Here is a 104,524-nt window from a genome sequence, read left to right as displayed (position 1 = left end):
AGCGGCGAACCCGGCGGTGCGATATTGCCCAGCGCCGTTCAGCACGCCGCTGGGCGTGCATGGCGTGCAGGCGCCGGCCAATATCGCACCGCCGGGTTCGCCGCTGGCCAGTCCGGCCGGACTGGGCCCGAACGTGCCGGGCACGCCGATTCCGCAAGGCCAGGTGCCGGGCACCAATCTGATTCCGGCCTCGCCGACGCAAGTGCTCTCGCTGGGTAACCGCGCGCCGGCACTGGCGCCGGTCGCGCCGGCCGGCAACGGCGTGCCGGACAAGATCTACAGCACCTTGCCGGCCTACGAACCGCGCAGCGGCAGTGGCGTGCTGGGCGTGCCGGAAGCGGTGGGCAGCGCCGCGCCATCGGCCGGGGCGTCGCCGTTCTACTTCCTGAATGAGCGTTACGGCCAGCCGGCCGCGCCGGCGCCTTCCGAGCGGTCGCCGTACTACTTTGTCGATGCGGCGACGCTGCCGGGCGTTCCTGCCGCCTCGTCCAAACCGCCGCCGCCGTTCGACATCCACGCCATCCGCCGCGATTTCCCGATCCTGCAAGAACGGGTGAACGGGCGCCAGCTGGTCTGGTTCGACAACGCCGCCACCACCCACAAGCCGCAGTCGGTGATCGACCGCATCAGCTACTTCTACCAGCACGAAAACTCCAACATCCACCGCGCCGCGCACGAACTGGCGGCGCGCGCCACCGATGCGTATGAAGGCGCGCGCGAACGCGTCAAACGCTTCATCAATGCGCCGGAAGTGAACGAAGTCATCTTCGTGCGCGGCACTACCGAAGCGATCAACCTGGTGGCCAAAAGCTGGGGCGCGCAGCACATCGGCGAAGGCGACGAAATCATCGTCTCCAACCTGGAGCACCACGCCAACATCGTGCCGTGGCAGCAACTGGCCGCCGCCAAAGGCGCCAAGCTGCGCGTGATCCCGGTGGACGACAGCGGCCAGATCCTGCTGGACGAATATCGCAAACTGCTGAACCACCGCACCAAACTGGTGGCCGTCACCCAGGTATCGAACGCACTGGGCACGGTCACGCCGGTCAAGGAAATCGTCGAACTGGCGCACCGTGCCGGCGCTCGGGCACTGGTGGACGGCGCGCAGTCGATTTCGCACATGCGGGTGGACGTGCAAGACCTTGGGGCCGACTTCTTCGTCTTCTCCGGTCACAAAGTCTTCGGCCCGACCGGCATCGGCGTGGTGTGGGGCAAGCGCGAAGTGCTGGAAGACATGCCGCCATGGCAGGGCGGCGGCAACATGATCGCCGACGTCACGTTTGAAAAAACCGTATTCCAGCCGATACCCAACAAATTCGAAGCCGGCACCGGCAACATCGCCGATGCGGTGGGACTGGGCGCGGCGATCGACTACGTCAACCGTGTGGGCATCGAAAACATCGCCCGCTATGAGCATGATTTGCTGGTGTACGGCACCGAACAGCTGAATAGCATCAAAGGCGTGCGCCTGATCGGCACGGCATCGGACAAAGCCAGCGTGATGTCCTTCGTTCTGGCCGGCTACAGCACCGAAGAAGTGGGGCGCGCGCTGAACGACGAAGGCATCGCCGTTCGCACCGGCCACCACTGCGCGCAGCCGATCCTGCGCCGCTTCGGCGTCGAAACCACCGTGCGGCCGTCACTGGCGTTCTACAACACCTACGACGAAATCGACCGCCTGGCTACCGTGATCCGCCGCCTGGCCGGCCAGCGCTAACTGCAACTCCGGGGTCAGGTCCGGCATTCGGACACAAGCACAACCGTAGCGGCTGCTACGGTTGTGCTTGTGTCCGAATGCCGGACCTGACCCCGGGTTTTTCGCGGGTGCGGATGGCGTTGAGTTGTTTGAGTTCTTTGTCGCTGGCGTTGGCCAGCAGGGCTTCGTGGGCTTTGCCGAGTTCGACGTAGTGGGCTTGTTCGGGCGTCAGCGCCTGGCCGCGCAGTGCCCAGCTGGTCAGGGCGCCGGCGGCCAGGCAGCACAGCAGGACCAGCACCGTGTAGACGGCGATCCAGCCGCCGGTCTTGAATTGCAGCAGGTTCAGCGACAGGCTGGTCTTGCGCGCCGCTTCGGTGGCTTCCGCCAGGCGCGCGATCATGTCGCTGACCGCCGCCTGGGTGGCGGTGGTGGCGGCTGCGCTGGCTTGCACAGCGGCGGTGTCGGCGATGTGCTGCGCTTCGGCGCTGACCCGCACCGCCTCAGCAATTTTGCTGTCGATCTGGCTCAGGCCGGCATTCGCCAGCCGCACCAGCTTGTCGCAGTTGGCGATCTGCCGCGTGACGTTCGCTACTTCGCCATGAAAGCGCTCCACTTCCTTCGCGTGGGCGTCGAGCTTGTCGTTGAAGAGATCGAGTTCGGCTTGGTTCATGGCGAGGTCGGCGGGTGATCGATGCGCCTATCATACCGCTTGCGACGAATAAGCAAAATGCTGCCGCTTGCGAGCATGGCCTGTTCCGCCCGCCGGGTGCATACTGTACCCATCAATCAGGAGGACATCATGACGCAAGTAACCATTTATACCAGCCCGATTTGCGGCTATTGCAGCATGGCCAAGCGGCTGTTGGCCGGCAAGGGCGTGGCTGTGACCGAAATCGACGCCGGCAGCGATCCGCAAGCCATGCAGGAGATGATGACGCGCAGCGGCCGCCGCACCGTGCCGCAAATCTTCTTCGGCGCGCGCCACATCGGCGGCTATGACGACCTGGTCAAGCTCGACCGTGCCGGCGGTTTCGACGAAGCGCTGGCATCCGCCTAAGCGCCACCCAGCGCCTGTGCCAGCGCCAACGCCGCGCGGCTGGGTGGACGCTGCCGATGCAGCAGCAGCGAGAAGGGACGTGGCGGCAGGTCGAGGTTGACCTTGCACAGCAGCCCCGCTTGCAGATGCGGCGCCATCACCAGTTCCGACACCACCGTGGCGTAGGCGCCGGCCATGGCGGCGCTGCGCACTGCTTCGTTGGACGGCAGCGCCAGCGCCACCCGCAGTTGCGCCGGTGCTATACCCAGCGCCGCCAGCTGCGTCTCAAACGCCGAACGCGTGCCGGAGCCCGGTTCGCGCAGAATCCAGTCGGCCGCCAGCAGCGCCGCCGCATCCACCACCCGGCCATCGGCCCAAGGGTGCGATGGCGCCACCACCGCCACCAACTGATCATGCGCCACCACGGTGGCCGTCAGTTCAGGCGCATCGACGCCGTCTTCCACCAACCCGAGATCGGCCGTGCCATCACGCACCGCCTGCGCCACGCTGCTGGTGTTGCCGATAGTGAGGCTGAGTTCGATCTGCGGATACTGGCGGTGGAAGGCCAGCAGCAACGGCGGCAGCCAGTAGCTGGCGATGGTCTGGCTGGCGTGCAGCGCAACCGTGCCGCGTTGCAGGCCGGCCAGTTCGGCCAGCGCCAGTTCGGCGTTGCGGGCGGCCGCCAGCGTGGCGCGTGCCTCGGCCAGGAACAGCCGGCCGGCATCGTTCAGTTCGATGCGGCGGCCGACGCGGTCGAACAGCGGCGTGTCGTAGCGTTCTTCCAATGCGCGCAACGCGGCGCTGACAGCCGACGGTGTCAACGCCAACACCGCCGCCGCCTGGGTCAGGTGTTCGCGCTCGGCGACGGCGACGAAGATGCGCAGTTGTTCCAGCGTCATGCGGCTTCCTTAGGCGATGTGCAGAAAATGGATCAGGCCGAGGCTGATGGCGCACAGCACCAGCAGCGACAGCACGACCACCATGGTAACCCGGCCGCCGGCGCGCAGCACGCTGCGGGCATCGACACCCAGGCCCAGCGCCGCCATCGACATCACGGTGAGGAAACTGCTGGCCGCCTGGGCCGGCTTCAGCAGCGCCGGCGGCAACAGGCCGGCCGAGCGCAGCGCCATCAGCGCCAGAAATCCAGCGATGAACCACGGCACCAGCGCCGACAGCCGCAGCCTTTGACGTGGCGCGTCACCAGCCTGCGGGCCGAACAGCGACAGCAGCAGCACGACCGGTCCCAGCATCAGCACCCGCACCAGCTTGACCAGTGTGCCGACGTGGGCGCTGGTCAGCGACACCGCGCCGGTGGCGGCCAGCACCTGCGGCACGGCGTACACGGTGAGGCCGGCAAACACGCCGTACTGGCTGGCCGACAGCGACAGCAGCGGCATCGCCAACGGCAGCAGCAGGACCACGATGACGCCCAGCACGGCGGTGAAGGAAATCGACGCCGCCACGTCCTCGCCATCGGCATCGATCACCGGCGCCACGGCGGCGATGGCGGAATTGCCGCAGATCGAGTTGCCGCAGGCGATCAGCAGGGCCAGCTTGGCGGACAGGCCGCTCAGGCGGCCGATGGCGTAGCTACAGCTGATAGCCAGCATCACCACGCCGGCGATACCGGCCAGCAGCATCCAGCCGTTGGCCAGCAACGCGCTGGCGCTGACGGTCGCCCCGAGCAGCAGCACCGCCAGTTCCAGCAGGGTCTTGGCGCTGAAGTGGATGCCGGCGTCCCAGCGCGCCGACAGCGGCGTCAGCGTGCGCAGCGAGGTGCCCAGCAGGATGGCCAGCACCAGGCTTTCCAGCCAGGCGCGGCCGAACAGGGCCGCTTCGACGTGTTCGAGGCCGGCGGCGGCGGCGGTGACTGCCGCGCACAACAGCAGGCCGGGGAGGATTTTGCGGACCATTTCATACTCCTTATTACATTTCCGAATAAGTAAAGTATGAAACCGTCCATCATGTGCAGTCTATTGATATGTTTTGCACAGTTCGTTCGATTGAGACGAACGATTTAGCGCAATGCCAACTGGCGCCGACCTGCCACGCGCACCTGGTCGCTGGTGCGGAATACGCTGATGGCCTGGTTCAGGCGCGTGGCCTCATCCTGCATGCTCATCGCGGCGGCCGAGGCTTCCTCCACCATGGCAGCGTTCATGCGGGTGGCGTTGTCCATTTCGGCGATGGCCTGGTTGATGTTGTTCAGGCCGGCGCTTTGCTCGCGGGTGGCGGCGGTGATTTCGGTCATGATCTGCGCCACTTCCTTGATGGCGCCGACGATGTCGGTCATGGTGACGCCGGCGTCGTCGACCAGCTTACTGCCGGCGTTGACCTGGTCCACCGACGCGCCGATCAGCACGCTGATTTCCTTGGCCGCTGCTGCCGAGCGCTGCGCCAGATTGCGCACTTCCGAGGCCACCACGGCGAAGCCGCGTCCCTGTTCGCCCGCGCGCGCCGCTTCCACCGCCGCGTTCAGCGCCAGGATGTTGGTCTGGAAGGCGATGCCGTCGATGATGGCGGTGATTTCCGAAATGCGCTGCGAACCCTGCTTGATCTCGGCCATGGTGGCCACCGCCTGGCCGACCACCGTGCCGCCCTTGCTGGCCAGTTCGCTGGCGCCGAGGGCCAGCTTGTTGGCCTGGCCGGCGTTGTCGGCGTTGTGCTCCACGGTCGAGGTCAGTTCTTCCATGGCGCTGGCGGTTTCCTCGATGCTGGCGGCCTGCGATTCAGTGCGGCCCGACAGGTCGGCATTGCCCTGGGCGATTTCGCCGGCGGCGCTGGTGATGGTGCCGGCACTCTGCATGACGTCGCTGATCAGGCTGCGCAGCGCGATGTTCATTTCGCCCAGCGCTTCCAGCAACTGGCCGGCCTCGTCGTGCGAATCGCTGTGGACGTCGGCGGTCAGGTCGCCCTGGGCCACGCGGCGCGCCACGCCGATGGCGTAGTGCAGCGGGCCGACGATGCTGCTCTTGAGCGCCATGCCGCACACCACCACCACCAGGGCCAGCAGCACGGTCAGCGCCAATTGCAGGCGCAGGCTCATGGTGGCCGCCTGTTCGATCTCGATGGCGCTCTGGTCGATCTGTTCACGTTCAAACGCCACCAGTTCGCGCAGGCGCTGCTGGTAGACGTCGGCGGCGCCGATGAATTTGTCGTTGAGCACGGCGCTGGCGGTGTCGTTGTCGCCGGCCGCCTTGGCCTTGGTGATGGCGGCCTTGTGCACGTTGTAGGTGTCGCGCGCGTCGCTGATGCCCTTGAGCAGCGCGGTTTCCTTGTCCGAGGTCAGCAGCACGCCGACCTTTTTCAGGATCTCGCCGGCCTCGGTGGTGCCCTTGTTGGAGTCGGCGGCGAAGAACTCGACCAGGCCGTTGTCGCTGCTGCGGGCGATGGCCAGCGTGCGGCGGGCGCCGGCGAAGATGATGCGGTACCAGTCGCTGACCAGGCGTTCCTTGGTCAGGGACAGGTCCAGCAATTCCTTGGTGGAGGTGCGCATTTTGCCGAGCTGCCACAGGCTGACGCCGGTAGCCAGGCTGGACACAACCAGCACGATGCCGAAGACGAGGGTGATTTTTTTGCCGATGTTGGCATTTTTCATGAAGTTCATGGGTGTCCTGAAGTGCGCGCGAATGTCCACAATCTCAAAAAGGTTATCACCATTTTTCCGTATGGAAACACTACTAGTGGTAAAAGTTTTGTATCAGGATTGATACAATTTGTAATCTTCCTGCTGATTGCTTTGTGGAAATAATGTCGTAGCATCGACGGTTTTCCCCTGTGATCATCCGGAGCCCTGTCATGAGCGATACCCGCGATCAGCACCCCCGGCGCGACTTTCTGTTGCGTTCCCTGGCAGCCGGCGCCAGCGCCGCCAGCCTTCCTCTTGCCACTGCTACTGCCGCACCAGTGCCCGCGTCCGCCGCCGCGCCGGCCGGCTACCTGTGGCTGCGTCCCGACGAGCAGGTGTTTGTCGAGGCGCTGGTCAACCACATGTGCCCGGCGGACGGGCTGACGCCGGACGGCGTCACGCTGGGGTTGGCCGTGTTCTACGACCGCGCGCTGGGCGGCAACTGGGGCCAGGGCGACCGGCTCTATCTGCAAGGTCCGTTCAAGCAGGGCAGCGCCAACCAGGGCTACCAGCTGGGTATGACGCCGGCGCAGCTGTTCCGCACCGGCACCGAGGGCCTGGCCGACTACTGCCGCGCCACCCACGGCAAGCCGTTCGACCGCCTGCCGGCCGAAGCGCGTGAAGCGCTGCTCAAGGATCTGCAGTGGGGCAAGGCGGCGCTGCCCAACGGCGTGCCGTCGGCCGTGTATTTCGCCCAGCTATTGCAGATGTTTTACGAAGCCATGTTTGCCGATCCGATCTACGGCGGCAACCAGGACAAGCAGGGATGGAAGCTGGTCGGCTATCCGGGCGTGAACACGGCCAACAAGGTCAACATCGTCAAGTACGCCAACAAGCCTTACCGTCCCGAACCGGCCGGCATTGCCGACCTCAGCTGACAGGAGCACGCATGAAGACTTACAAGGAAGTGGATGTGGTGCTGGTCGGCGGCGGCTGGACCGGCGGTATTCTGGGCAAGGAGTTTTCCGAAGCCGGCATGACTGTAGTGTGCCTGGAGCGCGGCGGTCCGCATACGGCAGACGATTTCAGCGTGCCGCGCATGCGCGACGAGCTGGCCGTGGGCCAGCGCATGTCGATGATGGTCAACACCACCGACAACACGGAAACCGTGCGCAACAAGAGCGCCGAGACAGCGCTGCCGTATCGCCGTCTCGGCTCTTACCTGATGGGCACCGGCGTCGGCGGCGCCAGCACGCACTGGAACGGCCACACCTGGCGCTGGAACGACAACGATTTCCAGATCCGCAGCAAGTACGAGGCCAAGTACGGCAAGCAGTACATCCCGGCCGACATGACCATCCAGGACTGGGGCGTCACCTACGCCGAGCTGGAGCCGTACTACGACAAGTTCGAGAAGGTGGCCGGCATTTCGGCCAAGGCCGGCAATGTGCAGGGCCGCAAGATCGCCGGCGGCAATGTGTTCGAGGCGCCGCGCCGCAACGAATACCCGATGCCGCCGCTGGTGTACGGCTATGCCGGCGATTTGTTCGCCGAGGCGGCCCGCAAGATGGGCTACCACCCGTTCCCGCGTCCCACCGCCAACGCCTCGGTGCCGTACACCAATCCGGACGGCGTCAAGTTCGGCGAGTGCCAGTACTGCGGCCACTGCGAGCGCTTCGGCTGCGAGGCCAATGCCAAGGGCGGCGCACAGATGACGGTGATTCCGGCGGCGCTGCGCCAGAGCACCTTCGAGCTGCGCACCTATGCGTGGGTGACCAAGGTCGAGCGCGACGCCTCCGGCAAGAAGGCCACCGGCGTCACCTATACCAATACCGTCACCGGCGAGGAATGCTTCCAGCCGGCCAAGCTGGTGGTGCTGTGCGCTTTCGGTTTGAACAATGTGCACTTGATGATGTTGTCGGGCATCGGCGAAATCTACGATCCGGTGTCGGGCAAGGGCCTGCTGGGCAAGAACTACTGTTACCAGACCGGCAGCGCGGCCATGCTGTTCTTTGAGGACAAGCACTTCCACCCGTACATGGCCACTGCCGGCATCGGCGCCATCATGGACGACTTCCACGGCAACTGGGACTTCGACCGCGCGCCTTTCGGCTTCGTCGGCGGCTCGACAGTGGGCACCGCCATGTACGGCGGCCGGCCGATCCAGTGGCATCCGACGCCAGCCGGCACGCCGGCCTGGGGCAGCGCCTGGAAGCAGGAGACCGCCAAGTGGTATGACCGCAGTATGAACATCACTGCCACCGGCACCGTGATGCCGTTCCGCGGTAATTACCTCGATCTCGATCCGACTTACCGCAACCGCTTCGGCGCGCCGCTGATGCGTATGACCTTCGACTACCAGGACAACGAGCGCAAGATTTCGGCGCACTCCGCCGACGTCATCAACCGCATCGCCACTGCGCTCGACCCGACCCACCTGAGCAAGGCCACCGCGCGCCAGTCATGGAGCAGCGTGCCGTACCAGAGCACCCACAACACCGGCGGCACCATCATGGGCACCAACCCGGGCAATTCGGTGACCAACAAGTACGGCCAGGTGTGGCAGGTCGACAACCTGTTCATCATGGGGGCGTCGCTGTTCCCGCACAACTCGGCCTACAACCCCACCGGTCCGGTGGCGGCGATCGCCTACATGGCGGCCGACATCATCAAGAAGGTCTACGTCAAACAACCGGGGAAACTGATCCATGCGTAATTTACTGACCGCCGGGCTGCTGTGCCTGGCTGCTGCCGGCGCCGGCGCCCAGGACCTGGGCAAGAAGACTTTTGAACAGTGTGTGGCCTGCCATTCGTTGCAGGCCGGGGAGAACGGCGTCGGACCGACGCTGCATGGCCTGCTGGGTAGTACCGCCGGCACGGTCGAGGGTTTTCGCTTTTCCGGGCCGATGAAGCGCAGCGGCATTGTCTGGGATGAAAAGAACCTGGCCGAGTTCCTGCGCAATCCGCAGGCGCTGGTGCCGAATACCCGCATGCCGTTTTCCGGCCTCACGGACGAGGCCGCATTGAAGGCGCTGGTGGGCTACCTGGCCACGGCGACCAAATAGCCCGCCAGCGGGCGCTTAGCCCAGCGTCAGGGTCAGCGTGGCGCCGCCGTAGTTTGGCGTCACGTTGGTAAAGCCATCCACCGTGATGGTGGTGAACTTGCCTTTCAGGCTGCCGGCGGTGATGACGGTCAGCACGTCGCCCGCTTTCGGCTTGTAGCCGTTGGCGAACTTGATGCGCAGCGTGCCGCCGGCGATGGTGGCGGTGCCGGACACGGTCAGGCTGCCCTGGCTGCCGGCGGCTGCGCCGCCCAAGTCCAGTTCCAGCGTGGTGCTGCCGCTCAGCTGGGTGTACTTGCCGGCCAGCTTCAGTGCCGACGGCGCATTCGCCACCAGCGTGCCGCCGCTGTTGTAGACGTCGCCCGCGCCGAAGGCGGCGGCCGAGTCGCCTTGCAGCGTGCCGGCCGTCAGTTCGGTGCCGCCGGTCCAGGTGTTGGCGCCGGCCAGTTTCAGCGTGCCCGTGCCTTGCTTGACCAGCTTGCCCGCGCCGCTGATGTCGTTGCGCCAGCGATCCACGGCGTTGAAGCCGCCCTTGGTGGCGTCCATGACGATGGTGACGTTGCCGCTGAACGAAGCGTAGCCGTCAGCAGCCGCGAACAGGTTCAGGCGACCCCAGCCTTCAGCATCGTCCATCACCGGGTAGCCGGACGCCAGTGCCGTGGTTTTCAGCACCACGCGGCGCTGGTCGGGACTCAGGTAAGGCTGGCGGGTTTCCAGCAGCACTTCGGCGCCTTTTGGCACGGCGACGGCGGCGTTGGTGGCGGCGATCTGGGCGAAGCCGAAGGTGCTGCGGCGCAGGTAGTTGGCCTTGTTGGTGGCGTAGTCGGCGAAGCGGTCGTTGGCCACGGTGCCCGATTGCGCGTAGGCGGCAAAGGTGTCGGCGGTGGTGTTGGTGGCGGCCATCAGCGCGGTGTGCGCCTGGGTGACGGCGGCGGCTTTCTTGGCGGCGTTGGCCGGATCGGCCAGGTTGGCGGCGGCGCTGGCGATACCCAGCATGCGGCCGCTGATCACGTCCAGCGGCGAATGCATGCCGGCCAGAATGCGCATCTCGCCCAGTTCCAGACCACGGCTCAGCATTTCCTGATAGCGTTCCGGCACCGCGTAGGCCATGGCGACGGCGTCGCGCACGGCTTCGGCGGTGTGGCCGCTGGTGAAGCCGCCGTCGGTATTCGGGGTGGTGCTCTTGGCCGGGACCAGTGCCGGCAGCAGTTGCACGCTGGTGCTCCAGCGGAATGGACGGGCGTATTTGTAGAAGCGCTTGGCCGGTTCGGTGGAGGCGTTGTTGCCGACCAGGCCGACCAGATCGACCACGTTGCCGAAGCTGGCATTGGCGCTGCCGCCGACGCCGGTATTGTTGCCGCCGTCGTTGTACAGCGTGGTTGTTGCATTGTCCGCCACGCTGGTGATGGTGGTGGTCTGCTGGGCGGCGGTGCGGTAGGCATTGGTCAGCGGGCCCATGCCGTCGGTGACGCTGTAGCCCTTGCCGCGGCGGTCGTCCAGATAAGCTTGCACGGCCTGGTCGGCGGTGCGGTTGGTGGTAGCTTTGACCACGTAGTCGATATTGGCCTGGTGCACGGTGGCGTTGAGCACGGTGCCGTCCGGCGTGCCGTCGCCCGGTACGCCGGTCCAGGTCGATGCGACGACGGCCGGGAAGGCGCCGTTGGCTGGCGCGGTCACGCCGGCGTCGACGATTTGCGTCAGTGGTTTCCAGATGCTCAGGAAGCCGCCCAGGATGCGCACGCCGGCATTGGTGTCGAGCGTGGCGTAGCGGGCATCGCCGCGCTGGTTGGTGGCGACGGTGTCGACAAAGGCGGTGGCGGTCGGCACGGCGACGCTTTCCGCTGCGCCCTGGTCCGCCGGCGCGGCTGGAATCACCAGTGGCTCGTCGTTGGAGGAGCCGCCGCAGGCGCTCAGCGCGGCGGCAATGCTCAGGGCCAGGATCAGGGGGCGGGCAGGAAGCAGGTGCATATCGGTATCCGTTGTTTGGGGAGTTGGAAAAAGGCCACAGGGTAAAGAGCAGATATGACAAGGTTGTTACGCACCGTTGCTGGCAGCGCTTCCAGCTGAAAATATTATGGCTGGCGCGTAAAAGCTGATAGCTCGGCGGGCTGCTACAATGGCCGGGTGAAAAAACTCCTGCTCATTCTGCTGCTGACTATCCTGCCGATCCAGTACGCCTGGTCGATGGCGGCAGTCTATTGCCAGCATGAAGAGAATAAGGTGTCGCACTTCGGCCACCATGGCCATCAGCACCAGGCGCAGTCCGACGATGACACGGATCACAGCAAGCCATCCAAGCATGGCGATTGCGAAGTTTGTCATCATGCGGTGCAGGCGTCGGTGCCAGCCGCCGAGCCGCTCATGACGGTGGCGCCGGCCGCCGTGTTTGCGCCCGCGGGCGCGCCGCGCTATCACTCCTATATCGCCGACGGGCCGCCACGGCCCAACTGGACGCTCGTCGCTTAACGCGGCGAGGCCTGATCTTTTCCCTTTCACGTCTCGTCGAATTTCTGTTCTGTTAACTCGGAGAATTCGATGTACAAGATATTTTTGCCGCTATGGTTAGCGGCGTGGCCTGCGTGCGCGCAGGCCGTGGTGGAGCCGTGCGCGCCATTGACGCTGTCCGCAGCGCTGGCGCTGGCGGATACGTCTCATGCCGATCTGGCGGCGGCGCGGCATGCGCTGCTGGCGGAAGACGGCGTCGTGCAGCAGGCTGGCTTGCTGCCTAATCCTTCCCTGAGCGTGGAGCGCGTCGATACGCGCCGCGACACCCGCGAGACTACTTTACAACTGAGCCAGCCGCTGGAGCTGGGCGGCAAGCGCGCGGCGCGCATGCAGGCGGCGCAGCGTGGGCGCGAGGGCGTGGCGGCGCTGCTGGTGCAGCGTCGGGCCGAGGTGCGCGCTGATACGGCGGCTGCGTGGTTTGCGGTGCTGGCGGCGCAGGAGCAATTGCGTCTGGCGCAGCAGGCGTCCGAGCTGGCGCAGCGCGCGGCCAGTGCGACCGGACGGCGGGTGGTGGCTGGCAAGGTGTCGCCGGTGGAGGAGACGCGTGCGCAGGTGGCGGCGGCCACCGTCAAGCTGGAGTTGATACGGGCGCATAGCGCGCTGGCGACAGCGCGTGCGCGGCTGGCGGCGTTGTGGAGCAATCCGGCGCCGTGCTTTGCGCAGGCTGCCGGTGAGATGGCGGCGTTGCCGGAGTTGCCGTCGCTGGCGGCGCAGCGCGCGCTACTGGCGCAGGCGCCGGCCATGCAGGTGGCGCAGGCGGAGCTGGCGCAGCGGCAGGCGTTGGCGCAGGTGGAGTTGTCACGTCGCGCGCCGGATGTGGCGCTGACGGTGGGCAGCAAACGTTCGGAGGAACTAGGGCGCACGCAGGCGGTGTTTGGCGTGTCGCTGCCATTGCCGCTGTTTGACCGCAATCAGGGGGCGGTGCTGGCTTCGGCGCGGCGCGTCGATCAGGCGCGTGATGGGGTGACGGCGACGGGGTCACGGCTGGAGGCGGAGTTGGTGCAGGCGCGGGAAGAGTATGCGTCGGCACGCGCCCAGGCGTTGGCTTTGCAGGGTGAAATTCTGCCGGGGGCGCAGAGTGCTTATGACGCGGCCAGCACTGGCTTCGAGTACGGCAAGTTCGGCTTCCTTGATGTGCTGGATGCGCAGCGCACGCTGTTGCAGGCACAGTCCCACTACCTCACCACGCTGGCCGATGCGCATCGCGCGCAGGCGGCTATCTTGCGTTTGACCGGAGCAGAATATGAGTAAGAAGCAGACTATTATCATCGCCGTCATGGCGGTCATCGCGCTGCTGTTAGCGGCGTTCATTCTTAAACCGCGTGGCGATGCGCATGGCGACAGCGCGCCGCCAGCGGCAGCCCACGCTGCGGGACCGGAGACCATCGCGCTGAGCGAGGCGCAGGTCAAGGCGGCTGGCATCGTGCTGGCGACTGCTGCGCCGGCGCAGATCAGCACCATCCTCACGCTGCCGGGCGAGATCCGCTTTAACGAAGACCGCACCGCGCACGTGGTGCCCAAGCTGGCCGGCGTGGTGGTGGCCGTGCACGCGGAACTGGGGCAGACCGTCAAGCGTGGGCAACTGCTGGCGGTAGTCGCCAGCAGCGCGCTGTCCGAACAGCGCAGCGAACTGCTGTCCGCACAACGCCGGCTGGCGCTGGCCAGCACCACGCTGGAACGCGAACGCAAACTGTGGCAAGACAAAATCTCCGCCGAACAGGACTACCTGCAAGCCCGCCAGGCGATGAACGAAGCCGACATCGCCGTCCAAAATGCCAAGCAAAAACTCAGCGTGCTGGGCGCCGGTGCGGCAGCGGGTACGCAGCTCAACCAACTGCAACTGCGCGCACCGTTTGATGGCGTGGTGATGGAAAAGCACCTCGCGCTGGGCGAGGCGATCAAGGAAGACGCCAACGTCTTCACTATCTCCGACCTGTCCACCGTGTGGGCCGATTTCGCCGTGCCGCCGCAAGACCTGAACCGCGTGCGGGGCGGCGAAAGCGTCATCGTGCGCGCCTCGGCGTTTGACGCGCAGGCCAGCGGCAAGATCAGCTACGTCGGGTCGCTGCTGGGCGAAGAAACCCGCACCGCCAACGCTCGCGTGGCGCTGGCCAACCCGCAGCGCGCCTGGCGTCCCGGTTTGTTCGTCAACGTCGACGTGCAATCGGGCCTGAGCGAGGCCGCCGTCACTGTGATCGCGGGCGCATTGCAAACGGTCGACGGCCAGCCCGCCGTCTTCGTGCGCACCGCGCAAGGCTTCGTGGTGCAGACGGTGAAGCCGGGCCGCAGCGACGGCAAGCTGACCGAAATCCTGCAAGGCCTGTCCGCAGGCGCCGTCTACGCCGCCGCCAACAGCTACGTGCTGAAGGCGGAACTGGGCAAGGACAGCGCGGAACATGAACATTGATGCGGGAGCCGACCATGTTTGAACGACTTATCCGCTACGCCATCGACCAGCGCTGGCTGGTCCTGCTGATGGTGGCCGCGATGGCGGCACTGGGCATCGTCAGCTACGGCAAGCTGCCGATCGACGCCGTGCCGGACATCACCAACGTGCAGGTGCAGATCAACACGGCGGCAGCCGGCTACTCGCCGCTGGAGACCGAGCAGCGCGTTACCGTCCCGCTGGAGACAGTGCTGGCCGGCCTGCCGCGCATCGAGCAAACGCGTTCGCTGTCGCGCTATGGCCTGTCGCAGATCACCGTGGTGTTCAAGGACGGCACCGACATCTACTTCGCGCGCCAGATGGTCAGCGAACGGTTGCAGGAAGCGCGCGTGCAGCTGCCGGCCGGGATCACGCCGGCCATGGGCCCCATCTCCAGCGGCCTCGGTGAAATTTATCTGTGGACCGTGGAAGCCAGGCCAGATGCGAAGAAGGCCGATGGTATGCCCTACACGCCGACCGACCTGCGTGAAATCCAGGACTGGATCGTCAAGCCGCAGCTGCGCAACGTGCCCGGCGTTACGGAGATCAATTCCATCGGCGGCTACGCCAAGGAATACCAGGTAGCGCCGCAGCCACAGCATCTCGCTTCCTATGGCCTGACCTTGCAGGACGTGGTGCTGGCGCTGGAACGCAACAACGGCAACGTCGGCGCCGGCTACATCGAAAAGCGCGGCGAACAGCTGCTGGTGCGCGCGCCGGGACAAGTGAAGTCGCTGGAAGACATCCGCAACATCGTGCTGCGCAGCGTGGACGGCGTGCCGGTGCGGATACGCGATGTGGCCGATGTCGATATCGGCCGCGAACTGCGCACCGGCGCCGCCACCGAGAACGGACGCGAGGTGGTGCTGGGCACCGTCTTCATGCTGATTGGGCAGAACAGCCGCGCCGTGTCGCAGGCAGTGGACAAGCAGATGGCCGTCATCAACCGCAGCCTGCCGCCCGGCGTGCAGGCGATCACGGTGTATGACCGCACGGTATTGGTGGATAAAGCCATCGGCACGGTGAAGAAAAACCTGCTGGAAGGCGCGGTGCTGGTGATCGCGGTGCTGTTCCTCTTCCTCGGCAACCTGCGCGCGGCGTTGATCACCGCTATGGTGATTCCACTGGCGATGCTGTTCACCTTCAGCGGCATGGTGGCGTACAAGGTCAGCGCCAATCTGCTGAGCCTTGGCGCGCTGGACTTCGGCATCATCGTTGACGGCGCGGTGGTCATCGTCGAGAGCTGCGTGCGGCGGCTGGCGCATGCCCAGGCCACGCTGGGCCGGCCGCTGACGCGCGCGGAAAAATTCGATGAGGTCTTTGCGGGGGCCAGGGAATCACGCAGGCCGCTGCTGTTTGGGCAGCTGATCATCATGGTGGTGTATCTGCCGATCTTCGCGCTGACCGGCGTGGAAGGCCGCATGTTCCATCCGATGGCGTTGACGGTGGTGATGGCGCTGGCCGGCGCGATGATCCTGTCGGTGACGTTTATTCCGGCGGCGGTGGCGCTGTTCATCGGCGACAGCGTAGTGGAGAAGCACACGCCGCGCATCGACCGCTGGTATGGCGTGCTGCTGGAACGCGCACTGGGCAACGCGCCGGTGGTGCTGTCGTTCGCCGGCATTGCGGTGGCGCTGTCGCTGCTGCTGGCGACGCGCATGGGCAGCGAGTTCGTGCCGTCCTTGAACGAGGGCGATATCGCCATGCAGGCCTTGCGCATTCCCGGCACTAGCCTGACGCAGTCGGTGGAGATGCAGAAGCAGGTGGAGTTGACCTTGATGCGCCAGTTCCCCGAGATTGAACGGGTATTCGCGCGCACCGGCACGGCGGAAATCGCATCTGACCCGATGCCGCCGAATATCTCGGATGGCTACATCATGCTCAAGCCGGAGGCGCAGTGGCCCAAGCCGAAGAAATCGCATGCGCAGTTGCTGGCGGCGATACAGGCGGCGGTGGCGCAGTTGCCGGGCAATGCATACGAGTTTTCGCAGCCGATCCAGTTGCGCTTCAACGAGTTGATTTCGGGCGTGCGCAGCGATGTCGCGGTCAAGCTGTTTGGTGATGACGATGCGGTGCTGAACGCCACCGCCGCGCGCATCGCGGCCATGCTGGGCAAGGTCGATGGCGCGCAGGAGGTCAAGGTGGAGCAGACCAGCGGCTTGCCGGTGCTGACGGTGGATATCGACCGCGCGAAGACGGCGCGTTACGGCCTCAATGTCAGCGATGTGCAGGAGGTGGTGGCAACGGCCATCGGCGGCAAGGACGCGGGCACGATGTTCGAGGGCGACCGGCGCTTCGATATCGTGGTGCGGTTGCCGGATGCGCTGCGCAGCGATCTGGAGGCCGTAAAGCGTTTGCCGTTGCCGCTGCCGGGCGATCGCAATTTCATTCCGCTGGGCGAGGTGGCAACCTTCACGATCGCGCCGGGGCCGAACCAGATCAGCCGCGAGAATGGCAAGCGGCGGGTGGTCATTAGCGCCAATGTACGCGGGCGTGATATGGGATCGTTCGTGGTGGAGGCGGAGCAGCGCTTGCAGGAGGTACGGATTCCGGCAGGTTACTGGACTACGTGGGGCGGGCAGTTCGAGCAGTTGCAGTCGGCGTCGCAGCGCTTGCGGATTGTGGTGCCGGCGGCGCTGGGATTGGTGATGCTGCTGCTGTTTGCGATGTTCGGCAATTTGAAGGATGGGGTGCTGGTGTTCAGCGGGATTCCATTTGCGCTGACCGGTGGGCTGGCGGCGTTGGCGATGCGCGGCATACCGTTGTCGATATCGGCGGCGGTGGGGTTTATCGCGTTGTCCGGCGTGGCGGTGCTGAATGGGCTGGTGCTGGTGTCGGCAATTCGCAAGCTGCGCGAGGAGGGACGCGGTATTGAAGAGGCGGTGCGCGAAGGGGCGTTGGCGCGATTGCGGCCGGTGTTGATGACGGCACTGGTGGCGTCGCTGGGGTTTGTGCCGATGGCGATTGCCACCGGCACCGGAGCGGAGGTACAGCGTCCCTTGGCCACGGTGGTGATCGGGGGGATACTGTCCTCGACTGCGCTGACGTTGCTGGTGTTGCCGCTGCTGTACCGCTTCGTCTACGCCCGGCTTGTCAGAGCGGTGTAAAGCGAATCGCCTGGCCGCCGCCGGGAGCCAGTTTGAGTTGCAGCACCGTTTTCGCCGTCACGGTCTGCTTCTCGATGACGATGTCGAAGCGGTGGCTGCTGCGATAGTCTGCCTGGTCGCCATCGCGGTAGATCTCGGCCACGTAACGCTTGCCGGCGTCGAGGAAGTTCAGCGACAGCGGCAGCGTGCGTGCCTGGCCATCCGTGATCGAGCCGACATACCAGTCTTCCGACCGGCGATCCTTGCGCGCAATCGTCACATACTCGCCCAGCGCCCCATGCAGCACCCGCGTGTCGGCCCAATCGGTCGGCACGTCCTTGATAAACTTGAACGGTCCCGGATACTTCTCATAGTTCTCGATCAGGTCCGCCGCCATCACCACCGGCGAATAGATCACCACAAAGCTGGCCAGCTGCTTGGCCTGCGTAGAGTTGATCGGCCGGCCCTTCACGCCTTCCAGGCTCAGGATGCCCGGCGTGTAGTCCATCGGTCCACTCAGCATGCGCGTGAAGACCAGGTTCACTTCATGATCCACGCTGTTGATCGGATTGCCCCAGGCGTTGTATTCCATCCCGCGCGCACCTTCGCGTGAAATCCAGTTTGGATAGGTGCGGCGCAAGCCGGTGTCCTTCACCGGTTCATGCGTATCAATCGCCAGCTTGTAGCGCGCCGCCTCGGTCACCGCCTTCAGGTAATGGCGCACGCCTTCCTGCGAATCGGTATAGCCGAAATGCGTGCCGCCGCCCGCGCTCGGGAAAATCGCCGCGCCGCCATCGGTCACATAGCCGGACTTGATGCTGTCCACGCCCAGCTTCGCGTACAACTGATAACCTGCATCCATCTGCTGCTCGTAGCGGGCGATATTGCCGCCGGTCTCGTGGTGGCCGATCAGCCGCACGCCTTTCTGCTGCGCGTAGGCCGACAGCGCCGGCAAATCAAAGTCCGGATACGATTGCGTAAAGCTGAATGCTGAACCGCTGCCCGACCAGTTGCCATCCCATCCCAGGTTCCAGCCTTCCACCAGCACGCCACGGAAGCCGTTGTGGGCGGCGAAGTCGATATAGCGCCTGGTGTTGGCCGTGGTGGCGCCATGCTTCGCACCCGAACCCCAGGTACTGTGTTCCAAATGCATCTCCCACCACACGCCGACAAACTTGGACGGCTTGACCCACGATACATCGCCCAGCTTATTCGGTTCGTTCAGGTTCAACACCAGATCGGACATATACAGGCCAGCCGCATCGTCGGCGATCTGCATGGTGCGCCATGGCGTGGTAAAGGCGCCGCGCCGTTCCACCGGCGGACCGAAGGCGGATGGCGTCAGGTGCGCGCGCAGCGTCTGGCCATCCACTTTGCGCAGCCACATCGAGGCGTAATCGACCAGCGCCGCTTCGTGGAAGGCGATGTGCGTGCCGTCCTGGGTGCGGATGGTCAGCGGCGTGTTGGCGGTGCCTACTTCGGCCAGCGGGGTTTTGCGGGTGGCATATTCCAGCGCGGCCTTCTCGCCAGCTTCCTGCCACCACGCAGTGGATGGCGGCGCCACGACGAATTCAGTCAGCTCATCGCTGATCTGCGTGACAGGCAACTGCTGCTGGTCGGGGAACTCGTAGCGGAAGCCGACGCCGTCGTCGAACACGCGGAATACCAGCGCCAGGCGGCGGTTGTCGAGCGCTTTCTGCACCAGTTCCAGCCGCAGCTCCTGATAGTGGTTGCGCACGTAGCGGCGCTCGCCCCATGGCTGTTCCCAGGTGTCGTCGTGCGAGGAGACGGCTTGCCGGGCCAGCGTAAAGCCATTGTCCAGCTGCGGCGCATTGGTCAGCAGGAAGCCGAGGTGGGACGGCGCGATGAGCTGCTTGCCGCGCCGCTGCACGCTGTAGGCCAGGCGGCCGCCATCTTCCAGCTGTACCTCCACGCTGATTGAACGGTCGGGCGACGAGACGCTGCCCAGCACCTCGCCGGCACTGGCGCTGGCGACGACGCCGAGCATCATGCAGGCGGCGGAGATCCAACGGACTTGCAGGGAATTGATATGCACCACTACTCCTTAAAACTTTACAGTTGACGCGCCGCGCAGTTGGCCGCGATGAAGGCGGCGTGCGACGGCATTTGATCGACACAATTGCTGATGACCGAGGCGATGTCGCTCAGGTAGTCGCTGACTTCTTTTTCGGCCATCAGGTCCGCCAGCGGATGATGGCCGGCCACCGGCACGCGCTGCCCGTGCAGCACCTGCAGCCAGCCTACTTCCGCAAACAGTTCGTTGTCGACGCGGACAATGCGGCCGCGCGTGCGCCACAGGTCCATTTTTTCGCGCAGCGTGTCCGGTATCTCCATGGTCCGCACATAGTCCCAGAACGGTGTGTCGTTACGTTCGGTGGCGTGGTAGTGCAGGATGATGAAGTCGCGTATCCGCTCGATCTCGAAATTACATTGGCGATTGAACTCGGCGATGTCCGGCTGGCTGAATCCCTTGTCCGGGAAAAAGCTGATGAGGCGCGCGATGGTCGACTGGATCATGTGGATGCTGGTCGATTCCAGCGGCTCCAGGAAGCCGGACGACAGGCCCACCGCCACCACGTTCTTGTTCCACACCTGTTTGCGCTTACCGGCGGTGAAGCGCAGCAGTTTCGGTTCCGCCAGTGGTCGGCCGTCCAGGTTGGCCAGCAGCAGCGCGTGCGCTTCATCGTCGCTCATGAATTTGGACGCATACACATGGCCATTGCCGGTGCGGTGCTGCAGGCCGATGCGCCACTGCCAGCCGGCCGGCCGCGCGGTGGCGCGGGTGTAGGGCAGCAGGCCGCCGCCAAGTTCGCACGGCACCGCCCAGGCACGGTCGCAGGGTAGCCAGTGCGACCAATCTTCAAAACCGGTGTGCAGCGCCTGTTCGATCAGCAGGCCACGGAAGCCGGAGCAGTCGATGAACAATTCACCGCCAATCAGATCGCCGTTTTCCATGCGCACCGCGTCGACATGGCCGTCGCTGGCGCGCGTCAGCGCGTCAACCACCTTGCCTTCGATGCGGCGCACGCCGCGCTGTTCGGCATAGCGACGCAGATAGCGCGCATACAGGCCGGCGTCGAAATGGAAGGCGCTGACGATGTCGCCCAGCGGCGAGTTGCCGTGCGAGCGGTCGGCGCGCATGAATTTTCCGGCATTGGCCGCCATGCGGTTGATGGAATAGTTCTCCAGGTCGGGCGCCTTGCCTTGCTGGTGCATGCGCAGCCAGTACTGGTAAAACGGCAGCGTCGCCAGGTCCTGGCCGAAGATGCCGAAACCATGCATGTAGTTGTCGCCGATCCGGCCCCAGTCGCGGAATTCGATGGCCAGCTTGAAGGTGGCCTGCGTCTCGCGCACGAATTCATTCTCGTCGATGCCGAGCACGGCATTGAACAGTTTGATCATCGGGATGGTCGATTCGCCGACGCCGACGGTGCCGATGTCCTCCGATTCGATCAGCGTGATCTGCACCTTGTCGCCCAGTACCCGCGACAGCGCGGCTGCGCTCATCCAGCCGGCGGTACCGCCGCCGACGATGACTACTTTTTTGATGGTCTCCATCTACTCTGCCTTGGTCATGATTTTATAGCTCCACGGCGCCATGTCGAACTGCGTCGACTCATCGACCTTGACCGGCTCGCCGCTGGTGAAATCGCGGTAGCGGCCAAGGTGCAGGTCATCGCGGAAGCTGGTTTTTACCGGTTGCGCGCTCAGGTTAAACACGGCGAACACTTTATCGCTGGCGTTTTGCCGCACAAAGCTGAACACCTGTTTGGGCGCGTTGTTCGGCACCTGTTCCATCCTGGCGCCCCACTCGCCGTTCCACAGCGCGGTGTGCTGCTTCTTCAGCGCGTTCAATTGCGTGTACAGCGCGGTGTAGGGCGACGCCTGCCACTGTATCGCATCGCGTTCGAAGAAGGCCAGCCGTTTGCGGTTGCCGGCTTCCTGGCCGTTGTAAATCAGCGGCATGCCTTCGCTGACGAAGGAAAACACGATGGCCGCATCCACCGCCGGGCCGAAGATCTCGAACTCGGTGCCGTCCCACGCGTTCTTGTCATGGTTGGTGGTGTACAGCATGCGGTAGGCCTGGCGCGGGTAGAACTTCTGGTTCCACGCATAGTAGGTGTACAGCGAGGTGGCGTCGGCCTTGCCGTCGGTGACGGCGCGCAGGCCATCCCACCAGCTCCACGCGTAGCTGGCGTCGAAGGCGCGCGCGTGCATGTCGCGGCTTTCCCATTCGGCCAGCATGAACACCGGCTTGATGGCGCGCAGTTCGGCCGCCGCGTGGTCCCAGAAGTCTTGCGGCACCAGGCCGGCGGCGTCAACGCGGTAGCCGTCCACGCCCACTTCGCGCACCCAGTAGCGCAGCGCGTCGGTCATGTAGTGGCGCAGGCCCGGCTGGCTGTAATCGAGGTCGATGATGTCGTCCCAGTCATACCAGGGCGTTGGATGCGGACGGCCGTGGCGATCGCGTTCGTACCATTCGGGATGGCTGGCGTATAGCACGTTGTCCCACGAGGTGTGGTTGCCGACCCAGTCGAGGATCACGTGCAGGCCAAGGCCATGGGCGGCGTCGACGAAGTGCTTCAAGTCGGCCTGGGTGCCGAATTCCGGATTGACGGCGAGGTAGTCGCGCACCGCATACGGGCTGCCCAGCGCGCCTTTGCGTTTGGCTTCGCCGATGGGATGGATGGGCATCAGCCACAGGATGTCGACGCCCAGCGCCTTGAGGCGCGGCAGCTGCCGTTCGGCGGCGCGGAACGTGCCTTCGGGCGTGAACTGGCGGGTGTTGATCTGGTAGATGCTGGCGTTTTTGGTCCATTCGGCGTGCTGGAACTGCACGTAGGGTTCCGCCGTGGCGGCGCCGCAGAAGGTGATGAGCAGCGCGGTCAGAAATAGTTTGATCATGTAAGCAGCTAAAAAAAACGGATGCCCTGCCAGGGGACGGTAGACAGGGCATCCGGTAAAAACACCTAGAACTTGTAGTTCAGGCCAAAGGTGTAGGTGCGGCCGTACACCACCTTGTTGGTGATCTGGTTAGGATCCGTGGTGTACTCCTGGAACGGCGTATTGGTCCAGTTATGCCCTTGCAGGAAGACCGACGCGCCTTTCAGCCAGCCTTGCTGGAACTCGTACGAGGCTTGCAGGTCGACGATGGTCTCGCCCTTGATGAAGGTGAACTGCGAGTCGCTGCGGTAGTCCAGGATCTGGCCGACGAAGCTGGAGCGGCGGTGCGCGGCCCACGCCAGTTGCAGGCCGTGGTTTTCGTAGTAGACGCGCAGGCTGCTGACGTTTTTCGACAAGCCGGGCAGGCCGATCTCGCTGACCGAGCCATTGAACACCGGCGCATTGTTCGGCGAGACGAAGCCGCTGGTCGGCAGCCGCACCGAACTGTCGGTGAACGAGTAGTTGGCGGCGACGCCGAAGCCGTCCAGCCATTGCGTGGCCAGCGAGAACGGCAGGTTGACCGCCAGTTCGTAGCCATGCATGTTGCCGCCTTGGCCGTTCTGCGGCATGGTCAGGAAACCGATGGTGGAACCGGCGAACGGCCCGCTGGTCGGCAGCGGCGTGGTGGCGCTGGTGTAGGGCTTGAAGTCGAACTGCATCGGCGCGTTGATGATGTAGTTGTCCAGCTTCTTGAAGAAGGCGGCGGCGCTGATGTAGCCTTTCTTGCCGAAGTATTTTTCATACGACAGGTCCAGCGAACGCGCCTGGTAGGGCTTCAGCTGCGGGTTGCCGGCAAAGCCGCTCAGCGCCGGCGACACCGAGGTGGCGTTCTGTACCGAGAAGTCGAGGCCGGCCTTCATATTGTCCAGATTGGCGCGCGAGATCTGCTTGCCGGCGCCCAGCCGCAGTTTTTGCTCGTAGCCGAGGTCGAACGCCACGTTCAGGCTTGGCAGCACGTTGGTGTAGCTGGTGCCGTCGGTACGGATCTTGTACGGGCAGGTTTCCACCGTGATGCCGGTGCAGTTGGCCAGGTCGACCTGGTTGCCGGTGGCCTGCTGTTTGGTGTGGACCACCTGGAAGCCGAGGTTGCCGGTGTACGGTACGGCCCACAGGCGGCCGTCGAGGTCGGTCATGGCGTAGGCGGTGGCGACTTTCTCGCCGACGGTCCAGTCGCGCGCCAGCACGGTGGAGTCGACCCAGCGGTTCAGCTCGTAGATCGAGCCCAGCGTGCCGGTCGGATCGAACGAGGCCACCATGATGCCGGAGGCGCCGGCCGGCGCCACTTCGGTGCCCGGCACGGCGGCGCTGGCGTAACCGTCGCTGCCCTTGACCGACAGGCGGCCTTCCTGGCCGGTGCGCGACTTGTCGCGCTTGGTGAAGTTGGCGCCGAAGTGCAGGTCGGACAGCGGCCCCCAGTCCAGCACGCGGTGGGCGGTCAGGCGCGCCGAGTTGACGGTGTCCTGGATGGTCGGCAGCGCCACGTAGCCGGCCTGCGGCGAATTCGGTCCGCCGCCCCAGCCGTCGACGTCGGTCAGCCGCGTCACGGCGCGGTCGGCGTAGCTGATGCTCGGCGTGTACTTGACGTCGGAGAAGTTGGTGCCGTTGAAGCCGGTGTAGCTGATGCTGGCCAGCTGCGCGGCCGGCGTGTTGCCCGGCTGGCCGGCCGTGGTTTCGTAGTTGGAAATATTCTTGACGCCCTTCGAGTGCGAGACGTCGGCCTCCACCCGCCATTGCTCGTCCAGCTTCAGCTCGTTGTTCCAGCCGATCGAGGTCAGCTTGTCCTTGCTGCCGTACAGGTGATTGCGGACGTCGCCCTTGTAGTTGCTGATGGTGCCGCTGGTGGCGATGCCGTTGACCACCACCGCGTTGCTGAGCACGCCCACCGGATCGTACAGGCCGGTACTGCCGGCCACGGCGCCTTCGATGCCGGTTTTCTTGGTGGTTTCGTCGCCGCGCGAGTAGAACAGGTCCAGCGTCGAGCGGAAGTTCTGGTTGGGCTTGTATTGCAGCGTGATGGCGGCGCCGTCGCGGTCATTCTTGCGGCGCGAGGTTTCGGACAGGAAGCCGCTCGGCGCCTTGGCGGTGCCGCCGTTGTAGGCCATGTCGGTGGTGCCGCCGCCCCAGCTGTCGAATTTCAGCTCGCCGCCGTTGTCTTCCTTGAAGCGGGTCAGGCCCAGCGACAGGCCGATGGTGCGGTTGGCAAACTGGTCGACATAGCTGAAGGTGGTGCGGTGGCCGGAGCCGAGGTCGGAACCGGAGTCGAAGCCGATGCGCTCCTTGCGTACCGACGCGGCCAGCACGCGCTGGCCGAAGTCCAGCGGCCGCAATGTGCGCAGGTCGATGGTCGAGGCCAGGCCCTGGCCCATCAGGCTGGCGTCCGGCGTCTTGTACACCAGCACCGAGCCGGTCAGCTCGGACGGGAACAGGTCGAACTCGGGGCTGCGGGCGTCGCTGGTGGAGGCCTGTTCGCGGCCGTTCAGCAGCGAGCCGTTGAAGCTCGGCGACAGGCCGCGCACGCTGACGTCGGTGGCCTTGCCGTTGGTCTTGTTGCGCTGGGTGGTCACGCCGCTCAGGCGCGAGATCGACTCGGCCACGGTATTGTCGGGCAGCTTGCCGATGTCTTCTGCGGAAATCGCCTCGACGATGGAGCTGGAGTTTTTCTTGATCGAGATCGCCGCTTCGACGCCACGGCGGATGCCGGATACGGTGACGCTGGTGACGCCATCGTCATCGGCCTTGGCCGGCGCCTGCGTGGCGGGATCATTGGTCTGTTGGGCGTGGCTGGCGCCGGCGGCGCTTAGCAGCAGCGCGCAGGCGGCCGCCATCGGACTCAGCCGAAATAGGGTGCTGGTGGTCATACATCTCCTTTGTTTTATTGTGAACTGCAGGATGGATGGTGTAGCAGCGCTAAAACAGGGTCAACAATCTCGTCAGACTAACCTGAAGAAAGCCTGAAGGTTGGACGCCAAGTGTCTGATTTACCGATACTTCAGCGATTGTGGCGTTTTGCCTACGTTGGCGTACTTAAACTACAAAGCCAGCTAAACTGGGGGCCATGAACATTCTGATGATTGAAGATGACCTGGCCATCGGCCGCGCGCTGCTGGCGGTGTTGCAGGACGAAGGCCACCTGGTGGTATGGCTGCGGCTGGCCGACGGCGTGCTGGCGCGCCTGCAACAAGAAAACTTCGACGCCGTGCTGCTCGACCTCGGCCTGCCGGACGGCGACGGCGCCACGCTGCTGCAGCAGGTGCGGACCGCCGGCCTCAACGTGCCGGTGCTGATCATGACGGCGCGCGACAGCTTGCAGGATCGCCTCAACGGCTTCGACGCCGGCGCCGATGACTACCTGATCAAACCGTTCGAGATTCCCGAACTGCTGGTGCGGCTGCGCGCCATCGTGCGGCGCGCCAGCGGCAATGCCGACGACGGCGGCTGGCGCTTCGGCGAACTGGTGCTCGACGAGCGGCGCCTGCAGGTCACGCGCGGCGGCGTGCCGCTGGCGCTGTCGCGCACCGAGTTCGCCTTGCTGCTGGCATTGGTCAAGGATTCCGGCCGGGTGCTGACGCGCGCCGAACTGGAGCAGGGCGTGCTGCCGTACAGCGAAGGGCAGACGCTGGACGTGCACATCTCCAACCTGCGCAAGAAAATCGGCGAGCGGCTGATTCGCACCGTGCGCGGCGTCGGCTATTTTGCGCAGCGGCCGCATGAATAAGCCGTCGTCGCTGTTCCGCCGCCTGATGCTGGGCTTTAGCGGCGTGATCGCGCTGGTGGCGCTGGCCGGTTTCACCTATGTGGCGGTGGAGGCCAAGTTCACCCAGCGCGCGCGCACCGCCAGCGAAAACGCCGCCCACGCGCGCGAGGTGCTGCTGCATCTGCGCGAGATCGCCGGCGAGCCGCTGCGCATGCAGCAGGCGGCGGCCGCGCTGGAGGCGGTGCGGCTGGCCATGTTCCATGATCTGGACTATCACTCGCGGGTGCGTTTGCGGGTCTGGCAGCATGGCGCTCTGCTGTACAACTCGTTACCACTGCTGCCGGACCAGTTGCCGACGCCGGGCAGTGCCGCCGCGCGCGACAGCAATGCCTGGGTCAGCGCGGTGCAGCGCGATGACGCCAGCGGGCTGATCGTCGAGCGCAGCCACGAAATCGACGATAAATGGATGCAGAGTTTTTCCGGCGTCAGTTTCCTGTTGTCGTCGACGATTTTCAGTTTGCCCCTGCTGTTGCTGCCGGCGTGGCTGATCGTGGGGATCGGCTTGCGGCCGCTGCGTTCGATCGCCGAGCAGATCGAGGCGCGCGCGGTGTCCGACCTGACGGCGTTGCCGGAATCCAAGTACCGCGAACTGTCGCCGCTGGTGGATGCGATCAACCGGCTGATGCTGCGGCTGAGCGCGCGCATCGAGCGCGAGCATGAATTCCTGACCGATGCGGCGCATGAGCTGAAGACGCCGCTGGCAGCGATCCAGATCAACGCCCACTTGCTGCTGAGCCGCAGTGCTGCCGGCGCCGGCGCCAGCAGTGCGGAGGCGGCGCAGGGTTTGCGTGACGGGGTGGCGCGGGCCACGCATATGGTCCATCAATTGCTGGCGTTCGAGCGGGCGCGGGCCGAGCCGGGCAGTGAGCCGTTTCCGGTGACCGAACTGGGCGGATTCGTGCGCAGCCGGCTGGCGGCGGCAGCGCCGCTGGGCTTGCAGCGTGGCGTCGAGCTGGAGTTTCAGTCGGCGGCGGAGTGCCGGCTGGCGGTGCACATGGAAAGCATGGCGGCGCTGCTGGATAACCTGATCAGCAATGCGGTCAAGTATTCGCCGGAGAACGGGCGGGTGGTGGTGCGGCTGGAAGACGGGCGGCTGACCATCAGCGACCAGGGGCCGGGCATTGCGCCGGCGTTGCAGCAGAAAGTGTTTGAGCGGTTTTACCGGGTGCCGGGACAGGAGCAGTCCGGCAGTGGGCTGGGATTGGCGATCGCCGAGCGGGCCGCCGAGCGCAATGGCGGCCGCATTACGCTCGACAGTGATGGCCAGGGACTGACCGTCACTGTCGAGTTTGCAGCAATTACTCCTGAGGCGTCAGCGCCAGTGCCGCGCTGAAGTCGCCCATCGGCTTGGCGCCGTTGGCGGCCAGCGCCTTGTCGCGCACCGTCAGGCCATCCAGTACCGGCAGGTTGAAGCGGTGGGTAATCGCGCGCAGGATCGAAGCCGAGTCATACTGGGTATGGTCAACCGAACCTTTTTTCACGTATGGCGACACAATGATCGCCGGTACGCGGGTGCCTGGACCCCAACGGTCGCCTTTTGGTGGCGAAGCGTGGTCGAAGAAGCCGCCGTTTTCATCGTACGTGACGATGACCAGCATGTTCTTCCACTGCGGGCTCTTCTTCAGTTGCGCGATCACGTTGGCAATGTGCGCATCGCCATCGGCCACCGACGCGTAGCCGGCGTGCTGGTTCAGGTTACCCTGCGGTTTGTAGAACGCCACTGGCGGCAAGGTGCCCGCTGCTGCGTCAGCCACGAACTGGGTGTCGTAGTCCTTCAAGTGCGCCGCGCGGTAGGTCGGGTTCTTCACCGGGTCCATATTGGCGAAGTAGTTGAACGGCTGGTGGTGGAACTGGAAGTTAGGCGGGTTGGCAAACGCGCCGCGGCTAGCCGAGGTGGCGTTGGCGGTGCTGCTGGCCCAGGCGCCCGAGTACCAGGCCCAGTCGACGTTCTTGCTGGTCAGCATGTCGCCGATGTTCTTCTGCGTCTGCGGTGGCAAGGTGGTGGACTTGGTGGTGTCGGCAAACAGACGGGTGCTGTCGCTGCCGGCCGGCGCATTGCTGCTTGGCTGGTACGGCGGCTGCATGGTGTTGACCGCGTAGAACATGCCGGTCGAATCAGCTGGCGTGATGGCGCCGTCGTTGGCGTAGGCCGGTGCGCCGTTCAGCACGCTAGCCGGGGAGGTCGACGATGGCGTCAGGCGCACGAAGTTGCCTTTGCTGTCGACGTCGATCTTGGAGATCGAGCTGGCCGCGACCGAGGTGTCGGCGTTCGGGTACTGTGGCGCGCAGGCGCAGATCAGGTACTGGTGGGTCAGGAACGAACCGCCGAAGGCGCCGATGAACAGGTTGTCGGCCAGCGCGTATTGCTTGGCGATGTCCCACATCTTCATCTTGCTGCCGTCGTAGTAGCCCATGGTCAGGCCGCCAGCGTCCGAGTAGGCTGCGAACTTGTCGTTGGCGCCGCCGTTGATTTGCATCTGGTTGTTATAGAAGCGGTGCACCAGGTCGCGCGAGATGACCGATTGCGGCATCGAAATCGGGCTGTTGGCGTCGTCGATCTGGAATGGCTTGTTCGCCAGGCCGGCGGTTTGCGCCTGCGTGATCACCAGGCTCTGGCCGGCCGCAGTCATGCCGCCCCAGGTTGGCGGCAGCACTGGCAGCGTGCTGTTGTCGATGTCTTTCTGCGGCACATAGGCGCTGGTCGAGGTCGGGTTCACGCCCGGCACGCCGTTGGCACCTGGGAACAGGCCGTACAGATTGTCGAAGCCACGGTTTTCCGCGTAGATGACGACGATGTTCTTGATGTTGCCCAGCGCGGCGCCGGCGCTGATGGCGTTGGCCACGTCGGCGTTGGCGCTTTGCGTGCCGGCGGCGGCGATGACAGCGGTGAAGGTGTCGTTTTCGGTTTTCAGCTTGGCCTGGTCGTCGCCCGATACTTTGTTGACGTCGGCCAGCAGGTTGGATTCGCTCACGCCGATGCGTGCAGCCAGTTGAGCGCTGGCTTTGGCGAAGTCGCCGCCGTTGGCGTCCATGATGGCGGTCAGCTCGGTGCTGATGGCGTCGATGATGCCGGTATGGCCGTTCGGTGCGCGGAATACCAGTTTCTGCGTGACCTTGGTGCCGGCGTCGCCCAGCGCGTCGTGGCGGATGGCATCGGTTCCAACGGTGACCAGCAAAGCGCCGCTATTGGTGCCGGTGACTTTGAAGGAGCCGTCGGCGCCGGTGCGCACGGTGCCCGAGTTGCTGTCGCAAGTCAGCTTGGTGCTGCTTTCCAGGCAGACCACGGCGTTTTCATAATAGCTGCCGACCACCTGGCCGGACACGGACGGCACATCGCCGTCGGAAGAACTGCCGCAAGCGATCAGTCCGGCGCCGATGCCGGTAGCCAACAGCAACAGCGGCACAGGGCGCAGTGCCGTTTTCAAGTTTGTTTTCATCATTCTGCCTTGAGGGTGGTGGGTGAAAGCGGCTCATGCTATTTAGTAAATATGTCAGGACGATGAAATGAGGCAATTGCAAAAGTATCGTTTTGTATCGTTCTCTCACTGTCATGTAGCTGTCACGTCATTTTGCTAGGCTGCGCGCATGAAAATTATTTATACAGTTGCCGTGGCTGCACTGCTGAGCGCGTGCCAGCCATCCCCGCCTGAGCATGCCGCCGTACCTTCCGCCACTACCGCCGCCGCCGCCGATGCGCCGCGCGCCGCCTACGCGCCGCCGGTGGGCCGCCGCCCGACCGTGCCGGAACTGACTGCGCTCGGCCGTGCCATGTTCAATGAGCCCAGCCTGTCGGCGTCGGGCAAGCTGGCCTGCGCCAGTTGCCACAGCCCGGCCAATGCCTACAGCCCCAGCAACAATCTGGCCGTGCAGCTGGGCGGTACGGACGGCCATACCGAAGGCACGCGCGCGACGCCGTCGCTGCGCTATATCCAGAACGTGCCGGCGTTTACCGAGCACTATCACGACGATGACGGCGACGACAGCGTCGATGCCGGCCCGACTGGCGGCCACAACTGGGATGGCCGCACCCAGACGGCGCACGAGCAGGCACTAGGGCCGCTGCTGTCGGCGCGCGAGATGGGCAACAAGGATGAAGCGGCCGTGGTGGCCAAGCTGAAAGATGGCGCGCTGGCGCCGCAGTTCCGCAAGGTGTTCGGCGACGATATCTTCAGCCGTCCCAACGCCGCGCTGCAAGGGGCGCTGATGGCGCTGGAAGTATTCCAGGAAAGCCCGACCGATTTCTATCCCTACACCAGCAAGTACGACGCCTACCTGCGCAAGCAAGTCACGCTGAGCCCGCAAGAGCAGCGCGGCCTGCGCGTGTTCAACGATGAGACCAAGGGCAATTGCGCATCCTGCCACATCAGTCAGATTTCGCAAGGCGGCGTGTTCCCGCAGTTCACCGACTACGGCCTGATTAATATCGGCGTGCCGCGCAACCGCAAGCTGGCGGTGAACGGCGATCCGGCGTATTACGACCTCGGTTTGTGCGGGCCGGACCGCACTGACCTCAAGGACCACAAGGAATACTGCGGCGCCTTCAAGACGCCGTCACTGCGCAATGTGGCCACGCGCAAGGCGTATTTCCACAACGGCAGCTTCAGCAGTCTGGAAGAAGTGGTGCGCTTCTACGCCACCCGCGATACCGCGCCGAAGAAGTGGTACAAGGGCCGCAAGTTCGACGACCAGCCGGAAGGCATGGACGCCAACGTCAATATGGAAGCGCCATTCGGCGGCAAAGTTGGCGACAAACCGATGCTGAACGAACGCGACATCGCCGACATCGTCGCCTTCCTCAAAACACTGGATGATGGTTATCAAGTGAAAAATTAGCAAATTTGTCATAGAATGCGGATTCCATTGCTCTAAAGAATTGCCATGAAATCCAAGTTAATCATTGTCGCCGCCGTGGTGGCGGCGCTGGCCGCCGTCGGCGTGGTGTTGCGCAGTAAGCCGGGCGCTGCGCCGGCTGCGTCTCCGGTATCGGCTCAGGCCGCCGCCGTGCCGGCCTTGCAGCCGGAACTGCAAGCGCTGCTGGCCAATTACCGCAAGATCATCGTGCTGCTGGCCGATGAGAAAACGCTGAACGACGCCGACCGCAAGGCTGCCAACCAGGTTGGTCAGTCACTGTTCCATGAAAACCTGGAACGCCTAACCCGTATCCAGCCGCTGCTCGCGCAAACGCAGGCGCTGCCGCCGGCCCAGCGCGACGCCGCCTACGATGCGCTGCTGTCGTATATCGAATCGGCGTCCGACCTGTTCGATGCGGACCGGCTGGCGTTCCGCGAAGTGCTGCTGTCGCTGCAAAAGCTGGCGGCTTCCGACCAGACGCTGCCGGCCATCAAGCTGCACAAGCGCGTCAGCGAAGACCTGGCGGCGCTGGAAGATATCGAGAAGCAGTACGACAAGGAAATCAGCGATATCTTCTCGCGTTTTGAAGCACGCGCGATCACGCCCAAGCGCGAGAAGTGGGATGACTACGTCGCCCATCTGCGCAAGCTGTACACCCGCGAGCAGATCATGAAGGACTACGGCGTCATCGTGCCATATCCGGAGCCGCCGGCCGCCGCTGCCGGGGCCGCTGGTTCTGCTGCCGCGCCGGCCAAGGAAATCTTCGGCAACACGCTGCCGCCGAAAACCGTGGTGCTGACCTTTGACGACGGTCCGCATGGCACGTACACGGAAGAAATCGCCGCCATCCTCAAGCAATACAATGTGCCGGGCGTGTTCTTCGAGGTCGGCCAGAACGTCGGCCGCTACAAGAACGAGAGCAAGCGCCTGATCGACGCCGGCCACACCGTGGGCAACCACAGCTTCAGCCATGCGCTGCTGTCGAAGCAGAGCGGCGACAAGCTGTACGGCGAAATCGCCAACACCGACAGCGCGCTGAAGGCGGCCGATGAGCGCCGCTCGCCGCTGTTCCGCTTCCCGTACGGCGCGCACAACGCCGAGGGGCTGGCCATCCTGTCCAAGCTGGGCCTGCGCTCGGTGATGTGGAATGTGGATTCGATGGACTGGGCCGATCCGGTGCCGAGCTCGATCGCCAACCGCGTGCTGGGTACGCTGGCCAAGGAGCAGCGCGGCATCATCCTGTTCCACGATATCCACGACCGCAGCGTCAAGGCGCTGCCGATGGTGTTGGACAAGCTGATCGCCGACGGCTACAGCTTTGCCGCCTGGGACGGCCAGGAGTTCAAGGTCGCCAAGGGCGCCAAGCCGGCGCCGGAGCAGGTCGCCATCAGCACCGGCTACGCCAACAGTTACGCGGTGGTGATCGGCATCAACGATTACCAGAAGTGGCCCAAGCTGCAATACGCGGTGCAGGACGCCAAGGCGATCCGCGACACGCTGGTCAACCGCTTCGGCTTTGCCGGCGAGCGCGTGTTCACGCTGACCAACGGTGAAGCGACCCGCAACAGCATTCTGGCGCTGTTCCACGACAAGCTGGCCGAAGCCAAGCTGAAGAAGGATGACCGCATCTTCGTGTTCTTCGCCGGCCACGGCGCCACGCGCCAGCTGTCGTCCGGCCGCAACCTCGGCTACATCATCCCGGCCGACTCCGATCCGCAGCAGGTCAGCGTCGACGCCATTCCGATGACGGATTTGCAGAATATTGCCGAAAGCCTCAACGCCAAGCACGTGTTTTTCGTCATGGACGCCTGCTATAGCGGCCTGGGCCTGACGCGCGGCGGCGGCAGCGAAGCCTTCCTGCGCGACAACGCGCGCCGCGTCGGCCGCCAGATGCTGACCGCCGGCGGCGCCGACCAGCTGGTGGCCGATGGCGGCCCCGGCGGTCACTCGGTGTTCACCTGGACCTTGTTGCAGGCGCTGAACGGCAAGGCTGACCTCAACGGTGACGGCATGATCACCGCCACCGAGCTGGCCGCCTATGTGGCGCCGGCGGTGGCCAGCGTGTCGCAGCAGACGCCGGCGTTTGGCAGCCTGCCGGGTTCGGAGGGCGGCGAGTTCGTGTTCCAGCTGCCGGTCGAGGCCGAGTTCCTCAGTGCGCAGTCGACGCAATTGCCGGCCGACGCCATCGCGCTCAACAGCAAGCTCGATAGCGCCCGCAGCCAGCAGGCCGAAGGCAACGCGGTAGTGGTCAAGAACCTGAACGGCGGCGAACAGAAACTGGCGGCGCCGAAGCCGGTCGATGTGTCGGCGCGCCAGCTGGCGCAGCGCGCCAACGACCGCGGCATGCAATTGTATAAAGAGAAGCAGTATGCGCAGGCCGAGGCGGCGTTCACCGAGGCGCTGAAATTCCGGCCGGACTTCGGCCTGGCCGCCAACAACCTCGGCTTCGTCTATTACAAGCAGGAGAAATATGCCGAGGCGGCGCGCTGGTTTGAAAACACCTTGCAGATCGACACCTCGCGCGCCATCGCCTACCTCAATCTCGGCGACGCCCGCGCGCACCTGAACGACAACGAGAAAGCCAAGCAGGCGTACACCAGCTTCCTGGCGCTGGCGCCCAACCACCCGAGCGCCACCTATGCGCGCGAACAGTTGAAAAAGCTGTGACGACTTAGTCGCGGCGCCAGTCGTAGTCCATCAGGTGCGCGGTGCGTTCGGCCAGTTCCTGGCCCGCCAGCCGCGCCACCAGGTGCAGCGACATATCGATGCCGGCCGAGATGCCGGCCGAGGTGACCACGCGGCCGGTGTCGATCCAGCGCCGGCCGTCCGCGACCTTGACCTTGGGCCAACCCGCGCGCAACGCGTCCAGGTCGTCCCAATGGGTGGTGGCTTCCAGTCCGTCCAGCATGCCAGTCTCGGCTAGCAGCAGGGCGCCGGTGCAGACCGACGCGGTCAGTTCGGCGCGACTGGCGCTGGCGGCAATCCAGGCGATGACTTCCGGCCGCGCCAGTTCGGCATCCACCACGCCGCCCGGCACCACCAATACGTCAATGTGGCCAGCATCGGCAAAAGCGGTTTCCGGATGCAGGACCAGTCCGGCGCGGGCGCGCACCGGTGCACGGCTGGCGCCGATGGTGCGCACGGCGAACGGCAGAGGCGCATCCGGCGCCATCTTGGCCGCCATCCGGCTGGCGCAGGTGAACACCTCATATGGGCCGGCGAAGTCCAATACTTCCACGTTGTCGAAAATGTAAATGCCTACGGTGCGTGTCATGGCGATCTCCTTTAGCCCATGTTTGCATGGCGGCGATTGACACAAATGACATCCATGGTGGAATATCTGCCAACATGAAACCAATCCCGATCTGGCTGCTGGTGTACCCCGGCTTTTTGCTGCTGGACGCCACCGGCCCCGCCCAGGTGTTTTCCACCGCCAATGACGAGGCGCGTGACGCCGGCCTGCCATCGCCTTATCAAATCAATATGATTGCCGCCGAACCCGGCCTGGTGATATCGACCGCCGGTGTCGCCGTGCAGGCCGCGCCGTTGCCGCAACCGGCCGAGCTGGCCGGCAGCACGCTGATCGTGGCCGGCGGCCGTGGGCTGGAACTGGGTCCGGCCGGCAGTCCGGGGCTGGACGCGGCGCTGACCGACTGGGTAGGGCAGGCCGCAAACCAGGTGGCGCGTTGCTGCTCGGTGTGCACCGGCGCCTTCGTGCTGGCGCGCGCCGGATTGCTGGACGGCCGCCGCGCCGTCACCCACTGGCAGGACGCCGCCGCGCTGCAAGCGCAATATCCAGCCGTCACCGTGCAGGAAGACGCCATCTATATTAGAGACGGCGCGCTGTACACCTCGGCCGGCATCGCCGCCGGCATCGACCTGGCGCTGGCGCTGGTCGAAGAGGACCAGGGCCGTGCCGCCGGGCTGGCGGTGGCCAAGCGGCTGGTGGTGTTCTATAAGCGGCCCGGCGGCCAGCGCCAGTTCAGCACGGAATTGCTGGCCCAGGCCGAGCCGCAGGGCTTGCACGGCCGCCTGACCGCCTGGCTGCGGCCGCGCTTGCAGCAGCAGCTGGATGTCGAGCAGATGGCGGCCGCGCTGGCGGTATCGGTGCGCACCCTGCACCGCCATCTGCAACAGGAAGCCGGGCTGTCGCCGGCGCAACTGCTGCTGCGGCTGCGCATGGAGGCGGCCTGCGGCTTGCTGGAACAAGCCGGCATGACGGTCAAGCGCGCCGCCCGCCAGAGCGGCTTCGGCAGCGAGTACAATCTGCGGCGCGCGTTTGCCGCGCAGCTGGGCGTGGCGCCCAGCGACTATCAATCGCGCTTTGGATGAGGACAGGATGCAGGCACTGGAAAAATGGCTGGCCCGGGTATTGTTGCTGAACAGCGGGCTGGCGCTGGCCGTCAGCCTGGGCCTGCTGGGCGCGGCGGCGCCGACCGGCGACATGCTGCTGCACGGGGTGGCGCTGCTGGGTTTCCTGGCTGGCGTGCTGTCGCTGCGGCGCTCGCGGTTCGGCCTGTGGGGCGGGGTGCTCTATTATAGTGTGCAGCTGATCAGCTATTTTCCGCATGGCGACGGCCCGACCTTGAGCGTCAAGGCCGGCGTCAGCCTCGGCGTGGTGTTGCGATTCGCCACCGCCACCGTTGTCATGAATGCATTTGCGCTGGTGCTGCTGGCCGCCACCCTGGCGGTGTTGTGGTGGCGTCGCCATCCGTCCGCTGCAGCGCAATAGAAAATTTCCGTAGGTCATCATCGCGTCACATCACTGAGGCAAAGTCTGGCCTTATCCACCCCCGTTCGCCATCGTAGACAAATCAACATGGTTGATAGCCTCTGAACATTGTTATTTTGAGCGTGGCGGCGTGGCGACAGGCTTGCAAATAAATTCCTTGTGGAAATTTATTACGCTATACTAGCCCTCCGTAGCAAGTTTTTTACGCCGTTTTACACACGTATCAAAGAAAAATTTGAATGATTTCAACGACTTGGCGAATTTCGGTCAACAGATGAAAGATTTTGTGAGTTTTTTTTCCGTATGGGAATAAGTTTACTTAGTGGAAGACTGCTGGCGGTCGCCTTGTAAGCAAGCAGGCCGACTTTCCGGGTGTTTTTCGGGGTTGGAAATAAGCAATAAATCTTCTTGGGTTTACTCAAGTTGAGCAAGATGTTGACGTTAAGAATGTGTGCGCACGCGGTTTTGCGTTCGCGGCAGTAAGTACCCAATACGTAGTTAAACGGCAAATATGCCACTGGCGGAAGACGCGGATGCAACGGTAGGGCCGTGCACCAGATGTTTTCGGACAGCAAATCGAATCAGCGCCCTTCTAGGAGAAATGCAATGAGCGTCATTACCAGTATGTCCACCAATCAGCTTGCAAGTCTGAGCACCCAACAAGTGGTGACCATCTCGACTGCAGATATTGCGGCGCTCAGCACCGAACAGATGGCGGCGTTGACCACCGAACAGTTCCAAGTCCTGAGTTCGACCCAAGTTGGCGCCATTTCGAGCGCCAATGTGCCATTGCTGAGTGCGACTAATTTTGCCGCTTTGAGTACCAACGGCGTCCTCGGCCTGACGACTGCCCAAGTCAAAATCCTGACCACCGAACAAATCGTCGCGCTGACCACCAACCAGGCTGGCGCACTGAGCAGCCGCCAGTTGAGCGCGCTGACCACCAACGCCATCCATGCGCTGGAAACGGAAGACCTCGCCGCGCTGAAGACCGCTACTTTCTCCGCCCTGAGCAGCACCCAGGTCGCCGCCCTGACCACCGAGCAAGTGGTCGCGCTGACCACCAACCAGGCCGCTGTGCTGAGCAGCGCGCAAGTGCGCGCGCTGACCACCGACGCGATCGCCGCGCTGGAAACCGAAGACCTGGCCGCGCTGAAGACCGCCGCGTTCGCCTCGCTGAGCACCAATCAGGTCGCTGCGCTGACCACCGAACAGATCCAGGGCCTGACCAGCGGCCAACTGGCTGCGATGAGCACCCTCGACGTCGCGTCGGGCCTGACCACCAACCAGATCGTGGCACTGACCTCGAACCAGTTCGCTTACCTGACCACCGCGCAAGTCGCGGCATTGTCGAGCAACAACCTGGCCGCGATCGAAGCCGGCGACATCAGCAGCATCACCACCGCTGGCATCGCTGCGCTGAAATCGAACCAGATCACCGGCTTGACCACCGAGCAGATCGGCTCGCTGACGTCGAACCAGGCTGCCGCCATCACCACCGCCGCCATCAAAGCGCTGACCACCGACCAAGTGGTGGCTCTCACCACCAACCAGGCCGCCGCCCTGAGCAGCGCGCAAGTCAACGCCCTGACCACCAACGCCATCCATGCGCTGGAAACGGAAGACTTCGCTGCACTGAAGACCGCCACCATCGCCGGCCTGAGCAGCAGCCAGGTCGCCGCCCTGACCACCGAGCAAGTGGTGGCCCTGACCACCAACCAGGCTGCCGCGCTGAGCAGCGCCCAAGTGCGCGCACTGACCACCGACGCGATCGCCGCCCTGGAAACCGAAGATCTGGCCGCGCTGAAAACCGCGTCGTTCGCCTCGCTGAGCACCAACCAGGTCGCTGCGCTGACCACCGAACAGATCCAGGGCCTGACCAGCGGCCAGCTGGCTGCGATGAGCACCCTCGACGTCGCTTCGGGCCTGACCACCAACCAGATCGTGGCGCTGACCTCGAATCAGTTCGCCTACCTGACCACCGCGCAAGTCGCAGCACTGTCGAGCAACAACCTGGCCGCGATCGAAGCAGGCGACATCAGCAGCATCACCACCGCTGGCATCGCTGCCCTGAAATCGACCCAGATCACCGGTCTGACCACCGAGCAGATCGCCGCCCTGACGTCGAACCAGGCTGCCGCCATCACCACCGCTGCCATCAAAGCGCTGACCACCGACCAGGTCGTGGCGCTGACCACCAACCAGGCGGCCGCCCTGAGCAGTGCGCAAGTCAACGCCCTGACCACCAACGCCATCCATGCGCTGGAAACGGAAGATTTCGCCGCACTGAAGACCGCCACCATTGCCGGTCTGAGCAGCAGCCAGGTCGCCGCCCTGACCACCGAGCAAGTGGTGGCGCTGACCACCAACCAGGCTGCCGCGCTGAGCAGCGCCCAGGTGCGCGCGCTGACCACCGACTCGATCGCCGCTCTGCAAACCGAAGATCTGGCCGCACTGAAAACCGCGTCGTTCGCTGCCCTGAGCACCAACCAGGTCGCCGCCCTGACCACCGAACAGATCCAGGGCCTGACCAGCGGCCAGCTGGCTGCGATGAGCACCCTGGACGTTGCTTCGGGCCTGACCACCGAACAGATCGTGGCGCTGACCTCGAACCAGTTCGCTTACCTGACCACCGCGCAAGTCGCAGCATTGTCGAGCAACAACCTGGCCGCGATCGAAGCCGGCGACATCAGCAGCATCACCACCGCTGGTATCGCTGCCCTGAAATCGACCCAGATCACCGGTCTGACCACCGAGCAGATCGCCGCCCTGACGTCGAACCAGGCTGCGGCCATCACCACCGCCGCCATCAAAGCGCTGACCACCGACCAGGTCGTGGCGCTGACCACCAACCAGGCCGCCGCCCTGAGCAGCGCGCAAGTCAACGCCCTGACCACCAACGCCATCCATGCGCTGGAAACGGAAGACTTCGCTGCACTGAAGACCGCCACCATCGCTGGTCTGAGCAGCAGCCAGGTCGCCGCCCTGACCACCGAGCAAGTGGTGGCGCTGACCACCAACCAGGCTGCCGCGCTGAGCAGCGCCCAGGTGCGCGCGTTGACCACCGACTCGATCGCCGCCCTGCAAACCGAAGATCTGGCCGCACTGAAAACCGCGTCGTTCGCTGCCCTGAGCACCAACCAGGTCGCCGCCCTGACCACGGAACAGGTCCAGGGCCTGACCAGCGGCCAGCTGGCTGCAATGAGCACCCTGGACGTTGCTTCGGGCCTGACCACCGAGCAGATCGTGGCGCTGACCTCGAACCAGTTCGCTTACCTGACCACCGCGCAAGTCGCAGCATTGTCAAGCAACAACCTGGCCGCGATCGAAGCCGGCGACATCAGCAGCATCACCACCGCTGGCATCGCTGCGCTGAAATCGACCCAGATCACCGGTCTGACCACCGAGCAGATCGCTGCACTGACGTCGAACCAGGCTGCCGCCATCAGCACCGCCGCCGTCAAATCGCTGACCACCGACCAAGTCGTGGCGCTGACCACCAACCAGGCTGCCGCCCTGAGCAGCGCGCAAGTCAACGCGCTGACCACCAACGCCATCCATGCGCTGGAAACGGAAGACTTCGCTGCACTGAAGACTTCCACCATCGCTGGTCTGAGCAGCAGCCAGGTCGCCGCCCTGACCACCGAGCAAGTGGTGGCCCTGACCACCAACCAGGCTGCCGCGCTGAGCAGCGCCCAGGTGCGCGCGCTGACCACCGATTCGATCGCTGCCCTGCAAACCGAAGATCTGGCTGCACTGAAAACCGCGTCGTTCGCTGCCCTGAGCACCAACCAGGTCGCCGCCCTGACCACGGAACAGGTCCAGGGTCTGACCAGTGGCCAGCTGACGGCGATGAGCACCCTCGACGTCGCGTCGGGCCTGACCACCAACCAGATCGTGGCGCTCACCTCGAACCAGTTCGCTTACCTGACCACCGCGCAAATCAGCGCGCTGTCGAGTAACAACCTGGCCGCGATCGAAGCAGGCGACATCAGCAGCATCACCACCGCTGGTATCGCTGCCCTGAAATCGACCCAGATCACCGCGCTGACCACCGAGCAGATCGCCGCACTGACGTCGAACCAGGCTGCCGCCATCAGCACCGCCGCCGTCAAATCGCTGACCACCGACCAGGTCGTGGCGCTGACCACCAACCAGGCCGCCGCCCTGAGCAGCGCGCAAGTCAACGCCCTGACCACCAACGCCATCCATGCGCTGGAAACGGAAGACTTCGCTGCACTGAAGACCGCCACCATCGCTGGTCTGAGCAGCGGCCAGGTCGCCGCCCTGACCACCGAGCAAGTGGTGGCCCTGACCACCAACCAGGCTGGTGTGCTGAGCAGCGCCCAGGTGCGCGCGCTGACCACCGATTCGATCGCCGCGCTGCAAACCGAAGATCTGGCTGCACTGAAAACCGCGTCGTTCGCTGCCCTGAGCACCAACCAGGTCGCCGCCCTGACCACGGAACAGGTCCAGGGTCTGACCAGTGGCCAGCTGTCGGCGATGAGCACCCTCGACGTCGCCTCGGGCCTGACCACCAACCAGATCGTGGCGCTGACCTCGAACCAGTTCGCTTACCTGACCACCGCGCAAGTCAGCGCACTGTCGAGTAACAACCTGGCCGCGATCGAAGCCGGCGACATCAGCAGCATCACCACCGCTGGCATCGCTTCGCTGAAATCGACCCAGATCACCGGTCTGACCACCGAGCAGATCGCCGCACTGACGTCGAACCAGGCTGCCGCCATCAGCACCGCCGCGATCAAGGTGCTGAGCACCGAGCAAGTGGTGGCCCTGACGACCAACCAGGCTGCTGCCCTGAGCAGCCGTCAAGTGGTGGCGTTGAGCACCAACGCGATCGCTGCGCTGGAAACCGAAGACCTGAACGCGCTGACCACCGCGGCGTTCGCGTCCCTGAGCACCGCTCAGGTCCGTGCCCTGACCACCGAGCAGATCAATGTGCTGAACACCAACAGCGTCCAGGTCCTGACCACCGCCCAGATGATCAGCCTGACGACTGACCAGGTGGTGGCGCTGAGCACCAACCAGGCCGCTGTGCTGAGTTCGGCGCAGGTCGCCGCCCTGAGCACCAACTCGGTCCACGCGCTGGAAACCGAAGACCTGGCCGCACTGAAAACCTCGTCGGTTGCCGCCCTGCGCACCAACCAGGTGGCCGCGCTGAGCACCGAGCAGATCATCGGCTTCACCAACGGTCAGCTGGCAGCCCTGAGCACCGCTGTGATGGCTTCCGGCATCACCACGGCGCAGATCGTTGCCCTGTCGAGTGAACAGCTGAACTCGCTGACCACCGCCCAGATCCGCGCCCTGTCCACCAATGGTGTCCAGGCGATCGAAACGGTGGATCTGGCTGCGCTGAGCACCAACACCATCGCGGCACTGAGCACCGCCCAGTTCTCGCGCCTGACGACCGAACAGATCGCCAGCTTGGGTACTAACCAGGTGCACTCGTTCACCACGTCGCAGATCCACTCGCTGACCTCGTCGCAAGTACAAGCAATGAGCACCGACCAGATCGCCGCGCTGCCAACCTTCACGCCGCTGGTACTGGACCTGAACAATAACGGTATCCAGACCATCAGCTCGGCAGCAGGTGTGCAGTTCGACATGCTGGCCAATGGCAACAAGGTCAGCACCGGCTGGGTTGGCGGTGGCGACGGCCTGCTGGTCCTGGACCGCAACGGTGACGGCACCATCAACGATGGTGGCGAACTGTTCGGCTCGGGCACCACGCTGGCCAACGGCAGCAAAGCCTCGAACGGCTATGCCGCCCTGGCGGAACTGGATACCAACGGCGACGGCGTGATCGATGCCAAAGATGCCCAGTTCTCGAAACTGCAAGTGTGGGTCGATGCCAACGGCGACGGTGTCAGCCAGGCTGATGAACTCAAATCGCTGAGCGATCTGAACATCACCAAGCTGAACCTGGATGCCAAGCACAACCCGTCGCTGAACAACGGCAACATCGTCGGTCTGACCTCGACCTTCGAGACGGCCGATGGCGCCAGCCACGAAGCAGCGGACGTCTGGTTCAGCGCCGGTGCCACCAGCACCAACCTGACCAGCTCGGTAAGCAACCTGTCGTCGGCGCTGTCGAGCTACAACAGCCAGCCAGCCACCAGCGGCACCACCAAGCTGGAAGTGCCGACCAGCAGCAACGGTTCGGTGGCCGCCCTGGCCAGCGCCATTGGCAGCTACGAGAACAAGCTGACCGCGGCCAGCCACTCGGCTGCGACGGAAGAGACGCTGCGTCTGAAAGCACTGCAAAACGGCGCGCAACACGGCCTGCTGGCAGCCAAGTAATCTGACAGCGCGGTAACAGAAACGGCAAGGCCTGCGGGCCTTGCCGTTTTTTTTGCGCGGTCATTTTGCGGTGCGCCATCGCTGGAACAGCGGGGTAAACCGGGTTGTGCTTCCAAACAACAAATTCACACGAGGAAGGCGTGCACTGGGTTAAAATCCCACAGCTGGAACGAGCGCGTGCGCGTGTCGGCTTGGTTCCCGCTTTTTACCCACATCGATGCCTATGCAAGCTAAATTTCCCCATACCGCGATCCAATGCCTGACTGCGATCGCCCAGCATCATGGTCTGCAGATAAGTCCGGAACGCCTGATCGATGAAAACGCGCTGCGTGCCGAGGAACCCGGCGTCGGCGCGCTGCTGCGCATCGCCTCGGATATCGGTTTGAAAGCCAAGGCCGATCAGCTGACCTGGTCGCGCCTGATGGCCCAGGGCGGCGTGTTCCCGCTGATGGCGCGCCTGGTGGACGGCAACTCGGTGATCGTGGTCGGCGTCAAGCCGGGCGAGAACGGCGGCCAGGACCATGTGGCGGTACTCAATCCCGCCAGTGCCAACGCCGTGGTGGTGCTGGTCAGCCGCAGCGACTTCGAGCAGCGCTGGCAGGGCGATGTGCTGTTCATCAAACGCCAGCACAAGCTCAGCGACCCCAACCAGCCGTTCGGCCTGCGCTGGTTCATTCCCGAAATCCTCAAACAAAAAGCCGCCTTCCGCGACATCTTCATCGCCGCCATTGCCATGCAGCTGCTGGCGCTGGCGTCGCCGATCTTCTTCCAGCTGGTGATCGACAAGGTGCTGACCCACCGCAGTGTGACCACGCTGCAGGTGCTGGCGGTCGGCATCATCATGGCGCTGGCGTTCGACGCCACCTTCGGTTTCCTGCGCCAGACGCTGACCCTGGCGGCCAGTAACAAGATCGACATGCGGCTGACGCGCCGCGTGTTCGGCCACCTGCTGTCGCTGCCGATCGATTTCTTCGAAACCACCAGCGCCGGCGTGGTCACGCGCCACATGCAGCAGCTGGAAAAAATCCGCAACTTCCTGACCGGCCGGCTGTTCTTCACCGCGCTGGACGTGATCGCGCTGCTGGTGTTCATTCCAGTGCTGTTCAGCTACTCGGTCAAGCTGGCCATGCTGGTGCTGTTCTTCGCCGCGCTGATCGCCGGCGTGGTGCTGGCCATGGTGCCGACCTTCAACCGCCGCCTGCAGGCGCTGTACTCGGCCGAGGGCCAGCGCCAGGGCATGCTGGTGGAAACCATCCACGGCATGCGCACCGTCAAGGCGCTGGCGATCGAGCCGTCGCAGCGCCGCGTGTGGGACCAGCGCTCGGCCGAAGCGATCACCATGCACTTCCGTGTCGGCCAGATTTCGATCGCCGGCAACGCCGTTACCGACTTCCTCGGCAAGCTGCTGCCGGTGCTGATCATCGTGGTCGGCGCCGCCGACGTGTTCGACAACACGATGTCGGTCGGCGCGCTGATCGCGTTCCAGATGCTGTCGGGCCGCGTCACCCAGCCGCTGATTTCGCTGGTCGGCCTGGTCAACGAATACCAGGAAACCGCGCTGTCGGTGCGCATGCTCGGCGAGGTGATGAACCGCGCGCCGGAAGGCCGTGCCGGCGCCAACGGCCTGCGGCCGGTGCTGGAAGGCGAGATCAAGTTCGACGCCGTGACGTTCCGCTATCCGGGCGCGCAGGCGCTGGCGCTGGACAAGGCCACCTTCACCATCGAGCAGGGCACGGTGGTCGGCATCGTCGGCCGCAGCGGCTCCGGCAAGACCACCTTGACCAAGCTGATCCAGGGCTTGTACCCGGTCCAGGAAGGCATTGTCCGCTTTGACGGCATCGATGCGCGCGAGATCGAACTGGCGCATTTACGGCGCCAGATCGGCGTCGTGTTGCAGGAGAACTTCCTGTTCCGCGGCACGGTGCGCGACAACCTGTCGGTCACCAAGCCCGACGCCACCTTCGAAGAACTGGTGGCCGCCGCGCAAGCGGCCGGCGCCGACGAATTCATCGAACGCCTGCCGCAGGGCTACGACACCGTGCTGGAAGAAAACGCCGCCAACCTGTCGGGCGGCCAGAAGCAGCGCCTGTCGATCGCTCGCACGCTGGTGGCCCGCCCGCGCATCCTGATCCTGGACGAAGCCGCCTCGGCGCTGGACCCGGAATCGGAAGCGATTTTCATCAGCAACCTGGCAAAAATTGCCGTCGGCCGCACCGTGGTGATGATTTCTCACCGCCTGTCGACCCTGGTCAACGCCGACAAGATCATGGTCATGCAGCAGGGCCGTCTGGTCGATGCCGGCCGTCATGAAGAATTGCTTACTCGCAGCGAAACCTACCAGCACTTATGGAACCAGCAAACAAGTCACCTGTAAGCCGGGCGCGCCGCGCCAAGGACGAGACCGAAGTCGAATTCCTGCCGGATGCCGACGCCATCGAGCGTGGGCCGCTGCCGCGCTTCGTGCGCATCACGCTGCATGTGCTGCTGCTGGCGTTCGCCGTCTTCATCGTCTGGGCCAGCGTGTCGCCGATCGACCAGATCGTCATCGCCCACGGCAAGCTGGTCAATCCATTGCCGAACATCGTGGTGCAGCCGCTGGACACCTCGATCATCCAGAGCATCGACGTGCGCGTGGGCCAGGTGGTGCGCAAGGGCCAGGTGCTGGCGACGCTGGACCCGACCTTTAACGCCGCCGACGAGAGCCAGCTGCGCAGCCGCCTGGAAAGCCTGGACAACCAGACCGCCGGCCTGCGCGCCGAGCTGTCCGGCCAGCGCAGCGCGGCCGTCGAGGGCGGCAAGAGCAGCGCCGACGCCCAGCTGCAAGTGCAGCTGTCGAGCGAGCGCCAGGCCAACTTCGCGGCCCAGCAGAACAAGATGGACCAGAACATCGCTCGCCTCAAGGCCAGCATGCTGACCAACAAGCACGACCAGGTGATCCTGGCCGAGCGCGTCAAGTCGCTGCGCGAAGTCGAGGCCATGCAGGAGCAACTGATGGCCGAGCAGTTCGGCGCCAAGATGCACTTGCTGGAAGCGCGCGACCGCCGCCTCGAAGTCGAGCGCGACATGGACATGCAGCGCAACAAGGCGGTCGAACTGGCCAGCGAACTGGCCTCGGCCGAAGCCGAGCGCGCCGCCTTCGGCAAGAGCTGGCGCCAGAAGGCGATGGAAGACTTGCTGAGCGCCTCGCGCGACCGCGACGGCGTCACCGAGCAGCTGGCCAAGGCCGACCGCCACCTCAAGCTGATCCGCATGGTGGCGCCGGCCGACGGCGTGGTGCTGGAGATCGGCAAGCTGTCGGTCGGTTCGGTGGTGCGCGAGGCCGAGCCGCTGTTCACGCTGGTGCCGCTGGGCGCCGACCTGGAAGCCGAAGTGCAGATCGATTCGGTCGACATCGGCTACATCAAGCAGGGCGCCGACGTGCACCTGAAGGTGGACGCCTTCTCGTTCATGAAGCATGGCATGCTGGAAGGCAAAGTCCGTACCATCAGCCAGGATTCGTTCAAGCGCGAGACCAAGGACAGCAGCGGTGGCGGACTGGATGCCTACTACCTGAGCCGGATTCCGTATTCCGGCAAACTGAACCGGCTGCCGCCCGGCGTGCGGCTGCTGCCCGGCATGACCGTGTCGGCCGAGATCGTCGTGGGGCATCGCACTGTGATGTCCTACCTGCTGTATCCGCTCACGCGCGCGCTGGACGAATCGATCCGCGAACCCTGATTACTACCCATTAACTTGTCGGAGCCCGGCTACGTGTTTACCATCATCATCCCCACCCATGACCGGCCGGTGCTGTTGCAGCGCACGCTGGAATCGCTGATCGCGCAGACCTGCCAGGACTTCAAGATCGTGATCGTGTCCGACAGCGCCACGTATATCCCGCCGTATCATCATCTGGCGCACTTCAATGGCCGCTTCGACTATGTGCTGCGCTGCAGTGGCCGTCCCGGTCCGGCGCCGAGCCGCGACATGGGCCAGGCCATCGCCACCGGCGACTACATCATCTTCCTCGATGACGACGACACCTTCATGCCGGATCACCTGGCGCAGCTGAAGGCGCGTCTGGACCAGGGCGACCGTCCGGAACTGCTGTTCTGCGACCTGCAGGTGCAGTTCGAGAACCGCGCGGTGACGCCGCCCGAGCCGCAAGGCCCGACCCACAAGGTATCGATCGCCGACGCCACCGACGACAGCGTCTACATCCGCAACCGCATCCCCAACAGCTGCATCGCTTACCGCCGCGATGTGCTGGACGGCATCACCAACAATCCGGAGATGGTGATCTACGAAGACTGGGATTTCCTGCTCAGCGTACTGCAGAAAGGCTGCACCCTGACGCACGTGGCCACCGACGGCGTGGTGATCCACAAGACCCCGGCCGATGCACCGGAAAATATGCGGCGCGGTAACACCAATGAAGAGCTGGTGGTCAAGGTGATGATGGAGCTGTACCTCCGCCATCCGGCGCGCAATATGGAAACGCGGCTGGCGCGCCAGGCGCTGTTGGCCAGCGCCAATCTGCATTTCGACCTGTCGCACTTCTGACCGGGCGGCGACGCCATGCACACCGCAGACTACCTGTTCCCGCGCGACCTGGAAGTCAGTCCGACCGGGCTGAAGAAGATGATTGTGATCGGCTCCTGCCTGTCGGAAGCCTACACCAGCGAATTCAAGAAGCTGAATCCGCAGCTGGAAGTCGACAACATCATCTTCGGCAACGCCATGCAGCTGCCGGAGAAATCGCGCGAAGAACTGGCCACGGTTGACCTGCAATACATCCAGCTGCCGCTGCGCAATGTGCTGACGGACGGCGTGATCCGCCCGCCGGCCGGCGGCGCCAGCGACTGGCTGGAACTGGGCAAGGCCAACATCGACTTCCTGCTCAAGTACGCGCTGGCGTACAGCGGATCGCTGCTGACCATCGTCTCCAATTTCGTGGTCCCGCAAGGCAAGCTGGCGCCCAGCTTGAGCGACCAGGACAGTGCGCTGGACCTCACGCGCATCGTCACCGAACTGAACTTCTACCTGGCCGACGCGCTGCGCAAGCTGCCGAATACCTATCTGGCCGACGTCAACATGATCGCCGCCTCGATGGGCAAGAAATACTTCCTCGACGACGTGGTGTACTTCTTCACCCATGGCGTGCCGCTGGGCCTGGATGAGTTCATCGCGGCCGAGCAGGAGTTTTCCGGCGACGCGCCGAACCGGCTGGACGGCAATCTCGACAAGGTGGCGCGCTACGACGGCAAGGTCGGCGAATTTTACGGCGCCGTGTACCGCCAGGTGGAAACCATCCACCGCGTGATCCACCAGACCGATTCGGTCAAGCTGGTGATCTTCGACCTGGACAACACCATGTGGCGCGGCCTGGTCGGCGAGCATTACGAGCCGCAGGGCGCGTGGCCGCAGATGTTCGGCTGGCCGCTGGGCGTGTGGGATGCGATCAACCAGTTGCGCCGGCGCGGCATCATCGTCTCGCTGTGCTCGAAAAACGACCAGGCGGTGGTGACCAGCAAATGGCGCCAGGTGGTGCCGCTGCCGTTCATTGAATTTTCCGACTTCCTGGTGCCGCAGATTAACTGGCAGCCCAAGGCCGAAAACGTCGCCACCATCATGCATGCGCTGTCGCTGACGGCGAAGAATGTGGTGTTCGTCGACGATAACCCGGTCGAGCGCGACGCCGTCAAGTCGGCCCATCCGGAAATGCGCGTGATCGGTGCCGATCCGTTTGCCATCAAGCGCATCCTGACCTGGGCGCCGGAAACGCAGATCGCCCGCCTGAGCGCCGAATCGGCCCAGCGCGAAGCCTCGCTGATCGGCAAGGTCAAGCGCGATGAAGAGCGTGCCGCCATGCCGCGCGAAGCATTCCTGCGCCAGCTGAATACCCGGCTGGAAATGGTGGAGATCCACAACCGCGAGGCGCCGCAATTCTTCCGCGTGCTGGAGCTGGTCAACAAGACCAACCAGTTCAACACCGTCGGCGCGCGCCGTGCGGCCGAGGACTATGACCAGCACTGGGCCCAGGGCGGACGCGTGTTTGCCTTCTCGGTCGGCGACCGCTACACCGAATACGGTCTGGTGGGGGCCTTGTTCACGCTGGGTAACTGCATCACGCAATTTGTCATGAGCTGCCGCGTGCTCGGCATGGAGATCGAACTGGCGGTGCTGCGCGAAGTCATCGCCGTACTGCTGGCAGCACAGCCGGCGATGGTGGTCTCAGGCCTGGTGCTGAAGACCGACAAGAACACGCCGTCGCAGGGGGTATTTGCGGCCGCCGGCTTCGTCGGCACGGATAACCCGCAAATCTTCCTCCGCACCGCCGCGCCGACTTCGCCGCTGGCGCCGCATGTGCCGGCGACGTGGGTCTGACCACCTTCACCACGAGAAAACCATGATTGTTCAACGAATTCAGCAGGACGTGATGTTTCATGACGAGACATTGACGCCGGAGCTGGCCGCGCGGCTGCCGCTCAATGACGTGCTGGGGCTGGTCAGCAATTTCGTCTACAACACCTTCATGCATGAGATGTTCCACATGAAGGCGCTGTTCTACCCGCAGCTGGACGCCATCCTGCATGAACTGGGCAGCAAGCTGTATGACGGCGTCGCGCCGTTCCCGGCTGAAAACGACTTGCACCTGATCATAGGTTCGCAGTTTTCGAATGTCGGCGGGCATAGCCGCATCGCGCGCGATTTCCTGCAACTCAAGCGGCACAATCTGGTCGTGGTGACCGACGCCTTCAACGACCAGAATGATGAGCAGCGCCAGGAGATGATGGACTTCTTCCATCCGGCGCCGGTGCTGTTCCTGCCGCGCGGGAATATGGCGTTCAAGGTGCAGCACCTGGTAGCATTGATTACCAACCTGCGGCCGAGTCACGTGTCCTGCTTCAACCACCACGTCGATCCGATCCCGGTGGTGGCGACCCTGGCCGCGCCGGTCAGCAAGAAGATTTTCCATCATCATTGCGACTACCGGCCGTGCCTCGGCGCCAGCCTGGGCGAGTATTCGCACGTTGACACCACCACCGAATTGCAGCGCCTGTGCTGCGAGCGTGCGCCGCGCCACGAGAGCGTGGTGCTGAATATTCATGACACGCTGATCAACACCGACGTGGTGTCGCCGGCCTACCAGCCTGGCTTGCCGCTGAATACCATCAGCGCCGGTGGCGCCTCCAAGTACCTGTTCGCGGCCGAGCCGGCCGAGGCGTCCTATCCTCACGTGGTTGCGCAACTGTTGAAGCAGGGCGCCGGCCAGCACCACCATTTCGGCAGCCTCGGCGATGCGGAACGGGCGGTCATCCGCGCGGCCATGGCGGCGCAGGGACTGGCGTGGGAACGCTTTGTCTACCACGGCAATGTGGCGTCGGTATCGGCTAGCACGGCCACCATCCAGAATGCCGTGTACGTGCCGAGCTTCCCGGTGGGCGGCGTGCTGGTGCTGGTGGAGGTGTTGTGTGCCGGCGCGCCGGTGTTGTTCAATGATGCGGTGGCGACCGACGGCGAATATGATTTCACCGTGGAAGCGCACAAGACGCTGCTGCCGGAACAGTACCTGCGCTGGACCGCGTCCGACCAGCTCGGTGCGCTGCTGGCGCAACTGGCGGCCGACTATCCGCGCTATGCCGCTTCCAGCCGCGACAGGTTCCTGAGCTCACATGCAACGCCAGCCTTCCTGGCGGACCTGGCGACGCTGGCTTAGTTTGCTTCGCCGGCTTCCAGGTAGCGCAGGATGCGCGCTGGATTGCCGGCCACCACCGCCAGCGGCGGCACCGAACGGGTCACCACCGCACCCGCGCCGACCATGGCGCCGGCGCCTATCGTCAGGCCCGGCAGGATGGTGGCGCCGCCGCCGATCGAGGCGCCCGGCTCCAGCACCGTCTGCGGGAAGCCGTCCGGATATTGCTTGGACCGTGGGAATTTATCGTTGGTGAAGGTCACATTCGGGCCGATGAACACACCGGCGCCGACGCGCAGGCCATCCCACAAATAATTGCCGCATTTGACGGTGACATTGTCGCCGACCACCACATCATTTTCGATGAAGCAATGGGCGTTGATGTTGCAGCCCTCGCCAATCTGCGCGCCTTGCAGGATCACGGTGAACTGCCACACCCGCGTGCTGGCGCCGATATTGGCCGACTGCACGTCGGACAGCGCATGGATATTGCTCATGACCACTCCTTAGCGCAAGATCGCATGCACGGCTTCGACCACCTGGGCGGCATCGTCGGCCGTCATGGTCGGTCCCATCGGCAAACTCAGCACTTCGCGGTGGATCGCTTCCGAGATCGGGAACTGGCCTTCCTTCAAGCCCAGCTCGGCGTAGGCCGGTTGCAAATGCGGCGCCACCGGATAGTGGACGATGGTGCCGATGCCGCGCTCAGCCAGCTGTTCGGCGAGGCGGTCGCGCTGCGGGTGACGCACGGCGTACACGTGCCACACCGGATCGGCCCAGTCCGGCACTTGCGGCAGTGCCAGTTCCGGCACCCCGGCCAGTTCTTTCTGGTAAATCGCGGCAATCGCGCCGCGTTGCTGGTTGAACTGGTCGAGCGTGGTCAGCTTGACGCTGAGCAAGGCCGCTTGCAGTTCATCCAGGCGCGAATTGTAGCCCTGGCGTTCGTTGCGGTATTTCTGTTGCGAACCGTAGTTGCGCAGCACGCGCAGCGCATGCGCGGTGTCGGCGTCGTCGGTGGTGATGGCGCCGCCGTCGCCCAGCGCGCCGAGGTTCTTGCCGGGATAGAAGCTGAAGGCGGCGCCGTCGCCCAGGTGGCCGGTGCGCACGCCGTGGGCGCGGGCGCCGTGGGCCTGGGCCGCATCCTCGATCACTTTCAGGCCGTGGCGCTGCGCCACCGCATTGATGCCGACCATGTCGGCCGGCTGGCCGTACAGGTGGACCGCGATGATGGCGCGGGTGCGCGGCGTGATGGCGGCCTCGATCAGCGCAGGGTCCAGGTTGTAGGTGGACTCGATCGGCTCGACCGGCACCGGCGTGGCGCCGCAGTGGCTGACCGCCAGCCAGGTGGCGATATAGGTATTGCTCGGCACGATGACCTCGTCGCCGGGACCGATGCCGTAGGCTTTCAGCAGCAGGAAGATGGCATCCAGGCCGTTGGCCACGCCGATCGCGCTGCTGCTGCCGCAGTAGGCGGCAAAGGCGGCTTCAAACTGCGCCACTTCGCTGCCCAGGATGTACCAGCCGGAATTGAGCACGCGCGAAAACGCTTGCTGCAAGGCGGCTTCCTGTTGCAGGTTGATGGCTTTGAGATCGAGAAAGGGAACTTTTTGAGGGACGCTCATGATAGGCCTGTGGGAAATGCGGAACGAGGTTAGTTATGCCAAGCATGATGGCCGATTTACGCGCAGGACACAATAGTGCAAGCCTCGCCTGGGCCGGCAAGTGGCGGACAGCGGCCTGCTGTGATACTGTGAAACTTGCACGGCAGGATAGCTTGCCGATGTTCCAGCACACCAGACGGAGAGAAGTTATGCAGTTAGCAGAGACAGCCATTGTGCAAGCCGGTGCGCGCGTCAGCGCCACCGCGCGCTTGGGCGACTATGTGAAGGTCTACCTGGGCGCCAGCGTCGGCGACGACAGCGTGGTGCATGGCATGACCCAGCTGTGGCCGGGCGCGCAGGTCGGCGCCGGTGTGATTGTCGGTCCCGGGGTAACGCTGGCGCCGGCAGTGGGCGGCGGCGACTGCGGCATCGTGCTGGAAGACCGCTGCGAGGTCGGCGCTGGCGCCACCTTGCTGGCCGGCGTGAATATCGGCACCGGCGCGCGCGTCGAACCGGGCGCCACCGTGGCGCAGAACGTGCCGGCCTATGCGATCGTGTCCGGCACGCCGGCGCGCATCACCGGCTACGTGGAAAAACTGACGCCGGACGACAACGCCGGCTGGTACCGCCAGGCGCGCTTCCCGGCCACGCCGTCGACGGTGGTGCTGGGCGTGGGCGGCGTCACGCTGCACCGCTTCAAATACCTCAACGACCCGCGCGGCGACCTGTCGGTCGGCGAGTTCCTCAACGATATCCCGTTCCAGCCGAAGCGTTATTTCCTGGTTATGAATGTGCCGAGCGACAAGACGCGCGGCGAGCATGCGCATCACCGCTGCCACCAGTTCCTGGTGTGCGTGAAGGGCAGTTGCGCGGTGATGGTGGATGACGGCGAGACCCGTTGCGAAGTGCTGCTGGAATCGGCCGATATGGGGATTTACCTGCCGCCGCTGACCTGGGGCGTGCAATACAAATACTCGGCCGATGCGGTGCTGCTGGTGTTTGCCTCGGAATTCTACGAGGCCAGCGATTACATCCGCGACTACCGCGAATTCAACGCCGTGCTGGCGCAGTCGAAACTGCAGCAACCAGGCTAGCGTGGCTTGTGGCCCGTGGGCGCATGCGCGTGGGCCGCAATGACGAACTCGTCGTAGTCGTGATAGTAGTCTTTTGGATCGTACAGCGTCGAGGCCATCACCAGGCACACGGCGCCGGACGAGAAGTTCTCGACCTCACGCCACATCATGCCGGGCACGTACAGGCCGTAGTAGGAGCGGTTCAGCTGGAACTTCTTGCGCTCGTAGCCGTCATCGACAATCACGTCGAAGCTGCCGGACATGGCGATGAACAGCTGCTGCAGCTCGATGTGGCCGTGGCCGGCGCGCGCCGAGCCGCCCGGCACGTCGTACAGGTAGTACACGCGGCGGATATCGAACGGAATATGGATGCCGCCCTCGACCACGGACAGGTTGCCGCGCTGGTCATGGCGCGGCGGCAGATCGATGATGCGGCATTGGTCCATCATGGCGCTACCTCGGCGGCCGGGGTGAGCTCGGCCAGCACGCCGTGGTAGCGCTGCTGCGAACGGGCGAACATCGGGAACACCGCGTTGAAGCGCAGCGCGGCGGCGTCGACCTGAAGCTGCATGGAAGCCAGTTCCTGTTGCGTGACGATGCCGAGGTCGGCGCACTCGATCAGCAGGTCGACATAGTCGGAGAAGCAGTAGCCAAAGTTGGGATTACTGCTCGGATTGCTGTTCGAGTCGAGCTGGATATCATGCCGGAAATACGACAGTTCCTCGTCCACATAGAACACCTTGCCACCCTCGGCCAGGTTGAAGTAGGCGGCGATGTCGGCCAGTCCCAGCGAGCAGTCGTGGCGGTGGAAGGTGAACAGCCGGGTGCCGACTTCCCACAGGCGCGAGCGGCGGAACATGATGGTGCTGAATTCGCCGATGAAGTTGCCCATGCTCAGCACCATGCTGCGCATCATGCCGTGCGCCGGCAGGCTGCCCGAGGCCTGATAGGGGCGGCGGGTCTCGGTGCCCTGGTTCTGCACATTGATCACCTGCGAGGCGGAAAACACCAGCTGCACTTCCGGGTCCATCTGCATCGCCGCCACCATGCGCTCGATGCAGAACGGGTGCAGCACGTCGTCGTCGAACAGCGGCTTGATGAATTCGCCCTTGGCGCCGAACAGCGACGACAGCACGTTCTGTTCGCGGATCGCGACGTTGCGCTGGTAGATCACGTGCGGCGCGTACTTTGCGCAGATGTCGCGGATGGCTTCGGTCGGGCAGTTGTCGCTGACCAGGATCTCGATATTCGGATAGCTCTGGCCCAGCGCCGAGCGCAGGCAGGTTTCAAAATGCGCCGGCTTGTAGGACGGGATGACGATGCTGACTAAGGGAAGACTCATGCTGTCAAGCTCCTGACGGGGTTAGGCGGCGACCGCGATGACGAGGTACTGCCACGGCAGTGCATCCTCGACCGCGACCACGGGATCGATGCCGCTGGCGCCGGCCATCAGGCGGATCGCCGGCAGGTATTTTTCGCGCGCCGGTTCCTGCAGAATGCGGGCGCTGCCGCCACTGATCTGGAAGCCGGCCGCCTGCAGCATCTCCAGCGCGGCGCCGCGGGTGAACAGGCGCTTGCGCTTCATTTCCAGGCCGTCGGCACCGTAGCGGAGGTCACCGGCGTTCAGGCGCGCCTGCAGGCTCCAGTGCTGGAAGTTGCGGATGGTGAGCACCAGCTTGCCGCCGGGGGCGATATTGGTGCGGATCTTGCGCAGCATGCGCCACGGATCGTCCATCTGCTCCAGCGTTTCGTCGAACACCCAGGTATCGGCGTGGCGTACGTGGTCCCAGAAGTCCGGGCCGGCGTGTTCCAGGTCGTTGTTGAAGACGAAATCGCAGTGCGGGCGGGCGGCCTGCGCCAGCGCCGGGTCGGCTTCGATGCCGGTGTAGTTGCAGATCGCATTGCGCTGCTTGTAGGCCTTGGCGAAGGCGCCATCGCGGCAGCCGACTTCAACGATCTTGCGCGCCTGCGGCGGCATGAAGTGCAGCAAATCGGTGTTGATGGCGGTGGTGGCGCTCGGCAGGTCGTAATGGTAGCCGCCGGTGCGGATCACCGTGCCTTGCCAGTCGTGCTTGAGGTAATGGCGTTTCGGCTGTTTGGCGAAGTCTTCGTTGACCCACGGGATGTTGGCCACCAGGTGGCTGGCATCGGCCGCGTGCAGCGCCAGCATGGTCGGGATCATCGGCGCGCCGTGCTTGATCGGCAGCGGCCACTGGCGCACCACGTCGATATTGGTCAGCATGCAGGCCGGGTACAGATACGGCACGCTGCCGTCATCCGGGCGGTCGTTGCCCAGCAGGTCGACCGTCAGCACGCAGCCGACGCCGTACATGCCGGGACGCAACTCGGCGTGCATCGATTCGAGGAAGCCGGCTTTCAAGATCTCGACGTCGGAATCGAGGAACAGCACCTCGCCCGACAGGCCGAGGTGGTTGATCGCCCACGCCATGCCGGGGCCGTGGTGGATGTTGTAGCCGAACGGGACGAATTCGACATTGTCATAGCCGGCCGTGACGGCGCGGATGGTTTCCGCCACGTCCGGATTGGAGCCGTCGATCACGTACACGCGGTTGGTGTAGAACTGGCGCAGCGTACGAAGCAGGCCGTCGATCAGGTCCGGCGTGTTGTACGACACGGTCACGATCGGGATCTGGTCGATGCGCACCGGCGCCGCCTGCTCCGACGGTTCCTGCGGCCGCACCGCATGGTCCGGCGCGGCCAGGCGCGGCGCGGCCGGCTTGGCGACTTTTTGCAGCGCCGCTTCCATATTGCGGACGAAGCGCGGGCTGTCGAACAGCGCCGAGTTCAGGCGGTTGGCGTGCAGCTGGCGCTTCATCGAGGCGATGCGCTGCGGATGGCTGGCCAGCTCGACAGCTTTCTCTTCGTAGTCGGCAAAGTTGTAGGTGATCAGCTGCGGCAGGTCGACCGCGCGCAACAGGCTGCCGGCCATGCGCGAGGCGAAGGTCTGGCCGGCGCAGGTCAGCAGCGGCAGGCCGGCCCACAGGGCGTCGCTGGCGGTGGTGCCGGCGTTGAACGGGAAGGTATCGAGGAACAGATCGGCCAGCTGGTAGCGCGCCAGGTACTCGGCCGGCACCGCGCGGCCGTTGAAGATGATGCGGTTGCGGTCGATGCCGGCTTCTTCGGTGTGGCGGTACAGGTTTTCGCGCACTTCCGGATGGTCGGCCACCAGCCACAGCACCGAATTCGGCACGCGGCGCAGGATGTTCATCCAGACGCTGAACAGGTCCGGCGTGAACTTGAAATTGTTGTTGAACGAGCAGAACACAAACGCGTCTTCCGGCAGGTTGACCGAGGCGCGGGTCGGCGTCGGCGCGATGGCGCGCTGGCGGTCGTTGATCTGGAAGCAGTCCGGCAGGTGCAGCGGCTTCTCGGTGAAGAACGGCTCCATCTCCTTGGTGATCAGGAACTCGTCGGAGATCACGTAGTCGATGCCGGGCAGGCCGGTGCTGCCGGGGAAGCCGAGGTAGGTCAGCTGCACCGGGGCCGGGCGGTAGGCGATGATCTGCGGCCGCGCGCCCAGCGTCAGGCCGTGCAGGTCGACCAGGATATCGATCTCGTGGGCGCGGATGGTGCGGGCGGCCTGCTCATCGGTCATCTTGTCGATGCGGATGTAGTGGTCCATGGCCTTGACCACGCGCGCGCGGATCGGCGAACCGTCTTCGCGGCTCCAGCTGAAGGCGTAGACCTCGAACTTGCTGCGGTCGTGCAGCTCGTACAGCTCGGCGGTCAGGATCGACACCGCGTGCGAGCAGAAGTCCGACGACAGATAGCCGATGCGCAGGCGCTGGTGGTTATAGCCGTGCTGGCCGGTGAGCGGCGCCACGGCGGCGTTGATCTTCTCGTTGACGAAGCGCTTGGCGGCGGCCAACTGGTGGGCCGGATCGGCCGAGGCGCTGAGCATGGCCAGCGCCGAAGTGCCTTCCATCATGGTGGCGACCGAGACGTTTTCCAGGCCGCTGTAGACCGGCCACTCGCACTGCTTCTGGCGCAGGTGGACCCAGTGGGTCATCACATTGGCCTGTTGCGGATCGACGCGCAGGCTGGTGGCCAGCATGGCTTCGGCTTCCGGGTAGCGCTTCTGGATTTCCAGCAGACGGCCGAGGTTGTTCAGGGTTTGCACATACAGCGTGCGGTTGGACTTGATGTCCGGCTCGATCGGATCGGTCAGGACCGACTGCCACATGGCCAGCGCCTCGACCGGCCGGCCGATGCGTTCCAGCAGCGTGCCGAGATTGAGGCGGGCTTCGACGAAATGCGGGTTCTGGGCGATGGCCTTGCGCAGCACCGTTTCTGCGCCGGCATCGTCGCCGCTGTTCGACAACACCACGGCCAGATTGAAGCAGGCGGCGTAGATCAGCGGCGAAGGCGTGTGCTCGATCCAGGCGCGGTACAGGCCGATGGCGGCGGGCACCTGGCCGCTGTCTTGCAGCACGGCGGCGGCGCCGAACAGGTCGGTAATGGACAGCTGGCCCTTGACGGCCATGGCCATGACGGAGGCCAGCGGGCTGTTATCGGTAGAAGTGGGTGCGGCAGATGCTTGAGAGGTCATAGCAGAGCATAAAGTGGAATCAGTCCGAGCCCTATCATACCTTTTTGTCGCTGGGCGAGGGGCAACTTTTGGCTCTGGAGCAAGACTGTAAATCCGGGGTCAGGTCCGGCATTCAGACAGGAGCTCAACCGTAAGCTTAGCTACGCTTGTGCTCGTGTCCAAGTGCCGGACCTGACCCCGGAGTGGGTTAGCGTTTAGGGATGGCGAACCATTGGCTGGCCTGCTCTTCAAACGCGGGCTTGGTCGGGCCGGTGGCGGCGCCTTGCAGGCTGTGCTTGGCGCGGTAGTGGTCCAGTGCCGCGGCCAATGGCGTCGCTGTCGCTGCTGCCGTCGTGGCCGACGGTGGCAACGTCAGTTGTTGCGCTGGCGCCGCAGGGGCGGACGCGTAGCTGGCCATGGCATTGGTCAAGCCGCTCACTTGCTGTTGCAGCGAGGCAGTGGACGTTGCTTTGTCGGCCAAGAACCAGGCGTCGGCGCTTTGGTGCACGCTGCCGTCGGTGCTGGTGTAGCTCGACGTCAGGCCGATCACGTTGCCGTTCTGCTGCGTCAGCGCGCTGTTCGCTTTGGTGCTGATGCTGGCAATGCCCAACTGCGCCAGGGTCTTCAGCTCGTCGGCCTGACTGATGCCGTCGCCATTGCCGTCGACCCACACCCGCAGCGCGCCGTAAGCACTGTCGGCGGCCGTGATCTGGCCGTCGCCGTTGCTGTCGAGCGCGGCCAGGGCGGCGTAGCCATCCTTGGCTTTGCTGCCGTCGGCCAGTGTGGTGCCGCTGCCGAACAGTTCGCTGCCATCGTTGATCACGCCGTCGCCGTTGCGGTCCAGGGCCAGCAGGCCGTCGTGGGCGTCGACCCAGCCGGTGCTGACTTTCTGGCCGTCGCCGCGGATATCAAATTGCACGCCGGCCGTGATGCTGCGGGTCTGCACGCCGTTGCCGTCCAGGTCGAGGATCAGCGGCGTGGCGTAGTTGACCGACGACGAGTTCAGCGCCATGGTCTGGGCGATCGACATCGAGGCGATCTGGGTCGCGGTCAGGGCATTCGCCTGCGCCACGCTCAGCACGCCCAACTGCGTGGTGCTCAGCGCCGGCATTTGTGCTGCCGCCAGCGCGCGGATCTGGTTGGTGCTGAAAGCCACTAGCTGGCTGGTCTTGAGGCCCGTGATCTGCGTGTTGCTCAGGCCGGCGATCTGCTCGCTGGACAGGTAGCCGATCTGGGTCGCGGTCAAGGAACCCAGCTGGCTGGTGCTCCAGGCCGCCAACTGGTCGGTGCTGAAGCCGTACAGCTGGGTCGCATCCAGCGCGGCGATCTGCGAATTCTTCAGCGCCGCCATCTGGGTGGTGCTTAGCGCCGCCGCCTGCTCACTGGCCAGCGCGAACAGCTGGTTGGTGGTCAGGGCCTGGATCTGCGCCGTGGTCAGCGCGCGCAACTGGTCGGAACCCAGCACGGCGACCTGGTCGATCGTCAGCGCGGTGACCTGGCTGAGCTTGATCGAGGCGATCTGGTCGGTGCTGAGCGCCTGCACTTGCGGCGTCGACAGCGCGGCCACCTGGGTGGTGCTGAGGTAGCCGACCTGGGTGGTGCGCAGCGCGGTGATCTGGCCGGTGCTGAAGGCGACGAACTGGTCGACGGTGAGGGCGCCCAGTTGCACGCTGGTCAGCGCCTGCACCTGGTCGGTATTGAGCCCGCCCAGCTGGCTGACCGCCAGGCTGGCGATCTGCAAGGTGCCCAGTGCGGCAACATCGGCCGTGGTCAGCACGCCCAGTTGGGCGGTCGACAGCGCAGTGACGGCGTTCACGCTGAGCGCGGCGGCTTGCTGGGTGCTCAGCGCTTGCAGCTGATCGCTGCTGAAGACGCCGATCTGGGCGCCATCAATGGCCGCCACTTGCGCGGTTTTCAACGCGCGCACCTGGCCGGTGGTCAGCGCCATGGTCTGGCTGCTGGACAGGCCGATGAACTGGCTGGCGCTCAAGGCCGCCACGTCCTGGGTTTCCAGCGCGGCGATCTGTTCGGTACTGAACACGGCCAACTGGTCGGAACTCAAGGCCGGCAACTGGGCGGTCGACAGGCCGGCGATCTGCTCGGTGGTCAGCGCAACGATCTGGTCGCTGCTGAGCGAGCTGGCTTGCTGCGTGGTCAGCGCGGCGATCTGCGCGGTACGCAGCGCCTGGATCTGGTCGCTGGTCAGCGCCGCCAGGCCGTCCAGCGTCAGGCCGTAGGCCAGCTGGGTGGTGGTCAGGGCACTGATGTGGTCGCTATCGAGCGCCACCAGCTGTTCGGTGCCGAGGCCGTACGCCAGCTGGACGGTGCTCAGCGCGGCGAATTGCGCGGTGCTCAGTGCGTTCAGTTGCAGCGTGCCCAGCGTCGACACTTGCGCGGTGCTGAGGGCGTTCAGCTGGCGCGTGGTGAGTGCGTTCAGGTCGACGATTTCCAGCGCGGCCAGCTGGTCGGAGCTCAGCGCCGCCACTTGTTGCGTGCTCAGCGTGGCGGTCTGGTCGGTGCTCAGTGCAACGATCTGGCTGCTGGTCAGGGCGGCGATCTGCACCGTGGCCAGGCTGGCGGTTTGCGCGGTGCGCAGCGCGCCGATCTGGTCGGTGGTCAAGGCGGCGATGGCGTCGGTGCCGAGGCCGTAGCTGAGCTGGCTGGTGCCGAAGGCGCTGATGTGGGCGGCGTCCAGCGCGGTCAACTGCGCGGTGGTCAGGCCGGCGGCCAGCTGGGCGGTGGTCAGCGCCGCCAGTTCGGCCGTGGTCAGGCCGTTCAGCTGGTCGCTGTTCAGTGCGCTGATCTGGTCGCTGGTGAGGGCGACCATCTGGCGTGTGCTGAACACGGCCAAGTCTTCGGTTTCCAGCGCCGCCACCTGCGCGGTGGTCAGCGCGGCGACCTGGCGGGTGGCCAGCGACGCCGCTTGCGCGGTGGTCAGCGCGACGATCTGGGCGGTGCTCAGGCCGGTGCTGATCTGGTCGGTGGACATGCTGCTGATCTGCGCGGTCGACAATGTCACCAGCTGCGCGGTCTGCAGCGCTTGCAGCTGGTCGCTGTGCAGCAGGTTGAACTGGGCGGTGCTTAGCGCCGCCAGGTCCACGGTTTCCAGCGCGGCGATCTGGCCGCTTTGCAGGCCGGCCAGCTGGGTGCTGGTCAGCGCACGGATTTGCAGCGTGGTGAAGGCGACGATCTGGTCGCTGGACAGCACGCCGATCTGGTCGGATTGCAGGTTGCGGATGGCGCTGGTGGCCAGCACGCTGAACTGGTCGGTATCCAATGCCCCCAGCTGGCCGGCGCTCAGCGCGGTCGCCTGCGTCGAGGTCAGCGCCGCCACTTGCGCGGTGCTCAGGTGGGCGAACTGGCCGCTGGTCAGCGCGCCGATCATGGCGGTGGTCAGGCCGGTGAAGGCGGCGGTCGACAGCGCGTTCAGCTGGCTGCTGGTCAGCGCGGCAAACTGCGCCGTGTTGAGCGCGGTCAGCTGGTTGCTGCGCAGGGCGACGAAGTCATCGGTGCTCAGCGCGCTGATCTGGTCGGTGCGCAGGGCGCCGATCTGCGCTGCGCTCAGCGTCACGACCTGGGTGCTGCTGAGGGCGGCGATGTTGTCGCTGCTCAGTGCGGCGATCTGGTCGGTGCCCAGGCTGCTCACCTGCGCGGTGCCCAGTGCACTCACCAGGTCGGTGGTCAGCGCGGCGATGTTGGCGGTGGTGATGGCGGCGATCTGGGCGCTGTTCAGCACGGCAAAGTCGCCGGTTTCCAGTGCGTCCAGCTGGTCGCTGCTCAGCGAGGCGATCTGGGCCGTGGCCAGGGCCGCCGTCTGCGCGCTGGTCAGGGCGACGATTTGTCCGCTGGTGATGGCGCCAAACTGCACGGTGCTCAGCGCAGCGAGCTGGTCGGTGCCCAGGTGCTGCCACTGGTCGGTGGTCAACGCTTCCAGCAGGCGGGTGCTGAGCGCGGCGATCTGGGCGCTGCGCAGGGCCAGCACGGCGTCGGTGCTCAGTGCTTGCAGCTGGTCGCTGCTCAGCACGTTCAACTGGGCGCTGGCCAGCGCCTGGATTTGTTGCGTGGTCAAGGCGGCCACGCGGTCCACGCTGAGCGCTTGCAACTGGTCGCTGCCCAGGGCCAATACTTGCGCGGTCTTCAGCGCGGCCAGGTCGACCAGTTCGATGGCTTCCAGCTGGGCGGTGGTCAGCAGCGCGACCTGCGCCGTGCTGAGCAGGCCGAATTGCTGCGTGGTCAGGGCGATGATCTGGTCGCTGCCCAGCGATTGCAGCTGGGCGCTGCTGAGCGCGGCCAGTTGCGTCAGACCCAGCGCTTGCAGCTGGATGTCGCGCATGATGTTCAACTGGTCGGTGCTGAGGGCGGCGATCTGCGCGGCTTTCAGCGCGGCCAGGTCGTCGCTGTTCAGCGCCACCAGTTGGTAATTGGTCAACGCCTGCAGCTGGCTGGTGGTCAGCGCCTGGGTTTGCGCGGTGGTGAGGATGGCGATATGGTCCGGCGTCAGCGCCTGGATCTGGTCGGTGCTGAAGCTGGCGATCTGTGCCGGACGCAGCGCGACAAAATCTTCCGCTTCGATCACGCTCAGCTGGTCCGAGGTGAGCGCGGCCAGTTGCCGGGTGCCGAGCACGGCGAATTGCGCGGTGCTCAGGGCGACGATCTGGTCGGGCCGCAGCGTCTGCACCTGCGCGCTGCTGAGCGAGTTCATCTGGACCACGCTCAGGGCCTGCACCTGCTCGTCGCCCAGCGCCTGCAACTGGTCGCTGGTGAGGATGCTGATCTGGGCGGTGCGCAGGGCGGCGATGTCGGCGCTGCTGAGGGCATGCATCTGGTCGCTGCTGAAGACGGCGATCTGCTGGGTCGACATGCCGCTGACCTGGGCCGAGTTCAGCGCCTGGACTTGTAGCGTGCTCAGCTGCATCAGCTGGTCGGTGCCGAACGCCACAATCTGCGTGGCTTTCATCGCGGCCAGGTCATCGGTTTCCAGCGCGCGCACCTGGTCGCTGCCGAGCACGGCCACGGCGGCGGTGCTGAGCGAACCGATCTGGCGGGTGGTCAGGGCGACGACCTGGTCGGTGGTCAGGGCGGCGACCTGGGCGGTGCTGAGGCCGGCGATCTGCACCGGCGTGAGCGACTGGATCTGGTCGGTGGTGAGCTTGATCAGCGTGCCCAGCGCCGCCAGCTGGGCGGCACTCAGCGCGGCGAAATCGGCGGCGCTGAAGGCGCCAATCTGTTGTTCGCTCAGCGTCGACAGCTGGGCGGTCGACAAGGCGGCCACCTGGCTGCTGGTCAGTGCGGCGACCTGATCGGTGCTGAGCTGCTGGATCTGTGCCGTGAGCAGCGCGTTGACCTGGGCGGTCCGCAGCGCCGCCATTTCATCGGTGCTGAGCGCGGCCAGCTGGCCGTTGGTCAGGTTGACGATCTGGGCGGTGACCAGCGCCGAAACCTGGCGGGTGGTCAGCGCGGCGATCTGCTCGGTCAGCAGCGTTTGCAGTTGCGTGGTGCTCAGCGCAGCCAGCTGGGCCGCAGTCAGCGCCTGCACCTGGTCGCTGCCGAGGGCCTGCAACTGGTCGCCGGTGAGGATCACGACTTGCGCGGTGCGCAGCGCGGCGACGTCACGGGTTTCCATGGCGCGCACCTGGTCGGTGCCGAGCGCGCTCAATTGTTGCGTGCTCAGGCTGGACACTTGCAGCGTGCTGAGCGCAACGATCTGGGTCAGGTCCAGCAGCGCAATCTGGCTGCTGGACAGGGCGGCGAGCTGGACGGTGCGCAGCGCGGCGAGATCGGCGGTGGACAGCGCCGCCAGTTGCGCGGCGCTCAGCGATTGCAGCTGCGCCGTGCTCAGGCCGCTGGCCTGGAGCGTGGTCAATACGCCGATCTGGTCGCTGCCCAGTGCGCCGAACTGGCTGCTGGTCAGCGCGCTCAGTTGCGCCGTGGTCAGCGCGCGCAGCTGGTCGCTCGACAGGGCGTCCAGCTGGTCGGTGCTGAGCGACGCCACCTGAACGGTGCGCAGCGCGGCGATGTCGGCGCTGGAGAAGCCGAGCAACTGGGCGGCGCTGAACGCCTGCAGTTGCGCAGTGCTCAGGCTGCTGGTTTGCAGCGTGGTCAGCGCGGCCGCCTGGCTCGGGTTGAGACCAGCGATTTGCGTAGTGCTGAGGACGGCGATCTGGGCGGTGCGCAGGGCGGCCAGGTCCTGGGTTTCCAGCGCGTTCAACTGGTCGCTGCCGAGGGCGGCGAGTTGCTGACTGGTCAGGTGGCTGACTTGCAGCGTGGTCAGGGCGATCAGTTGCGCGTTATCCAGCTGGGCGATCTGCTGGGTTTTCAGCGCGGCGATCTGCTGGGTTTTCAGCTGCGCCAGCATGGTGTTGCCGAGCGCGCTCAACTGGTCGCTGCTCAGCAGGCCGATCTGGGCGGTGCCGAGGTTCAGCACTTGCGCGCTGCTCAGCGCGGCGATCTGTTCGGTCGCCAGCTGTTGCAGCTGATTGCTGCCCAGGGCCAGCAATTGGGTGGTGGTCAGCGCCCGCACCTGCGTGGTGCTGAGGGCGTTGAGACTGTCGCTGCCGAGGCTGGCGATCTGCGCCGTGCGCAGGGCGGCCAGGTCGCGGGTTTCCAGGTCGTTCAGCTGGCTGGCGCTGAGGGCCGCCAGCTGGCGCGTGCTCAGGCTGCTCACCTGGGCCGTGGTCAGGGCGATGATCTGGTCGCTGCTCAGTACGGTGATCTGGTCGGTCGACAGGGCGGCGATCTGCTGCGTTTTCAGCGCCGCCAGCACATTGGCGTCGAGCGCCTGTAACTGGTCGTTGCTGAGGACGCCGATTTGCGCGGTGCCCAGGCTGCTGGCCTGCAGGGTGCTGAGGGCGCTGATGCGGTCGGTGCCCAGTGCCAGCACTTGCGCGGTGGTCAGCGCGGCGATCTGGCGGCTGTTGAGGGCGGCCATGTGGGGCAGGTCCAGCGCCACCACGGTGGCGGTGCTGAGCGCGGCGATCTGGGCCGAGGTGAGGGCGTTCAGGTCCTGCGTTTCCAGCGCGTTCAGCTGGGTGGACGACAGCGCGTTCAGCTGGCTGGCGGCGATCTGGCTGGCTTGCGCGGTGGTCAGCGCGACGATCTGGCTGGTGGTGACGGCAGCCAGTTGTTCGGTGCTGAGGGCGTTGAGCTGCTGGCTCTTCAGCGCGGCCCAGTCGGCATTGGTCAGCACGGCCAGCTGGCTGGCCAGCAGGTAGCTGATCTGCAGCGGGCTGAGGGCGCCCATTTGTTGCGTGGTCAGGGCGCCGATCTGGACGCTGCTGAGCACGCGGATCTGGTCCGAGGTCAGCTGGCTGACTTGTTCGGTCTTCAGCGCCGCCACCTGGTTCGGCGACAGGATGGCGATGCTGTTGGTGCCCAGGCCCAGCAGCTGGCTGGTGCGCAGTGCGGCAAAGTCCTGGGTTTCCATCGCGGCCAGCTGGGCGGTGGTGAGGGCGTTCAGCTGCACGCCGCTCAGCGCGTTGGCCTGGGCGGTGGTCAGCGCGACGATCTGGTCCAGCGTCAGCTTGCTGATCTGGTCGGGCGTCAGGGCGGCGATCTGCACCGTCTTGAGGGCGGCGAAGTCGCGGGTTTCCAGCGCCACCAGCTGTTCGCTGGACAGCGCGGCGATCTGGCGCGTGGCCAGTTGCGTGGCTTGCTGCGTGGTCAGCGCGACGATCTGGTCGGTGCCCAGCGCGCCGAACTGGGCGGTGGTCAGGCCGTTCAGCACGGTCGAGGTCAGGGCCGACACCTGGGTGGTGGTCAGCGCCGCCACGGCGTCGTTGCTCAGCGCGGCTGCCTGGCGCGAGCTGAGCGCGGCGAGGTCGCGGGTTTCCAGCACGGCCACCTGGTCGCTGCCGAGCGCTGCCACCTGGGTCGTGCCCAGTGCCGCCACTTGCTGCGAACCGAGGGCGATCAGGTGCACGCTGTCCAGCGCGGCGATCTGGTTGGTGCCGAGGGCGGCGATCTGCTGGGTCTTGAAGGCGGCCAGGTCCTGGGTTTGCAGCGCGTTCAGCTGGTCGTCGGTCAGCGCGGCGATCTGGCGGGTGGCCAGCGCCATGCTTTGCAGCGTGCTCAGCGCAACAATCTGGTCGGTCGACATTGCCGCGATCTGGGCGGTGGTGAAGGCGTTGACGACCGCGGTGCTGAGGGCGGCGATCTGGCCGGTGCCCAGGGCCTGGATGTTGTCGATGGACAGCGCCACGGCTTGCCGCGTTTGCAGGCCGGCCAGCGCCGCCGATTGCAGCGACACCAATTGCGCGCTGCCCAGCGTGGACACCTGCTGCGTGGTCAGGGCGGAGATTTGCAGCGAACTAAAGCTGCCGAAATGGCCGGCGTCGAGCGCACCCAGCTGGGTGCTGGTCAGTGCGGCGACCTGGGCGTTTTTAAAGGCGGCCAGGTCGCGGGTTTCCAGCGCGGCCAGCTGGGCGGTGCTCAGTGCGGCGATTTGCACCGAAGTCAGGGCGGCGGCTTGCGCCGTGGTCAGGCTGACGATCTGGGCGTCGTCCAGCGCCGCCAGTTGGCGGGTGCTGAGCGCGGCGATTTGCAGGGTCGCCAGCGCGGCGATCTGGTCGGTGCGCAGGGCGGCGATCTGTTCGGTGCTGAGGCCGCCGAGCTGGCTGGTGCGCAGCGCGGCCAGGTCGGCCGTTTCCAGCGCGCCCAACTGCTCGGTCGACAGCACGGCCAGTTGTTGCGAGCTGAGCGCATTGGCCTGGACCGTGCGCAGGGCCGCAATCTGGGCGGCGGTCAGCGCGCTGACCTGGGCCGTGCCGAAGGCGTTGACTTGCGCCGTGCCCATTGCTGCCAGGTCGACGGTTTCCAGCGCGGCCAGCTGGGTGGTGCTCAGCGCCTGCACTTGTTGCGTGGTCAGGGCGGCCACTTGCGCGCTGCGCAGCGCCACGATCTGGTCGGTGCTGAAGGCGCGCAGTTGCGCGGTCGGCAGGGCGGCGATCTGCGCGGTGCTCAGCGCGGCGATCTGGCTGGTGCCCAGCATGGCGGTGATGCCGGTACCGAGCGCGGCCAGTTGCTGGGTCTTCAGTGCGGCCAGGTCTTGCGAACTCAGCGCGCCCAGCTGCGTGCTCGACAACAGGCTCAGTTGCTGCGTGGTCAGCGACTGGATTTGCGCGGTGGTCAGCGCGACGATCTGGTCGGTGCTGAGGGCGGCGAACTGGGTGGTGGTCAGGGCGGCGATCTGCTGGGTTTTCAGCGCGGCCAGGCCGCTGCTGCCCAGGGCGGCCAGCTGTTCGGTGCCGAGGCGGCCGATCTGCGAGGTCGACAGGCCGGCGGCCTGCGCCGTGCTGAGCGCGGCCAGCTGGCTGTCGCCGAGGGCGCTCAGCTGGACCGCGTCCAGCGCATTCAGTTGCAGCGTGGTCAGTGCGGCCATCTCGCGGGTGGTCAGGCTGGCGACCTGGTTGCTGGCCAGCGCGACGATCTGCTGGGTCTTCAGCGATGCCGTCTGCGCCGTGGTGAGCGCTTGCAGCTGGTCGCTGCCGAGCGCGCGCAGCTGGGCGGTGCTGAGCGCGACCAGTTGCGCGGTCTTCAGCGCGGCCAGGTCCTGGGTTTCGATCAACGCCACCTGGGCCTGGTTCAAGCTGGCCAGCTGCGCCGTGGTGAGCGTACTGAACTGGACGGTGCTGAGACCGGCGCTCAGCTGGTCGTCGCTCAGCGTGGCAAACTGCGCCGTGGTGAGGGCGGACACTTGTCGCGTCGACAGACTATTCAACTGTTGCGTACCCATGGCATGCAAGGTGGCCGTCGTCAGCGCGCGCAGCTGCGCGGTGCCGAGCCAGCTGAGCTGGGCCGTGCTGAGCAACGTCATCTGCAAGGTGCTGAGCGTCGCGGCTTCGGCCGTCGTCAGCGAAGCAATCTGTGCCGATTGCAGTGCCTTGAGTTGGTCGGTAGTAAGGTCGGATAAGTTGAATGACATGTCTGATAATCTCCCACGGGAAATATATCTTACCGTCAATATGGTTCAAACCGGGAAAAAAGACCGTATTAGGCGTCAATTCTTGGTCTGAAAACAATGACTTAGCGCTCATCTTGTCATCGCGCGGTCATAAATTTCGGCGTGCAAAATAACTAATCAGGAAACACTGTAAGATGCTGTTTCGCATTAAACCTTTATTCTCCCTGCCATGCTGCAAACTCCCGCCACATTTCAGCCTGTTATCCGGCCGCAACAACACGACCAGCCTGTGACCTTTGTCTTCCACCGTGGTGAGTTGCTTTTGCGCAACAACATCATGGGCTTGCCGGCGGCGGATGAGCTGGCCGGGCTGCCGCTGGCGCCGGAACGCATCCATCCGCTGGGCGTGTGGGAAGGCCGTTATTACCAGGCGGCATGGCTGGACGAGCCGCTGCTGCCGGGCGCGGAGTTCGGCTACCACGGCCTGCGCTCGCTGTTCGGCGTGCTGGACGACGGCTTCCTCGGCCTGGCCGGGCGCGCCTTCCAGCTGGTGGAGTGGGCCCGCACCCATCGCTACTGCGGCGTCTGCGCGACCCCGATGCAGCTGCTGGCGGGCGAGCGCTGCTACAAGTGTCCACACTGCGGCCACAGCGCCTATCCGCGCATCTCGCCGGCCATGATGGTGCTGGTGCGCAAGGGCGACCAGGTGCTGCTGGCGATGCACACCAACTCGCCCTACAAACGCTACACGGCGCTGGCCGGCTTCGTCGAGGCCGGCGAGTCGGTCGAGGAAGCCATCCACCGCGAAGTGTTCGAGGAAGTCGGCCTCAAGGTCCACAACCTGCAATACTTCGGCAGCCAGTCGTGGCCGTTCCCGCATTCGCTGATGATTGCCTACACGGCCGACTACCTGGACGGCGAGATCCGCGTCGACCAAAGCGAAATCGCCGAGGCGCGCTGGTTCGGCGCGGGCGACGACTGGCCGGATCTGCCGGTCAAGGTCTCAATCGCCGCGCGCCTGATCGACGCCCACCGGCCCCGGTAAGGCCCGGCCATTTTCTGTATACTGTCGGGCAATTTAGAAAAAAGGTGTTTCATCATGTCTCAAGAATTTACGGAAAACGACTGGCGCCGCCTGATTGCCAGCATTGGCGAAGACCCTGATCGTCCTGGCCTGCTGGAAACCCCGGCCCGCGTGACCAAGGCGTGGAAACACTGGACCTCGGGCTACGGCCAGGACCCGGTCACGCTGCTGAAGGCGTTTGAAGACGGCGCCGAGCAGTACAACGAATTCATCATCGTGCGCAACATTCCGGTGTACAGCCACTGCGAGCACCACCTGGCGCCGTTCTTCGGCAAGGCCACCATTGGCTACATCCCGAACGGCAAGATCGTCGGCCTGTCCAAGCTGACCCGGCTGGTCGACTGCTTCGCCAAGCGCCTGCAAGTGCAGGAACGCATGACCATGCAAATCGCCAACGCGCTGCTGGAAGTGCTGGAGCCGAAGGCGGTGGGCGTGATCGTCAAATGCCGTCACCTGTGCATGGAAAGCCGCGGCATCCGCACGCCGGGCGAAGAAACGGTGACCTCGGCCATGCTGGGCGAATTGCAGCCCAACCTGGCGATGCGCACTGAATTCCTGGCGCTGGCGCGGGACTGAGCGCGATGGCGACGTTGGAGTGGCTGAACAGCGGCCTCGACGCCGCTTTTGCGCTGGCCAAGGCGCAGCAACGCCCGTTGTTCCTGTACTGGGGCGCCGTGTGGTGCCCGCCGTGCAACCGGGTTAAATCCGATATCTTTGCGCGGACTGAGTTCGCCTCGCGCGCTGCTGGCGTGCTGTGCTATCACCTCAATGGCGACAGCGCCGGCGCGCAGACGCTGGCCGCGCAGTATCAGCTGCGCAGCTATCCGACGCTGGTGCTGTATGCGCCGGACGGCGACGAAATCACGCGCCTGCCGTGCGAACTTGATGGCGAACTGTTCGTGACCGCCTTCGACGCCGCGCTGGCCGTGCATGCGGCCGGCTCATCGGCAGCGGCGGCGCTGGACGCGGCGTTGAGCGCATTGCGTCCACTGAGTGCCGACGAGTGGTCGCTGCTGAGCCACTATTCGTGGGACACCGACGAAGGCAAACTGCTGGGTACGCGCGCACTGGCGCCGACCCTGGCCGCACTGGCAACAGCCAGTACCAATCCGGATGCGGCGGTGCGCTTGCAACTGCACGCGCAACTGGCGGCCGGCAGCGTCGACGCGGCTTTCCTGCTGACGGTGCTGGCCGATGCACGGCTGGCGCGTTCCAACATGGACATCTTCAACAACAGCGGCCTGAATCTGATCAAGATCGCCAGCCGGCGGGAAGAACTGGCGGCCGCGTTGGGCAGCGTAGCGGCGCAATGGGCCGACGACTTCTGGCTCAACGCACCGGACCGGTTGATGGCGGTGCGCCTGCAAATGCGCTTGGCGCGCCTGCTGGCGCCGACGCAGGGCTTGCAGGAGCAGATCCTTGAACGGGTGGAAGAAGCCCTGGCCGAATCGACCGACCCCTACGAACGTCACACGCTGGTCAACACCGCAGTGAGTGCGTTGAACGATGCCGGCTTGCCGGCGCAGGCCGAGCAAGTGCTGCTGGCGGAATTGCCGCGTTCGCATTCACCGTATTACTTCATGTTGAGTCTGGCGGCCAGCGCCAAGCGCCGCAACGACGTCGCGGGCATGCTGGACTGGTATGGCAAAGCGTGGCAGGCATCGGTAGGCGCAGCAACGCGGCTGCAATGGGGCGTGACCTATCTGAACAGCCTGATCGACCTGGCGCCGCAAGACAGCGCCCGCATCGAACAAGCCGCGCAAGGCCTGCTGGCCGACGTGCGCGCGGCCGGCGCCGACGCCCACCAGCAGCGCAACCTCAGCCAGCTACACAAGCTGGCGCCGAAACTGGCCAGCATCCCCGCCGGTCCCCACACGGCCACCCTCGCCGCCGCCCTTTAAAAATCCGGGGTCAGGTCCGGCACTTGGACATGAGTTCGTGTCCAAATGCCGGACCTGACCCCGAATTTGACGCCGGATTAACGGCGCTGGAACTCGGCGCCGTCTTTCCACTTGGGCTGGTCTTTGCCTTGCGCGGCCTGGTAGCCGGCCTGGAACAGCAGGGTGATGTCGTCCACTGCGCCGCTCATGTTCCAGTTTGGCTGCACGGTGTCGTGCACGGTGTGGAACTGGTGCGCGGTGTAGTTCAACAGCTTGCTGGCGCTGCTGCGCAGGTAGATGGTCGGCACGCCGGCGCGCGCGAATTCCAACTGGTCGCCACGATAGTAGCTGCCGTAGCTGATGTTGCTGTCGGGCTTGACCACGCGGCCCTGCCTGGCCGCAGCCGCCGCCACCAGATCGTCCGCCGTCGATTTGCCCATGCCGCTCAGCTCGACATCGCGGGTGCGGCCCCACATGTTCAGGCCGTCGATGTTGATGTTGAGGATGGTCTTGCCGATCGGGACCAGCGGATGGCGCACATAGTATTGCGCGCCCAGCAGTCCGCGTTCTTGCGCCGTGGTCGCCACGAACAGGATGGTGCGCTTGGGCGCCGTCGGCAGCGCTTTGTAGGCGCGCGCAATTTGCAGCAGCGCCGCCACGCCGCTGGCGTTGTCCACCGCGCCGTGGAAGATTTGCTGGGTACGCGGTCCGGGCAGGCTTTCGTCGATGCCGAAGTGGTCCCAGTGCGCGCTGTAGATCACCACTTCATTCTTCAGCAGCGGATCGGAACCGGTGATGCGCGCCACCACGTTGTGCGAGGTGACGTCGCGCGTGGCATTCAGCGTTGACAGGTTGATCTTGATGCCCAACGGCACCGGCTTGAAGCCGCGCGACTGCGCCTGGTCCTTGAGCTGCTGGAAGTCCAGCCCGGCCGCCTTGAACAGCTCGCCCGCGCGCTCGTGTTGCAGCCAGCCCGGAATGGCCGGGTAGCCGGCATCCGGCGTCTTGCTCTTCAGCGCGAAGTTTTCGCGGCCCCAGCTATTGACGACGAATTCATACGGGTAGCCGGCGGTCTTGTTGTCGTGCACGATCAGCGCCGCCGCCGCGCCCTGCCTGGCCGCCATCTCGAACTTGTAGTTCCAGCGGCCATACCAGGTCAGTGCATTGCCGCCGAACATGGCCGGGTCGAGCAGCTTGGGATGCCTGGGATCGGGGATCGGCGGGTCGTTGATCAGCATGATCAGCGTCTTGCCCTTCAGGTCCGCGCCCTTGTAGTCGTCCCATTTGAATTCCGGCGCCTGGATGCCGTAGCCGACAAACACCAGCTCGGAATTGGCCACGTCCAGCTGCTTGTCGGCGCGCGCGGTCCAGGCGATGTAGTCGTCGCCGAAGCGCAACTGGATCGGCTTGCCGTCCTTGCCGGTGTAGCTCAGCGTCGGGTGGCTGGAGATGCCGACCAGCGGCACGGTTTGCAGATAGGTGCCGTCCGCATTGCCCGGCTCCAGGCCGAGCTGCTTGAACTGCTGCTGCAAATAGTCGATGGTCAGGGTTTCGCCCTGGGTGCCGGGTGCGCGGCCTTCGAATTCATCCGAAGCGAGCGTGGTGATTTGTTCCAGCAGCCCCGCGCCGTCGATTTTCGGCAATGCCGTGGCGTGGACCTCGCACGCACACAGGGCCAAAAGCGTGGTCGACAGGAGCGATTTCATATGGATGAACGATTGTTAATATTAAGCCACCATTCTGACACATTTTTGTTGCTTGCGGACACATTTCTAGTGGCAGGGATAGATTGGATAAACGAATCATTCCAAGCAGATAATCGCGCTTTTTAATCGGAATTTTTAATACTAAGATGACTCCATCGACCTTCCTTTCAGGAGCATCACCATGAACACCAAAGCCCTCTTCGCTGCCGTTGCCCTGCTGGCCGCCGGCAGCACCTTCGCCGCCGACACCAATGAAGCCAGCTTCGACCAGACCTTCCTCAATGGCGGCAAAAGCACGCTGACCCGCGCCCAGGTCAAAGCCGAGACCCTGGCTGCCCGCAAGGCCGGTCTGCTGGATACCAATGAAGCCTATCAGGACGTCGCCTACATGGCGCCGCGCGCCAAAAGCGCTGCAGTGAAAGCGCAACTGGCCGCCAAGCCAGCCGCACAAGGCAACACTGCCCACTAGTTAACAAGCCGGGCTCGGCGCCAAAAGCCGAGTCCGGTTGTATTTGCGGATAAACCACAAGAATTAAATTTGTTGCACGCTGCAAGGAGCTTTGGGGGTATTCTAGTTTCCATAAGACAATAGGAGACACTCCCCATGAACAAGTTGTCCTTTCAGCAGAAATTGTGGGTACCGCTGGTCTGCAGTCTGCTGTGCATCACCGCGATCTTCCTGTTTGAAACCATTCAAACCCGCAACGTGCGGATCGAGGAACGCAGCAGCGACCTGCGCAATGTCGACGACATGGCGCTCAATATCGTCAAGCAGTTCGGCGACAAGGCCGCTGCTGGCACGCTCAGCAAAGAAGACGCGCAGAAGCAGGCGATGGACACCATCAAAAACCTGCGCTACGCCAAGGATGGCTACTTCACCATCAGCAGCGGCACCATGTCTCTGATGCACCCCATCAAGCCGGAAAACAATAACAAGGACCTGGTCGATCTGAAAGATCCGAAAGGCACCTACGTCTATCGCGCCATCGCGGCGGCCGGCGCACAGCCGGAAGGCGGCGGCTTCGTCAATTACTACTGGTCGCGTCCGGGCTCGGCCGAGCCGGTGCCGAAGATGAGCCGCGTGGTGCATTACGGGCCGTGGAACTGGGATCTGACCACCGGTGTCTACATGGATGATATCGACGCCGCCTTCCAGGCCTCGCTGCTGAAATCGGCCGGCTGGCTGCTGGCGGTGTGTGCGGTGCTGTGGGTGATTGTCAGCCTGGTCAACAAGAGCCTGCGCCACACCATCGGCGGCGCGCCGGAGTATGTTGGCGAGGTGACGCAGCAGATTGCCGATGGCGATCTCAGCGTGGTGGTCAAGGTGCATGAGGCTGACAACAGCAGCATCCTGTATTCCGTCAAGGTAATGCAGCAGCGTTTGGCCGAGACCATCGGCGAAATCCGCCGCAGCGCCGACACCATCGCCACCGCCTCCAGCGAAATCGCGTCCGGCAATATGGACTTGTCGGCGCGCACCGAATCGCAGGCCAGCTCGCTGGAAGAGACGGCCGCGTCGATGGAAGAATTGACTTCGACCGTCACCCAGAACGCCGACAACGCGGTGCAGGCCAACAAGCTGGTGCAGTCGGCCTCGGAAGTGGCCGAGCGCGGCGGCAGGGTGGTGTCGCAGGTGGTGCAGACCATGGATACCATCAATGACTCGTCGCGCCGGATTGTCGACATCATCAGCGTGATTGACGGGATCGCCTTCCAGACCAACATCCTGGCCTTGAATGCGGCGGTGGAAGCGGCGCGCGCGGGTGAGCAGGGCCGTGGCTTTGCGGTGGTGGCGTCCGAGGTGCGCAACCTGGCGCAGCGGTCGGCGGCGGCGGCCAAGGAAATCAAGGAACTGATCAACGCGTCGGTGGACAGTATCGGCGCCGGCAGCGCGCTGGTGGCGGAGGCGGGGACCACGATGGACCAGGTGGTGACCAGCGTGTCGCGGGTAACGCAGATCATGTCGGCGATTACCGATGCGTCGAGTGAGCAGAGCACGGGCATTGGCCACGTCAACATGGCGATCACGGAGATGGATTCGGTGACGCAGCAGAATGCCGCGCTGGTGGAGCAGGCGGCAGCAGCGGCCGGCAGCATGCAGGAGCAGGCGGCGATGCTGGCCACGCTGGTGGCGCGCTTCAAGCTGAATGGGGATGCACAGTATTCGGCACCGGCCGCCAGCAAGCCAGCAGCCCGCCCGGCGCCGCGTCCAGTCAAACGCCAGATGGCGCTGGTGCGCTAAAACTCCGGGGTCAGGTCCGGCACTTGGACATGAGCTCGTGTCCAAGTGCCGGACCTGACCCCGGATTTATTTGGTATCGGCAGGGACGGTTTCTACGACGGCGGCTTCGTAGACGAACTTGCCGCCATCGTCGCGGAATACGCCCATCAACTCGCCGCCGTCGCCTTTGACGTCGGCGTACAAGGTGCAGGTTTGCGTTTCTACCTGCCACATCTCTTGTCCGGCGCGCAGCGTCCAGACGTTGTCGCCGGCGGACAGCAGTTCGATTTCCACTTCATCGGCCGGCATCTCGGTCAGTTCGATGCGGCGCAGGCAGTCGGGCAGGCGCTGCATGATCAATTCCACCCGGCTGTCCTTGCTCCAGAAGTGCTTCTGCGCCCGATGAATCGTCAGTGCATGGTTGCCGACCGGGCCGTCCGCGTAGTACGAGGCGCTGTCGTCAACGCATGCCGCCAGCAGCAGCGGCATCAGGAGGAACAGGATCTTGCGCATGGGCTTTCCGTGGGTGGCTATCGATTTACCCCATTATAGCCGCCCCACCTGACGACCCGATCAGAAGCGGTAGCCGATACCCACGCCTAACAGCACCGGGTCCACTTTCACGCGGCTGGCCTTGGCGCCGCTGATCATCACGTCGCTGCGGATCTGCACTTTCTTGATGTCGAAGTTGATCGACCAGTTCTTGTCGATCGCCACATCGGCGCCCGCTTGCAGCGCCAGGCCGAAGCTGTCATGTTCCAGGCTGCCCGCGCCGCCCAGCAGGTTCACGCCGGAGAAGGTGGTGTAGTTCACGCCCGCGCCCACGTACGGACGGAAGGTGGCGTCCGGCAGGAAGTGGTACTGCACCGTCAGCGTCGGCGGCAGGTGTTTGATGGTGCCGATGTTGGCGCCGTCCAGCGAGACGTCGTGTTTTTGCGGATAGGTCAGAATCAGCTCGGTGGCGATGTTCTTGGTGAAGAAGTACGAGATGTCGACTTCCGGAATGGTCTTGTTGCTGACGTGGATGCGGTCGGAGGCGCCGACGCCGCCAACGGGATCCGATTTGTCGGCGGTGTCGATGTGGACCGCGCGCACGCGCACCAGCCACGGGCTTTCTTGGGCCATCGCGTTGCCGGTCATCAGGGTCAGGGCTGCCAATACTGCTGCTACGGACTTACTCATTTTACTTCCCTCTTTTTGTCGTTAAGTAACGTGAGGAAGTCTATTGATGCGGTGCAGTAAAAACATTGATCCAAGTCAAAAATATCCGACTGTGAAACGGTGGTAGTATGACCAGCGACCGATTTTGGCAACCTCTAAACAGGAGACTTGGATGGCAAAGCTCAACGTCAACGGCGCAGTCATGCAATACGAAGCGGAGGACGATACGCCGCTGCTGTGGGTGATCCGCGAACAGCTCGGATTGACCGGCACCAAGTACGGCTGCGGTGTCGCGCAGTGCGGCGCCTGCACCGTGCATATCGATGGACAGGCAGTGCGCAGCTGCGTCTATCCGGCATCGGCGGTCACCGCCGCGCAGAAGATCACCACCATCGAAGGCCTGTCGGCCGACGGTTCGCATCCGATTCAGAAAGCATGGGCGGCGCTGGATGTGCCGCAGTGCGGCTTCTGCCAGTCCGGCATGATCATGGCCGCCGCCGCGCTGGTGCGCGACAAGCCCAAATGTACCGACGCCGATATCGATGCGGCGATGACCAATATCTGCCGATGTGGCACCTACAACCGCGTGCGCAAGGCGATCCACGTGGCGGTGCGCGGCGGCGATCCGGCCAGCGCCGGCCTGGCGATTGAACGCATCGCAGGGAGCAAGGCATGAACGCGCCGCATTTTGCTGGCACCTCGCGTCGCAGCTTCATGAAGATGGCTGGCGGCCTGGTGGTCGCCTTCCATATTCCGTTCGATGCGATGGCGGCGGAGCAGACGCCGATCGCCAAGGGCGCATCCCACGCCACGCCGGAAGTCAACGCCTGGGTGGTGATCAAGCCAGATGACAGCATCGTGATCCGCATCGCCCGTTCCGAGATGGGGCAGGGCACGCTGACCGGCCTCGCGCAGTTGGTGGCGGAAGAACTGGACGCCGACTGGAGCAAGGTCACCACCGAATACCCATCGCCGGGACAGAACCTGGCGCGCAAGCGCGTGTGGGGCAGCTTCTCCACCGGCGGCAGCCGCGGAGTGCGCGAGTCGCACGACTATGTGCGCAAGGGCGGCGCCATCGCCCGCACCATGCTGGTACAAGCCGCAGCCGATGCGTGGAAGGTGCCGGCGTCCGACTGTGTGGCCGCAGCCAGTGTGATCACGCACAAGCCGACCGGCCGCACCATCAGCTACGGCAAGGTGGCCGATGCCGCCGCCAAACTGACGCCGCCGACGGAAGTGGCGCTGAAAGATCCGAAGGACTGGAAGCTGGCCGGCAAGCGCCTGGCGCGTCTCGATACGGTGGACAAGACCACCGGCGCGCAGATCTACGGCATGGACATCAAGCTGCCCGGCATGCTGAACGCCGCCATCAAGGACTGCCCGGTATTCGGCGGTACGGTGAAGAGCTTTGACGCCGCCGCTGCCGAGAAACGTCCGGGCGTGAAGAAGATCTTCAAGCTGGGCGACACCGCCGTGGTGGTGGTGGCCGATACGTGGTGGCGCGCCAAGTCCGCGCTGGATGCAGTCACCATCGAGTGGGACAAGGGACCGAACGCCAAGCTGTCCAGCAAGGACATCGCCGCCACGCTGAAGGCCGCGCTGGATGCGCCGGAGGCGGTGGTCGGCAATGCGAACGGCGACGCCAAGGCGACCATCGCCTCCTCCAAGCGCAAGATCGAGGCGGTGTATTCTTTCCCTTGGCTGAATCACGCGACGATGGAGACCATGAACGCCACCGCGATCTGGACGCCGGAGCGTTGCGAGGTATGGACACCGACGCAAAACGGCGAGGCCGCACTGGCCGCCACCGCCGAAGCAGCCGGCCTGCCTGCCGCCAAGTGCGACGTCTACAAGATGCATCTGGGCGGCGGCTTTGGCCGGCGCGGCGCCACGCATGATTGGGTGACGCAGACGGTGAAGATCGCCAAGGAGTTCCCCGGCACGCCGATCAAGTTGATCTGGACGCGCGAGGAAGACATGCTGCACGGTCGCTATCACCCGATCACGCAGTGCAAGCTGACGGCGGGGCTGGATGACAAGGGCAATGTGACGGCGCTGCATATGCGCATTGCCGGCCAGTCGATCCTGGCGTCGTTGGGTTCCACGCTGAAGGATGGCAAAGACCCTGTGGTGTTCCAGGGCTTGAATGCGCCGGGGCCGGAAGCGTCGATCGGCTACAGCTTCCCGCACCTGCTGGTGGATCATGCGATGCGCAATCCGCCGGTGCCGGCGGGCTTCTGGCGCGGCGTGAACCTGAATCAGAATACAATTTACCTCGAATGCTTCATGGACGAACTGGCCCACGCGACCAAACAGGACCCGCTGGCCTTCCGCCGCAAGCTGATGGCGGAACATCCGAAGCATCTGGCGGTACTGAATGCGGTGGCCGAGAAGATCGGCTGGAACAAGCCGGCGCCGAAGGGCGTGTATCGCGGGCTGGCGCAGACCATGGGCTTCGGCAGTTATGTCGCCGCCTGTGCCGAGGTGTCGGTGGACCGCAAGACGGGCAAGGTCAAGATCCTGCGCATCGTTGCGGCGACCGATCCGGGATATGCAGTTAATCCGCAGCAGATCGAAGCGCAGGTGGAGGGCTCGTTTGTGTATGGGCTGTCCGCCGCCTTGTACGGCGAGTGCACGCTCAAGGATGGGCAGATGGAGCAGTCCAACTTCGACACCTATCAGGTGATGAAGCTGGACGAGATGCCGAAGGTGGAGTCGATCATCATGCCGTCCGGCGGCTTCTGGGGCGGCGTGGGCGAGCCGACGATTGCGGTGGCCGCGCCAGCGGTGCTGAACGCCATCTTCGCCGCCACCGGCAAGCGCGTGCGCGATCTGCCGTTGAAGAACCACAGCCTGGTGAAGAAGGCTTAGCATGAGGGCGCGCGGCAGCAGCAGGGTAGCGAGGGCGCTGGCCCTGGCCGCGCTGCTGCCCTGCGCCGCCTTCGCCGATGACGGCATCGCATCCCCGCTGCCCGGCGCTGTGACGGGCGACGCGGCACGCGGCCGCGCCATCGTCGCCAACCGCCAGCTCGGCCTATGCCTGCTGTGCCACTCCGGCCCCATTCCTGAAGAACGCTTTCAAGGCAACCTCGCTCCCGACCTGCAATGGGCCGGCCAACGCTGGACCGCCGCGCAACTGCGCCTGCGCATCGTGGATGCAAGCCATATCAATCCCGCCACCATCATGCCCGCCTACTACAAGACCGACGGCCTGACCCGCGTGGCCGCCAGCTACCAAGGAAAAACCATCCTGACCGCACAGCAGATCGAAGACGTGGTGGCCTGGCTGCAAACACTCAAGGAGCCCGCATCATGAAGCGCCGCGACCTGCTGGCCGCCGGCGCCGGCCTCACCATGCTGGCGCTAGTCCGCCCCGCATCCGCCACGCCGGCGGAGATGGCCGCCGCCATCAACAGCTTCACCGGCGGCGCCAAACCGCAAACGGGCAAGGTGAAGTTCGACATCGCCCAACTGATCGACAACGGCAACGCGGTTCCGGTCACCATCTCGGTGGACAGCCCGATGAGCGCTGCAGACCATGTCAGCGCCATTGGCATCTTCACCGAGCGCAATCCGCAGACGGACGTAGTGGTGTTCACGCTAGGCCCGCGCGCCGGCAAGGCCGAAGTCTCCACCCGCATCCGCCTCGCCACCTCGCAGCGCTTGATGGCCGTAGCGCGCATGAGCGACGGCAGTTGCTGGTCGCAGGGCGTGGAAGTCATCGTCGCACTGGCGGCGTGTGTGGAAGGCGAGGCGCCCTGATGGCCCGCGCCCTGATTCACATGCCGGCCAGCGCAAAGCGCGGCGAGATCATCGAAATCCGCGCGCTGATCGGCCATCCAATGGAAACCGGCTACCGCGTCGGCGCGGACGGCAAACTGCTAGCGCGGGACATCATCCGCAAGTTCGCATGCCGCTACAACGGCGAACAGGTGTTCGGCGCAGAGCTGCATCAGGCCATATCGGCCAATCCGTATATCGCCTTCTCCACCGTGGCGACGGACAGTGGAACGCTGGAATTCACGTGGGAGGGCGACAACGGCTTTGCCCACACGGAGAAAATGAACCTGACGGTGAGCGCATCATGAAGTGCTTACTGGCGTTGGCGCTGGTAGCTGCATCGGCACTGGCTGCGGACGACCGTCGCTCCGGTGCGGAATTCATGAGCGCCGCCACGCAAGCCATGCAGCGCGATGATGCGCAGAATCCCGCCATGCTGTGGGTCGCCAACGGCGAGGCGGAGTGGAACAAGTCGTGCGTCAAGTGCCATGGCGATGCGCGCAGCAGCATGCGCGGCGTGGCGGCGCGCTTTCCAGCGTTTGATGCGGCGAGTGGCAAAGTGGTCAACCTGAGCCAGCGCATTAACCTGTGCCGCGAGCGCAAGCTGCATGTCGCGCCACTGCGTTTGGAAAGCGAAGAGCTGCTGGCGCTGGAGGCCTATCTGGCGATGCAGTCGCGCGGCATGCCGGTGACGCCGCCGCAGGATGCCAGTACCCGCGCCGCCGCTGCGCGTGGACTGCAACTGTACAACCAGCGCATCGGGCAGCTGAATTTGTCGTGCGCGCAATGCCATGACCAGCAGTGGGGCAAGCGTCTGGCGGCCAGCACGATTCCGCAGGCGCATGCGGCGGCGTATCCGATCTACCGCCTGGAGTGGCAGGCCATGGGATCGCTACAGCGCCGGCTACGCAACTGCATGAGTGGCGTGCGCGCCGAAGTGCCGCCGTTTGGCGCGCAGGAGTTGACGGAACTGGAGGCCTGGCTCGCGGTTCGGGACCAGGGAATGAAAATGGAATCGCCGGGAGTAAGACCATGACATTGAAGCTTATGCTTATCGCCTTACTGGCCACAGCCAGTGTAACGGCGGCCGCTGCGCCAACTATCTCCGCCGGCGCGCGACTCGCCGCCGCCTGCGCCGCCTGCCATGGCACCAACGGCGATACCCACGGCAGCACGCTGCCGCGCCTCGCCGGCCAGCCGCAGCAAGCCCTGTCGGCCAGCCTGCATGCCTTCAAGACCGGTCAGCGCGCCTCCACCATCATGATGCAGATCGCCAAAGGCTACAGCGACGAACAACTCGATCTGCTGGCAGCCTACTTCGCCGTGCAAAAACCGGGAGCCGCCAAATGAAGCGCCGCCAATTTCTGCACGCCGCCGGCGCCAGCGCCTTCCTCGCTGGCTGCACCACCATCACCGGCCAGGCCAAGCCGCAAGTAGTGGTCATCGGCGGCGGCTACGGCGGCGCCACGGCCGCCCGCTACATCCGCCTGTGGAGCGACAACAGCATCGACGTCACGCTGATCGAACCGAACGCGCAGTTCATTTCCTGCCCGTTGTCCAACCTCGTGTTGGGCGGCTCAAAGCAGATCGGCGATTTGACCATGTCGATCAATGCGCTGGCCGACAAGCAGGGCGTGCGCATCATCCGCGACAGCGTTACAGGAATCAACGCCGACAAACGCACGCTGGCGCTGGCCGGCGGCCAATCGCTGAGCTACGATCGCCTGATCGTCTCGCCCGGCGTCGACTTCATGTGGGATCAGTTGCCCGGCATGCTGAAACCGGGTGCGCAGGACACCATCCTGCACGCCTGGAAAGCCGGAGCGCAAACCGTCGCCCTGCGCGCGCAGCTGGAAGCGATGCCGGACGGCGGTGTCTACGCCATGACCATCCCGCCGGCGCCATACCGCTGCCCGCCCGGTCCCTACGAACGTGCCTCGCAAATCGCCTTCTACTTCAGCCGTCACAAGCCGAAATCCAAAGTCCTGATCCTCGATGCCAACGACGACGTGGTCTCCAAAGGCCCGCTGTTCAAAAAAGTATGGAAGGAACGCTACAGCGGCATCATCGACTACCGCCCCTCGTTCCGCACCGCCGACATTGACGCCGCCAGCCGCACCGCCATCTCCGAACTGGGCGACAAGGTGCAGGCCGATGTGCTGAACGTGATCCCGCCGCAGCGCGCCGGCAGCATCGCCGCGCAGAGCGGCCTGGCCAACGTCAACGCGCGCTGGTGCGGCGTCGACTTCCTCAGCTTCGAATCGACGCAAAGCAAAAACATCCACGTGCTGGGCGACGCCATCGCCGTGGCGCCGCTGATGCCCAAGTCCGCACACATGGCCAACCAGCACGCCAAGGTATGTGCTGCGGCGGTGGTGGACCTGCTCAGCGGCCGCGCGCCGGATACGCAACCGGTGCTGACCAACACCTGCTACAGCTTCGTCTCCGACCAGGATGTGATCCATGTCGCCTCAGTCCACGTCTACAACGCCGAGAGGAAAACGCTGCTGGTGGTACCCGGTTCCGGTGGCGTCTCCAGCGCCGCCAGCCCGCTGGAAGGCGCATACGCGCTGAACTGGGCACGCAATATCTGGGCGGACACATTGGGCGGCGCGTGACTATTTGATAGTTTTTCTAAACGGCAATTTGGTAATATAGGTAAATCTATGTAAAAGTTAACTTATCAAAACACTATGGCCGACGACTACAGCGCGAGCATCATTACCACTGGCAAACTGACAGTCGGCGGCAGCACCACCGGCGTGGTGGAAACCAATTACGATACCGACTGGTTCAAGATCTCGCTGACGGCCGGCACCACCTATCTGTTCTCCGTCGCCGGCAATGCAAACAGCAGCAGTGCGCTGAGCAATTTCAGCAACATTGACTTATCGATGTACGATGCCCAAGGGAACGTGGGGTCGTACATCTCAACCTATAGTAGCGCCACGGGAGCCGTGGGGCAGTTCACCGCACAGAGCAGCGGCACCTATTTTTTCAGCATGCGCAGCTACTACACGGGTGGTTACACCGTCAAAGCAGTCACGCCTGCTGCGGACGACTACCGCGCCGATGTGCAAACCACGGCCAGCCTGACCAACGGTGTGGCGGTCTCCGGCGTCTTCGAGCGTCTCGATGATGTCGACTGGTTCAAATTCCACGCCGATGCCGGCCAGGTCGTCGGTTTTACCGGCGCCGGCGTCCTGGCGAATGCGTCTTACTATACCCCGGTGGTGTACGACGCCAATGGCAATTACCAGACCTCGGTCGGTCAGTCGCCGTTCGTCGCCACCACCAGTGGCGACTATTACCTGGCCGTCAGCGCCGGCGGGCGCACCGGCGCCTACAGCCAGACCATGCAAATCATCGCCGACGACTACGCCAACGACAATACCAGTTCCGCCGAGCTATCCGCCGGCGGCCAGATCAGCGGCAGCATCGACTATTATTCCGATGCCGACCGTTTCAAGATCAGCCTGGAGGCCGGCAATATTTACACGCTGACCTTGAAGCCGCACGGCACTGCCGCCGGGGCGCCCTCGCTGAACGTGTATCTGCCTTCCGGTGCCTATGACTATGGGAATACCGGCAGCACGGCGAGCGATGGCAGCATTACCCTGCGCTACCAGGCCACGGTAAGCGGCGTATACGGCATCGGCGTCAGCGGTACCGTCGTGCAGTCTTACGTGCTGGCCGCCTCTGCTGGCGAACTCGACGATTATGGCAATACCCAGGCTACCGCCACCGCCCTGACGCTGGGAAGTGCGGTCAACGGTCTGCTGCAAGGTGCGCGCGATATCGATATGTTGAAGGTTGACCTGAAAGCAGGCGTCACCTATAAATTTGATCTGACCAGCGACGCCCCAGCGGGCTACAGCATCAACAGCCTGCTGCTGGATGCCAACGGCCAGCAGTTGGCCAGCCTGGGCTACGGCAACACGAATACCAGCTACAGCTACACGCCCGGCAAGGACGGCACTTATTATCTGTCCCAGACCAACTACTATGCGAGCAACAGCAACACCGCCTTTACGCTGACCGCCAGCGCGGCCACGGACGACTTCAGCGCCAATAGCGGCACCGCCGGCCGCCTCAACATCGGCGGCGCCACCAAGGGCGTGATTGAAAGTGGTGGCGACCGCGACTGGTTTGCCGTGTCGCTCAATGCCGGCGGCTATTATTGGTTCAAGCTGGACGGCGCCGCCGAGGGCGGCGGCACGCTGAATTCGTCCAGCTACGTGTCGTTCAAGCTGCTCGACAGCAACGGCAACCAGGTGGCCGGCACCTCGAACTATAGCTATGGCACCGGCATCACCGTCCCGTTTACCCCGACCACCAAGGGCACGTATTACGTGGAAGTCGGTTCCACCAACTCTAGCGGCAGCTATACGGTCAAGGCCCAGCTGGGCAAGGCCGACGACTATGGCAATGACCAGGCGCATGCCGCCGCGATGGCGCCGGACAGCGTGGTCAAGGGCGAACTGGAACTGACGACGGACAAGGACATGTTCAAACTGAGTGTCGTCGCCGGCATGACCTATTCAGTGGAACTGACGCCGCAAACCGGCACTAACTACTATGCGCTCAACCTCGATGTCAGCGGACCGGGCTACCTCAACGTCCGTTATGTCAGCAGCAGCGACAAGGTGGTGCGCCTGTTTGAAGCCAGCGCGAGCGGCGATTATTACGTGGGCGTGTCGGCCTCGTCCGCCTACAACTGGAGCGGCGCCTATACGCTGGTGGCCAGGTCGATGGGGATCGACGACTTCAGCGCCGACACCAAGACTACCGCCATGCTCACCCCGGCCGCGCCGCTGCACGGCGTGATCGGCGTGGCCGACGACCATGACTGGATCAGGGTCCACCTGGACGCCGGCCGCAGCTATGTGTTCGACCTGAAAGGCAACAAGAGCGGCGGCGGCACGCTGGACACCGGCATTCTGTATGGCAGCGCCGCCAGCATGACCCTGTTGGCAGCCAACGGCAACAGCCTGGCCTATTCCAGCCTCCCTGACGCCAGCCACGGCAGCGACCCGCGGCTTCAGTATTGGGCCGCCACCAGCGGCGACTATTACCTCGATGTGCGCGGCAGCGGACAGGCCGGCAGTACCGGCAGCTACACGGTGGTGGAAGTCCAGGCCAACCTCGACACGACCGGTCCGAAACTGCTGTCGAGCAGCATCGCGGCCGGCGCCACCGACATCGGGCTGAAGCCGACATTCTCGCTGACCTTCGATGAAACCATCATGCTCGGCAGCGGCGTCACGCTGACCGACGGCTATGGCGCGGTGGTGCAGGGCGCCAACGGCCCGCTGCTGGCCACGGTGGCCGGCAACACGCTGACGGTCGACCCGCGCGCCACGCTGATGCCGGGCATGACCTACACCGTCAACCTGCCGCAGGGCATCGTGGTGGACCTGGCTGGCAATAGCGCCGGGTCGCAAAGCTTCTCGTTCACCACCACCAAGCCGGTCAGCGCCGGGACCAACGGCAATGATTACCTGATCGGCAGCGGCAACGGCCTGACCCTGGATGGCGGCGCCGGTACCGACACCGTGTATTACGCTTCCTCCCGCAGTTCCTTCAACATTTCCCGCGGCAGTGATGGCAGCGCGGTGGTCAGGGACTACCGCAGCGCCACCGGTGACAAGCTGGCCGGCGTCGAGCGCCTGCTGTTCAGCGACGGCGGGTATGCGCTCGATACCGACGGCATCGGCGGCCAGGCTTATCGCTTGTACAAGAGTGCCTTCAACCGCGCACCAGACCAGGAAGGGCTGGGCTTCTGGATCACGCAAATGGACCACGGCATGAGCTTGAAGGAGGTGGCCAGCCTCTTCCTCACCAGCCCGGAATTTGCCCGCACCTATGGCAGCGCGACCAGCGATGCCGACTTGGTCAAGCTGATGTACCAGAACGTGCTGGGGCGCGCGCCTGACGCCGAAGGTAACAGTTTCTGGTTGTCGCACCTGCAGAGCGACACCACGCGTGCCGAGCTGCTGACCGCTTTCAGCGAAAGTGCGGAAAACCAGGCGGCCGTCGCCCAGGTGATTGGCAACGGCTTTGCCTACACGCCTTACGGCTAAGCCGGCGCTACCAGCCGCCGCCCGCCGCGCGGAAGGTGGCGACGGCGGCGCGGGCGTTGTCCGCGTTCACGCGCGCCATCTGGTCGCGTGAGGTCAGTAGCTGGCGCTGTTCTTCCAGCACCTCGTACAGGCTGACGGCGCCGCCTTTGTAGGCCAGTTCCGACGCGTCGCGTGCGCGCGCATGGGCATCCACTTCCTGCGCCAGTTCCGTGTGCTGGTCTTCCAGTTGCGTGAGCGTGACGACGGCGTTTTCCACATCTTCGGCAGCATGCAGCACGGCTTTGCGGTAGGCGGCCAGTGCTTCGGCATTGGCGCCCTTGGCGCGAGCGACGTCGGCGTCGATGCGGCCGAAGTCAAATAGCCGCCAGCGCAGGCCGGCGGCGGCTTGCGGTTGCAGCGAAGCTGCGGTCAGCAGACCTGTGGTACCAAGGCTGCTGAGGCCCAGCAGGGCGGACAGCGTCACCTTGGGATAGTATTCCGCCATCGCCGCGCCGATTTGCGCATTGGATGCAGCCAAGCGGCGCTCCGCCGCAATCACGTCCGGCCGCCGGCGCAGCAGATCCGCCGGCCCTTGCGACAGCGAGATGGCCGGCACGCGCATTTCAGGCAATGCGGGTGCCGGCAGTTCGGCTGCGTAAGTGCCCGGCGCAGCGCCCATCAGCACATCCAGCCGGTTCAGCTGCACTTCCAGCTCGATGCGCAGTGGCGGCACGGTGGCGCGGGCTTGTGCCACCAGCGCCTCTGCCTGCGCCGCCTCGCGGCTGGACGCCAGACCATCCGCCAATCGCAGTCGCACCAGCTCCAGCAGACGACCATTGGTGGCGATCTGCTCCTGCGCCAGCGCGATGCGCCGCTGCGCGCCACGCACGCGGAAGTAAGCATCCGCCGCTTCCGCCGTTACTGACACACGCACGCCGAGACGATCCGCCTCCGCCGCCTGCGCCTCCGCGCCGGCCGCCTGCGCGCCATGCTGCAAGCCACCCGCCACATCCAGCTCCCAGCTGGCGCCAAGTCCGGCGTCATACAAGGACTGCTCACGGTTATAACCAGGGAAGCTGCTGGCGATCTTGCCGATCGGGCTATTCACCGACTGCCGCTGATGCGCGGCGCTGGCTGTGAGCGAACCTTCCGGCAGTAGCCGTGCATCGGCCATGCGCGCCGCCGCCCGCGCCTGATCTACCCGCGCCATCGCTGCCGCCAGGTCCAGATTCTGCGCCAGCACCCGTGCCACGATGCGCTGCAAGGCCGGATCGTCGAAACCATCCCACCACGCGTCCAGCGCCGGCGCCGGCAGCGTCGTTGCGCGCCCGGCCAGCGCATCGGCCGAATGATAGGCCGCCGCCAGCGGCGCGTCCGGCCGCTGGTACGCCGGCCCGGTCGCGCATCCCGCCAGCGCGGTCAAGGCCAGCAGGCCGGCTCTGGCCAGCCAAATTGTCTTGTCCATTTTGCACTCCCTTAAAAAGTCTGTTGCAAGTTGATACTAACAAGTATATGCTTGTTTTCATGATGATCGCAATCAATAAATTTTAAAGGACCAAAATCATGCTGAAGACGAATCTGAGCGCCATGCCATGTCCAATCGCGCGCAGCCTGGACCGGGTGGGCGAGTGGTGGAGCATCATGATCCTGCGCGAATGCTTCTACGGCGAGACGCGCTTTGACGGCTTCAAGAAAAGCCTGGGCATCGCGCCCAATATGCTGACCCGCCGCCTGAACGACCTGGTGGAATCCGGCCTGCTGGAGCGCCGCCGCTATTCCGACAAACCGCCGCGCGACGAATATGTGCTGACCGAAGCCGGTCGCGATTTCCGTCCGGTGATGCTGGCCATGCTCGCGTGGGGCAACAAGCACTTCGCGCCGGAAGGCAAGACCATCATCCTGCGCGACAGCGTGACCGGGGCGGAAGCCGATCCGGTGCTGGTGGACGCCAACACCGGCATCCCCATCGACCGCGCGCGCCATTTCACCGCCGCCGGCCCGGCTGCCACCGAATCCACCCACCTGCGCATGCAGCGCGCCGCCGAACGCCGCGCCGCCGCCACTTCCGGAGAACCAGCATGAGCACCGCACCAAACCGCAAACGCCTGATCACGCGCGTCGTGATCGCCGCCGTCGCCATCGGCGTGGCGGGCTTCGGTTATCACTGGTGGAGCAACGGCCGCTTTGTGGAAGACACCGACGACGCCTACATCGGCGGCAACGTAACGGTGGTCGCGCCCAAGGTGGCCGGCTACATCACGCGGCTGGAAGTCAGCGACAATCAGCAGGTGCACGTCGGCGACGTCATCGCGCGACTGGATGACCGCGACTACCGCGCCGCGCTGGCCAAGGCGGAAGGCGTGGTGGCGGCCGCGCAGGCGTCGCTGGCCAACCTGGACGCCACCCGTCAGTTGCAGGACGCGGTGATCGGCCAGGCCCGCGCAGGCGTCTCCGCCAGCAGCGCCGAAACCTCGCGGGCGCGCGATGACCAGACGCGCTACCAGAACCTGTCCGCCAAGGCCGCCGTGTCGCTGCAAAGTTCGCAGAAGGCCGATGCGGAATACAAGCAGGCGCTGGCCGGCGATCAGAAAGCGAAGGCGCAGTTGGTCGCCGCGCAGCGTGAGCTGGACGTCATCGGCACGCGCAAGCAGCAGGCGCAGGCCGCGCTTGAACAGGCCATCGCGGAGCGCGACCTGGCCAGGCTGAATCTCGAATACACGGTGCTGCGCGCGCCGATCGATGGCGTGATCGGCAACCGCCGCGCGCGTGAAGGTGCGTATGCCACGGTGGGCAGCCAGCTGCTGGCCATCGTACCGTCGCAGGGCTTGTGGGTGGACGCCAACTTCAAGGAAGGCCAGCTGGCGCGCTTCAAGCCGGGCCTGCGCGCGACGGTGGTGGCGGATGTGATGCCGGGTCACGTATTCCATGGCACGGTGGCCAGCCTGGCGCCGGCCACCGGTGCGCAATTCAGCGTGCTGCCGCCGGAGAACGCCACCGGCAACTTTACCAAGATCGTCCAGCGCGTGCCGGTGCGGATTGTGCTCGACGAGGCGGATGGTCGACTGGGTGTGCTGCGTCCCGGCCTGTCGGTCAACGCGGAGATTGATGTGCGCGTCGCCGGCGGCCAGCAATGAGTGTCACCATGCCTGCCGCCGCTGCACCATGGGCGCCGCCGCAGCTGACCATGAACCGGAAGGTGCTGGCCTTCGCCACCATGTGCGTCGGCATGTTCATCGCGCTGCTGGATATCCAGATCGTCTCTGCCTCGCTGCGCGACATCGGCGGCGGGCTGTCGGCCGGCGCCGATGAAACGGTGTGGGTACAAACCAGCTACCTGATCGCGGAAATCATCGTCATCCCGATGTCCGGCTGGCTGTCGCGGGTGTTCTCCACGCGCTGGCTGTTTGCCGGATCGGCAGCCGGCTTCACCGTCGCCAGCATGTTGTGCGGCATGGCGTGGGACATCAACAGCATGATCGCCTTTCGCGCGCTGCAAGGCTTTATCGGCGGCTCGATGATCCCGATGGTATTCACCACCGCGTTCTACTTCTTCGCCGGGAAACAGCGCGTGATTGCTGCCGCCACCGTCGGCGCACTGGCCTCGCTGGCGCCCACGCTCGGTCCCACCGTGGGCGGCTGGATCACCGACCATTTCAGCTGGCACTGGCTGTTCTTCATCAATCTGGTGCCGGGGATATTTGTGGCCGTGGTGGTGCCGATGCTGGTCAAGATCGACCGGCCCAACCTGAACCTGATCAAGGACGCCGACTACTTCGGTATCTTGCTGATGTCGCTCTTCCTCGGCTGCCTGGAATATACGCTGGAAGAAGGCCCGCGCCTGGACTGGTTCGGCGACCATGTGATACTCACCACCGCGTGGATTTCCGGCCTGGCCGGCGTTGGCTTCATCTGGCGCACGCTGACGTATGCGCATCCCATCGTCGACCTGCGCGCACTCAAGGACCGCAACTTCGCGCTGGGCTGCTTCTTTTCCTTCATCACCGGCATCGGCATCTTCGCCACGATTTATCTGACGCCGCTGTTCCTCGGCCGCGTGCGCGGTTTCAGCGCGCTGGAAATCGGCCTGGCCGTGTTCTCCACCGGCATATTCCAGATCATGTCGATCCCGCTGTATTCGTGGCTGGCCAATCGCGTCGACCTGCGCTGGCTGATGATGGTGGGACTGGCCATGTTCGCCGTCTCGATGTGGAACTTCGCACCGATCACCCACGACTGGGGCGCGGACCAGCTGATGCTGCCGCAAGCCTTGCGCGGTATGGGCCAGCAGTTCGCCGTCGCGCCGACCGTCACGCTGACGCTGGGCGGGCTGGCGCCGGATCGCTTGAAGCTGGCTTCCGGCCTGTTTAACCTGATGCGCAATCTGGGCGGCGCGATCGGCATCGCCGCCTGCGCCACCATCATCAACGACCGCACCAACCTGCATTTCCAGCGGCTGGCCGAGCATCTCAACGCCAGTAACGAGGCGATGGGACAGATGCTGTCCTGCGCCGGCAGCAACCTGCTGGCGTGGGGGCTGGACAACGGCAGCGCGCAAGCCGGCGCCTTGAGGCAGCTATGGACGCTGACGCTGCGCGAGGCGCAAACGCAAACCTTCGGCGATGTGTTCCTGTGTGTGATGGTGTGCTTTGTGCTGGCGTTTGCGATGGTGCCGCTGATGCGCAAGATCGCGCCGCCGAAAGCACCGTCAGCCGATGCGCACTAAGGCTTAGCGGTAGCGCGCCAGGATCTGCTCGACACTGCCATCCTTGATGAGCGTGTCGATCACCCGCGAAATTTCGCTGAACGGTACCTGCGACTTTTGCGAGAACGCGCACTGCGCCTTGTAGGCAGAAAACACCAGGTCGCCGCGCACCTTCATGCCGGGGTTGATGCGGTTCTGGTAGTTCAGCGTGGTCTCGCTGATCATCGTGTATGGCACTTTACCGGCGATCATCTGCTGGATGTTGGCTTCCATGTCGGGCGCGTCGACGCGACGGAAGTGCTGCCCCAGCACCTGCTCCACGCGCTGGTAGCGGTAGCCGATCACCGTGCCGACCGGCTTGTCGCGCAGGTCTTTGAGGGAGCGCAGGTGCGGCATGTCGACGCGGGCGGCGATCATTTCGGCGTCCGGGAACAGCGCCACGCTCCAGTGGTAGTCGCCGTCGATCCAGAACGGTGTCACATAGCACATGCCGTCAGCGCGGCCGCTGCTGAGCGCCGGCTTGACTTCCGGGCCGTCGGCGTTGACGTAGACGGCGCGGCGGCCCAGGCGCTGCGCCAGCACATCGCCGAAATCCTTGACGATGCCGCCGGCCACCGCGCCGTTCTGGAAGCGCGCGATCGGCATGGCCTGATCGGTAGGCGCCAGCATCACCAGCTCACCCGGACCGGCATAAGCGCCGGCGCACAGGGCCCAGAGGGCGGCGGGGAGGAGGCATGATGGTAAGCGCATGAGTCCATTATAGCGGCTGTATGTTGGACCCCGCACATGCAAGCGCGCGCGCCTGTGTCACGCTGTGACTCCTCAATGACAAGCATGGAGCACACTCATGACCAAGGCATTGCAAGACAAACGCATCGCAGTCCTGATGACCGACGGCGTGGAACAGGTGGAGTACACCGGCCCGCGCGAATTCCTGGAGCAGCAAGGCGCCAAGGTAACGCTGATTTCGCCCAAGGCCAAAGGCGAACAGGTACAGGGCTTTAACCACGCCGATCCGGCCGACAAATTTACCGTCGAGCTGACCGTGCGCGACGCCCGCCCCGGCGACTTCGACGCGCTGGTGCTGCCGGGCGGCGTATCCAATCCGGACGCGCTGCGCCTGGAGAAGGACGCCATCAAGTTCATCCGCGACTTCGGCCGTGAAGACAAACTGATCGCCGCCATCTGCCACGGCCCGTGGACGCTGATCGATGCCGAGCTGGTCAAGGGCAAGCAGATCACCAGCTGGCCGTCGCTGCAACGCGACCTGCAAAATGCCGGCGCCGACTGGCGCGAAGAGCAGGTGGTGATTGACGGCAAGTTGATTACCAGCCGCAAGCCGGACGACATTCCAGCCTTCAACCAGGCCATCCAGCAGGCGCTGACCGCCTGACAATTTCTGCGCGGCAAACGGGCGCTCATTGGCGTCCGCTCGTCGTAGACTTAGCTTGAACATCGAGCTCATGCGCCTAAACATAGGGAGATCATCATGAACCACACTCTGGCAGCTGTATTTGAAACCCGCGCCGAGGCCAATCTGGCCAAGGACGAACTGGTCCACAATGGCTACGACGCCAACGGCATCCAGATCCACGATTCCGGCAGCGTCGCCGGCACCGCTCGCATTGACGACAACGAGTCCATCCTCGGCCAGGTCAAGCAGATGTTCAGCGGCCTGGTGGGACGCGAACACGCCGACCGCCACGTGTATGCCGAAGCGCTGAACCGCGGCCATACCGTGCTGTCGCTCGACACGCACTCGCTGGAATCGGCCGAACGCGCCGCCGACATTATTGAGGACTTCAATCCGATCGACATCGACGAACACGAAACTATGTGGCGCGCCAGCGGCTGGGGTGCGGACGTGCTGCGCAGCGGCACCGGCCCGCTGCAAACCAGCGTCGGCATGCAGCAAGCGGCGCCGGAGCAGCATGGCATCCGTCCACGCGAGGACGCGGTAGTGTTTGCGCGTTCCGAACAGGTGGTGCTGGCGCCGGGCGCCATGCAGCGCGGCGAAGTGGGCAGCGGCAGCGTGCCGGCGGCGTCGGAAGCGGCGGTGGCCGACATCCAGAACACCGTGCAGCGCAGCGGCATGCGCATCTACCCGCGCAACGAGCCTAACCAGGACACACTCAACATCCTCACCGGCAACGAGCAGGATGAAGACGACTACTTCCGCTCGCACTGGGAGAAAACCTACACCGGCGGCACGTTCCAGGAATTCGACCCGGCTTACCGCTATGGCGAATCGATGAAAGGCAACCCGGGCTACCGCGATAAGGAATGGAACGACGTCGAACCGGAGCTGCGCGCCACGTGGGAGAGCAAACAGCCGCAGTCCAGCTGGGACAAATTCAAGGACGCGGTGAAGCACGGCTGGGAGCGCATCACCGGTTAAACCCGGAGATGGGACAGGATCGGCGATAATGGCTGCTGTATAACCTTTGGGCAGCCTCGCCTTTCTTCATGCATTACACCGTAGACGACGTTCGCCATGGCTTTGATCGCGCCACCTTCAGCCGTGGCGCGAGCTATTTCGACAGCGGTATGGTGCAATCCGTGGCGCTGGATGGTGACGTGCTCAAAGGAAAAGTTGCCGGCAGCTCAAGCGATTTCTATCAGCAGTCGATTACGCTGGTGCAGCGCGAACGCCAGGTGCGCTTCAAAGGCGACTGCACCTGCCCGATGGACTACAACTGCAAGCATGTGGTGGCAGTCCTGCTAGCCGCCGACAAGGCCGGCTTGAATACCGAAGAGGATGCGGATGAGGAAGCTCCGGCCGCCGAGTTGCCATTCGCCATGTCGCAGTGGCTGGCCAACGTCTCTTATCTGGCCGACTCGGCGCGCCGCCAGCACAGCGTGGGCAAGAACCTGCGCAAGAACGATAGCCGCGCCATCTACGTGTTGAAATCGCAAGCCGATACCGGCCACATGCGGGTCAACCTGTACAAGGGCAAGATCACCGCAGACGGCGAGATCCGCTCGGCCACCGCCATTCCCGACCTGCCAAACTTTCAGCACAAGCCGCCGGCTTACCTGCGTCCGGAAGACCGTCCCATCGCCGCCATGTTTGCCGGACTGATGAACGGCATGTGGGGCAGCGGCACGTTGGATGTGGCCGCTGACGGCGTGGCTGCCTTCCTGCAATCGACCACGGAAGCCGGCGTGCTGTACCTGGCGACCGACAACGACGCGCTGCGCGGCCGCCTGCGGCAATTGCATGCCGGCCCCACTCGCGGCGGACGCCTGGCCTGGCGCGCCGAGAACGAGCGCCTGCATCTGGGCTGGGCGTTTGAAGACGGCATGGCGATCGACTACCTGCTGCCGAGCACGCCTCCGGCCTATGTCGCCGGGGAATTCATCGGCCAGCTGGATTTGCCCGCCGACCTGACCGTGCTGCCGTTGACGCAATGGCTGACGCTGGTCGAACAGGCACCGGAACTCTCCACCGCCCAGGCCGCATCGCTGGCAGAGGAATTGCTGGCCGCCGGCCTGGAACGCCTGCTACCGCTGCCACAAACCAGGAGCACCTTGCTGACCGGCCTGAAGCCAACGCCGGTGCTGACCTTGCAAACCAATGCCGGCACCGGCAGGGACGTGGCCTTGCTGGGATTCGACTACGAAGGCCAGCGCGTCGGCGCCGATCCGCGCCTGCAACTGGTCCGCATCAGCAACAGCGGCATCGACACCATCGAGCGTCATACGCAAGACGAAGCGGCGGCATCGGCCGCGCTGCAAGCGGCCGGCTTTACGCCAGCACCGGCCGGCGCGACGCCCGGCACGCTGTATCTGCCGTCCGACCGCGCCTGGCTGGACTTCGTCAACAACAGCGTGCCCGCGCTGCGCCAACAAGGTTGGCAGATCGACCTGCTGCCCGGCTTCCGCTTCGACCTGGCCGGCATCGACGACTGGTACGCCAACGTCAATGACGGCGGCGAAGGCTCCGCCAATAACTGGCTGGAACTCGAACTGGGCATCGTGGTCAACGGCGCGCCGGTGCCGCTGCTGCCGGTGCTGCTGCAACTGATCCGCCAGGCGCCGCGCGACTTCGCCCCGGCGGCGCTGGACATCCACGGCGACGACGAAGCGCTGCTGGCCGCCTTGCCCGACGGCCGGCGCGTGGCGCTGCCATGGGGCCGCGTCAAGCCGATCCTGCGCACGCTGGGCGAACTGTACTTCACCGACCGCGTCGGCGACACGCTGCGAATGACGCAACTCGACGCTGCCCGCCTGGCCGAACTGGAAACCGGCGCGCAACTGCGCTGGATGGGCGGCGAGCGCCTGCGCACGCTGGGCCGCAAGCTGGCCGCGTTTGAGCAGGTGCAGCCGGTGGCCAGCCCGGTGGGGCTGCAAGCCAGTCTGCGCCCGTACCAGGCCGATGGGCTGGCGTGGATGCAGTTCCTGCGCGAATACGGCCTGGCCGGCATCCTGGCCGACGACATGGGCCTGGGCAAAACCATCCAGACCCTGAGCCACATCTTGGTGGAAAAAGAAGCCGGTCGCCTGACTTCGCCGGCACTGGTGGTGGCGCCGACCAGCCTGATGGTCAACTGGCAGGCGGAAGCGGCGCGCTTTACGCCAGGCCTGCGGGTGCTGGTGCTGACCGGGCCGGAACGCCTGCAACGCTTCGGCGAAATGGCCCAGGCCGACCTGGTGCTGACTTCCTACGCGCTGCTGCCGCGCGACGAGGACGTGCTGCGGCAGCAGCGCTTCCACCTGTTGATCCTGGACGAATCGCAGTACGTCAAGAACCACCGCTCCAAGGCGGCGCAGACGGCCGGCCTGCTGAAGGCCAGCCATCGCCTGTGCCTGACCGGGACTCCGATGCAAAACCATCTGGGCGAACTGTGGGCGCAATTCCACTTCCTCATGCCCGGCTTGCTGGGCGAGGAAAAAACCTTCAATACGCAATTCCGCAAGCCGATTGAAAAGCAGGGCGACAACGAGCGCAACGCCTTCCTGATCCGCCGCATCAAGCCTTTCCTGCTGCGGAGGACCAAGGACAACGTGGCCAAGGAGCTGCCGCCGAAAACCGAAATGGTGCGCATGGTGGAACTGGCCGGCGCCCAGCGCGACCTGTACGAAACCGTGCGGCTGGCGATGGACAAGAAAGTGCGCGACGAAATCGCCCGCAAAGGCGTGGCGCGCAGCCAGATCGTCATCCTCGACGCGCTGCTCAAGCTGCGCCAGGTGTGCTGCGATCCGCGCCTGCTGAAAACCGCCACCGGACGTAAGGCCGAGGCCTCGTCGGCCAAGCTGCACGTGCTGCTGGAGCTGATCGAAGAACTGCTGTCCGAAGGCCGCAAGCTGCTGGTGTTCTCGCAGTTCACCAGCATGCTGGCGCTGATCGAGGAGGCGCTACGCGAACGCGGCGTGCCGTATGCGCTGCTGACCGGCGACACCACCGACCGCGCGGCGCCGGTGGCGGCCTTCCAGGACGGCCAGGTACCGGTCTTCCTGGTCAGCCTGAAGGCGGGCGGCGTTGGCCTGAACCTGACGGCGGCCGATACCGTCATCCACTACGACCCGTGGTGGAACCCAGCGGTGGAAAACCAGGCCACCGACCGCGCCTGGCGCATCGGCCAGGACAAGCCGGTGTTCGTCTATCGCCTGATCGCGGCTGGCACGCTGGAGGAAAAAATCCAGCAACTGCAACGCGCCAAGGCCGGCCTGGCCGACGCCGTGCTGGCCGGCGGCGACGCGCAAGGCTTGCAGATCACGCCGGAAGACCTGCTCAGCGTGTTGTCGACCGGGATTACCTAGCGTCTTGTGTTTTCTCAAAGAGAACGGATTCGCCCCGTGACATGATCGGCAACCTGGGCAGTCCGGATGGTCGGGCGCCCATCTTGCGATGGACGTCACGATGGAAAAACTGCTGCCCTACTACGAACGCGAATTAAGCATGCTGCGGCGCGCCGGCGCCGAGTTTGCGGGGCGTTATCCCAAGCTGGCGGGCAGCCTGCAACTGCGCGGTGAAAGCTGCGCCGATCCCCATGTGGAACGGCTGATCCAGGCCTCTGCCTTCCTCAACGCGCGGGTGGGGAAGCTGCTGGACGACGGCTACGCTTCCTTCACCGACGCGCTGCTCGGTATGCTGTATCCGCATTATTTGCGGCCGATTCCTTCCTGTTCCATCGCGCGCATCGACTACAGCGGCGCCAGGGCCAATGAGGTCAGTACCACCAGCGTGCTGCCGCGCGGCGCGGCAATGAAATCGCTGGGGCAGGGGGCGTTGCTGTGCCGCTTTCGCACGGTCTACGACGTGATGCTGGCGCCGATCAGCATCAGCGCGGTGGGCTTTGAAACGTATCCGCAGATCCCCGCCAGCTTGCCGCTGCCACCAGGCGCCGGCTGCGCCATCAGCATACGCATCGCCAGCACGGCCGCTGGGCGCGCACTGGCGGCGCTGGACGTCGCCACCTTGCGCGTGTACCTCGATGGTGAAGCCTCGCTGCGCGCCACATTGCGCGACGCCATGTTCATGCACACCGCCTGCGCCTGCGTGGCCGCAGAAGGCCATTGGCGCATGCTGGACCGCGTGCCGCTCACGCCCGTCGGTCTGGCGGCCGAAGAGGCGCTGCTGCCGGCCGCTCCATCCGAACACGCCGCTTACCGGCTGTTGAGCGAATACTTTGCCTTCCCCGAAAAATTCGACTTCGTCGATATCGACCTCGCCGCGCTGACCGCCGCCGTGCCGGAAGGCTGCACCGAGCTGACATTGCGCCTGCTGCTGCGCGACGTGCGTCCGGATACGCCATCCGCCCGTATCCTGCGCACGCTAAGTGCCGACAACCTGCTACTGAGCTGCACGCCCGTCATCAACCTGTTCTCCCAGCCGGCCACGCCGATCCGCATCACCCATACGGCTAGCAGCTATCCGCTGATGGTGGATGGGATAACGGGCAGCGCCTGCGACATCTACAGCATCGACAGCGTGCAGGTGGTGCGCAAGACCGAAGACGGCAACGCGGTGACCGACTTCTTCCCCTACTACTCGCTGCGCCACGGTGAGGCGGAAAGCCGCAAGGGCCACTACTGGCTGGCGCAGCGCGAAGAGCTGATGGCGGCCGGTCATGAATATTCGCTCACGCTGGTGGACCGCGACTTCTCGCCGTTGCAGGCGGACGACGGCACCGCGTCCGTACGCCTCACCTGCACCAACCGCGATCTGCCGCATGGCCTGCAATACGGCCGTGCCAGCGGTGACCTGAATACCGAAAGCGCCATCGGCAACCTCCCCATCCGCCTATTGCAGCGGCCGACCTTGTCGTATCGCCTGGCCAACGACGCACGCCGTCAGTGGGGACTGATTGCGCATCTGGCGCTGAACCACCGATCGCTGACACAGGAGGGCCTGCCGGCGCTGACCGCCATGCTGCGCCTGTATGCGCAACAGGACAGCAGCGTATCGCAACGGCTGATCGATGGCGTGACGGCGCTGTCCCACCTTCCCGCCACGGCGTGGATACGGCAGGCGCAGGGCAATGCCTACCTGCGCGGGATTGAAGTGCATGTCTCGCTGGATGAAGAAGCGTATGCAGGCGTGGGCATCCACGCGTTCGCGCAAATTCTGGACCAGCTGTTTGCACTGCATGTGCATCTGAATAGCTTTACGCGACTGGTAGTGCTGTCGCACGTGAGCGGAAAGGAGTTGCTGCGATGCCCACCTCGCAACGGCGCATTGGCGCTGGCGTGATCGGCCAGCTGCTGGCGACACCGCAGCGCTACGCCTTTTTCCAGGCGGTGCGGCTGGTGGAGCAGTGGCGGCCGGGCAGCGCGCGCTTCCGCAACCGGCTGGCGATGCGCTTCGCGCCGAGCGACATCGAAAACATCAGCGCCGATGACGATGGCGTGCGGATTACGCCGGCGTTCATCGGCATGTTGGGGAATCAGGGCGTGCTGCCGCTGCATTACTCGGAACGCATCGCGCGGCACGAGAAGGATCACAACGACGGCGGGCCACGGGCGTTTATGGATCTGCTATCGCATCGGCCCGTGCAGATGCTGTACCAGGCATGGACGCGGCGGCGGCCGGAGTCCATGGAAGATGAATTCCTCGACATGCTGAATGCGCTGTCCGGAAAACAGATCAGTGACGAAATCGTCGATCGCGAAACGCTGGCCTTCTACGCGATGCAGATAAGCAGCCGCACGCTGTCTGCCCCGCTGCTGGCGGGGATGTACACGGAATACTTCGGCGTGCCGGTCGCGGTGGAGCAGCTGGTTGGCCGATGGAGCGCGCTGCCGGCCGGCGACCAGGCGCAGTTGGGTCGCGCGAATGTGGATCTGGGCGGTGGCGTGATGCTGGGGGGCCGCATCTACAACTGCGATGCGCGCGTGCGTCTTCATATCGGGCCGCTGGACAAGACCCTCTACGAGCGCTTCCTGCCCGGCCACACCAGCGCGCGGCATCTACAGGCGATGCTGGAACTGCACTGCGGCGTGGGCATGACGTGGGAAGTGCATCTGATCCAGCATGCGCAGGACATGCGCGGCGTGCGGCTCGACGCCACCAGCCGATTGGGCGTGAATGCCAGGCTGTTGAGCCGTCCCACCACGCAGGATCACAATGAGTTGATGTATCTGCTGCATACCTAAGGAGCGACTGTGGAAAGCGACAGCGATTTTTTCAGCTTCATGACGGCGGCCAAGGAGCTGGTCACCGACAACCGGCCGTTGCGGCTGCGGCTCGACCTGCCCGGTGGCGTGAATGACGACATGCTGCTACCGCAGCGGGTGTTCGGCTCCGAGAGCATTTGCGGCGGGATTGAATACCGCGTGCTGTGCGTGTCGGCCAATGCGCAACTACCGCTGAAGAAGATGATCGCCGTGGCGGCCCAGCTGGATTTCGTTACCGATCGTGGCGACTTACGCAGCGTATGCGGCATCGTCACCGAAGTCAGTTCGGGCGACAGCGATGGTGGCTTGGCGAGCTACCAACTGGTGCTGCGCGACGCGCTGGCGATACTGGAAAAGCGCACCAACACCCGTGTGTTCCGCAATATGGATGAAGTAGACATCGTCCAGCGCATCCTTAACGAATGGCGACAGAAAAGCCCGGTGCTAGGCGTCTGCTTCAACCACGAGACGGATGAGGCCTTCGACCTGCGCACCTATCCAAAGCGCGAATTCACCATGCAGCACAACGAGTCGGATGCGGCCTTCATCCGCCGCCTGCTCAAACGGCGCGGCATCGGCTGGTACGTCCGCGCCGGCGAGATGATGCACACGCTCGTATTGTTCAACAATGCCGAAAGCCTGCGCCAGAACGCTGCCGGCACCATCCGTTACCACCGCGACGCTGCTACTGAAGAACGCGACACCATCACCGCCTGGAGCGCGGTGCGCAGCCTGCAACCCGGCACGGTCACACGGCATAGCTGGGACTACATGAATCCGCAGGGCAGGGACTTCATGCTGGTGTCGACCAACAGCAGTAACAACCAAGGCGTCAACGGCAACGAACTAGCCGCCACGCTGGACGACTACCAGATCCTGCCGCCGCACGCCGGTGACGACAACGAGGACCTGTTCAACCTCGGCCAGCTTCGCATGAAGCGGCATGACTACGAATCCAAATGCTTCCACGGCGAAGGCAGCGTGCGCGATCTGTGCTCCGGTGAATACTTCACCCTGGCCGAGCATCCAGAAGTGGACCAACACGAAGCAGCAGAACGCGACTTCATCGTCACCGATTTGCAGGTGACAGCACAAAATAACCTGCCGAAAGTCTTGGCCACGCGCGTGGAACGCCTGTTCGCCCGCAGCCGCTGGATGCACGGCGCCAGCGATGTGCAGATGCAGCGCGATGTCGCTGACAAAGTGGCAAGCGGCCCGCTGCGTATGCACATCCAGTTCACCGCAGTGCGCCGAGGCGTGACCATCGTCCCGGCCTTCGACCCGCGCGTGGACGTTCCACAAGCACAAATGCAAAGTGCCATCGTCGTCGGCCCGGAAGGCGAAGAGGTCCACTGCGATCAGCTAGGCCGCGTAAAAATCCGTTTCCTCGGCACCCGCCCAGAAGACCACGAAGAGGCCGCCGGTGCTGGCGCATCAGATACCACCACCGACTCCGCCTGGGTGCGTGTCGCCTCGAACTGGGCTGGCAACGGTCCCGGCGCACAGCAACAATGCGGCACGATAGGCCTGCCCCGCGTTGGTTCAGAAGTGTTAGTTACCTTCCTCGGCGGTGACCCGGACAAGCCGGTGATCGTCGCCCAACTCTACAACCAAGGTGGTGCCCCAGCTGCACTGAGTAGTGCAGGCGACTTACCGGGGAACCGCTACCTCTCTGGAATCAAGAGTCGCGAAATTAACGGTGGTCGAGCAAACCAGCTACGGCTGGATGACACCGAGGGACAAATCAGCGCGCAGTTGGTGAGCGCTCATGGTGACTCTCAAATCAACCTGGGATTCATCGTGCAAGACAGATCCAACGGCACTGCCAATCCTCGTGGTGAGGGTTGGGAGTTGGCTAGTAGTGCTTGGGGTGTGGCCCGCGCGAACAAAGGAATGCTCATTACGACGGAGAGTCGACATCCAGGAGTTTCTCCCATCAAGGACTTGGGAGAAACCCTCCAACGACTGAATGCCGCACAAGGCCAGCATGAAACCCTTGCGAAACTAGCCCAAGGCGCCAAGGCACAGGTCGAGGAGGAACAGGCCAAGGTGGCAGGCATTGTCAAAGTCCAGAATCAAGATATTCAAGGTGGCACATCAGGAAAATCTACCCAATTACGCAAACCCCATTTGGTGCTTGCAAGCCCCAGCGGCATCGAGACATCAACCAGCGGCACTACCCACATCGCCAGTGATCAGCACACTGCACTCACTACAGGGCTGGACCTATCCATCGCCAGCGGCGGCAGCTTGTTTGCCAGCGTCCGGCAAGCATTGAAAATATTTGCGCACAAAGCAGGTATGCGTCTCGTTGCCGCTGGAGGCGACATTGATGTGCGTGCATTGTCAGACAGCGTCAACATCCTGGCTAAACTCAAGATTACCCAGACAGCGACCACAATCAACATCAGCGCCCAAGAGGAAGTCGTGATCAATGGTGGCGGAAGTTATGCCAAATTTAGTGGAGGTGGCATCGAGCTGGGTACGAGCGGGAACCTTGTCTCACACGCTGCCCAACATCGTCTGGTCGGCCCCAAGACCATGGATATGGCAAACGCGCAGCCGTCTCAAGAGACGCTCGACGGCGCCGGCACATTCCATTTGAACAGCCATCCAGCTGCCGGCGGCCGTGCCAACGGCGGCTTGCCCTACAAGCTCTTTAAAGATGGTGCACTGGCAGAGGAAGGTACTTTCGATGACGACGGCAACATGACCTTCAAGCACGATCTGGACAAGGAATCTGACTACCATCTGGAGCTACCCAATGGCAGCCGCTTTTCCATCCCCTCGAATACGTATGATGAACAGCATGAGGTCAGTTCTGGGATTGGCTACCACGGCTACGTAAATGAGGGAGGCTCCCTGAACGACGAACATGCTTCACTGGAGCAAAGCCGCCTTCTATCCAATCCTGCCATGAGCGGCGATGACGAATCGCCGGACAAATAATTTCGCTTGAAAGGACAAGTGCTATGGCCAGCATGAACGCTAACGCGGACCTTTACAAACAAACCTTATCCTATCGAAAAAAGTCTGCACCCAATCAGTGCCTTGCGCAGTCATGGTTTGTGCGCGTGCCGAAGGAACTTTACTACCCACGCTATCGCTGCTTGATCGAGCCTTTGATCTGCGGGCAGGATGTTTTTGAAAAAATCCAAGAGGACTTACTCAGCGCGCGTCATAGCGTAGACATCATCACATGGGGTTTCGATCCTGGCATGGTGCTTGTCCGTAAGGCTTCCGCAGAAGACGGGGTGCGTTATGGCGATTTATTGAAAAATATTGCGACGCGAAAGGAAAATCCAGTCAAAGTGCGCCTGCTTGTCTGGCATGACGATGCTGCATCCCACGCGCAGATGAATAACAATCCTGGCTATTACGGCATACGATTTCCATTGATTGACCGTGCTTTCACGGACTTTTACAGTGAGCAGCATCAAGCTTACAACGATGAATGGTACAAACAGGTATGCGCAAATGAAATCCCGAACATCCATTTTCATGTGCGGAAGGTTCCACTGGAATTTGTCGATCAGGCGCTATCGGACGAGTCAGCGCCATCGAACGTCATGGCGCTGATCGCCAAAAGATATCCCACGCACCATCAAAAAATGCTGTTGGTCGACTACGAAATTCCCAAGTTGGCCAAGGGTTATGTAATGGGACATAACTCCATTACGGATTTTTGGGACACCAAGGAACACAAGTTCAGGGACATACATCGCGAGCGATTTTATGAAATGGATCATGCAAAGTTACAGAGGAAAGCATGGGAGAGCGTCTCCGAGTACCAACGGCGTGCAGCGGATGAGGTAGCGCAAGCGTACATTGATGCGAGAAGCCATGTTGCCAAGCCGTACCAGGATGTTTCGTGCAGGGTACAAGGCCCAATTCTCTACGATCTCAATCACAATTTTTGCCAAGCCTGGGAGGAGTCCAAGCGGCCTAGTAGCCTATTCCGCGAGCTTTGTTGGCTAACTTGGCTGCCGGGATTGAAAATCCATGCCATGGTAGCCGAAAAAATTGTTGATTCGCTCCATCATGAAATGGATCCCGGCTTCATTGCGCGACGTAAAGCCTTACCCCTGAGCGCTTTTAATTTGCCGGATGCGCGACATAATTTGCAGCTACTTCGCACTCAACCACTGCACTGCGAGAAGACCATAAAGGAGTGCTACGCAAACCTTACCAGACAGATGCTGCACTACATATTCATCCAGAACCAATATATTCAATACAAACCTTGGGCTGAGCATCTGATTGAATGCTCTGGGCGTTTGCGGGGAGCCGGCTATCTCAAGCCGCTTTACGTATTCATATTGACATCGACGCCGGAGAGTGACGGTATGGACAGGCCGACCTACGACGTTGCTGGCGGTATCGGCATGAGCACGACGATGCGCGTTGAGCATGAGGAGGCTGTGGCAAATGCAAAAAAGAATGGGGAGCGTCTTCCGTTGGATGCTGAAGAGCTAGCGGCGAACGGTCTGCGCGTCTTCATGGGTTCGCTCTGGACATGTGCTGATGAAAAGGGGCAATTGAGCTCGACGGATTATGAAGAAATTTATATTCACGCCAAAGTAGCAGTTGTGGATGACGCGGCATTCACTATCGGGTCAGCTAATCTGAACTTGCGAAGCATGGCACTGGACAGCGAACTCAACGTGATAAGTGACGCATTTGACGTAGCGTATCAGTTGCGCGCCGACCTGTTCAGGCAATGTACTAAAGACCCTGGCCCGCCGCAATTTGAAGATATGGGAGATGCATTCAAAGAATGGAAGGGACTGGCATCTAAGAATTACGGTGCAAAAGAATCTGGAGGCAAGCTCATTGGAGAGCTACTTCCATTCCATGTCGACAGGAAACCCGGTTCCCCGGTGTTGTAGTCATGAGCAGCTTGAGAACACGTTCAGCAATCGTCGTTTTGGTATGTGCCGGTTTGGCGATGGGAGCTACGTTCATTCATCGTTACTTGCAGGAGAGAGCCTTGCATTCATTACCTTATGGGTTCAAGAAATTTAGCTTGTCTGATCCTATTCCTTTATGTGGGCGGTGGAAAGAACATATGCCCTCAAAGCGCGATCCAGTGGCCTACAATTTATATATTGAAGCGAGGAAGGTCTGGCGGAGCAAGATTGGATGGCAGCTTACTCGTGCAGAAACCACTCGCATACTGACTGATGTCGGCAAGGCTGCGGAACTCGGTGATTGGGGAGCCCGCGCTTTGTTGGCCCGATTTTATCTCTATGGGCTAGGGGTTCTTGAATCAAACCATGTGCTTGATGCTGCACCGGAAAAGGGTGTCGAAATTGCGCGCATGGCGGCTGCCGAAGGTCAGCCGTGGGGAGTCTTTGATTTAGGCGTCGCATACGAACATGGTTACGGTGGAGCTGTGCACGATCCAACTCTTGCTTGGGCCTACTTTTTGCGAGCGGCGGAGCTTGGCAGTCCGGAAGCCCAAATGGCGTTGGCTAGCGCTTATGGCCAGGCTGGACGACTTGCTGATGCGGAAGCCATGCAGCAATGTGCATACAAGCAAGGACATGGACTCGCCGCCTACGAGTTGGGTATTAAAGCGGAGCTAAAGACGCGGTATATGGATGCAATCAGGCTTTATCAAGAAGGAGTTAAATTTGGAAGCAAGGAGAGCGCTGCATCGCTTGAACTACTTTTCAAGGATGGGTACAGCCCAGGTGCAACAGACGAGGAAAAGGTAGAGTTAAGGCGGCTGGGCATTCGAGCTGATCCGGAGAGGAAAAGCCGGTACAACGTGATTTACGATGCACTGGAAATTAATCCAGACTTGAGACTAGGGCGCTTGGATGAAGTACTTCCACTTCCACCTGCCAAGTTGCCCCGCTGGTCTAATGTAAATGACGCAGCCGAACCTGAATCGGACGGACCGCCGACCTACTAAAATTCGGAGTACACCATGCCATTGAAAATCATAACGGTGGGCGACACGACAGATCATGGAGGAAAAGTCATCACTGGCTCGCCAGTTCATGACATAGGAGGCAAAGCAATCGCGCGTCTTTACGACAAGGTCTCTTGCCCTCAACAGGGGCCCAAGGAAACGTCGTAGCTATACGAAATTCTTTGGAAAAATATCAAAAAATCTCCTCTGAGTCAGCTAGAATTAAAAAAATTTTTGGTGTTTTACCTGCAGAAAACTGCACAGAGCTCAAGAATACCTGCGTAGCTTTTTTAGAGCATGTAGATGTTGAGTTCAATAAAGCAAACCATCAAAGTGAAGAAGTTGCGTTCTTTGTGTACAAGGTGCGAAATCAGCTTATCCACAATTTTAGAAGAACTGGAACGGGTAGCTCTCAATTGAAGCAGATCATAAGTGAGCTCGAAGAACTTGTCCCTCGCTTAATATATGAGTTTGGTTTCTCACGTCAGATACCGGTTGTTGCTGCATAAAAAATGCCAGCTATTGCTGGCATTTTCTTAATTTAAACTTCTGTAGCAGGAACCATATACCGAGATTCCTCACCCCGACAGAT

General features: G+C 64.0%; 70 protein-coding genes and 1 pseudogene. 49 read left to right on the top strand and 22 right to left on the bottom strand.

What is annotated here, in order from left to right:
- Positions 1-16 precede the first annotated feature (16 nt).
- The gene (locus tag GTP69_RS21585; protein WP_371868056.1) at positions 17-1,717 is read left to right on the top strand and encodes a family 2A encapsulin nanocompartment cargo protein cysteine desulfurase; all 1,701 of its coding nucleotides are present in this window, start codon (positions 17-19) and stop codon (positions 1,715-1,717) included.
- 55 nt (positions 1,718-1,772) lie between these two features.
- On the opposite strand, the gene GTP69_RS21580 is transcribed toward GTP69_RS21585, so the two are convergent.
- Entirely contained in the window at positions 1,773-2,366 is a 594-nt protein-coding gene (locus GTP69_RS21580) for a hypothetical protein (RefSeq protein ID WP_161056784.1), read from the bottom strand.
- A 129-nt stretch (positions 2,367-2,495) separates the two neighbouring features.
- Here GTP69_RS21580 and grxC point away from each other — a divergent pair, with 129 nt between their 5' ends.
- The gene (gene grxC, locus GTP69_RS21575) at positions 2,496-2,753 is read left to right on the top strand and encodes a glutaredoxin 3 (RefSeq protein WP_161056783.1); all 258 of its coding nucleotides are present in this window, start codon (positions 2,496-2,498) and stop codon (positions 2,751-2,753) included.
- Here grxC and GTP69_RS21570 read toward each other — a convergent pair.
- From GTP69_RS21570 to GTP69_RS31745, 3 genes are all read right to left on the bottom strand, one after another.
- Positions 2,750-3,631 carry a LysR family transcriptional regulator gene (locus GTP69_RS21570; protein WP_161056782.1) on the bottom strand — a complete coding sequence of 294 codons (882 nt, stop codon included), beginning with the start codon at positions 3,629-3,631 and terminating at the stop codon, positions 2,750-2,752. The genes grxC and GTP69_RS21570 overlap by 4 nt on opposite strands.
- Positions 3,632-3,640: 9 nt before the next feature.
- Positions 3,641-4,645, bottom strand: coding sequence for a YeiH family protein (locus GTP69_RS21565; RefSeq protein ID WP_161056781.1), 1,005 nt, complete (start codon positions 4,643-4,645; stop codon positions 3,641-3,643).
- Between the two features lie 104 nt (positions 4,646-4,749).
- The gene (locus GTP69_RS31745; RefSeq protein ID WP_308494448.1) at positions 4,750-6,339 is read right to left on the bottom strand and encodes a methyl-accepting chemotaxis protein; all 1,590 of its coding nucleotides are present in this window, start codon (positions 6,337-6,339) and stop codon (positions 4,750-4,752) included.
- 191 nt (positions 6,340-6,530) lie between these two features.
- Here GTP69_RS31745 and GTP69_RS21555 point away from each other — a divergent pair, with 191 nt between their 5' ends.
- From GTP69_RS21555 to GTP69_RS21545, 3 genes are read left to right on the top strand one after another with little or no spacing between them, the layout of a single operon-like run.
- Entirely contained in the window at positions 6,531-7,238 is a 708-nt protein-coding gene (locus GTP69_RS21555) for a gluconate 2-dehydrogenase subunit 3 family protein (protein WP_161056780.1), read from the top strand.
- 11 nt (positions 7,239-7,249) lie between these two features.
- Positions 7,250-9,016 (top strand): GMC family oxidoreductase, encoded by a 1,767-nt coding sequence (locus GTP69_RS21550; RefSeq protein WP_161056779.1) that lies wholly within the window; start codon positions 7,250-7,252, stop codon positions 9,014-9,016.
- Positions 9,009-9,365, top strand: a complete 357-nt coding sequence (locus GTP69_RS21545) for a c-type cytochrome (RefSeq protein WP_161056778.1) — start codon at positions 9,009-9,011, stop codon at positions 9,363-9,365. The genes GTP69_RS21550 and GTP69_RS21545 overlap by 8 nt, the downstream gene beginning before the upstream one ends.
- Positions 9,366-9,380: 15 nt before the next feature.
- Here GTP69_RS21545 and GTP69_RS21540 read toward each other — a convergent pair whose 3' ends face one another.
- Positions 9,381-11,330: a phosphatase PAP2 family protein gene (locus GTP69_RS21540; protein ID WP_161056777.1), complete on the bottom strand. Its 1,950-nt coding sequence runs from the start codon at positions 11,328-11,330 to the stop codon at positions 9,381-9,383.
- A 156-nt stretch (positions 11,331-11,486) separates the two neighbouring features.
- On the opposite strand from GTP69_RS21540, the gene czcI reads away from it, so the two are divergent.
- From czcI to GTP69_RS21520, 4 genes are all read left to right on the top strand, one after another.
- Complete coding sequence (gene czcI / locus GTP69_RS21535; protein ID WP_161056776.1) at positions 11,487-11,828, top strand: cation efflux protein, CzcI family; 342 nt, start codon at positions 11,487-11,489, stop codon at positions 11,826-11,828.
- A gap of 69 nt (positions 11,829-11,897) precedes the next feature.
- Entirely contained in the window at positions 11,898-13,118 is a 1,221-nt protein-coding gene (locus tag GTP69_RS21530; RefSeq protein WP_161056775.1) for a TolC family protein, read from the top strand.
- Positions 13,111-14,274, top strand: a complete 1,164-nt coding sequence (locus GTP69_RS21525; protein WP_161056774.1) for an efflux RND transporter periplasmic adaptor subunit — start codon at positions 13,111-13,113, stop codon at positions 14,272-14,274. The genes GTP69_RS21530 and GTP69_RS21525 overlap by 8 nt, the downstream gene beginning before the upstream one ends.
- 14 nt (positions 14,275-14,288) lie before the next feature.
- A complete protein-coding gene (locus GTP69_RS21520) occupies positions 14,289-17,399 on the top strand; it encodes an efflux RND transporter permease subunit (protein ID WP_161056773.1) in 3,111 nt (1,036 codons plus the stop codon).
- Here the strand turns inward: GTP69_RS21520 and GTP69_RS21515 are convergent.
- The 4 genes from GTP69_RS21515 to GTP69_RS21500 form a co-directional block, all read right to left on the bottom strand.
- Entirely contained in the window at positions 17,386-19,434 is a 2,049-nt protein-coding gene (locus tag GTP69_RS21515) for a glycoside hydrolase family 97 protein (RefSeq protein ID WP_371868054.1), read from the bottom strand. The two genes, GTP69_RS21520 and GTP69_RS21515, sit on opposite strands and share 14 nt — an antisense overlap.
- 17 nt (positions 19,435-19,451) lie before the next feature.
- Entirely contained in the window at positions 19,452-20,957 is a 1,506-nt protein-coding gene (locus GTP69_RS21510; RefSeq protein WP_161056772.1) for a tryptophan halogenase family protein, read from the bottom strand.
- A complete protein-coding gene (locus GTP69_RS21505; protein ID WP_161056771.1) occupies positions 20,958-22,304 on the bottom strand; it encodes an alpha-amylase family glycosyl hydrolase in 1,347 nt (448 codons plus the stop codon). It lies immediately after the preceding gene.
- 65 nt (positions 22,305-22,369) lie between these two features.
- Entirely contained in the window at positions 22,370-25,201 is a 2,832-nt protein-coding gene (locus GTP69_RS21500) for a TonB-dependent receptor (protein WP_161056770.1), read from the bottom strand.
- 197 nt (positions 25,202-25,398) lie between these two features.
- Here GTP69_RS21500 and GTP69_RS21495 point away from each other — a divergent pair, with 197 nt between their 5' ends.
- Together GTP69_RS21495 and GTP69_RS21490 are read left to right on the top strand one after the other, a co-directional pair.
- Positions 25,399-26,058, top strand: coding sequence for a response regulator transcription factor (locus GTP69_RS21495; RefSeq protein ID WP_161056769.1), 660 nt, complete (start codon positions 25,399-25,401; stop codon positions 26,056-26,058).
- Positions 26,051-27,430 (top strand): sensor histidine kinase, encoded by a 1,380-nt coding sequence (locus tag GTP69_RS21490; protein ID WP_161056768.1) that lies wholly within the window; start codon positions 26,051-26,053, stop codon positions 27,428-27,430. The genes GTP69_RS21495 and GTP69_RS21490 overlap by 8 nt, the downstream gene beginning before the upstream one ends.
- Here the strand turns inward: GTP69_RS21490 and acpA are convergent.
- Positions 27,396-29,522: an acid phosphatase gene (gene acpA, locus GTP69_RS21485; RefSeq protein WP_371868053.1), complete on the bottom strand. Its 2,127-nt coding sequence runs from the start codon at positions 29,520-29,522 to the stop codon at positions 27,396-27,398. The two genes, GTP69_RS21490 and acpA, sit on opposite strands and share 35 nt — an antisense overlap.
- A gap of 160 nt (positions 29,523-29,682) precedes the next feature.
- Here acpA and GTP69_RS21480 point away from each other — a divergent pair, with 160 nt between their 5' ends.
- Positions 29,683-30,930, top strand: coding sequence for a cytochrome-c peroxidase (locus GTP69_RS21480; protein ID WP_161056766.1), 1,248 nt, complete (start codon positions 29,683-29,685; stop codon positions 30,928-30,930).
- Positions 30,931-30,975: 45 nt separating this feature from the next.
- Positions 30,976-33,615, top strand: coding sequence for a polysaccharide deacetylase family protein (locus tag GTP69_RS21475; protein ID WP_161056765.1), 2,640 nt, complete (start codon positions 30,976-30,978; stop codon positions 33,613-33,615).
- 4 nt (positions 33,616-33,619) lie between these two features.
- On the opposite strand, the gene GTP69_RS21470 is transcribed toward GTP69_RS21475, so the two are convergent.
- Positions 33,620-34,222 carry a DJ-1/PfpI family protein gene (locus GTP69_RS21470; protein ID WP_161056764.1) on the bottom strand — a complete coding sequence of 201 codons (603 nt, stop codon included), beginning with the start codon at positions 34,220-34,222 and terminating at the stop codon, positions 33,620-33,622.
- Positions 34,223-34,296: 74 nt separating this feature from the next.
- Between GTP69_RS21470 and GTP69_RS21465 the strand changes: the two genes are divergently transcribed.
- The 8 genes from GTP69_RS21465 to GTP69_RS21430 all read left to right on the top strand — a co-directional run bounded on the left by GTP69_RS21465 (position 34,297) and on the right by GTP69_RS21430 (position 49,700).
- The gene (locus GTP69_RS21465; protein WP_161056763.1) at positions 34,297-35,280 is read left to right on the top strand and encodes a GlxA family transcriptional regulator; all 984 of its coding nucleotides are present in this window, start codon (positions 34,297-34,299) and stop codon (positions 35,278-35,280) included.
- A 7-nt stretch (positions 35,281-35,287) separates the two neighbouring features.
- On the top strand, positions 35,288-35,680 hold the full coding sequence (locus GTP69_RS21460; protein ID WP_161056762.1) for a hypothetical protein: 393 nt from the start codon (positions 35,288-35,290) through the stop codon (positions 35,678-35,680).
- A gap of 606 nt (positions 35,681-36,286) precedes the next feature.
- Positions 36,287-42,001 (top strand): beta strand repeat-containing protein, encoded by a 5,715-nt coding sequence (locus GTP69_RS21455; protein ID WP_161056761.1) that lies wholly within the window; start codon positions 36,287-36,289, stop codon positions 41,999-42,001.
- Positions 42,002-42,224: 223 nt separating this feature from the next.
- Complete coding sequence (locus GTP69_RS21450; RefSeq protein WP_161056760.1) at positions 42,225-44,375, top strand: peptidase domain-containing ABC transporter; 2,151 nt, start codon at positions 42,225-42,227, stop codon at positions 44,373-44,375.
- A complete protein-coding gene (locus tag GTP69_RS21445) occupies positions 44,348-45,718 on the top strand; it encodes an HlyD family type I secretion periplasmic adaptor subunit (protein ID WP_161056759.1) in 1,371 nt (456 codons plus the stop codon). The genes GTP69_RS21450 and GTP69_RS21445 overlap by 28 nt, the downstream gene beginning before the upstream one ends.
- 33 nt (positions 45,719-45,751) lie before the next feature.
- A complete protein-coding gene (locus GTP69_RS21440; RefSeq protein ID WP_161056758.1) occupies positions 45,752-46,543 on the top strand; it encodes a glycosyltransferase family 2 protein in 792 nt (263 codons plus the stop codon).
- Between the two features lie 15 nt (positions 46,544-46,558).
- Positions 46,559-48,367, top strand: coding sequence for an HAD-IIIC family phosphatase (locus GTP69_RS21435; protein ID WP_161056757.1), 1,809 nt, complete (start codon positions 46,559-46,561; stop codon positions 48,365-48,367).
- Positions 48,368-48,389: 22 nt separating this feature from the next.
- Positions 48,390-49,700 carry a hypothetical protein gene (locus tag GTP69_RS21430; RefSeq protein WP_161056756.1) on the top strand — a complete coding sequence of 437 codons (1,311 nt, stop codon included), beginning with the start codon at positions 48,390-48,392 and terminating at the stop codon, positions 49,698-49,700.
- Here GTP69_RS21430 and GTP69_RS21425 read toward each other — a convergent pair.
- Together GTP69_RS21425 and GTP69_RS21420 are read right to left on the bottom strand one after the other, a co-directional pair.
- Positions 49,697-50,173 (bottom strand): acyltransferase, encoded by a 477-nt coding sequence (locus GTP69_RS21425; protein WP_161056755.1) that lies wholly within the window; start codon positions 50,171-50,173, stop codon positions 49,697-49,699. The two genes, GTP69_RS21430 and GTP69_RS21425, sit on opposite strands and share 4 nt — an antisense overlap.
- Before the next feature lie 9 nt (positions 50,174-50,182).
- The gene (locus GTP69_RS21420; protein WP_161056754.1) at positions 50,183-51,298 is read right to left on the bottom strand and encodes a DegT/DnrJ/EryC1/StrS family aminotransferase; all 1,116 of its coding nucleotides are present in this window, start codon (positions 51,296-51,298) and stop codon (positions 50,183-50,185) included.
- 188 nt (positions 51,299-51,486) lie between these two features.
- Here GTP69_RS21420 and GTP69_RS21415 point away from each other — a divergent pair, with 188 nt between their 5' ends.
- A complete protein-coding gene (locus GTP69_RS21415; protein ID WP_202424516.1) occupies positions 51,487-52,371 on the top strand; it encodes a WxcM-like domain-containing protein in 885 nt (294 codons plus the stop codon).
- On the opposite strand, the gene GTP69_RS21410 is transcribed toward GTP69_RS21415, so the two are convergent.
- The 4 genes from GTP69_RS21410 to GTP69_RS21395 all read right to left on the bottom strand — a co-directional run bounded on the left by GTP69_RS21410 (position 52,368) and on the right by GTP69_RS21395 (position 66,818).
- The gene (locus GTP69_RS21410; protein ID WP_161056752.1) at positions 52,368-52,799 is read right to left on the bottom strand and encodes a sugar 3,4-ketoisomerase; all 432 of its coding nucleotides are present in this window, start codon (positions 52,797-52,799) and stop codon (positions 52,368-52,370) included. The two genes, GTP69_RS21415 and GTP69_RS21410, sit on opposite strands and share 4 nt — an antisense overlap.
- Positions 52,796-53,692: a glycosyltransferase family 2 protein gene (locus GTP69_RS21405; protein WP_161056751.1), complete on the bottom strand. Its 897-nt coding sequence runs from the start codon at positions 53,690-53,692 to the stop codon at positions 52,796-52,798. Before GTP69_RS21405 ends, GTP69_RS21410 begins: the two co-directional genes overlap by 4 nt.
- 21 nt (positions 53,693-53,713) lie before the next feature.
- Positions 53,714-56,920: an O-linked N-acetylglucosamine transferase family protein gene (locus tag GTP69_RS21400; RefSeq protein WP_161056750.1), complete on the bottom strand. Its 3,207-nt coding sequence runs from the start codon at positions 56,918-56,920 to the stop codon at positions 53,714-53,716.
- 187 nt (positions 56,921-57,107) lie between these two features.
- On the bottom strand, positions 57,108-66,818 hold the full coding sequence (locus GTP69_RS21395; protein ID WP_161056749.1) for an SPM autocatalytic domain-containing protein: 9,711 nt from the start codon (positions 66,816-66,818) through the stop codon (positions 57,108-57,110).
- A gap of 208 nt (positions 66,819-67,026) precedes the next feature.
- On the opposite strand from GTP69_RS21395, the gene nudC reads away from it, so the two are divergent.
- The 3 genes from nudC to GTP69_RS21380 are packed head-to-tail and all read left to right on the top strand — an operon-like array spanning position 67,027 to position 69,782.
- On the top strand, positions 67,027-67,842 hold the full coding sequence (gene nudC / locus GTP69_RS21390; protein ID WP_161056748.1) for an NAD(+) diphosphatase: 816 nt from the start codon (positions 67,027-67,029) through the stop codon (positions 67,840-67,842).
- 54 nt (positions 67,843-67,896) lie between these two features.
- A complete protein-coding gene (gene folE, locus GTP69_RS21385; protein WP_110845758.1) occupies positions 67,897-68,457 on the top strand; it encodes a GTP cyclohydrolase I FolE in 561 nt (186 codons plus the stop codon).
- Between the two features lie 5 nt (positions 68,458-68,462).
- A complete protein-coding gene (locus GTP69_RS21380; RefSeq protein WP_161056747.1) occupies positions 68,463-69,782 on the top strand; it encodes a thioredoxin family protein in 1,320 nt (439 codons plus the stop codon).
- Positions 69,783-69,859: 77 nt separating this feature from the next.
- Here the strand turns inward: GTP69_RS21380 and GTP69_RS21375 are convergent, their stop codons facing one another.
- The gene (locus GTP69_RS21375) at positions 69,860-71,467 is read right to left on the bottom strand and encodes a M28 family peptidase (protein ID WP_161056746.1); all 1,608 of its coding nucleotides are present in this window, start codon (positions 71,465-71,467) and stop codon (positions 69,860-69,862) included.
- Between the two features lie 181 nt (positions 71,468-71,648).
- On the opposite strand from GTP69_RS21375, the gene GTP69_RS21370 reads away from it, so the two are divergent.
- Positions 71,649-71,936: a DUF4148 domain-containing protein gene (locus GTP69_RS21370; protein ID WP_161056745.1), complete on the top strand. Its 288-nt coding sequence runs from the start codon at positions 71,649-71,651 to the stop codon at positions 71,934-71,936.
- Positions 71,937-72,071: 135 nt separating this feature from the next.
- On the top strand, positions 72,072-73,709 hold the full coding sequence (locus GTP69_RS21365; RefSeq protein ID WP_161056744.1) for a methyl-accepting chemotaxis protein: 1,638 nt from the start codon (positions 72,072-72,074) through the stop codon (positions 73,707-73,709).
- A 66-nt stretch (positions 73,710-73,775) separates the two neighbouring features.
- Here GTP69_RS21365 and GTP69_RS21360 read toward each other — a convergent pair whose 3' ends face one another.
- Complete coding sequence (locus tag GTP69_RS21360; RefSeq protein WP_161056743.1) at positions 73,776-74,201, bottom strand: hypothetical protein; 426 nt, start codon at positions 74,199-74,201, stop codon at positions 73,776-73,778.
- A 60-nt stretch (positions 74,202-74,261) separates the two neighbouring features.
- Positions 74,262-74,870 (bottom strand): OmpW/AlkL family protein, encoded by a 609-nt coding sequence (locus GTP69_RS21355; protein WP_161056742.1) that lies wholly within the window; start codon positions 74,868-74,870, stop codon positions 74,262-74,264.
- 151 nt (positions 74,871-75,021) lie between these two features.
- On the opposite strand from GTP69_RS21355, the gene GTP69_RS21350 reads away from it, so the two are divergent.
- From GTP69_RS21350 to GTP69_RS21310, 9 genes are all read left to right on the top strand, one after another.
- Complete coding sequence (locus GTP69_RS21350; RefSeq protein ID WP_161056741.1) at positions 75,022-75,525, top strand: (2Fe-2S)-binding protein; 504 nt, start codon at positions 75,022-75,024, stop codon at positions 75,523-75,525.
- Positions 75,522-77,720 (top strand): xanthine dehydrogenase family protein molybdopterin-binding subunit, encoded by a 2,199-nt coding sequence (locus GTP69_RS21345; RefSeq protein ID WP_161056740.1) that lies wholly within the window; start codon positions 75,522-75,524, stop codon positions 77,718-77,720. The genes GTP69_RS21350 and GTP69_RS21345 overlap by 4 nt, the downstream gene beginning before the upstream one ends.
- Before the next feature lies 1 nt (position 77,721).
- Positions 77,722-78,165, top strand: a complete 444-nt coding sequence (gene soxX / locus GTP69_RS21340; protein ID WP_161056739.1) for a sulfur oxidation c-type cytochrome SoxX — start codon at positions 77,722-77,724, stop codon at positions 78,163-78,165.
- Positions 78,162-78,611, top strand: coding sequence for a SoxY-related AACIE arm protein (locus GTP69_RS21335; RefSeq protein WP_161056738.1), 450 nt, complete (start codon positions 78,162-78,164; stop codon positions 78,609-78,611). The genes soxX and GTP69_RS21335 overlap by 4 nt, the downstream gene beginning before the upstream one ends.
- Positions 78,611-78,937, top strand: a complete 327-nt coding sequence (gene soxZ, locus GTP69_RS21330; protein ID WP_161056737.1) for a thiosulfate oxidation carrier complex protein SoxZ — start codon at positions 78,611-78,613, stop codon at positions 78,935-78,937. Before GTP69_RS21335 ends, soxZ begins: the two co-directional genes overlap by 1 nt.
- Complete coding sequence (gene soxA / locus GTP69_RS21325; protein WP_161056736.1) at positions 78,934-79,665, top strand: sulfur oxidation c-type cytochrome SoxA; 732 nt, start codon at positions 78,934-78,936, stop codon at positions 79,663-79,665. The genes soxZ and soxA overlap by 4 nt, the downstream gene beginning before the upstream one ends.
- Positions 79,662-79,979, top strand: coding sequence for a c-type cytochrome (locus GTP69_RS21320; RefSeq protein ID WP_229261080.1), 318 nt, complete (start codon positions 79,662-79,664; stop codon positions 79,977-79,979). The genes soxA and GTP69_RS21320 overlap by 4 nt, the downstream gene beginning before the upstream one ends.
- Positions 79,976-81,247 carry an NAD(P)/FAD-dependent oxidoreductase gene (locus GTP69_RS21315; protein WP_161056735.1) on the top strand — a complete coding sequence of 424 codons (1,272 nt, stop codon included), beginning with the start codon at positions 79,976-79,978 and terminating at the stop codon, positions 81,245-81,247. The genes GTP69_RS21320 and GTP69_RS21315 overlap by 4 nt, the downstream gene beginning before the upstream one ends.
- A 75-nt stretch (positions 81,248-81,322) precedes the next feature.
- Entirely contained in the window at positions 81,323-84,712 is a 3,390-nt protein-coding gene (locus GTP69_RS21310; RefSeq protein ID WP_161056734.1) for a DUF4214 domain-containing protein, read from the top strand.
- Positions 84,713-84,719: 7 nt separating this feature from the next.
- Here GTP69_RS21310 and GTP69_RS21305 read toward each other — a convergent pair whose 3' ends face one another.
- Positions 84,720-86,156, bottom strand: coding sequence for an efflux transporter outer membrane subunit (locus GTP69_RS21305; RefSeq protein ID WP_161056733.1), 1,437 nt, complete (start codon positions 86,154-86,156; stop codon positions 84,720-84,722).
- A gap of 98 nt (positions 86,157-86,254) precedes the next feature.
- Here GTP69_RS21305 and GTP69_RS21300 point away from each other — a divergent pair, with 98 nt between their 5' ends.
- The 3 genes from GTP69_RS21300 to GTP69_RS21290 are packed head-to-tail and all read left to right on the top strand — an operon-like array spanning position 86,255 to position 89,414.
- Positions 86,255-86,773 carry a winged helix-turn-helix transcriptional regulator gene (locus GTP69_RS21300; protein WP_161056732.1) on the top strand — a complete coding sequence of 173 codons (519 nt, stop codon included), beginning with the start codon at positions 86,255-86,257 and terminating at the stop codon, positions 86,771-86,773.
- Positions 86,770-87,825, top strand: coding sequence for an HlyD family secretion protein (locus GTP69_RS21295; protein ID WP_161056731.1), 1,056 nt, complete (start codon positions 86,770-86,772; stop codon positions 87,823-87,825). Before GTP69_RS21300 ends, GTP69_RS21295 begins: the two co-directional genes overlap by 4 nt.
- Positions 87,822-89,414 carry a DHA2 family efflux MFS transporter permease subunit gene (locus tag GTP69_RS21290; protein ID WP_161056730.1) on the top strand — a complete coding sequence of 531 codons (1,593 nt, stop codon included), beginning with the start codon at positions 87,822-87,824 and terminating at the stop codon, positions 89,412-89,414. The genes GTP69_RS21295 and GTP69_RS21290 overlap by 4 nt, the downstream gene beginning before the upstream one ends.
- A gap of 3 nt (positions 89,415-89,417) precedes the next feature.
- Here the strand turns inward: GTP69_RS21290 and GTP69_RS21285 are convergent, their stop codons facing one another.
- Entirely contained in the window at positions 89,418-90,143 is a 726-nt protein-coding gene (locus GTP69_RS21285) for a substrate-binding periplasmic protein (RefSeq protein WP_161056729.1), read from the bottom strand.
- A 97-nt stretch (positions 90,144-90,240) separates the two neighbouring features.
- Between GTP69_RS21285 and GTP69_RS21280 the strand changes: the two genes are divergently transcribed.
- The 10 genes and pseudogenes from GTP69_RS21280 to GTP69_RS21235 all read left to right on the top strand — a co-directional run bounded on the left by GTP69_RS21280 (position 90,241) and on the right by GTP69_RS21235 (position 104,441).
- Positions 90,241-90,786 (top strand): type 1 glutamine amidotransferase domain-containing protein, encoded by a 546-nt coding sequence (locus GTP69_RS21280; protein WP_161056728.1) that lies wholly within the window; start codon positions 90,241-90,243, stop codon positions 90,784-90,786.
- Between the two features lie 96 nt (positions 90,787-90,882).
- The gene (locus GTP69_RS21275) at positions 90,883-91,791 is read left to right on the top strand and encodes a hypothetical protein (protein ID WP_161056727.1); all 909 of its coding nucleotides are present in this window, start codon (positions 90,883-90,885) and stop codon (positions 91,789-91,791) included.
- Between the two features lie 68 nt (positions 91,792-91,859).
- Positions 91,860-95,156: a DEAD/DEAH box helicase gene (locus GTP69_RS21270; protein ID WP_161056726.1), complete on the top strand. Its 3,297-nt coding sequence runs from the start codon at positions 91,860-91,862 to the stop codon at positions 95,154-95,156.
- A gap of 100 nt (positions 95,157-95,256) precedes the next feature.
- The gene (tssF, locus tag GTP69_RS21265) at positions 95,257-97,089 is read left to right on the top strand and encodes a type VI secretion system baseplate subunit TssF (RefSeq protein ID WP_161056725.1); all 1,833 of its coding nucleotides are present in this window, start codon (positions 95,257-95,259) and stop codon (positions 97,087-97,089) included.
- Complete coding sequence (gene tssG, locus GTP69_RS21260) at positions 97,053-97,991, top strand: type VI secretion system baseplate subunit TssG (RefSeq protein WP_161056724.1); 939 nt, start codon at positions 97,053-97,055, stop codon at positions 97,989-97,991. Before tssF ends, tssG begins: the two co-directional genes overlap by 37 nt.
- A gap of 9 nt (positions 97,992-98,000) precedes the next feature.
- Positions 98,001-100,961, top strand: coding sequence for a type VI secretion system Vgr family protein (locus GTP69_RS21255; RefSeq protein ID WP_371868050.1), 2,961 nt, complete (start codon positions 98,001-98,003; stop codon positions 100,959-100,961).
- Between the two features lie 23 nt (positions 100,962-100,984).
- A complete protein-coding gene (locus tag GTP69_RS21250) occupies positions 100,985-102,901 on the top strand; it encodes a phospholipase D-like domain-containing protein (RefSeq protein WP_161056723.1) in 1,917 nt (638 codons plus the stop codon).
- A 101-nt stretch (positions 102,902-103,002) separates the two neighbouring features.
- Positions 103,003-103,932, top strand: a complete 930-nt coding sequence (locus GTP69_RS21245; RefSeq protein ID WP_229261079.1) for an SEL1-like repeat protein — start codon at positions 103,003-103,005, stop codon at positions 103,930-103,932.
- Positions 103,933-103,947: 15 nt separating this feature from the next.
- Positions 103,948-104,085, top strand: a pseudogene (locus tag GTP69_RS21240) (PAAR domain-containing protein); the annotation flags it as partial.
- A 29-nt stretch (positions 104,086-104,114) separates the two neighbouring features.
- Positions 104,115-104,441, top strand: a complete 327-nt coding sequence (locus tag GTP69_RS21235) for a hypothetical protein (RefSeq protein ID WP_161056721.1) — start codon at positions 104,115-104,117, stop codon at positions 104,439-104,441.
- Positions 104,442-104,524 lie beyond the last annotated feature (83 nt).

Source organism: Duganella levis, assembly GCF_009857605.1.
GTDB classification, from domain to species: Bacteria; Pseudomonadota; Gammaproteobacteria; order Burkholderiales; family Burkholderiaceae_D; genus Rugamonas; species Rugamonas levis.
Note: the sequence above shows the minus strand (reverse complement) of the source record. Positions and strands in the feature narration are given on the sequence as shown.

Coding starts and splice junctions, on each gene's coding strand:
- GTP69_RS21580 (WP_161056784.1), bottom strand. CDS start 2,366: ATGAACCAAGCCGAACTCGATCTCTTCAACGACAAGCTCGACGCCCAC.
- grxC (WP_161056783.1), top strand. CDS start 2,496: ATGACGCAAGTAACCATTTATACCAGCCCGATTTGCGGCTATTGCAGC.
- GTP69_RS21570 (WP_161056782.1), bottom strand. CDS start 3,631: ATGACGCTGGAACAACTGCGCATCTTCGTCGCCGTCGCCGAGCGCGAA.
- GTP69_RS21565 (WP_161056781.1), bottom strand. CDS start 4,645: ATGGTCCGCAAAATCCTCCCCGGCCTGCTGTTGTGCGCGGCAGTCACC.
- GTP69_RS31745 (WP_308494448.1), bottom strand. CDS start 6,339: ATGAACTTCATGAAAAATGCCAACATCGGCAAAAAAATCACCCTCGTC.
- GTP69_RS21555 (WP_161056780.1), top strand. CDS start 6,531: ATGAGCGATACCCGCGATCAGCACCCCCGGCGCGACTTTCTGTTGCGT.
- GTP69_RS21550 (WP_161056779.1), top strand. CDS start 7,250: ATGAAGACTTACAAGGAAGTGGATGTGGTGCTGGTCGGCGGCGGCTGG.
- GTP69_RS21545 (WP_161056778.1), top strand. CDS start 9,009: ATGCGTAATTTACTGACCGCCGGGCTGCTGTGCCTGGCTGCTGCCGGC.
- GTP69_RS21540 (WP_161056777.1), bottom strand. CDS start 11,330: ATGCACCTGCTTCCTGCCCGCCCCCTGATCCTGGCCCTGAGCATTGCC.
- GTP69_RS21530 (WP_161056775.1), top strand. CDS start 11,898: ATGTACAAGATATTTTTGCCGCTATGGTTAGCGGCGTGGCCTGCGTGC.
- GTP69_RS21525 (WP_161056774.1), top strand. CDS start 13,111: ATGAGTAAGAAGCAGACTATTATCATCGCCGTCATGGCGGTCATCGCG.
- GTP69_RS21520 (WP_161056773.1), top strand. CDS start 14,289: ATGTTTGAACGACTTATCCGCTACGCCATCGACCAGCGCTGGCTGGTC.
- GTP69_RS21510 (WP_161056772.1), bottom strand. CDS start 20,957: ATGGAGACCATCAAAAAAGTAGTCATCGTCGGCGGCGGTACCGCCGGC.
- GTP69_RS21505 (WP_161056771.1), bottom strand. CDS start 22,304: ATGATCAAACTATTTCTGACCGCGCTGCTCATCACCTTCTGCGGCGCC.
- GTP69_RS21500 (WP_161056770.1), bottom strand. CDS start 25,201: ATGACCACCAGCACCCTATTTCGGCTGAGTCCGATGGCGGCCGCCTGC.
- GTP69_RS21495 (WP_161056769.1), top strand. CDS start 25,399: ATGAACATTCTGATGATTGAAGATGACCTGGCCATCGGCCGCGCGCTG.
- GTP69_RS21490 (WP_161056768.1), top strand. CDS start 26,051: ATGAATAAGCCGTCGTCGCTGTTCCGCCGCCTGATGCTGGGCTTTAGC.
- GTP69_RS21480 (WP_161056766.1), top strand. CDS start 29,683: ATGAAAATTATTTATACAGTTGCCGTGGCTGCACTGCTGAGCGCGTGC.
- GTP69_RS21475 (WP_161056765.1), top strand. CDS start 30,976: ATGAAATCCAAGTTAATCATTGTCGCCGCCGTGGTGGCGGCGCTGGCC.
- GTP69_RS21470 (WP_161056764.1), bottom strand. CDS start 34,222: ATGACACGCACCGTAGGCATTTACATTTTCGACAACGTGGAAGTATTG.
- GTP69_RS21465 (WP_161056763.1), top strand. CDS start 34,297: ATGAAACCAATCCCGATCTGGCTGCTGGTGTACCCCGGCTTTTTGCTG.
- GTP69_RS21460 (WP_161056762.1), top strand. CDS start 35,288: ATGCAGGCACTGGAAAAATGGCTGGCCCGGGTATTGTTGCTGAACAGC.
- GTP69_RS21455 (WP_161056761.1), top strand. CDS start 36,287: ATGAGCGTCATTACCAGTATGTCCACCAATCAGCTTGCAAGTCTGAGC.
- GTP69_RS21450 (WP_161056760.1), top strand. CDS start 42,225: ATGCAAGCTAAATTTCCCCATACCGCGATCCAATGCCTGACTGCGATC.
- GTP69_RS21445 (WP_161056759.1), top strand. CDS start 44,348: ATGGAACCAGCAAACAAGTCACCTGTAAGCCGGGCGCGCCGCGCCAAG.
- GTP69_RS21435 (WP_161056757.1), top strand. CDS start 46,559: ATGCACACCGCAGACTACCTGTTCCCGCGCGACCTGGAAGTCAGTCCG.
- GTP69_RS21430 (WP_161056756.1), top strand. CDS start 48,390: ATGATTGTTCAACGAATTCAGCAGGACGTGATGTTTCATGACGAGACA.
- GTP69_RS21425 (WP_161056755.1), bottom strand. CDS start 50,173: ATGAGCAATATCCATGCGCTGTCCGACGTGCAGTCGGCCAATATCGGC.
- GTP69_RS21420 (WP_161056754.1), bottom strand. CDS start 51,298: ATGAGCGTCCCTCAAAAAGTTCCCTTTCTCGATCTCAAAGCCATCAAC.
- GTP69_RS21415 (WP_202424516.1), top strand. CDS start 51,487: ATGCAGTTAGCAGAGACAGCCATTGTGCAAGCCGGTGCGCGCGTCAGC.
- GTP69_RS21410 (WP_161056752.1), bottom strand. CDS start 52,799: ATGATGGACCAATGCCGCATCATCGATCTGCCGCCGCGCCATGACCAG.
- GTP69_RS21405 (WP_161056751.1), bottom strand. CDS start 53,692: ATGAGTCTTCCCTTAGTCAGCATCGTCATCCCGTCCTACAAGCCGGCG.
- GTP69_RS21400 (WP_161056750.1), bottom strand. CDS start 56,920: ATGACCTCTCAAGCATCTGCCGCACCCACTTCTACCGATAACAGCCCG.
- GTP69_RS21395 (WP_161056749.1), bottom strand. CDS start 66,818: ATGTCATTCAACTTATCCGACCTTACTACCGACCAACTCAAGGCACTG.
- nudC (WP_161056748.1), top strand. CDS start 67,027: ATGCTGCAAACTCCCGCCACATTTCAGCCTGTTATCCGGCCGCAACAA.
- folE (WP_110845758.1), top strand. CDS start 67,897: ATGTCTCAAGAATTTACGGAAAACGACTGGCGCCGCCTGATTGCCAGC.
- GTP69_RS21380 (WP_161056747.1), top strand. CDS start 68,463: ATGGCGACGTTGGAGTGGCTGAACAGCGGCCTCGACGCCGCTTTTGCG.
- GTP69_RS21375 (WP_161056746.1), bottom strand. CDS start 71,467: ATGAAATCGCTCCTGTCGACCACGCTTTTGGCCCTGTGTGCGTGCGAG.
- GTP69_RS21370 (WP_161056745.1), top strand. CDS start 71,649: ATGAACACCAAAGCCCTCTTCGCTGCCGTTGCCCTGCTGGCCGCCGGC.
- GTP69_RS21365 (WP_161056744.1), top strand. CDS start 72,072: ATGAACAAGTTGTCCTTTCAGCAGAAATTGTGGGTACCGCTGGTCTGC.
- GTP69_RS21360 (WP_161056743.1), bottom strand. CDS start 74,201: ATGCGCAAGATCCTGTTCCTCCTGATGCCGCTGCTGCTGGCGGCATGC.
- GTP69_RS21355 (WP_161056742.1), bottom strand. CDS start 74,870: ATGAGTAAGTCCGTAGCAGCAGTATTGGCAGCCCTGACCCTGATGACC.
- GTP69_RS21350 (WP_161056741.1), top strand. CDS start 75,022: ATGGCAAAGCTCAACGTCAACGGCGCAGTCATGCAATACGAAGCGGAG.
- GTP69_RS21345 (WP_161056740.1), top strand. CDS start 75,522: ATGAACGCGCCGCATTTTGCTGGCACCTCGCGTCGCAGCTTCATGAAG.
- soxX (WP_161056739.1), top strand. CDS start 77,722: ATGAGGGCGCGCGGCAGCAGCAGGGTAGCGAGGGCGCTGGCCCTGGCC.
- GTP69_RS21335 (WP_161056738.1), top strand. CDS start 78,162: ATGAAGCGCCGCGACCTGCTGGCCGCCGGCGCCGGCCTCACCATGCTG.
- soxZ (WP_161056737.1), top strand. CDS start 78,611: ATGGCCCGCGCCCTGATTCACATGCCGGCCAGCGCAAAGCGCGGCGAG.
- soxA (WP_161056736.1), top strand. CDS start 78,934: ATGAAGTGCTTACTGGCGTTGGCGCTGGTAGCTGCATCGGCACTGGCT.
- GTP69_RS21320 (WP_229261080.1), top strand. CDS start 79,662: ATGACATTGAAGCTTATGCTTATCGCCTTACTGGCCACAGCCAGTGTA.
- GTP69_RS21315 (WP_161056735.1), top strand. CDS start 79,976: ATGAAGCGCCGCCAATTTCTGCACGCCGCCGGCGCCAGCGCCTTCCTC.
- GTP69_RS21310 (WP_161056734.1), top strand. CDS start 81,323: ATGGCCGACGACTACAGCGCGAGCATCATTACCACTGGCAAACTGACA.
- GTP69_RS21305 (WP_161056733.1), bottom strand. CDS start 86,156: ATGGACAAGACAATTTGGCTGGCCAGAGCCGGCCTGCTGGCCTTGACC.
- GTP69_RS21300 (WP_161056732.1), top strand. CDS start 86,255: ATGCTGAAGACGAATCTGAGCGCCATGCCATGTCCAATCGCGCGCAGC.
- GTP69_RS21295 (WP_161056731.1), top strand. CDS start 86,770: ATGAGCACCGCACCAAACCGCAAACGCCTGATCACGCGCGTCGTGATC.
- GTP69_RS21290 (WP_161056730.1), top strand. CDS start 87,822: ATGAGTGTCACCATGCCTGCCGCCGCTGCACCATGGGCGCCGCCGCAG.
- GTP69_RS21285 (WP_161056729.1), bottom strand. CDS start 90,143: ATGCGCTTACCATCATGCCTCCTCCCCGCCGCCCTCTGGGCCCTGTGC.
- GTP69_RS21280 (WP_161056728.1), top strand. CDS start 90,241: ATGACCAAGGCATTGCAAGACAAACGCATCGCAGTCCTGATGACCGAC.
- GTP69_RS21275 (WP_161056727.1), top strand. CDS start 90,883: ATGAACCACACTCTGGCAGCTGTATTTGAAACCCGCGCCGAGGCCAAT.
- GTP69_RS21270 (WP_161056726.1), top strand. CDS start 91,860: ATGCATTACACCGTAGACGACGTTCGCCATGGCTTTGATCGCGCCACC.
- tssF (WP_161056725.1), top strand. CDS start 95,257: ATGGAAAAACTGCTGCCCTACTACGAACGCGAATTAAGCATGCTGCGG.
- tssG (WP_161056724.1), top strand. CDS start 97,053: ATGCCCACCTCGCAACGGCGCATTGGCGCTGGCGTGATCGGCCAGCTG.
- GTP69_RS21250 (WP_161056723.1), top strand. CDS start 100,985: ATGGCCAGCATGAACGCTAACGCGGACCTTTACAAACAAACCTTATCC.